We start from the raw sequence: 115,343 nt of genomic DNA, 5'->3' as shown, positions 1-115,343 counted from the left end.
GTAAGTGGTGTATGTATAAAAGGCAAGTGTGCCGCCTAATGTTAATCCAACCACAACCAGAATGGCCTTAGGATGCTTCAAAAGTTCTTTAAGGGAGCCTTTTTTCTTGATCGTTTCCTCTCTGGCGGTGAATGCTTCGGTCTCATTCAAATGCGTTCGCAAATAAAGGGCGACCAGCGAAAGTGCAGCGCCAACCACAAAAGGAATGCGCCAGCCCCATTCGTGCATCTGCTTATCATCCAGAAATATATTTTGAAGAATAAGCTGTAAGCCCAATGCCAGCAACTGGCCGCCTATTAATGTTACATATTGAAAGCTTGAATAGAATCCGCGCCGCTCTTTGGTGGCAACTTCGCTGAGATATGTGGCAGAAGTTCCATATTCGCCGCCCACGCTCAACCCTTGCAAAAGTCTGGCAACCAGTAATAAAATAGGCGCTGCTATGCCAATGCTGTTATAACCCGGCAGAAGTGCAATCAGCAATGAGCCAAACGACATCAGCAGAACCGACAATGTCATAGCCTCTTTTCTGCCTTTCGTATCAGCCAGTTTACCAAAAATATAGCCACCGATCGGGCGCATGAGAAAGCCCACGGCGAAGATGCCGGCGGTGTTGATAAGCTGGACAGTAGGATTGGAATCGGGGAAAAAGCTGTTGGCAAAATAGAGGGAGAAAGCGGAATATGCGTACCAGTCGTACCATTCAACCAAGTTTCCGGCGGAGCCGCCCATAATGGCTTTCAGTCGCCAGTTTGTATCATTCTTTAGTAAAGTTTGCTGCATGCGGCGGGTTTAGTTTCCTCAATTTACTTAAATAAAGCAAAAATCCATGAGGCCGCCTGCTCAACCAGCTGCGTATGACCGCTTTTAAGTTGAATATATTGGTTTTTAGGAATCAAATTCGCAAGTCGCTTGACGGCTGCGGGTTTCAATAGTTTATCAAACTGGCCAACAAACAAATAAATGGAAACATTATTGATTGAAGCCTTCTGGTAAAGCCCAGGAATGTCAAATCGCAAATCTCGGAAATTGACCCAGGATTTGTAAATAGTTTGCCGTTTCTCAGGTGTATTAAGCACTTGCTGTGTAAAACGATACAAACTCGCATTCACCAAGCCAGCTTTTTGAAGCACATTAGCAACCTTAAAAAAGGCCTCCGGACGCTGCATAGACCAGCGAAAAAGTCCCCGTGCAGGAGCAAAGCGGCTCGCCATCGAATAAAGCGGATGCTCCGAAACCCCATCCGGCGCTATCAGAAATACATCATTAACCTGATCTGGAAAACCCTCCAAAGTAGCCAAAGCAAACCGCCCACCCATGCTGAAACCGGCAATGTCGAACCTGTCAATCTTCTCCGTTTCAAGAAAATGCCGAACCTGTTTCACCCAAAACTGCTTAGTAACAACCCCTGACTGACCCCCCAAACTCAACCCATGAAAATAAAGATCAAAAGCATAAATAGTATAACGTTCGCCTAACAGCTTCTCAAAAGGTTGAAAGCAACCCGCTCCATCTTGTCCAATGCCGTGAAATGCAAGGAGAATGCGGTTTCCGCGGCCTAGTTTGTGGAAGGGGAGTGGGATATCAGCGGCCATACGAAGATTTGGATTGCGAGCAATTGAAAAAGACCTCCAAGCATATCCATTAATGGACATTGCCAGGAGGTTTTAAAAAAGTCAGAAATCTTACGACTCCATTAGATATGCTTTAATAAAATCATTGATCTCACCATTCAGTACTGCATCTGTATTCGATGTCTGGTGGTCGGTTCGGTGGTCCTTTACGCGGCGGTCGTCTAGGACGTAGCTGCGGATCTGGGAGCCCCATTCGATTTTTCGCTTGGATGCTTCCACTTCTGCACGGGCAGAATTACGTTTTTCGAGCTCGATCTGGTAAAGCCGCGACTTCAAAAGCCGGATCGCCACCTCCTTATTCATCAACTGCGAACGTTCCTGCTGACAGGCAATGATGATCCCGGAAGGCTTGTGGTGCAGACGTACCGCGGTTTCCACTTTGTTTACATTCTGTCCACCCGCGCCGCCGGAACGATACGTGTCCCAGGTAATGTCTGCCAGGTTGACGTCGATTTCAATGTTGTCGTCGGCCAGCGGATACACGTAAACGGATGTGAACGAAGTATGCCTTCTGGCGTTGGAATCGAAGGGAGAAATGCGGACAAGCCTGTGCACGCCGTTCTCTGATTTTAAATTCCCATAAGCATATTCGCCGTCGATTTCCAATGTAACGGACTTAACACCAGCCACATCGCCATCCTGCAAATCCACTTCCCGGACTTTGTAACCATTTTTCTCAGCCCACATAATGTACATGCGCATGAGCATGGATGCCCAGTCCTGCGACTCCGTTCCGCCTGCGCCTGCATTGATCTCAATCACAGCCGGCAGTTCGTCTCCTTCTTCCCCCATCATTTTCCGGAATTCTACTTCTTCCAGCTTGTTGGAAAGTTTCAGGCCTTCTTCATCCACTTCCTCTTCGGTCGCTTCGTCGGCTTCATAAAATTCCCAGATCGTATCCAGATCGTCCCGCAAGCGCGAAAGTTCTTCGTATCCATTGGTCCAGAATTTCAATCCGCGGATTTCCCGCATTGTTTTTTCGGCACGTTCTGAATCGTTCCAGAACTCCGGTTGAACGGTCTGCTGTTCAAGATCTTCTAGTTGTTTTTTTCGGTTATCGTAGTCAAAGATACCTCCCCAAAGCCTCTACACGGGCCTTCAAGTCTTTCAATTGCTCTGCAGTCATTTGAATTTTTTGAATTTAAGTTGAAAAATAATAGTCTTGTTGGCCGTCGCCTATGAGTCTCTCTGTCAGCCTGAGCGGAGTCGAAGGCACGCTACTCCTTGGTAACGCGTCTTCGGCTCCGCTCAGACTGACAAGGCCCGGCCGCAAGCAACAAAGCTACAACAAATAGCAATAACCCTCAGTTTCACGGCAAATACGAGGCGTTGTACGTGTAGTCTTTCCGGCAAATCGTCTTAACTTTGCAGGAAATTTTTGTCAACCCATTTCGTACAATAAAAATACCGGAAAATGGCTCAAGCATATGATGTGATAGTAATTGGCAGCGGCCCGGGAGGTTATCCCGCAGCCATTCGCGCTTCCCAATTAGGACTTAAAGTAGCAATTGTTGAAAAGGAAAGTTTAGGTGGAATATGCCTTAACTGGGGCTGCATTCCTACCAAAGCACTTCTGAAAAGTGCGCAGGTTTTTGAATACATTAAGCATGCAAAAGATTACGGGATCAATGTTGGTGAGTCTGCTGCTGATTTCGGTGCGGTGATCCAGCGTAGCCGTGGCGTTGCGGATACCATGAGCAAAGGCGTTTCTTTTTTGATGAAAAAGAACAAGATCGACGTCCTGATGGGAACAGGCAAGGTTAAGGGCCAAAAAACGGTTGCAGTTACAGATAAAGACGGTAAAACAACGGATTACACAGCTGGTAAAGGCGTTATCATCGCTACCGGCGCACGTGCTCGTGAGTTACCGAATATCAAAATCGACGGTCAGAAAGTTATTGAATACCGCAAAGCAATGAGCCTTGAAAAACAACCTGCTTCTATGCTGGTAGTTGGATCAGGTGCGATTGGAATGGAATTCGCTTACGTATATGCTTCTATGGGCACGAAAGTGACTGTCGTTGAATTTCTTCCAAACCTTGTTCCGGTTGAGGATGAGGATATATCAAAAGAAATTACCAAGCAATACAAAAAGCTGGGCATCGAAACTTACGTAAACTCAACGGTTGAGACGGTGGACACGTCCGGAAACGGTTGCAAAGTTTCTGTGAAAACGCCGGATGGTCAGAAATCATTTGAGGTTGATATCGTGCTTTCTGCTGCCGGAATCGTTGCTAACCTTGAAAATATTGGTCTGGAAGAAACAGGCATCAAAACAGATAAAGGCAAAATCACGGTAAACGAATGGTATGAAACCAGCGTTCCAGGGTTTTATGCGATCGGTGACTGTACGCCTGGTCCTGCTTTGGCACACGTTGCTACGGCTGAGGGAATTATCTGTGCTGAAAAAATTGCAGGACACAAAACAGAAGCATTGGACTACGGAAATATTCCGGGATGTACTTACTGCCAGCCTGAAATTGCATCTGTTGGATTTACAGAGAAAAAAGCAAAAGAAGCTGGTTATGACATTAAAGTAGGTAAATTCCCATTCAAAGCGTCTGGAAAGGCGGTTGGTGCAGGTGTTACCGACGGTTTTGTTAAAGTGATCTTTGATGCAAAATATGGTGAGTTCCTTGGTGCTCACATGATTGGTGCCAATGTTACGGAAATGATCGCTGAGGTGGTTGTAGCCCGTAAATTGGAAACTACTTCTCATGAGATCATGCGTGCAATCCATCCGCACCCAACGATGTCCGAAGCACTGAAAGGAGCAACGGAAGCGGCTTACGGTGAAGCGATTGATTTGTAACATTAAATAAGTTATTGCTTGAAATAAGGGTATTCATTCATTTGGATGCCCTTATTTTTTGCTATTTATGTAAATTTGGATCATTGTCCGACCGACAGTCTCAACCTTATTATCAGCGCATTTAAATTGCTCTTTTTTGAATAAATCTAGATATACGAACGAGTTCAACGAACTGTGGAAAAAAGATAGTGAGTTGAAGTCGCGGTGGGGCAACATTATCTTTTGTGTTGCTTATTTGGTTGGTTATCCTGCTACATCCATCCTCTATTTTTTGCGAAAAGATCCGGCGTTTCAAGAGGTTTTGGCAGCTGAACTGGTCCTGAGCGGCATCATCATTTTTCTGCTCATACTCCATTTTGCGGGCAAACTCAGCGCTCAAAAAGCATCCTTCTACACAAATCTCGCATTGGTGCCGGTGCATGCGTATATCCTGGCCGAAGTGCCACATGCCTCCTACGACCGCGCCAGCCTGAACATGACGCTTGGCTTAATGTTCTCGTTCTTTGTACTCCGGTGGCCCGTGCATTACAGCATTATCCTGACCGTATGTGTCATGACGATCTTCCCGCCAGCACTGTATTACCGCCACCCGGGCTATCTGTACAATTTTTTCAGTCAGGGCGGGTTGTTTTTCTTTCTTGGGCAAATGCTGTTTCCCTTCATGATGTATTTTCATGAGAGCCGGAACAAGCATGAATTCTTCTATCTTTTTTCGCTGGCTAAACAAAATGACCTGCTGGAAAAGCAAAAGCAGATTGCGGAAGATGCAACGTTGGCCAAGTCGGAGTTCCTGTCCACGATGAGCCATGAGATTCGCACGCCGCTGAATGGCATTGTAGGCATAGTGCATCTTTTGGAAGAGAATAAATCGCGGAGCGAAGAGGAATTGGAGCTGATAGAAACGCTGAAATTCTCCTCTATTCACCTAATGGCGGTTGTGAATGATATTTTGGATTTTAATAAAATAAATTCCAATCACGTCAAGCTTCATCCCGTTACGTTCGACATTGAAGATCTTTTCAAAAACCTTTATAATAGTTTTCTGCCTCGCGCGCGCGAAAAAGGCCTTGAATTGACAGCCGATCTTTCGCCTAACCTTCCGCAGCTTCGCGGCGACCAGGTCCGGTTGAGCCAGGTGATAAACAATCTGATCCATAATGCGATTAAGTTCACTGATTCGGGGTTTGTTAAGTTTTCGGTTAAGGAGTTGGAGCGTACGCAAAATGGCATTATTCAGCTTGAATTTGCCGTTTCCGATACGGGAATCGGTATTTCGGAAGATCAGCAGTCCAATGTTTTTGAAATATTTACGCAGGTAAGAAGCCTGGTCAAGAGGCAGGATGGCGGGACGGGGCTCGGGTTGGCCATTTCCCGGGAGTTGGTCCGTTTGTTTGGCGGAGAGCTGAGGCTTAGTAGCAAGCTTGGAGATGGTTCTGTGTTTTCATTTCAAATTGCGCTTCCGTTTTCCGTTACCGCGGAAGGTCCGGCAAAGTCCGAAAAGGTGCCGATACCCGCATTCAACAAAGGCTCCAAAGTGCTGGTGGTGGACGACAATGCCACGAACTTGATTTTTGCCACCAACCTTTTGAAAAGAAAAAACATTCCCTTCGATCTCGCATCGGACGGAAAGCAAGCGGTCGACAAATATTTTTCCGACCGCTTTGACCTGATATTTATGGATCTGCGGATGCCTGTCATGGATGGTTTCGAAGCCACCAGTATGATCCGCAAACGCGATCCCCGAATTCCCATTGTGGCGCTTACAGCATCTGCATTCGAAGATGAGCGCGAACGTGCATTAGCGAATGGTTTCACCGATTATCTCGTAAAACCATTCCTGCCACCCGATTTCTATAAGATCGTGTACGCACACATTGGGATTGAAAATCAATGATTTGATTCCCTCATCACTTCACTTTCTGTCTCCGCTGCATGGCCTCGCGCCAGGTGGTGAGAATGATGCCTTCTTTTTCAATGTATTTTTTCAGTTCGGGATCCACCATCGCCAGGTAATCGCCTTCCCGCGTAGGCCATGAATCCGAAATGTGTGGAAAGATGTCGGAGTGGATTGTGCAATGCATAATAACCATCGTGAGGCCTGGTTTGAGCGCTTTGATGGCATTGATGTATTTGTCGGTCTTGTATTTTTGTAGCGCTTTTTCAGATTTGTCGCCGTTTTCCGGCCCTTTCCAACCGTAACTGGTGTTTTCCAGATCGTCCAGCACAGGAAGTCCGGCATCCCAGAGTTGCTTTCCAATGGCTTGTGTCATTTGAAAACGCTCCGCACTCATCCTTTCGTCAGCCTGGATAGAGGTGTTATGCCCGCCCGGGAACATGACCGGGATTTTTTCCTGCATGCCTACTTTCAGGTAACGCTCCAGAAACTCATTTTTTGCGAAAAGCGTGCCCATATGTGAATCCATATGCGTGGGTTCGAAACCCATCGCCCGCGCACGGTCCAGCTGTGCCCGGATTTCCATTTCCACTTCATCGGCGGAAGCATTTTTTACAACATCGGCCACACTCCGCCACATTGCACCTTCGGGATCGACCAGCCCTTTCACATTCGGCTTCCCGGCAAGCGGTCCCCAACGGTAATCCTTCCACTCGGACGTCATAGTAAGGTGAAGTCCCGCATCGAGATCTTTGTTTTCTTTCCAATAATTCACAAAACCCGGCACCCAGCCGCAAGGCATCATTACGCTCAGGGAATTGGCAACACCATTACGGATCGCCTTGATCGCGCCCTGGTTAGATTCATAAGACATGCCGACATCATCCACATGAATGATCAGCACTTTTTTCCCTTTCTGGTAACCCAGTTTTTCAGCGTAAGTTTCAGCAGTTTGCGCCATGGCGACATTGGATAGCAGAATGAATAAGAAAAGTAATGTTGTTTTCATATGAGGATTCATTCACGTTGTTTTTAAGTTAAGGCAATTTGCGCTTGTTATTACCCGCTTTGGCGCTGATTGTACTATCACCGTGCAAGCCGGATCTGCTTTCAAATACAATAGCCCCCGGTTTTTCACGTTATTTGCCAAAATCAGCCACCCCGACTTTTCCGCATGATCCATTCCCGAAGTCTGCTAACCTGCTCATTTCTTTTCATTTTCGGCGCCGCGCAAGCGCAGCATTTCTCGTTAAGCCGCCTTTTTTATCCCAATTTGACATTAAAAGCAGATTATGCAGTGCCTTCCAGCATGAACGGGACGCAGGATTACGGTGTGACGCGAACCGGTTTTTTAGGCATAATTCCCATCCACAGTGAAGTGCAGCTAGGTTATAGTTTGAGAAAAAAGTTTGATCTGCGCGCAGTGCATACAGTTATGCTGGCGCAATACAACCAGATCCAGCCGACCGTTGATGGAAAAAATAATCCTGAACATGGGTATAAAACGCTTTCGCTGGGAGTAATAAGGCTGCAAGCGAGCATTAAGGACCGGCTTTGGGTGTATGGGGGCGGCTTAGGCACGACGGAGACCAATGAGACTTTTTTCAGTCCGCAGCCTTTTTTCTGGGGCGGTGCGGCGCGGATGCACATACTCGGTTTGCGGACGCAGATCATGTATGGATCTGTTTTAGCATATAACCAAAAGCTGCGTTTCGTGCCTGTTTTTGGGGTTAATAAGGGTTTGGGTAGACATTGGCGCGTTTCCGCATTGCTGCCTTTTATGGCGAATGCCAATTATAAGGCTACCAAATGGTTTAATGTGGATCTGCTCGCAGGATTGAGCGGTTATAGCGGCGGGTTCCAAATACAAATGCCTGAGGAAAAGATGCTTAGGAGAGAGAATTATCGTCAGATCAAAACCGGGATTTCTGCCAATGCGCACTTGTTTACGGCCATCAATGTGTCGGTTGAAGCTGGTGTAAGCACTTTCCGGCAGATCAAAACATTTAATAGTGCCCGGGAAAATCTTACCTCTTACACACCCGCAACGACTCCCTACATTGGCGCAAGTGTTCGCTATATCACGAGCCGGTCGAAGCTTTCTTCTAAGTTTACGAGAAGAATGGGCCTAGGGCAGTCGGGGATCAACTGGTAATTTAGATCTCAACCAACCCGGGTTTTTGCTTATGCAAAAGCCGGTGGAATAATGAGGTTCATGGCTTCTGTTTTGAGCAATTCCTTGTCAATGGGCACCACGCCCACCAATTCGCAAACCAAGCCTCCGCCTAGATTGGAAATCGCAGCAATGGTTTTTGAAGGTAATCCTAATGCAACGCAACATGCCGCAATGCTGATCACCGTGTCCCCAGCCCCAGAAACATCCGCAATTTGCCGGATATGCGCGGGCAGTTTGTGAACTTCATCCTGATAATCAATGATAACGCCCCGCTCCGAAAGGGTAATTAATGCACCTTTCACATGCAATGCTTCTTTCAAATGTCGTACAGCATCACGAAGTTCCTCAGGATTATCAACATCAAATTCGATCTTCAGGCCTTCCCGCAATTCTTTGAGATTTGGCTTGAACAGCGTCGTGTTGTTATAAGCCAGGAAGTTTCGTTTTTTGGGATCGACAACGGTAGGAACATTATGTTCGTTGGCAAATGCCGTGATCTCGGAAATGGACTCAGGGGTCAGCACGCCTTTGTCGTAATCTTCGAAAATGATCACATTACTGCTCGGAATCAGCTCTTTGGCTTTGGCAATCAGTTTCTCCGTTTCAATGGCAGAAACGGGTCTGTCGGTTTCCGTATCAATGCGGACAACCTGTTGAGAACCTGCAATAATGCGCTCCTTAATCGTTGTGATCCGGCTTTCGCTGCGAATTAAGCCTTCGCAATTGAGGCCTTTTTCCTTCAAACTGTTTTTGAGCAGATCTCCTGAGCTGTCCGTGCCGATTACGGTGCAAATAATAGCTTCTGCGCCAAGCGATTGTACATTTAAAAGGACATTGCCGGCACCGCCTAGGCGATACTCGCGCTTTTGAACATTAACAACCGGAACCGGGGCTTCGGGGGAAATCCTTTCTACTTTTCCCCAGACATAAGAGTCCAGCATTACATCTCCGATAACCAGTACACGCAAGGTGTTGAATGCTTCAAAAACCTGATTGATATTCATTTAAAATTCTGCCGCTATTATTACAAAATATTAGATCTGAACTCACTGAACAACACCCCTTATCCCTTATTGACCGGAATGGTGAGGTTGCTCAAATTGTGACCCATTTTATCTCTTTTCGTCAAAAGATATTTCTCATTATGCGGGTTGGAAGGGATTTCAACAGTCACCGAATCCACAATTTCAAGCCCATAACCGATCAAACCGGCGCGTTTTTTAGGATTGTTGGTAATCAGTTTCAATTTCGTCACTTCCAGGTCGCGGAGGATTTGGGCGCCAACGCCATAATCGCGGTCGTCCATCGGAAAACCGAGTTCCAGATTGGCTTCAACCGTATCTCTGCCCATTTCTTGCAGCTTATATGCCCTTAATTTATTCAAAAGCCCGATCCCGCGCCCTTCCTGGTTCATGTATACGATCACGCCCTTGCCTTCTTTGTCGACCATTTCCATAGCAGCATGCAGCTGGGGACCGCAGTCGCAGCGGCACGAGCCAAAAATATCGCCGGTAACGCAGGATGAATGTACGCGGACAAGCACGGGCTCATCTTTTTCCCAGGTTCCTTTTACCAAAGCCAGATGCAAATCGCCGGTGTTGATCTGGCGGTAAGCGATCAGATCGAAATGGCCCCATTTGGTAGGCATATCCACGCCGATCTCTCTTTTTATTAAAGACTCTTTTTGAAGTCTGTATTCAATAAGGTCCTTGATACTAACCAGTTTAAGGTTAAAACGGTTGGCAATTTCCCTGAGCTGAGGCAAGCGGGCCATGGAGCCGTCCTCATTTAATATTTCAACCAAAACCCCGGCTGGTGCCAAACCGGCAAGCCTTGGAAAGTCAATCGCAGCTTCGGTGTGGCCTGTCCTTCTCAGAACACCGCCTTGCTTGGCCTTCAACGGAAAAATATGTCCCGGACGACCCAGGTCTTCTGGTAGCGTGTCAGCGTCCACAAGCGCCTTAATGGTTTTGGAACGGTCGCTGGCCGAAATTCCCGTGGTGCAGCCATGTCCCAGCAAATCGACAGAAACGGTGAAAGCGGTTTCGTGCAACGCGGTGTTCGTACCCACCATCATTTCGAGGTTTAGCTCGGCGCAACGCTCTTCGGTAATGGGAACGCAAATCAAACCACGGCCTTCACGGGCCATAAAATTGACAATTTCGGGGGTTATGAGTTCGGCGGCACAGATAAAATCGCCTTCATTTTCACGATCTTCGTCATCAACGACAATGATCATTTCTCCTCTTCTTATAGCCTCTATGGCCTCATCTATGGAATCCAGAACTATTGGAATGCTATTATTATTCATTAATCAGGTTGACGAAAAATAGTTTTAGACAAAAACTCGTTTTTACTCTGCAAAGGTACATGCTTAATGTTGAAAAGTTCTATTTTTCAACCTCCATTGCATGCTAACAAAGCTTTTGGCTTATCCGTTTCAATGATGCGCAGGAACTGTCCTGCCCGTCATTTTGAAATAAATTTACTCACCTATGAAGATTAATCTACTGATATTGTTCCTGTTAAGCGCATGTTTGTTTGTTAATCAAAACGTATCCGGGCAAAGCTTTTGTGGTTCAAGCGGTAAATTTCTCGTCACTCCTGCCGAAGGTTGCGCGCCACTGACAGTGAACATTATCAATCAGATGGTTAATGCAGAAAACGTAACCTATGCCTATAATTTCGACAAAAACAGCACTTCTCCGCCAGAGGAAAAGGACCGGTCCTTTGAGCTTTCCCATGTTTATGATCTGCCCGGGACTTACACCATTCTGCAATACGGCAGTATAAAAGATGTGGCAGGATTCAGTCTTTGCAAAGAAGTTATAGTCAAGGAAAATCGCGCTCCCAAGGCCGATCTGATGACTTGTAACAGCGGGCGCGTGCGGCTTACGCTGGTTAATGATGCAATTGCACGGGCTTATGACGCGATCGAAATCAATTGGGGCGATGGTAAAAGTCAGTCGGTTAATATCAAGAATGGCGGGGGGCTTTCTTATGATCATCAATATGCTTCTGCCGGGAATATTCCTGCTATCACTGTGCAAGGGAAACATACTTCGGGGAATTGCAGCCAGACATTAAAAACCACATTAACCAAAGAAACCGCACCACAGGCGCTTGCTAAAATCAGAATCAGAAGCGTGGAAATGCTTGCTTCCGGCGAGGCAAAGATCCTTTACGATGGCATGGAAGGCATAGCAACAGAGATCTGGATTGATAAAGGGGACGGGCAATTCGTATCGACGGGCAAAGGCGGTCAGTCGGACGGCGCGCAATCGGCAACCATTTCAGGTCTGAACGCCAGGCAGATTTACCGTTTTAAATTGTCGTCCAAGAATTTTTGTGATAACCTGATAGACAGCCCGATCGTGAGCAGCATGGTGGTTAAGGAAGGTTTGGTGTCACTGGATGAGATCATTTCTGTGGCGTGGGAGCATTATCCTAACACGGATAATTTGATCCAATATCAATTAAAACGCGACGGTTCCGTCATTTTTTCATCAGCAGAACAGCTTTCTTATCTCGATACGGATGTAAAATGCGGGACTAATTATCAGTATGAGATTGTTGCCATCATTGACAATGACGTCCGTTCATACTCCACACCTTTCAGCATCGCCCCTAAAAGTGCATTGCCTGAGACGATAACGACCGGGAGTGTAACAGTCAAAGACGAAAAGACCATTTCCACCCAGGTCGCACTGGTCGGTGAAGGCCTTACCAGCAGCTATGACCTCATTATCGAACGTGCTACATTAGGAAGCCAGGACTTTCAGCAAATTTCCCAACCAGGCAACCAAAGCCTGTTGTTTGACGACATCGACGTAAATCCAAATGAGCATTCGTATTGTTATCGGTTTACTTACGAAAATGCCTGTAACCTCAGATCGCCTGCACCCAGCGTGCCAATCTGCTCAATTTTACTTCAAAACCGCATTTCTAATGTGTATTGGAATGCTGACGCTCCGTTTACTGCCAGCGTAGGATCTTATGATTTGATTCAAACGGATAATGCAGGGGTTGTTAAGGATGAGATTCCCAAGCAATTGGAAACCAGTCATGTGCTTGATATCGGATCCCAGTCTGCATTTTCGTTTCAGGTGAAAGCCCGGTCGGCAGACGGAAACATGGAAAGCTACTCCAATGTGCTCTCGCTGCGGAGAGACCCTATTGTGCTTATCCCGGACGCATTCACACCGAATGGTGACGCCTACAATGAACGGTTTGAAGTGAAGGCTTATTTTGTAACCAAATTCAGTATGTCTGTTTTTACGCGTTGGGGTGAGGTTGTATTTCAAGCAGATGACATTGCAGACGGTTGGGATGGGAACATTAAAACCGGGAAAGCGCCGGGAGGTTATTATTTGTACAAAATCGACATGACGGACGCATTAGGGAATCAAATTTCCAGAAAAGGGAGTTTTTTATTGATCCGATAGGATTTTTTTATTGGCTTGTAGATCAGAATAATACTTTGAATGCAATCCCGTTAAATAGTAAGCGGCATTCTCGCCCGAAATAGATTATTTTTGCAGATCGCTTACAACCATCACTTCTTGATAACACTCCATTGTGAATATGGAGTCTCTAAAAAAGTCATGTTATAACATTGCACACTTATGAGATTAACACTACTATCACTTTTCTTCCTCTTCATCTTAGTTGGTAATACACTGCAAGCCCAGGGACTTTGCGACCGCGGAGGAGGCGGTTTCACAATTGATAAAACCGAAGGTTGTGCGCCATTAACCATTCGGGTTACGAACACAGTCCCAAATCCTATTTTAGTGGGTTACGATGCTAGTTTTGACGGCAGATCTCCGCAAATCGCACCGGGCCCCATTTTCACATATTCTCTCCCAGCCACGTATACAGTTTTACAGCAAGGTGCAGTGTCCTCAGGGCAATTTTACGCTTGTAAAACTGTCCAGGTGTTTGAGACCAGGGTTGTTACGCCGCAATATTCTTCCTGCGGTGGTGGAAAGATCTTTCTAAGTTTAATAGACGATGCGATCCTGAAAGCCTATGATGAGGTAAAAATAGAATGGGGAGATGGAAAAACTGATATCTGGAAAAAAGGAAGCCCACTCGTGATAGAACACAGTTATGCCGATGTAAGCAGTAATCCGACGGCATTGATTACAGGACTCTATGTCGGAAAAGGATGCGCTGCCGGCCGTGCGACGTCACTTCCTATTACTTTTCAGCAGGCTCAGCTTAATGATATCGCCATCAAATCGCTTGAAATGCGGGGGGATGGCACGCTTCGGATCGTTTACCAGGGTTTGAGCGGGGTTTATACGGATATCAATTACAGTACAAATAGTTCAGCCTATACATCAGCGGGAAGACGGTCATCCGGCGGCTTACAGCCTTTTGATGTGAAAAATATGGTTACAACACAGGCCTATCAGGTGAAGCTTTCTTCCGAGGACCTTTGCTCGGGTAAAAACGACAGCCGTGTTTACACCAGCATGACGCTTTCAGGAAAGTCGGAAGACGGGAAAAACATTCTGACATGGAGCAAATATCCGGATGCGACTGATTTTACATCGTATGATCTTTTACGCGATGGGACTATTGTAAAAACTTTCACTTCCATTAATGAGATTACCTACACGGATGAAGACGTGGAATGCGGCAGTTATTCTGAATATCAGGTTGTTGCCAAGATTAATGATGTGACTTCCACATCGGCACCGGTTGGTGTGAAAGCAGAAATTGCTTCTCCCAAACCGATCAAGGACGCAGCCGTAACTGTTGACGGAGATCATCTTGTAACGATTAAAGCAAGTGTCCCGGGAGCCGGTCCCAGCAGCACTTACGACCTGACCATCGAGAAAGCGGAGGCTGGCGCAACATTGTTCAAGAAAATCATTACGCTTTTTAATCAAAGTGAATATTCCGATCCGGAAGTTAAGACTGACGAGCTTTCTTATTGTTACCGTATCAGTTATACCAATTCCTGCGGTCAGAAAGTCCCTCCCTCGCAGCCAATTTGCACGATTTTGCTAAAAAAGAACTTAACTACGCTCAACTGGAGTACTGAATTGCCAATTCTTGCAGGCGTTTCCAGTTATGATGTAATCCGTGTTGGATCGAGCGCGCCGGAAGAGGAGATTCCTGTTCAGATGAATTCAAGCTACACGGTCAAGGTGAATGCCCAAAGCGATCTTGAATACAATTTCAAAGTCCGGGCGAATTCCTCGCAGGGCGGTTTTGAGAGCTTGTCCAATGTCGTCAATTACAAAAGAAGTGCAGGCGTTTTTGTGCCGCAGGCTTTCAGCCCAAATGGTGATGGCTACAATGACGTTCTGGAAGCTAAATCTAATCAGCTTCAATCCTTTAACTTCTCGGTGATGAACCGCTGGGGGCAGGTCGTATTCCATTCCAATGACATTGCAACTGGCTGGGACGGCACTATAAACGGGGCAAATGCGCCCGTAGGATCATATGTTTACAAAATGACTTTCGTGGACGATATCAATCAAACTGTTGAAAAAAGTGGTACATTTATGCTTTTACGATAGGAACCATTTCCGTTAAAAACGTTTTATAAAAGCATCACTTAATTAGTACGACTATGTTTGGTAATATGGCGGATATGATGGGGCTCATGGGCAAAATGAAAGACCTTCAGTCTCGCATGAAAGACGCGCAGGATTCATTGGTAACGCTGACCCAGGTTGCTGAGTCGGGCGGCGGAATGGTGAAAGCGACCGTAAACGGACAAAAAGCATTAATAGGACTAGATATTGATAAAGATCTTATCAATCCGGACGATAAGGAAATGTTGCAGGATCTGATTGTTGCCGCAGTCAATAAAGCATTGGATAACATTGAACCAAAAATAAAAGAGCATTTGCAAAAAGCTACGGATGGTGTACTTCCCAACATTCCCGGGCTTGATTTAGGAGGGTTTATGAAATAACCACCTCATCAATGGCTTCCACTGTTGCGATTGTCATCCTGAATTATAACGGCAGACACCATCTCGAACAATTCCTTCCCAACGTTTTAAAATATTCAGCAGGCTATTCAGTCTGGATAGCTGATAATGCATCTACGGACCAGTCGCTCGACTGGTTAAATGCTTCATATCCAACATTAAATACGCTCACCATTTCCGAGAACAAAGGGTATGCGGGTGGCTATAATGATGCGCTAAGACGCATTGAGGCTGACTATTACATCTTGCTGAACTCCGACATTGAGGTAACCGAGAACTGGATACAACCGGTGATCTCCTTTATGGATTCGGACGAAAGGATTGCTGCCTGCCAACCAAAAATACGCGCCTACGATCTTCCTACGCACTTTGAATACGCAGGTGCGGCCGGCGGATATATGGATTACCTGGGTTACCCGTTTTGCAGGGGACGCATTTTTGACACCCGGGAAGAAGATCTGGGTCAGTTCGACGACGAGCAGGATGTGTTCTGGGCAACGGGTGCTTGTCTTTTTGTCCGTGCCTCGGCTTTCCATCGCGCTGGTGGTTTTGACGAGTCGTTTTTCGCGCATATGGAGGAAATTGACCTTTGCTGGCGGTTGCTGAATATGCAGTATCGCATTACATATTGTGGGAAATCAGTGGTTTATCATGTAGGAGGGGGCACATTGCATAAATCCAACCCACGCAAAACGTTCCTGAATTACCGGAATAACCTGATCATGCTCTTTAAAAATCTTCCGAAAGGCAGGAGATGGAAAACCGTTTTTATCAGGCTAATACTCGACGGGATTTCGAGCGTGCGGTTTATGGCTACCGGTGCCTGGCCCGACGTTGTAGCGATTTTGAGGGCGCACATTGCATTTTATATGATGATTCCTGCGCTTATAAAAACGACGAAAAGAACGTCATATCGCGCACCGCTTTATTACAGAAGCATTGTTTGGGAGTATTTTGTGCTGGGGAAGCACCGTTTCAGTCAGTTGACGGGAATTACTATCAATAAAATTACAGTTCCCAGATCGTAGGACTATTGTGACGACGCCAGTGTTTTTGCAGCTCCATCCAGAAAGCAAGCACCAGATAAAGGATAATCGGCGAGCCGAAGGTCATGAAGGTGGCATAAATAAAGTATAACCGGACGCTGCTAGCCGGGAAATTGAGCTTTTCGCCCAACTTTGCGCATACACCAAATATTTGGTCCTCAACGTAATACCGAAGTCTGCTCATACCCATTTTTCAATAATTACATCATAATTAAGGATTTTTACCCGCATATACAATTCTGTATTCAAATTACCCAAAAAAAACAGGGCGAATTGGCAAAATACCGCTAAGTCGTAAATTTTCAAATTCTTTAATCAAATAAATTGTTTTCCAAACAATTTTTGTTTCTTTGTGATTCAAGATTTTGTAATTTGTTCATTATAATCGAGATGTCTTGATGAAAAAATCCAAAGTTTCTTTTACCAATGCAGTGAGCCTCCCTCAATTATTTGGTTAAGCGTTTTGGGCTTTTGATTGAAACGATTACAATTATCTTGTATTTTCACCTTATTTCAATTTTTTTATTCAACCATTATGCCAACAGGTACTGTAAAATTTTTCAATGAAGCTAAGGGATACGGCTTCATCGTTGAAGACGACACAAACAGAGACATCTTTGTCCATGTGACAGGATTGGGAGGACTTACTATCCGTGAAAATGACCAAGTGGAATACGAAGTCGTTGAAGGGAAAAAGGGACTAAACGCTGTCCAGGTAAAAAAGATATAATCGTATTTTTTTTGCAGGAATGAAAATGCCACTCGGTCAGAGTGGCATTTTTCATTTGTTCTTTAAGCTATCCAAGTCTTTACATCATCCAGTAAAGGCATTTTTTCATCTATTTTAAGCTTTTTCCGCATCCCGCCCAGATCATTGAAAATCTTGTTGGGGTTAGCCGCTTTCAGCTGTTCGATGGTAAGAATGTTCATTTTCTGTAATGCAGGGACCCATGCAGCAGGCACGCCGGCATTGATATAATCCAGCTCCTTCGCCATTTCAACCCTGCGTTCGGGACGCATTTGCGGGAAGAAAATCACTTCCTGAATGCTGGAATTATTGGTAAGCAGCATGGTAAGCCTGTCAATCCCGATGCCTATGCCTGAACTTGGCGGCATGCCGTATTCGAGGGCCCTGAGGAAATCGTCATCCATTTCCATCGCCTCATCATCACCACGTTCTTTCAGTTTCAGCTGATCTTCAAAACGCTCGCGCTGTTCCAAAGGATCATTCAGCTCGGAATATGCATTGGCGATTTCCCTGCCATTGACAAAAAGCTCAAAACGCTCTACCATGCCTGGTTTTGTGCGGTGCTTTTTGGTCAGCGGGGACATTTCAACGGGATGATCGGTAATGAATGTAGGCTGGATAATGTTCGCTTCCACTTTCTCACCGAAGATCTCGTCAATCAGCTTTCCTTTACCCATGCTTTCGGTCACTTCCATTCCCCACGCGCGGCATTGCTGGCGGATGCTATCCTCGTCGAGTGCTTCAACATCCAGGCCTGTGTATTGCTTGATTGCGTCTGTAATGCTTAATCTTGGGTAAGGGCCGGCAAAATCCAGCTCTGTTTCTCCGAATATAACGGTTGTTTTCCCGTTGACTGCCAGGGCAACCTGTTCGAGCAATTGCTCGGTCATCTGCATCATCCACAGGTAATCTTTGTAGGCAACGTATAGTTCAACCGTCGTAAACTCAGGATTGTGCGTCCGGTCCATTCCCTCGTTCCGGAACAGTTTCCCAAATTCATAAACGCCTTCAAAACCACCCACTATAAGCCGTTTCAAATGCAATTCCGTCGCAATGCGAAGGAAGAGATCCATATCCAGCGAATTGTGGTGTGTTTCAAACGGCCTCGCAGCGGCGCCTCCATGAATGCTTTGCAAAACAGGCGTTTCCACTTCCAGCCAGCTTTTTGAATCAAAAAAGGAGCGCATCGTTGTAATGATCCGGGCCCTTTTTATAAAAATATCACGCACTTCCGGATTCACGATCAGATCCACGTAACGCTGGCGATAGCGTAGTTCGGGATCGGTAAAACCGTCGTAAATGTTGCCTTCTTCATCGCGTTTTACCACGGGAAGCGGGCGCAAGGATTTATTTAAAAGCTTAAATTCCTGCACATGGACTGATATCTCGCCGGTTTGCGTAGTAAATACAAACCCCTGAATACCAATGATATCACCAATGTCCAGCAGTTTTTTGAAAACGGTGTTGTAAAGTGTTTTGTCTTCGCCCGGGCAAAGATCGTCCCTGCGGAAATATAATTGCACACGTCCCGTGCTGTCCTGAAACTCGGCAAACGCAGCGCTTCCCATAATCCGGAAACCCATGAGCCGACCTGCCATTGTGACGTGCTTATAATCTATCTTATTGTTTTCGTAATTCTTGGCAATGTCTGCGGCATATGTATTCACCGCAAATTCTTCCGCAGGATATGGTTCTATGCCCATCCGCATTAATTCTTCGCGCTTTTGTCTGCGCAATATTTCCTGTTCGCTTAATAGCATTTTTGACAGTAATGGTTTGAAAACGACAACCTCAATGTTCGAAAAGAGTCCGCAAAAGTACTATATTTTGCTTGAATAACGAGGATGAAACCATTAACCTGCATTCGTTCGTTGTAAACGTATATGTGCTGGCACGTTATTAATAATTTGTTTAATGCCGAATGCAGCTTTTATTATCAGGCAAGTCGGACATTAATTGCGTTAAATCCCTCATTTCATGTTTGCAAGAATTTTAAAAATCTTTGGAATAATTGCCCTCTGTGCATTTTTCCTTTTCGGTGCAGTCGAGATATGGGTTTACAGAAACAGGGACAATATCTTCAAGAAAACCAAAGAATTTGCAAACGAAAACCTGAATGGAAATCTGGAAATTAAGGACTTTAAGTTCAGGCCTTTCAGCGGATCTTTCGGCCTCAATTTCACATTAACCAACATTAAGCTTACCGACAGCCTTTACCAGCGTCACCAGAAGCCTTTCTTAGAAGCAGAGCAAATGCACATTGCGCTGGATCTTGCGGGTTTTTATAAAGGGAATATCAAGATTAAGAACCTGATCCTGGAAAACGGGAAGATGAGATTGTTTGTCCAAAAAGACGGCTATTCCAATTTGAGCATTTTTAAAAACGATTCTGAGAAAAAGAAGAAAAAAGACTCAGACGGAAACGACGGGCTCTTTAAAAAGCTGGGCAACATGCGTTTTGTTAACTTTTCCGTCAGCTATTCCGACTCGCTCAAACAAAAATATTACGGAGCATTGCTTCACGATGTGACGAATATATTAACCACAACGGATTCTACGACAAATGCCAGCCTGAACGGGTCTGTGTTGTTTAATCAACTGACTTTTAAGCCAGATAAAGGTGGTTTCCTAATGAATCAGGAAACGAGAATTGGCGTTGCGCTGGCCTATGACGCCGAAAATAAGCTGCTTAAAATCTATCCTTCTGTGTTGGAAAGTGCTACCAATGATAAAATCGGGATTAACGGTATATTTAATTTTGCTGATTCCTCGAAACAGTTTACGCTCAACTTTGAAGCCAAGAAAATTGCTATCAAAAATGCACTTCCGTTATTGAATCGAAGAATTAAGGAGCAAATTGACTCCATCGGCATCCAAACGGAGGTGGATGCAAAGGTGCATGTGAATGGTGGGATAGCCAGTACGGTGCAGCCGCACGTTGACGTATATTTCAAGACGGATACCTTTCAGTATAGCCTGCCTGTGGGCGTCTTAAAGGATATGCAGGCAGAAGGCACCTTTACCAACCAGGCCGATACGACACAAATACCCGGACCGCTCAATTCACGGGTAACAGCACCGGATGTCAAAGGAAAATTTGAAAGCATCCCGTTCCGGCTGGCCATTGCCATTACCAATTTCCGGAATCCAATTGCAAGGATCACTGGAAACGTCGATGCAGATTCCACAAACCTGGACCAGCTTCTGGACCCGACGCGCTATCGATTCAAGAATGGTTCAGCGAAAATAGATTTCAATTTTGACGGCAGTTTGAAAAACTTTTACGACCCTGACCGCGACCGGTTTAATGGCAAACTGAGCGGCAAGGTTTCCATCAATAACATCTCGATGGATTATCTGCCCCGGCAGGTGCATTTGAAAAAAATAAAAGGTGACTTCACATTCAACGAACAGGCATTTGTATTCCCTGACCTAAGCTTTTCCGACGGCCAGAATATGCTCTATATCAGGGGAAAAGTGCTCGACCTGATCCCTTACTTATTTGGCTCGCCTAAACCGTTGCGGGCCAATGTGGACATTAACATTCCTAACTGGAAAATGAACTGGCTGGAAACGCTGCTGGCGCCCCGGCAAGTAGTAACGAAGAAAAAGAAGAAGCTGAAACTGGTGGAATTGCTCGATGACGCCATCGATCAGATGCAGATCGTTGCCAAACTGGATGCTAAAAAGCTGAATTACAGGAATTTCACAGCCAAGGATGTAAAAGGGCAGTTTACGATCAAAAACAATGCTGTCAGCATTGAGTATTTTGTCATGAAAGCATTTGGAGGCGGAAATGTGCGTGTTTCCGGGGAAATGGACAATTCAGGAGCAAGCCAGCTGCCTCATATGGCCATGCGCGGCAAAATCTCCAATGCGGATGTACATTCTGTGTTTTACTCGTTTGATGATTTTGGACAGAAGACCTTTACCCATGAAAATCTGAAGGGAATTTTGAACACCGATTTTAGTTTTGAGTCAAGGCTAAATAACAATGTCCGGCTGGTTCCGTCGACAATGAAAGGTTTGTTGCGCATTGACCTTACCAATGCTTACATTCTCAATTTTGAACCTTTTATGAAGATGAAAAAACTCATCTTCAAACGAAGGAACTTTGAGCGTGTGAAGTTCGCGCCCATCCGCAGCGATTTCAAGCTGAGTGGCCAGGAGATCGAAATTGCGCCAATGGAAATTGAGTCGAATGTGGTAACGCTTTACATCGATGGCATATACAGCTTTGGTAAGAAAACGGATATCAACATTCAGATCCCACTAAGCAATCTCAAAAAGCGGGATTCAACCTACGTGCTCGACCCGAACAACGAAGAGAAAAAGCAGGGCTCGAAAATCTTCCTGAGGGCGATCGACGAAAATGGTGAAGTAAATATTAAGCTCGCATTCAGGAAGAAAAAAGACAAGGAAAAGGACAAAAGGGACGAACCGGAGATTGACCCCGATCTTATCGAAAAATAAGGTTATTCCTGCTCGTTGCTGAACATGTAACCCACGCCTTTAAGAGTTTTAATGTAACGGTCGCCCAATTTTTCACGCAGTTTCCTGATATGGACGTCCACAGTCCTTTCGAGAACGTAAATGTCCGCACCCCAGATTTTCTGCAGTAATTCGTCGCGGTTAAACACTTTGTTGGGTGTTTGCGCGAGAAAAAACAGCAGTTCAAATTCCTTTTTGGGCAGCACAACAGACTTTTCAGAACCTTGCGTAACCGTATAATTTTTCCGGTTAATGGTCAGGTCCAGAATGTCTATCTGATCACCGGATTCTGCTTTCTGAGCTTCCCTACGGAACAATGCATTAATGCGGCTCATCAGAGCCCGCGGCTTGATAGGCTTCGTAATGTAGTCATCAGCGCCCACATCAAATGCTGCAACCTCCGAATATTCCTCCGACCTGGCCGTTAAAAAAAGAATGTAAGTATTTTTAATCTCCGGGTTACTGCGCAAAATGCGGCCGGTTTCGATGCCGTCGAGCTGCGGCATCATAATGTCCAGAAGGATCAGATCAGGAATAAATGTCTTGGCGATTTCGATCGCTTTCTTGCCGTTGGAAGCGGTAACCACCGAATAGCCTTCCTTAATTAAATTATATTCCAGAAGTTCAACAATATCGGAGTCGTCGTCAACAACTAGTACTTTCGGGGCTGACGCGCCAGATTTAGCAATGCTCATGTTTTTCTTATTAAAACGCAGTTCGAAATTAGCAGATGTGATGTTCAGATTACATGCTTTACAACATTGTTAACAGAAACATAATATCATTTATAAGTAATCCGGTAAATGTCGCCCTGCTCATTTGTCACGAGCATATCGGTATTATTCAAAAACAGGAGCGCCTCATTTTGTTTTTTTACCAACCGAAAACAGCCACGTGGTTTACTGAAATCAATGCGGTTACCTTCCACGCCAAACAGCAGGATCTTACTATAAGTCAGCAAAGCGAAAGTCTTACCGTCCGAGCTGATATCGGCCGCTGTAACCTGGGCATTGATGCGAATGCTGTCAACGGCAGTTAGGGTGTAATTTCCTGGCGTTGCGGGAAGGCGGTAAAGTTTGACATATTCGTTTTTATCCCAATTTTTAGAAAAGAGATAAAGATTTTTTTGATAATAAAATAGAGATTCACAATCGAATGCGGGTCTGTTGTTGATCCTTCCAGTCGATTTCTGATCCGCATATTGGAATGAAATCTTTTCGGTAGTAAGCTGTTTTTCGTCAAATTTATAGACATCAAACCGGTCCCTTGGCGTCCCGTTATTTCCAAAATCGCCAATGTAGTAATTTCCTTCCGCGTCTTTCGTCAGATCTTCCCAGTCGATATTCTTTGTGTCAGGGACTTTTTTTGTTGAAATAAGCTTGCCGAAAAGGTCAAATTCGTAAAGCTCCGCATTACCGCCGCTATCATTATGCGTAGTGAAAAAGCCAGGTGCTGAGCCATTTGCTAAACCTGAACTTTCGGAGGCAACAGCGGGAAGCTTGCCTATTTTGCTAATTTTGTATTGAGAACGTACTTTCTTGAAATCGTTGATCTTATGATCAGGCTGGCAAGTACAGAACACAGTTTTGGCAGCAAACCACAGATACATTAATTTATTCATGAATTCATCGTTACGTCCTCTTCCAAACAAAGATAAAGAAACCCCTCTTTACCTGAAACTGGCGAGTATACTGGTCGCACTTATTGCGTTTGTCTATATCCTCTTTATTCTTCGGGAAACGATCATTCCCATCGCGTTTTCTATCTTGCTCGCTATCCTTCTGCACCCGGTTTGCGTTTGGCTGGAAAGGCACCGCGTACCGCGGATCGGGTCCATTCTGCTCAGTATTCTTGCCCTTTTTCTGGTGATTATCGTGCTTGTGTATGTTGTGTCTTTGCAAATAGGCAGTTTCGCAGAAGAGCTTCCCAGGATCACCGAAAAAGCGGAAACGATTTTGGATCAAACCCTTACAATGGGCGAGCGCTATCTCAACATCAGCCGCAGCCAGCAGGTTAGCGAAGGCAAAAAATACTTGATCAATGCTTTGAGTGAGGGTAGGGCTGTTTTGTTAAATACGCTTGTTACCACCACCGGCGCCATTTCAACATTTATTTTAATTCCACTTTACATATTCTTCTTTCTGCTCTACCGCGATTTCTTCCGGCGTTTTGTTCACAAGGCTATTACTAATGTGCCTAATGAATCACTGAATGCGCTTTTGAAAAAGATATATGAAGTGATTCAGAGTTACCTGTCGGGATTGTTCCTGGTGATTCTGATTGTGGGTGTTTTAAACAGCATCGGGTTGCTGCTATTAGGCATTCCGCATGCGATTTTCTTCGGTTTTCTGGCCGGGTTCTTAATTCTCATTCCATACATTGGGATCCTTATCGGGTCCGTTCTTCCTGCGCTTTTGGCTGTTGTTACGATGGATTCGCCCTGGTATGCGGTGGGTGTGATCGGGATTATGAGCTTTGTTCAATTTTTGGAGGGAAATTTTATTACGCCAAACATTGTGGGTTCCAAAGTGAGTGTTAACCCGTTGGCTGCCATTGTCGCGCTGTTTTTAGGCGGGCAATTATGGGGTTTGTCCGGCTTAATCCTGGCCTTGCCGGTAACTGCGATCCTGAAAGTGATTTTTGATACGATCCCAAGCATGGAACCTTACGGATTTTTGCTCGGCGAACCCGTGCATGAAGTGAAGGAAGATCAAAAGGAAGTGGTTATAGAGCAGACTACAGAAAAGGAATTTAAGAAAAAACCTTATCGCAGATATCGCAACAAACCCCGCAATCGCCCTGACGAGAATACACCGCCTGCCAGCACACCGGAAATCTAAGCTTTATTTCACTGCCACTTTTTCAACACTAATACCCACGCTCATCACAAACGGGAGAGGGTTTTGGCGCATGGATTGGGTCAGCGTGAATGTATATATTCCGGACTTTTGGAATTTATAATTTTTAAGGAAAGGGATTTTATGATCAAAAAGATCTCCTAACCCATGGCCATAAGGTTTTCCGGTGGTTTCGTTGGAAAGATAAACCTCTTCCAATGTATTAGAAATCACTTTTTGATCCGGACCGGTGAAATTCCTGGTCAGATACATGTTATAATAAGGATACTGCAGCGTGTTACGAAGCAGATAATAGAGATTATAAGTCGCCGTCGTATCCGTTATTTCAACTTTAAAGGTCGGCTTGTTTTTGATATACCAAAGTCCGTCATCAATGTCCTCGTGCGCTTTGTAAACCACGTTTTCATCACAGCCCGACAATGTAAGGCAGAGGGTAAAGATTGAGACAAACCAAAAAAACTTCATTCCGGACCGTTATCGTTTAATTGACAAAACTAATCATTTAAACCTAAACGCTGGATTGCGCGGAAAAGTAGCGGTTGAGCCAGGAGTTTGACGCGGGCGTCTTCCAATGGTTCATCCACTGCGCTTTTGTGGTCACCTGATTATCGAAAATAATCGTCGACGGCAAAAGAATTTCATTTGTAACAGCCTGCTTAATGCTTGGAACGGGCACGGTATGAATCTGATCATCAGCTCCTAAGTAAGCGATCGAACGATCAAAGAAATTAATGTTCATTGAACCGCCCACAGCTTGCATCCAATGTACGGACTTATCAATAGAGCAGCCGCTTGGAAGCTCATCGTTTTCATCCACCGCAATAACCACAAACCGATGTTCGAACACTTTCCCCGAGGCCGTCAGCGGTTTTCCGTGTGCTTCCCAGCCATCCAATGATGCTTTCAAAGTTTCGGTCAAAATGCCAACTTCTGTGTCAGTTAGCTGACGATCAGCCTGATAGATCCAGACACGGGATTGAAAATCGATATCGCTAAATGGAATGTACATGATTCAATATTTGTAAAATAAAACTAATTGACAGTGCGCTGGGCAACATTATAACCCTTCGGCCTGAGCGATCAGTTCCGCTAGGTCATAAACTTTAACTGCGCCTTCCTTCTCTTTGTTTTTAACACCATCCGTCATCATAACCATACAAAACGGGCATGCAACCGCAATGGTATCAGCGCCTGTTGCCAGGGCTTCTTCAATTCTTTCAATATTAATGTCCTTTTTGCCCGGTTCCGGTTCTTTGAACATTTGTCCGCCGCCCGCTCCGCAGCAAAGTCCCTTGGTCCGGCATCTTTTCATTTCGACCAGATCGGCGTCCAATGCTTCCAAAACATGCCTGGGCGCCTCATAAATGTTATTAGCACGGCCCAAATAGCAGGAATCATGAAATGTGATCTTCTTGCCTTTGAATGTTTCCCCGCCTTCGATCCGCACCCGGCCTTCATCGATCAGTTGCTGCAAAAACGTTGAATGATGGATCACCTCATAATTGCCGCCCAGCTCCGGATACTCGTTTTTTAATGTATTGAAACAATGTGGACAAGCCGTCACGAACTTTTTAATTCCATACATATCCAGCACCTGAATGTTGGACATAGCAAGCATTTGAAATGTAAATTCATTGCCCGCCCGCCGCGCCGGATCACCCGTGCAGCTCTCCTCCGTGCCTAACACAGCAAATTTTACGCCAGCCTTATTCAATATTTTTACAAAAGCGACCGTCACTTTCTTATAGCGGTCGTCGAACGAGCCGGCGCACCCCACCCAGAACAAAACCTCGGGAGCTTCATTATTTGCCGCCATTTCGGCCATTGTAGGCACTTTGTATACGAGATCACTCATTATTCTTTCGGTTCAAGGGCAGCGGCCCAATTAAAACGGTCACCCGGTGAAAATTTCCATGGCGCCTGATTCGTATCCAGGTTTTGGAACATCATGTTCCAGCTCGCCGACGCCTGCGATTCATCCATCACCTTATGTCGGCGCAGTTGTAAAATAATGTCCAGCGGATTAATGAGCACCGGGCATTCCTGCACGCACGCATTGCAAGTAGTGCAGGCATTTATTTCTTCGACTAAAATGTAGTCTCCGATCAGGCTTTTGCCATCCTCAACGAACTTGCCATCATTTGCCTGCATGATCCTGCCCACATCTTCCAACCTGTCGCGCGTGTCCATCATAATTTTCCGGGGCGAAAGCTTTTTCCCCGTAATGTTAGCCGGACAAGCTGCCGTACAGCGTCCGCATTCCGTGCAGGAATACGCGTCCATGAGGTTTTTCCAGGAAAGATCCGGCACATCCTTTGCCCCAAACCGGTCAGGAATCACAGCCGCGTCACCCGTTTGGGCCGTATCAATTCCTAGCATAGTCTTCACCTCAGCTGTAATTTCCGGCATATTGTCCATTTTTCCCTTCGGTGCCAACTTTGCAAAATACGTGTTGGGAAATGCCAAGACAATGTGTAAATGCTTGGAATAGGTCAGATACACGGCAAAAACGAAAATGCCGATAATGTGAAACCACCAGGCAAACCGCTCGTAAATCACAAGCATATTTTCATTCCAATTTCCAAAAAGCGGTTTGAGAAACTGGCTGAACAGGAAGTCACCTGTTTGCGGATAATGCGGATTTCCCCTGTCCTGAAGCGCGAGGTCGGCGGCATTCATGGTCAGGATCGCAATCATGAGCACGATTTCAAAAACCAGGATCAGCTTGCCATCCAGCGCAGGCCAGCCGTTCATTTCGCGGTGGCGGGAAGGCTGTAATCTTTCCACCTTAACCGTCGTGCGCCTGAGCAGGAAAATTACACAAGCAACCAGCACGCCCACAGCAAGAACTTCAAAAAAACCAATCAGCACCGGATAAAATCTACCGAGAAACGGCACAAACACCCGATGCTGCCCCAGAACGCCATCCAGGACAATTTCAAGGACTTCAACATTAATCAGGATAAAACCAATATAAACCGCGAAATGCAGGAAGCCGATCAGCGGTCGATCAAACATTTTCTTTTGCCCGAAAGCAATGCGCAGCATTGTAGAAAGCCTTTCTCCGGGATTATCCGAACGGTCCTCCGGCTTGCCCAGCAGAATCGTAGACCGGATCAGCGTAACCCGCCGATAAGCCAGCCAGGCGACTGTCGCCAAGACGACTATAAATAAGATTTGCTGAAATATTGCCATTCCCGAATCATTTAAACGCGTCATTAGTATGCAAGCATACCTTAACAAATATGGTAAAAATGTAAGTCGGTGCAAATGTTTTTAAGATAAAATATGCGGCTGTGCCCGTAAAACAAAGATTATCAAGGGAGTAGGTTGTTGCGACAAACAAATTGAGAAATATTTCAGCAAATAGTTTGCAAAGCAAAACCAAACTTCTAGTTTTGCAGTCCCAAAGGGAACCAATTGAGCCTGGTGATGTAGCTCAGTCGGTAGAGCAAAGGACTGAAAATCCTTGTGTCGGCGGTTCGATTCCGTCCATCACCACAGAAAACAAAGCTAGTCGCTTGATAATCAATAGATTATCGAGCGGTTTTTTGTTTGGTTTACATTCTGGTTTACAGTCCGCCAGAACTTCAAAATTTCCCGCCTTAGAGTTTATAGTTCACCCAGATTTAACCCGTCTTCAAAATCTCAAAGTTTGCGGCCGAACATTGGAACTTCAATTGCCATTTTCCGGCAAACTGATCAGCAAATCTTTATTATTTCTTATCTCACCAACGAAATTTTGCTTTTTCTTACCTCGGATCAAGATTAAGCAAAATAAGCCCATACGGCCTCCAAATGCATTTAATAGCAGTTGAAGCAAAGTTCATACTTTTTCATACTTGCTTTTTTTCGCCTTCACCTCAACATTTGATCCCATCAACAAAAAACAAATGTGCCATGACCAAACTGCTAGTAATTGAGTTTGACGAGTTCAAAAACTTCACCAGACAGGTGATTCAAGAGGAGTTCAAGAATGCCCTCAGCCCGAAAGCGGATCCAACGTCTAAGAGTGATGAAAGACTTCTATCCCGAGCGCAAATGGCCCGGGAGCTGGATGTTTCCCTGGTGACGCTGCATCAGTGGCAAAAGGACGGGCTACCGTATCGCCGACTTCACCGAAGAATTTATTTCGTGAAATCAGAGGTGTTGGATTACATGTACACAAACCAGAAATCAAAGAAAAAGGGATAATGCCTCGAACGCATTACCCCTTCAAAAATTCTTAACAAAATTAGTATGACAAAATTAGCTGCCTTGAATGGTTTTCACAACCATTTGGAAGGAAAGATTTTACATAAATCTTCCCTCAATGATATGGAAGATCTGGCGATAAGAGGAAGAACGCTTGCTCCCCTCAGGCGTTTGCTGGGAAATTACGTACTGGAAAACTCTGCTGTCATATTTGCAGCTGAGCGGGGTACGGGAAAGACTTTGATAGGACTCCAAGCCTGCGTCGCCATTGCATCAGAATGGCCTTCGCTTTGGAATGAGCCAATCGAGTATCACGGAAATACATTATTTATTAACTGTGAGCTAAGTGAAGACACGATCAGTCGAAGGCTGGGTATGCTATTCGAATCTCCCCCTGAGCAAATCAATTTCTCAACCTACCGAAGTAAAGTCTACACAACTAAAAAGGGGTTGGAAGAAGAGGTCCAGGCTATTGTAGAAATGTCGAAGAGCTTGAAGCCGGTTTTAATAGTCCTGGACAATTTCAGGGTAGCTTTTCTAAATTCCGATACTAACAATGGAAAAGAAGTGGCAAAAGCAATGCACTTGATTTTGACGCTACGCGATTTGCTGGATACAACAATCATCATCACAGACCATACGCGAAAGCATACCAGGAACTTGCTGACTGATAGTGATCTTCAAAGCGGCTCCGGCGTGAAATCTGATTTGACGGATAGCGACATGTTTCTCCGGAAGAGCAAACAGGATATTCAATACCGGATCTTCAAGCGCTCTAAATCCAGGCATTGCGAAGAGACGGACGGTGCTAAGTTGATCCGTCTGAATCCTGAAACGCTATGGTTTGAATTTGTTCAGGACAACATCGAAGAAGCGCAGCACATAGGCACGGAGGTAATGCCGGTGAAGGAGGAGCAGAAGGACTTAGCACGCGAGCTTCGGGATCAGGGTAAGACTATTGAGCAGATTGCGAAAATATTGAACAGGGGCAAAGGGACTATTCATCGCTGGCTAAACGAATGATTGGCCTGTAAGAAGTCCACATTTTTCTCACAACCCCTCCTTATTTATGAGAGGGGATTGTGAAAAAATGTTCGAAGAAAATGGTGATATCTGGCAATTGAACTCGGCCAGTTCGGCTTTGTTCCACTTGTTCCAAAAATTCCATTTGTTCCAAAGTTCTATTCGTTCCACCCGTTCCATTATTTCCATTTGTTCCTGAGATGTTCCATCTCGTTCCAAAAGTTCCATTTGTTCCAAAGTTCCGTTTCGTTCCATCCGTTCCATTAATTCCATTTAGCCTCAGATGTTCCATCTCGTTTCATTTGTTCCATCCGTTCCATTAATTCCATTTAGCCTCAGATGTTCCATCTCGTTTCATTTGTTCCATTCCGTTCCAGGCGTTCCACTTGTTCCAGAAATTCCATTTGTTCCACATTTTTCGGTCAAAAATTTGACTAAAAATGTAACGCCTTTATAATCAATTAGATAGTGAATTTTTTAGGCAAAATGGAACAAGTGGAACGCGTGGAAAATGGAACGGAACGGAACGACTGCGGGTGAAAAAAGAAAAGATATGAATGCAAAACAATTAAATCGGCAACACAGCATAATAGAATTTTTGGATCAAAATGGCTACCGGCCGACGTCCAAAAGAGGTATTAACTATTGGTATATCAGCATGATAAGAGATCCGGAGAAGCACGCATCATTCAAAGTGGATATCGATAAAAATCTTTGGTACGACCATGGAATTGGGGTAGGAGGTAATCTAACAGACCTAGCATGCCAAATTTTCAAAACGGAAGATGTGAAGGAGGTAATCGGGCTAATAACTGGCAATTTTTCTTCTTTTCACCCGCAACCAAAAGTGCAAATTGAAAAGCAGCCAAGCAATAATAAGCTACGTATAGTAAATGAAGGTTACATTCAAGATCCTCGATTGATCGATTATGTTAATGCCCGCGGCATCTCCATTGAAGTTGCTCGGCAACATTGTACCGAGGTAACCTACTTGAATCAAAATCACATTTTTAAAGGGATTGGCTTTAAAAACCAATCTGGTGGATACGAGCTCCGAAGCAAAGGCTTCAAATCCTGCATTGCGCCAAAGGACGTGACTCTGATCAAAAATTGTGGCAGTAACCTGCTCGTCTTTGAGGGTTTCATGGATTTCCTGTCTTATCTCATGCTGCCGGTTTTTCATGTGGCCCATGCAAGTTTTCTGATACTTAATTCAATCTCGCTGCTAGGAAGGGCATCCGAGTATCTATCTCCCTTCGATTCCAAATTCCTGTTTCTTGATAACGATCCGTCCGGAGTAAAGGCAGCAGCGAAGATCAAACAAGGATATCCTCGTGTGATGGATATGAGCTTGTTCTATGCTGGGCAGAAGGATCTGAATGAATTTTTAATCCAAAATGCAAAATGTGATGAACAGAAATGTGCTACTCCGGCTGTATGAAAGAAAGGATTCAAAGCGCAAACGGTTGCTTTATGATCTGTTCAAGGATACGATTGCCATGAGCGCATCTTTATCCATGATTGCAGATTTGATCAATCAGGAATTGGGTCAGAAGGATTTGATTCGATCTGCTGACATTAAGTATTGCCGACATTACTTCCGAGGTAAAGATAGCCAGTCGTGTGCCGTAAAGGAGATCAATCAGGCTATAACCAAGCCACCGTCGACAGATCAGAATTTACGAGAAGCTGATGCAGCTGTTATTCTAGACCCTAAGAACTGGACCAATCCAGACGCGGACAAGACAAATTCAAATTCCTCACGTAAAAGTAAATTTTCTAACAAATGAAAGAGCTCAATTTCATCCTGCAAGCCAAGGGCGGTGTAGGAAAAAGCCTGCTAACCTACCTGTTAGGTCTTGCTAAACAAAATTGCGACAAATCCCTTTTTGTGGATTTGGATAGCTCGACTGGTACGTCCAGCCGGCAACTTAGATTCTTGGGAGAGTCGTGCACCGAAGCAGTCTCTCTGCTCAATGAGAAGGAAGTCTTGGTGAGAGATAACTTGGTCTCTTATATTGAAAGCCTGGTGGACACTCCATTTGACAGGGTATATTTTGATTTGGGTGCTCCTGAGTCGGAGCAGTTCCCAGCACTCCTAGAACTCGACCTGCCATTCAGGCAATTCATGGACGAACTGGATTTCAAGGCAAATTTTCATGTCGTTGTCGGAGGTGGTGGAGCATACATTCCCAGCGTAGATTACCTTCAAAAGCTTGTGATCGCTCTGCGTGGACAATTTGATGTGACTGCCTGGCAAAGCATCACGACGTTTAAAAATTTCTCTGCCTTAACGGAAGAACTGAAACGCAACAGTGGAGCAATGGGATTGAGATTTCGAATGTTCGGAGATTTCGATCCAGGCTCAAACCTGGGGAGTCAGATTCTGGACGGTGTGAGAAAAGGTTATGGTATAAATGAATACCAGACAGGGGCAAGGATCAGATTAAAAAAGGAACTAACCGATAATTTCAAAGATGAGCTCGCAAATAACTAAGGAAGAAGTCACCAGAATAATGGGGCAATTTCAAGCCAAGTATGGCTATGAAATGGATGAGTGGACAGCAGTGATCTTGACTGAGTTAAATGACAGATTCAACGTTTTTGGAGAAACGGTTGAAAGCACCAAAGCCGAAATCGACAAAGCGGCGAAGCTCGTGAAAGGTCAGGTCAACACTGTACATTTTCGGGATAACATGCAGGCATTCATATTCAGTATAGGGAAGTCTCTATTTCCCTCACTCGTAGCTCTCGCAGGAATTGTTGTGATTGCCTATTATGTCGGGCAGTTCGAGAAGTTCAAGTCAGTTTCACATTTTACAGAGATGTATCCGGATTTCGATACGTTTCGGGAGCTGATCAAGGTTGCGGATGTACAGGAGATTAATTCCAAAAAGTACCTGGTTCTACGCCCTGCCGCGAAATCGAAGTCACCAGAGGTAGGGAGGGAGTACGAATATCTCAAAGCAGATAATGTTGTCGTTGTTCCTTTGGAGCCTGACAATCAATAGATACGTTCAATTTTCGGCTTATTTCGACCGGATTTGACCATTTTCGACTTTTTTATAACGCCAATTTTTGGCCTTGTTAAGCCTTGTTAAGCAAGCCATGTGTTTGTAACTACAATTCTTCGCTTCGCTCCGAATTGCAGTTACAAACACACCGGTCGTTCCTCCCTTGTCTTGCCAGGGCTCCGCCCCGAACCCCATCAATATTCATTATTAACAAGCAACCATCAGCGCCATGGACGAAAACGCTCATGAAAATACCAGTCAGTCAGGTCAGGCGAAAAGGGAAAATAAAGACAGAACGATCCCGCTGCGTGTCACGCAGCAAGACTACGTTAAAATCAAATCAAAGGCCACCTTGGCCGGACTGTCAGTGTCAGAGTATCTGCGGAAACTTGGCACCGGCCACCCGGTACAAGCCAGGTTTGATAAGGATGAAAAACGGAATCTGCAAGGGATAGGGACTAACCTCAATCAATTGGCCGCATTTGCCAACAAAGGATTTTTCTATCAAAAACCGATTACAGAAGTTTTGGAAGAACTTAAACGCATTCTAAAAAAATGATAGCAAAGACGACCATCGGATCCAGTTTTGTGCGGGCTATTAACTACGGAGCAGGATACAGTCTGAATGGTAAGGAGATCGAAGGAAAATCAGAGCTTCTGGTGTTGCATAACATTGTCTCCCTGGATCCAATGGGCATAGCATTGGAAATGCAGCAGGAAGCTGCGTGCAGCCGCTGCAAAAAGCCAGTGTGGCATTCTTCGCTCAGCTGGAGGCCAGATGAAAACCCAACCGAGGAAGAGATGATCGAGGCGGCTAATAGATACTGTAATAAGATGGGGGCAGATCCCAAGGATCATCAGATTGCAATTTATCAACATTACGACAAGCCTCATAAGCACATACATATTTACATCAACCGAGTGCCAACGGATGGGAGTAAGGCATTGGAGACATCACACAACTATGCTCGGAACGTAAGGGTATGTAAAGAGATTACGCAAGAACTTGGTTTTGCCAAGGTCGAGAAGCTGCGAGAAGGGAAGTTGCGGCATGTTGCTGAACATCGAAAGGAGGCTCAGAAGGTTGTTAATTTGGCTATCAAGAAGGCTTTGAAGCAGGGCTGTAAGACACTTGAAGATCTTGAACGGCGGTTGAAGGAGAAGGGGATTGACTGTAAGTTTACGATGGAAAAAGGCAGATTGAAGTATTCTAGTTATAATTATCAGGGAATGCCGGTCAAGGGGCAAGATGTTGGGTTTGTTGCAAAGCAAATAAATCAGCTTCTAGAAACCAATGCGTCAATTTCAATAAGAAAGGGCAAGAATTTTCATATCTAGCACTTTGCGTAGAGTTACTGCTGTTAAGCAGGCATCACAATAATTGGTCCCATACAAGACCTTTCCATGTTAACTGATATTAGGTACGTATTAAAAATGTCCTGTATACGCGACCCCAACCATTAAATAAACAAGTAAATGGTTTTCCATCTATATTTAAAAGCAACCGTACAATGACAGAAACAGATATAGGTATAACATTTCGTCACTTTGAAGATTTTGCAGAACTGGAAAATGTGCCAGTTCCTGGACTTTCACAAATTTTAGGTAAGCTGTTACAAAAGTTCAACTACCAGCCAGGAATTTGTGAGTTGGAAATAAGCAATGTATTCCGTGCAAGAGCCTTATCCGCATCAACAATTGAACAAGCATGTGGCGAATTTAAAGACCAAAAAGCCCTAGGATGCCCTCCAGACCGAATTGCTGGTCAAAATTGATGTAACGAAAAAGGTCATGCAGTTTTCTATTGCTCCACTGATAATGGTGTTACTATTTTTGAGACTCGGCCTGAGGTTGGGCAATTTATCGTAGTTGGTCAATATAAAAAAACCGATACAAATACGTTAAACGTACCGATTATTGGGGCTCAACAAATAAAACAGGCCCTTGCTCGTCGCAATCCAAAAGACCCAATGGTAAGGATCGTGGGATCCTTGCCTTATTTTTCATCCAGTGCAGACCACAATCTCCTAGAGCTTGATTTAGCGTTGTCACAGTGGTTTACTAGAAAAGTTGATGCCTCAAACAGGCAGACTTATAAACTTACAACTGCCTTTTACGAAATGTTGGTTAAGCAAATTGCTTACTTCGATGATCATGAATTTGTAGAATGTCTTATATACCCCAGCGTCGAAAGTGAAGTTTCTGGATTTAATATTGTGATGGAGAGGAACTTCGTACAGCGTAATTACAATTTGATAAGTGCAGTAATCTATAAGATTGAAATGAAGGAAGAAAAAACATATGTATTGCGATCCTTAAGATCTTCAGCAAATATTAGACCAAAAGGGACCTTGATTTGGGAACGTTTTTACGACTGTGATGCAATATGGACACTTTCACCAAATTCACCATCCTTTCTTCATAATGGAGATGGCTCATTTTAAGAATTATTAAAAGATAAAAATTATAAGAAAAGACTATCAGATAAGTAAATTTGAGTTGCCAAAGACTGTCATTTCCTCCTTGAATTGAAAAAGGTAATCACAAAGAAGGCGCCTACGCTTTATACCTTTATGATGTTTCAATATGTCATCAATTCTCAAATTTGTTTTATGGATAATAATATTTCGCACGTCCTCATAAGATAGTTTTTCATTTAAACCTACCAATAAACTGGACTTTATAATTACCTGTATATCTCCCTTAAAAATTTTTGTTAACCTGTCAGGCATTGGTGACTTCCATTGGTCTAAATACAACCTAATATCTTGATCCGCATGATTTTCGGTTGGTATATCGCCAAAACCAAGAAATACTTTTGCCCCAGCCTCGATAGCGAGTTCGCCTAAACTATCAGCAGAGTTGCAGGTGAGACAAAATATTTTCTTTTCTTTGAAAATTGAAATATTGTCAGGATTTATAAAGTCTTCACTTAGATGTTTCTCGTGTGGATTCTCAGCTAAATAGTCATCAGAGACCATTCCGCAGGTACTAGGGAAAGATGCACCGAAAAGCGAGTCGCTTTTGCCGTGACCTAAAAATATTATGGATTCATTATTATCGTGGGCTGCAATTTCAGCAAGACACCTATCGTGTGACTCCATCGTCGGCTTAACTTTATAGCAATGGAATTTATTCCCTAAGTTCTGTTTGATGGATACCTGAATCGAATTGAGAAACTTAGTTGACTTGTGATCTGGATAAATACATAAAATTCTGCTCATATCACTCGGCAATATTGAATTCGGAGTTCATCTCGATTAGCTGTGCAATGGCACTTTCTAGTAAGGCTTTCTGGAAACCTATTCCAGTATTTGACTTTATCCTTATCTGTTCTAAAACTTCCTCAATAGTCTTATTAGCAAGCGGTGGGTAGGTACTGCGAAACGTCCAACTTTTATATCTTTCAAGTTGTTTTTCAAGCTCATTCTCAAGAATGAAAACATTATTAGTAAAAAATCGAAGTAGTCCTTCTTCGAGATTTTCTTTTTTGCTTAATCCATCCAAATTCATTTCTATAAGAACCTTGACATTCTTAATTACAGAATTAAGCTTTTTTTGAGGACCAAACTCACCTATACCTCCGACGATATCTCCAATCACTTCGTCCATATTTGCGGAGTACAAAATAGTTGGTATAGCCCTGCCGCCACTTCTGATCTTAATGTTCCGAATCATTTGAAAGCCATTTAAGTTAGACAAGCCCAAATGATAATCGCATACAATGACGTCAACCGTTCTTTTTAAGTAGCGATCAGTAAATAAAGTATCAAAAATTTCATCTATATCTACATTGCCCTCACCATCAATAGAGAATGTTGTCGGGTTTAAGATCTCATAATTGAAATCAATACGTTTGGGTAATAAGTTACTTTTGATGTTCTCTATCTGGGATTCATTTGGATTGTCATCAATGAATATTCCGAACTTCTTTTCGCTCATGATCTAAATTGTATTTTGAAGCATGCTCCTCTGAGTAACGTGCCATTTCCGACAAATTCAATTTTAGCCTTCATTTCACCCAGTTTCTCTCGAACTGTATGTAATCCAATACCGGAACCAGTTGTAGAAGTGATCCCTAAGTCGAAGATGGATTCAGACGAGTTTAAATACTGCCTAGTTAAACCTTCACCATCATCGCTAAAAAGAATATCTAATCCAGAATCTCTAATTTTACTATCAATGATAACTTTGATTTTTTTTGCTCCCGCTTTTACAGAATTATTTACTAGATCATCAAAAACAATAGCTAGATCTAACTTACTGACAAATCGCGTAAATCCATTGGAAGAAGATTCGACTATAAATTCTAAGCTATCTCGGTCATAGATTTCATTGTAGCTATCTAAGTATTCACTCACGTATTCGACAATATCAATACTTTCTTTTTCACTATTACTATTGAAATCTGCCCTGGTGACGAGTTTTGTGATGTGCACTATTTTCTTTGAAAAGTATTTTAATTTCGAAATTTCCGAGATAATCTGAGTTTGGTTAAGCTTGTTGGCCTTAATTTCTCTCAGAATCTTGATGATTCGTTCATCTATTTCGAGCGCATTAATTTTGACGTTGTGTATCAAACCTTCTGCGTCTTTACTTAGTAGCTTTCGAGTTGCTGAAAAGTAATTGTTTTTTTGTTTTTCAAGATCGAGTTGCTGAGAAATTGCTCGCTTTTCCGTTCTAACAATTTCTAATTCTCGCTCAGTGCTTTTCCGTTGTGCAGAGAAATCGTTAAAAATATTCTCAATTTTTTTAGCCTCGTTTAGTAGCGAAATGTCATCGGAATCGCGTGCAATTCTTCTAAAATTGTTTACTATTTTTTTTATACTTTTTTCCTCTTGGTTTGATATTATCTCTATGATATCTTTGTTATATTCAATATGTATTATAGATTTCTCATCAGAGATATTACTTATTAATTTAACTAAATTTTTCTTAATATTATCCTGAGATAATTCTTTTAGATTTTCATCGTCGACACCCCATTCTGCGACATCTACCACAAACTTTTCCAAACGTTTAAATGCCTTTTCGAAGAATAAATCCAGAAGTTCGGAATAGGCTGAATTTTTCACAAAGCCCCCGTCTCTACTTGTCACCTCTTTTAACGTGTCATTCTTATCGTAGATCTCAATTTGACCCATAAGGTTACGAGTTTGTAAGTTCCTCGCATACCCTTGTGTACCTCTTGCGTCGATACCCAATGAATCATCTCTGGATTCGCCAAATGGATAAACCCTAAATCCGTTTTTATATATAAAAACGTTTCCGTAATTTATCGGTTGGGTACCCATCTTTTGAGTAAAGGTTGCCTTCGCTGATCGGTTAAGAAAATATAAATTGATATTTATATTTTGTAGATAATTGAACGGGTTTGTTTCAATTATTGAATATATTTTTTGATTTCGATCAATTAGCTCTGTCTTTATATTCTTACCATCGTCGATAATACTTGTCTCAATTCTAGTTGTTTTAAGGCCTAATTGATCAAAGATGAAGTTTTTTATTTCGCCGTTAACCGTATTGTAATATGTCCATCCTTCACCTTTGTCAATACTATTTGCTACTTCAAGATCGCGCTGCATTTCATCCGGGACGTCTAGCGTAATGCTGAATCGTCTTTCGGAGTTTCGTTCTAATGAGTTTTGAGGCTTGATTAATTTAGATAGTTTGTCTTTGAGACTCAGTAAAGCATCTCTGTCCCATTCTTTGGTAATATCATATATTTCTAAAATTGTACCATGTTTAATTGGATTTAATAGAGATGTTAATGAAGAATGTTTAATCGGAACATCTTTAAATTCAATATTTTGGTCTTTCTCAAAGCTTCTCCAATTGACTTCAAGTGATTCAATAGACTTATTTGAAGTGTTTTTTACAGTGATCAGTTTAAGTCTGCTACCAAGTCTATCGCAAGAGAATCGACCAACACCCTTTGATCCTGCAAAGCTTTTATTTTGACTAATTCTATGCCTGTAATCTTTATTTCTTTGGTTTTCATCGATCAGGTCTTCGGTTCCATCTCGCTTACCTGAAAAGCCAACAAATAGCCACTTGTTAATTAAGTCATCATAACTCATTCCTTTTCCGTCGTCTGAAATAATAATGCTCGGATCTTTACCGTAAAGATTATTAAATCTAATTTTAACTTCACTGGCGTTCGCATCAAACGAATTTTTTACCAACTCGAATACTGCGATATTTTTATCTGTTATTAAATCTTTGCCGATTAAGTTCTTCAGCTCGGAACTTATTTTAAAAAATTCGTTATTCATAACTCAAAAAGCCTTTTAAGATGTCGCCGCATTGTTCAGCAAAAAGCGGTGGTATGGCATTTCCGATCTGGGTATACCTTGGTACTTGCTGTGTTCTTACTTTTCCTCCCGTTGTATATTTCCCTTTAAATTCAAACCAGTCTGGAAAGCTTTGAATTCTGGCATATTCTCTTACCGTAAGAATTCTTGGTTCTTTATAATGTATATAGTCATCCGGTAAGGTGGTTATTGTCGGGGCAACCATGTTCTCCGAAAGGGGAATCGTAGTGTGCTTACTTATCTTCAAATGAGATCTAGTATCGTCATCTATTCTCTTATTTCCGTTTTTGTTTTGTAAGAGATAGTTAAACCTGTCATGTATCGTACTGGAATGTTTTGGAAAACTATGACTATCTGGAATGTTTTCATCATATTCGTTTCGCATAAACTGCTGATATCTCGACTCAGGTTTCGAGTATATTCCTGTCTTGAAATTTTTCCTATCGGGAGTTTCTACCAAGCCGTTTGTCATCAGAAGGTCAGAAATTGCATTTCCTAATGTTGGGTGAAGGGGTAAATCTTTGTCAGTTAAAAACCCTTCTTTTTTAACAAATATTTCGTTAAAAAATGAGCTTGCAACTACGTCATTTGAAAGGCCGATATCATTGCGTATTCCAACAAGGATGAATCTTGATCTCCGTTGCGGTAAACCGTAGTTCGCAAAATCAACCATTCTCCCTTCTACTTGATAGCCCAGAAATCTTAAAACCCTCAGCACATATTCAGAGTAGGTTGCCCCCTTTGATCGATTCTTTTCAAATTTTAATGTGAATCCCTTCACATTTTCAAAAAATATCATTTTTGGACGAACGTGCATTATAAATCGCAAATATGATTTAATAAGTCCATTTCGCACATCATTCTCTTTTCTTCTGCCCGCCGATGAAAAGCCTTGACATGGTGGCCCTCCCACAATCAAGTCAACAGAGCCTCGGAGGTCGGTTAGTTCCGCTTTATAATTTGTTAAGACGGTATCAATTTCCAGATTTTTCATTGGCAACCATGCTGGCCAATCGAAATGCCCTTTTTTGTCTATTAGGTTATGCCTAAGGGTTAGGAAAGCGTCTGGACTCTTTTCAATTGCAAAAATACCTTTCCAGCCGGATTTATGCAGACCTAGGGAGAGTCCCCCGCATCCTGCGAAAAGATCAATATAGTTTAACGTCTTACTCATAATGAGAACATGAGATTTTTACAGCAGATAATGTTTTCATACATTTCTGTCTATTACAAATGTGTTGTTGATGCAATGTACTGCTTTTACAGTAAACAAAAGATTGGGCTTTATATTATGACTTTTGCTTCTGACTGCTGGGTGTAATTTTGCATTTTGTTAGAATCTGGAAGGTTCATTGGTTTCTATTTAGAACGCTAACCACCAATTTCTTCACTGTTTCCATCTCCTCAGGCTTGCTGCTCGCTGCGAACAAAGTAAGGCTGGCAAGTGCCTCATTGCTTATAATAGGATTTCCTGATTGTGGCGTTAACAGGCGATTAAGTTCCAGAAAGAGTAAAAAGCATGCAGCAGCAATACGCTTATTTCCATCCACAAAACCATGATTCTTGATAATAAGGTATAGCAAAGTAGCTGCCTTCTCTTCAATGGACGGATAAAAGTCAACATCCCCAAATCCTTTACCGATTTGCACCAATGCGCTCTGGAAGCTCCCGTCCTTTTCCTTTCCAAAAACATCGGAATCAAAATCTGCCTTCATGGCTTCAACCACGCGATAGTAGTCTGATATCTCCGGATACACGGCCTGTTTAGTGCTTATCCCCTTAGCATCGAGCTGTCCATGGTCGTAATCGTCTAGCAATTCCAGTCCCTTCGCAAATTGTCCCAACCAGGCAAAATCTGTTTCGGTCACTTTATTCTCGATTGCTCTGCTTAGTATCCGAATGCCGTCTTTGAGGGTTTGAACTTCTTGTTGTTTCTGTGAGAGCCGTTGCTCGTTTATTGCGTAGCCTTGAATCAAGAAGTCCTTTAGACGTTGGGTTGCCCATTGTCGGAACTGAGTACCCTGTCGTGATTTAACGCGGTAACCAACGGAGATAATCACATCGAGGTTATAATGATCTACCTGGTATTTTTTGCCATCAGCTGCAGTTGTCGCAAAATTTGCGACAACTGCAGCTTTGTCGAGCTCTCCTTCTTCAAACACATTGTTTACATGCTTGCCAACCGTTTTTATATCCCGCCCAAATAGGTCAGACAGCTGGGCACGAGTAAGCCAAACAGTTCCCTCGCCAAATGCAACTTCGATTTGAGTCTGGCCATCGCGGGATTGGTAAATTTCAACTTTATTGTCCATCACTGAATGTTATTTGTTAGGAGCACCATAGAAAAACGCTCTCAATTCCTCCTGTAAGTGTTCGGGGATATTCGTTGCCGTCCGAATCTCAGACGCTTCCTTCTGTAATGATGATAAAGCGGAATTTTTAAAGCTTTCAAATTGATGTAGTGCTATTGCAGTACCTAAACTAGTGGCCTTCATTGCATACTCAGACCCATTTGGATCTTTAATGTCATTAAAAAGGAAGGAAAACAGACGCAGGATTTTGTCCCTGTCCTTGCCCTTTATTTCAGCTCTTGCTCCGACATAGACCGGTTCCATCTTATAGGATTCGTAGTTGTCGATAATCCATTCCAGGCAAGTCTGAAGGCGTATCTTATCCTCCTTGCCGGAAGTCAGCTGAATCCTGGCGGGTAGAGAGAATTTGAAGTAGCGCAGAAAGCGCTCCTTTTCGTCGAAATGATGGTAATGATATTCAAGGCACTCGATGGACTCTTCGACTGAGCTAAAATAGCAGAGCAGATTAATAATATCGTTCTGATACCTTCTTCGAGTGGGCCTTTCCGGAAAGTGTAAATGGTATGGGTGTGTCGCCTCTCCAATTTCGTAACGGAAATATGGAGTGAACTCCAGGCTGTCTTGATGCTTTAATCCAAAGTGCTTTTTGAACCTTTCAAACTCAGAGTAGCCAGATTGGTAATCAGTTTGTTCTGCCATAATCACTCATCTTTAAAGCGCTCTTTCCAGATCTCGGAAAGCTGCCGCGCATACTGTTTCTTAGTTACCTTAATATATGTCAAAAATGCCTTTTCGGTCCTGTGACCGGTAATCGCCATAATCGCGTAACTCGGTGTGCCGGCGAGATACTCGTTCGTTGCAAACGATCGCCTGGCAGTATGAGACGTAATTAATGAAAACTTACTTACCTTTTTCTGAGTTCTTACTTTCCCCTTCTTCTCGAATAAAGCTACATCATCGCTTAGATTTGCTTTCTCGCCGATCTCTTTGAGATACTCATTCATTTTCTGATTGGATATCACCGGTGGCAAGTGGTTTGGCGTCTTACCCTTATATTTTTCCATCACTTTCCTGACAATTGGGTGGATAGGGATTTCCAGGAATTCGTCCGTCTTGATAGTCTTCGTTTTCAGATATTTGAAATCTGGTGATATGTTTTCAGCTTGTATCGTCGTGAGATCGGAGAAACGTAAACCGGTAAAGCAGCCAACAATAAAAAGATCCCTGACTTTTTCCAACCTTGGCTCAGCTGACAGGTCAAGCTTCATCAAGAGCTTGATTTCTTCCTCATTTAGGTAGATTGAGTCCACTTCCTTGCGGGGCGTCGAAAATCGTCGACTCTTAAACTCTATATTGTCATTTTCCTTCCGCTCAGTTGCTTCGTTCAGGAAGAACTTCAAAAGCCCGGTGTGCTTGTTCTGCGTGTTCTCGTTATACTTCTTAACCTCGACCATAAACCGTTTAAAATCATGATAGAAATCCAGCGTGATGTCGTTGAAGGCAATACTCTTCTTTTTCGCATCAACCTGGTATTCCATCAGCATCTTCAAGTGCGAGCGGTAAGTTTTAACCGTATTAGCATTCTTGAATCCTTCTACCGACTTGATGTATTTGCTAATGAAATCGGCCAGGCCTGGCTTACCTTTCTCGGGAGCTGCTTCGTATTTGTCAGTCCTGATCTCACGCTCAAATAGCGGTTTTAAATCGGCGGGAGTAATCGGCAGCTTCTGATAAAGCCGCTGCTGGTATATCTTCTGAACTTCATTCCGCCATCGGTCCAGGTTGGCGTTGAGTTCCAAGTATGCCTCATGGCTTGCTTTCGCCCGCTGGTTTTTGGCGTCCCAGGATTTGGGCTTTATAAACTGATTTGTAGAAACAACAACCTGTTCAGTACCATAACGGAAGTACAGGGAAATCAGGCAATTGCCATTTGGCTTTGGCTTTTTAAGATAGTATTTTGAAGTGGCCATTAAGCGACAACTTAGTTTACACAAATCTATCTTAACTGATTTGGTTTACAAAATGGTTTACGATAAAAATCCTTTGCGAGGTTGTATATTGTCTAACCCAATTTTATATATTTGCCGTTAGTAGCTCTGAATCAGAATATTTTAAAGAAAAGCTCATGAAAGTGTCACTCAAAGGTTCGATTCCGTCCATCACCACAACTTAAAGCCGCTACGAGCAATCGCAGCGGCTTTTTTGTGAATTCTTAGTATGCCTAACTCTTAGGTCTTACAACTCCGTTAACCGGTAACTCGTGCTTCTTCCACCGGAATTTTCCTTTTTCTAAAATACCTTGTTCAACCAGATTTTGAATGTCTCGAAGCGCGGTGTCTGGAGAGGTCTTGTTTGTATAGCTTCCAAAGCTCCGTCGAGGCAATACAAAAACCATTCAAGCCATTCGGTGATGTCCAGATCGCCTTTTTGCGTTTTTTCGAGAATGTCGTAATAACGTTTGCGTTTCTGCTGGATTTGGGCAGACATGCTCTAAAAACGCTGCGCGCTCTCATCCGAGCGTGCCAGTTGCATGTTGGCGATGGACCGGGCAATTCTGCCATTGCCGTCGTCGAAGGGGTGAATGGTGACAAACCATAAATGGGCTATTGCCGCTTTTTTTAATTATAGCACATCAAGTTATTCGCCGCATTTTATGCGGTGATTAGGCATTTTAATCACCGCATAATTATAGCTCTGAGAAAATTTCGCTTAGCGGCATCCCCAAGCCTTTGGCGATTTGCTGGAGATAGAAAAAGGATGGATTGATTTTTCCTGCTTCAAGGCGTTGTATCGATTGCTGATCTTTGTCGATCACGTGCGCGAGCTCTTCCTGCGTGACGTTTTTCATTTTACGCAATTCCTTTATTCTTAGACCAAGCTTCGTTAGTTCTTCATCCTTTTCCATAGAATGATAAAGGACACATTAAACAAATACATTCTGCACAACGAATACGTTGTATTTTGTTGAATTTGTTTACATTTGTTAAACAATAGGATGCCTTCGTTTTAACAAATCAGCACACATGAACTTCAAAATCCTAACTCTTCCCAAACCAGAAATTCAAATCTGTCTCCACCGGGATCGTAATGACGAAAACCAGGAAATCGTTCGCATTACAGCATTCGTCGTCGACTCCGCGAGTCAGGAGTTAATGTTGGAAACGGTGGCACAATTTCCGGATGCGGGATCGGCAGGGCGGTTTGTGTCTGATTTTTCGATAGAATCGGGGAGAATATTTTTGGAAGAATGTCTGAATGAAAATGGAATCATAATTATTCGTTGAACATTACTGCCTGAGTCGTTATCTGGTTTAAACCAAATCGCGGAGCGATGCCATATTGGTAGCCGCAGGGCGGTAGCCAAACGTGTTCATAAACAATAAAGAATCCCGGCGGGATGCAACATCGCGTAAGCCGTCGCATCCCGCCGGGATTTGCCTTTGCATCGCCATTATTTGTTACTACCAATATTGCATCCCCCTGGGATTCGCAATGTTACTCAGCTATTATCAATTAAATCCAATTCACCTCCTGACACAAACTGGCCCTTTACATTAAAAACCCATTAAAAAATCCTGAATTATCCAACAAAAAAATGGTTCGATTCTATTTTGGCATCGTTCCCGACATCGTTTGCATAAAAATATTTGGATAAATTCTTTGGCATTTCTTGCTAAACGCTAACCTTCCTTTTAGCGAACACGGCGTCCGTGAAAAAGATAATCAATAAATTCTTTGATTATTAATATACCGATCCGCTTTCGCATTCACCTGAACATTCATTTCCAAACACATGCTCCAAACCGCTTTTTCCGGCAGGATTGTACCCGTTTTTGAATGTCACTTTTGCATTAATAAATAGAATAATATAAACTGTTATGATGTATGTTTAGAAAACTACAAAGCGTATCGGCCCTGGGGCTGGTGCTCATGTATGGAGTCTTACCGGTTGGTAGTCAGCAGGTTTATGCGGGAAGCCATGCCCCTATCGTGGCACATCCGGTGGTGTTGACAGTTGGGAAGGAAGGGTTGAATTCTGTTTTGGACATTTCGGGAAAAGTGACGGGGGATAATGGAGAGGAACTTCCTGGCGTCAGTATTTTGCTGAAAGGAACGACTACGGGCGCTACGACGGATGCAAATGGTTCGTACAAAATCACGATCCCGGCGGGAAGCGCGACGCTCGTTTTTTCTTACGTAGGTTATATCAGTCAGGAAATTGAGGTGAGCAACCGCTCGGTAATCGATGTGAAACTGCTGGCGGATACGAAGGCGCTGGAAGAAATTGTGGTGGTGGGTTACGGAACGATGAAGAAAAGTGACGTTACGGGGGCGATTACGTCGGTGAAGGCGAAGGATATTACGGCGATTCCGACTACAAATGCGCTGAGGTCGTTGCAGGGGAAGGTTTCAGGGATCGACATTACGCAGAGCTCTGGTCAGCCGGGTGCGGATATCAACATTGTTTTACGTGGAAATAGGTCGTTACGGGCTGATAATAAGCCGCTTGTGCTGGTGGATGGGATTCCATACGGTTCTTTTATTGACATTAACCCGACGGACATTGCGTCGATTGAGGTTTTGAAAGATGTAGCTTCGACTGCGATTTATGGAACGCGCGGTGCGAACGGGGTGATCATTATTACCACGAAAAAGGGCTCATCCGGCAAGTCGACGCTGTCGTTCAATTCCTATGTGTCGATGAACAAGAAAGCGCTGTATCCGCGGATGATGAACGGGGAGGAATATGCGCAGCAAAAACGTGAGGCTTACCGGACCACAAATGGCGATGTTTACCGGAAGGATGAAGATATTTTCCAGGTTATCGAATTGCAATACATTAAGGATAAGCAGTTTGAAGATTGGCAAAGCTACATTTTCCACAATGGCTTAATGCAGAATTATGAGATCAACCTCACTGGCGGCAGCGAAAAAACGACATTTTCGACGTCATTTGGTTACCAGAAAGATAAGGGCCTGCTGCTCAATGATGTATATCGTAGACTGAATGGAAAGATCAGTGTGGATCATAAGCTAAATGACCGCTTCCGTGTTGGGTTAAGCGCCATTTATTCTTACAAAAACCAGGATAAGCGCGACAATCCGCTGAATATGGCCAACAAAATCCTTCCTATTGCGAAGGCTTTTAATGATGACGGCACATTGATCCTAAACCCTGCGCCTGGTTACAGCGCGCAATTTACGCCCCTGGCCGACGAGCAGCCCGGCGTTTTTGTAAATAACATTGTGGACAAACGCCTGTTTTCTTCGGCTTACCTGGATGTGAAAATCACGAATGATCTGTTTTTGAAATCAACGATTGGTCTGGATTTCAGGGACTTCCGTCGCGGATATTACAAAGGTTATAACACGATTGCCAACGTAGGCCGTAACTCGAACTCAGGTGTTGAGATCAATAATTATTTCAATTACACCTGGGAAAACACATTGAACTACAACAAAACCATTGGTAATCACCAGATCCAGGGGCTTTTGGGAACGAGTTCGCTGGGGACCAAATATGAAGAATACACATCGTCCGGCAACAACCAGGCGTCGCCGATCACCTCTTACCACGACCTGAATTCCAACACCATTTCCAAAGCCATCGGCAGCCAGTTGCGGGAAACAACCATTGCTTCGTTTTTCGGAAGGGTTAATTACAAGTTGAGCAACAAATACATTTTCCAGGCGTCGTTGCGTGCGGATGGATCTTCGGTTTTGGCCGCAGGGAACAAATGGGGCTATTTTCCGTCCGTGTCGGGAGCTTGGCGCGTGATCGAGGAGCCGTTTTTACAGGATAGCAAGGTTTTCAATGACCTTAAATTGCGCGTCAGCTGGGGAAGATCGGGGAATTCAACCATTGATCCTTATGCTACAAAAGGCGGTTTGGGGCTTTCTGCGTATGCTTTCGGGACGAGTGCGGCATTTGGTTACTGGCCAAAAGTGATCCCGAATCCAGCATTAACCTGGGAAACAACGGGCACCTGGAATGCTGGTCTGGACTTTGGGTTGGCCGGAAACAGGATTTCGGGAACGATCGACGTTTACCGCTCGCGGACGCGTGATCTGCTGCTGCCTAGCTTGCTGCCGACGCACACGGGTTACAGCGAAATCCTTGAAAACATTGGTCAGGTCGAAAACAAGGGGATCGAGCTTGCTATAACAACCCAAAATATTGCTGGCAAAGCATTCAACTGGTCTACGGACTGGACATTCACTTTGAACCGTGAAAAGATCATTGCATTGAACAATGGCGTAACACGGAATGAAGCCAATAAATGGTTCGTAGGAGAGCCTACAAAGGTGTTTTTTGATTATAAAAAGATCGGAATCTGGCAGTTAGGTGAGGAGGAAGCGGCTTTGGATTTTGGACAAAATAAGCCGGGCGATGTAAAAGTGGCCGATATGAACGGCAACGGCGTGGTGGATCCGGGCGACCGCACTACATTCTCTAATGTGCCGAAATTCTCTTTCGGGGTCAATAATCATTTTGAATACAAAAACTTTGACCTGAGCGTGTTCGTCTACGGCCGCATCGGACATTATATCAACTACGAATACAATGCAGGCGGTTATAAGCCAAGCGCGCTTGAAAATTCTTCGTACGTAGATTACTGGACGCCGGAAAATCCGACTAATGCTTTTCCAAGGCCAAACAGCTCATATTCAACCACAAATTATTTGTATCAGTCCACTTTGGGCTATGTCAAAGGCTCGTTCGTGAAAATCCGGGATGTGTCGTTAGGCTACAACATTCCTTCGGCTTTGACCAAAAAGATCGGTGTGGGCCGGGTGCGGGTTTACGGAACGCTGCAAAACTATTTCACTTTCAGCAAGATCAAGGATTACGATCCGGAGCGCGGCGGCGATCTGAGCTTCCCGCTGGTGAAGCAGATGATCTTTGGTGTAAACATTGATTTTTAATTCAAAAACAGACATTCCAATGAAAATAAAAATAACGGCCTTTCTCATGGCTTTTTCGCTCGTGGGGCTCACTTCCTGCGAAGACTATCTTTCCGAAACCAATAAAAGCGGCCTGACAGAAGACCCGTTTTTCCAAACGGAACTAGGGATAACAGCAGCTGTAAATGCTTCTTATTCAGGAACAAGACTCTGGTATGGCAAAGAGTTTCCATCCGCATTTGCCGAAACCGGCACCGATCTTTTCCTGCGTGGCGGTGATAACAAGGCCAATCAGATTTCGGATTATACCGTCGATCTGAATGGTGCTCAAACGAATTTGAAGGATTACTGGGGACATTTATATAAAGCTTTAAACACTTGCAACACAGCATTGAAGCTGCTCCCGGCGCCGATTTTGTCGGAAGCGATGAACAAGCAATATGAAGGCGAAGTGCGGTTTTTGCGGGCACATTACCTGTGGCTTATTACCGAAACCTGGGGCGATGTAGTGCTGCAAACGGAGCCAACCGCCGGTGCCGTCACTACTGCAAAAAGGTCGAGTGTTGAGGATTTTTATAAAGTGATTTTTGCTGATCTGGACATTGCGATCGCAAATCTGGCGCCCGCGAAATCGACAAACGGCCGTATTACGCAGGACGTGGCAAAAGCATTCAAAGCCAGAATGGCCCTTACCCGTGCGAGTTCGACCAACAATGCTGAGATGTATGCGTTGGCGGCCACATTAGCCAAGGAAGTGATTGCATCCGGTCGCTATGCCTTGTTTTCTGATTTTAAATCGCTTTGGGACATGAAAAATTCCGAAGGCGGCACTAATTCCGAGGTCGTTTATTATGTGAATTACACCAATGACGACACCATGAACGGGGATTATGATGCGGCCGCGGGCAAGGGCAACAACAGCCATTTGCATTACATTATGGTGTACGATAAGCAGCCCGGCATGGAGCGCTCGGTCGCTTACGGGCGCCCTTACCAGCGTTATGTGCCCACATTGCATTTGCTTGATTTGTTTGATGAAAAGGTCGATCAGCGCTATGCAGGCACATTTCAGACGGTTTGGCTTGCCAATATGGCCAATCTGAAAGCCGGAACGGTGAATGGTTATCCTAAGATGGCTTTTGGCGACACATCCATGGTTTTTATGAAAACGGTGGCCACGCCTGCACAAATTGCAAACGCAGCCGGCCGTTACAAAATCTTCGACCGCAACACGATGTATAAGGAAGACGGATCACTGCTGTTAAGGTCCCAGTTTATCCAAATGAGCAAATTAATGGACCCAACCCGCCTGACGGCCAACCAAGAATGGAGCGCGCGCGACGGATTTGTGATCCGGATTGCCGAACTATATCTGATCGCGGCGGAAGCATTAATGAAGACAAATCCTGCCGAAGCGCTGACTTACATCAATGATCTGCGCAAAAAACGTGCGATTCCGGGTAAAGAAGCGAGTATGACGGTCGCAGCCAAAGACCTGAACATTGATTTCATCCTCGACGAGCGCGCCCGCGAGCTGGCAGGCGAACTTTTCCGCTGGTACGACCTGAAACGGACCGGAAAACTGGTAAGCTACGTTCAGAAATACAACATGGACGCCAAAGCCAACATTAAAGAAACCCATAATCTCCGCCCGATTCCGCAAGTGCAATTGGATGCGATCACGAATAAAGACGAATTCAAACAGAATCCAGGGTATAACTGATTGTTTTTAGAACATTAATTTTCGGAGAGGGACACTTTTTGAGCAGCCGCCAGACGGTAGCCGCCCATAAGGAATCCCTCTCCGATTTATGTAAGCCGCTCCGCATCCAGCCGGAATCGTACAACCGCTGGGTGTAATTGCTAACTTTGGCCCCGACCGTAGAACACGGTCAAAGTTGGCGTAAGTAAATTAGTCATTTTTGAATGCATAAAAATCTTCACAAGGCAGGCATAATCGTTGCCGCTTCTATCCCTGTTTTTATTTTGCCTGCCCGCCTGTCAGAAGGGCAATGGAATGACCCGGTAAATCTGATCGGCTCGGAAATTGTCATCTTCTTTATGAGCCTCGCTTGCTGGTATTGCATCAATTATATCCAACAAAAACAGGGGCGCTGGGCGGGATTAGCTCTTTCATTGCTATGCTGCTGTGTGCTTTCGAATGTGTTTTATTTTACATTCAACCCTATTTTTAAAGATTTTCCATTCAGGACAGCCCCCAACCCAATAGGAGTAAAAATCCTCATGCTCAGCAGCCGTGGCATTCTCATGAGCGTTATCCTGATCCCAGCAGCCTATTTTCTTAAAAGAGACGCCGAAACGCGCTTTCAGCGTAAGGAAATTGAGCGGCTCGCTATTGAAAAAGTTAAAATTGAAAACCGGCTTCTCGAGCAAGCCGTTATGGAACGCACCCAGGCCCTTCAGCAAGCTTTAATCTCGTTGGAAAAATCGCAGGAAGATCTTGAACATCAGTTATATATCCAATCACGCCTGGTCGCCTCCATTACCCATGACATTCGCGGGCCCTTTAGCTTTCTGATAGTCGTTTCCAGAGAAATTTCCCGGTTGGCGGACGCGAAAGATTATGAGCCTATACATGAATATAGCACCGAACTGCACAAATCACTTGAAACGATGATGGGTTTTGTGGAAAACCTGCTGGACTTTACCAAGCTTCCGGTTCATCAGAAGCTGGCTATAACCGAACAGGTAAATCTTGCACAGCTTGTAAAGGATAAGGCGGATTTGTTCGAGGGAATTATCAGGACGTATGGTAATGGGCTTGACGTAAATATTGACCCATCCATTCACGTATCCAGTAACCCCAATCTTCTGGGGATTGTTCTGCATAATTTAATTGACAATGCAAACAAACACACGCTAAACGGGATAATAACAATTACGGCTTCTGTAAACGGAACCGAAGCCCTGGTCATGCTTGAAAACACAGGGAATACTGTACCCGATAACATTATGCAATGGCTGAATTCTAATGCAGGTTCAGACGGTGCATACCCGCCGCTGGGTATGGCCGAGAGACTGGGAATCGGACTGATTCTCGTGAAGGAAATTACATCTCTGTTGAAAATCAAACTATTGATGGAATCCGTGGAGCAGGTAACAACGGTTACCCTTACATTCTCCCAGGATCATGAATAGTGCGCCTATTGCCTGCATATGTGACCAAGAAGACTTGTAAGAAAATTCAATTTCCAAAAATCCTCAAATCCGTAATTTCGCCCCGGTGCATTTCCAAAAACTCACAGAAGGACTTGATTTGCAGCATTTGAGCTGAAAAATCTATTGAATGGTCATATTCTTCCTGATACACATCTTTGAAATCCGTAATCACGTATTTCAGGCTGCGGATTCCTTTGCCTCGCAATGCAGGAAGATAAAAATTCTGGTGGCTTACTGCATAACATCCTGGCTGATAGTTACTTGTTGTTTTGATGTCGACGGCAACCATCTTGCCAAGCACATCCACATAGCCATAAAGCAGCACATCTTCGACCTGATATTCGCAATACACCTGCGTTTTCAGCATCGGGCGAGGCAGGAGCGTGCGCACGCGCGAAAGGATTTCAGGGTCAAATTCCTCCTCGTCAATGCCTTTGATTACCGCTTCCTCAAATGAAACGCCTTTCCGCTGTGCTTCCGTTTGCGGGACTGGCAGGCGGTTCACACTATTAAGAAGTTCCGTTTCAGTGATGTAGCCCTTTTCGAATCGGTCGAACCGGTTAAGTAACGTAGGATAAAGTTTGTATTTGACAGCGTTTGAGAACATTATGGACTTCTGCTAGTGGGATAATTTAAAACGATAGGCCAATGTTACGGCAATAAAACTGAATTTATCATTGGGTGTATCACTATATGATTCACTTTCCTCCGCATTGATCAGCCGCATGCCGGAAGTTGCATCGAGCTTATCTGTCCTCACAAAATAAAAACGATAATCGATGCCGATCTTCCAATGTTGAAACAATTTGTAATCTATAGAAGTGCCTACTGGCAGCATCCCTTCACGCGTTTTTTTAATGTTACGAAGGCTTTTGGGCCGTCCCCATCGCAGGAAATACGGATTGCGTGCGCTTAGTTTGCTATTGGTAAACCGGAGCAATTGATTGTTGTCCAAACCAAAAGCATTGGCATTAAAATGAATAAGACCAAACCCTCCATAAATGCTGAAGTCAGCATTGCCCGGCTCAAAATGGCTGAATTGTTCCGTCAAATTCCATTTTACGAATACTTCCACACTATTAAAAGCATTGACAAACCAGGAATTAAAAAAATCCGTGTTCTGACCGCCCAGCTTGCCTGAATGGTAATCAAGATGCAGGGAAAATTGTTTGTTAAGAGCCCTGCCAAAACCAAATCCCGAAATGCCACGCATATCCTGCTCATTCATTTCACCAAAAAACTGTGTTAATCCGGCGTTACAACTCAATGTAAGAGGTTGATAATCATGTCTGTCATAAGTTTTTTTCTGGCTGATGCCGTTGGACGAAGCCACGCGCCGGGTTTGCGCTTTTGCCGCTATTGTGGCCGTTAGCAGCAGGGCGGCGAGTAAATATTGATGCATGATTGACAACCGATTAACCATTAGTCCTGAGTTGATTCTCCGTTTAGACGCAGGTTTTTGGTTTCGGTCACTATGGCATTTGAATAACCTCATTCAGGCAGTCAGAATAACGACATTTATCTGTTAGTTTTGTTTAATTGTTATATCAACAGCAGAGCGAAATGAGTGTAGTACCATATAAGGACAAAGAGGGCAGCAAGAGGGAGCAAGTGGCCGAAATGTTTGACAATATTTCACCAAAATACGATCTGTTGAACCATCTGCTTAGCGCGGGAGTGGACATTTATTGGCGTAAAAGGGCTATTAAGCTGCTCAAAAAACAGGCGCCGAAAGTGATTTTGGACATTGCAACGGGCACCGGCGATTTCGCCATAGAAGCATTGGCATTGAAGCCCGAAAAGATCATAGGCGTTGATATTTCGGAAGGAATGCTGGCTGTTGGCCGGGAAAAAATCGCCAAACTCGGGAAGCAGGACATCATTACATTACAAAGCGGCGATTCCGAAAACTTGTCTTTCGAGAGCAATTATTTCGATGCAATCATCGTTTCGTTTGGAGTACGCAATTTCCAGAATTTGCTGGTGGGACTGAGCGAGATGAACCGCGTGATGAAGCCAAACGGAACTTGTGTGGTGGTTGAATTTTCCAAGCCGCGCGCCTTTCCTTTCAAGCAGTTTTATAATTTTTATTTCAAATATATATTGCCATTGATCGGTAAAAGCGTTTCCAAAGACAGTTCGGCGTATACATATCTGCCCGAGTCTGTTCAGGCGTTTCCGGATGGAGAAGCTTTTCTTGAAATCTATAAAAAAGCAGGTTTTATCAATACCAAATGCATTACACTTACCTTCGGGATTTGTTCGATTTACATAGGGCAAAAATAATATTAGGCATTCTTTTGCTGCTGATGGCGGCTCAGGAAGTGAAATCACAGGGAATAGGGTACAGGCGCCGTCATTTGGAATTTTATGATGACAAGCCTATACATTATGGTATCCTTTTCGGCGTGCCATTCACCCGCTTCAATATCAAGCACAGCAACGATTTTGTCTCCAAAGACTCCGCATTCGTAATCCAGTCCCCGACCAACGCGGCATTCCGCATGGGCTTTATCGTCAATGCATTTCTGACGGACCATTTCGACATCCGCACCACGCCCTCGGTCTCCCTTTACGACCGGAATGTCAAATACAGCTATCCTAATGGCATCGAAAAGACTGAAAAGCGTGAATCGACGTGGATTGAGATTCCTTTGTTGTTAAAATACAAATCCTTACGCAGGGTAAATTCCAGAATGTATATGCTTGCCGGCTTTACTTTGGGCTTGGAAACCAATGTAAAACGAAACCGGGGCGGGGGCCAGCTGGACACAAAATCAAGCGATTTCTCGCTTGACTACGGCATTGGCTACGAGCAGTTTTTCGAATTTTTCAAATTCGCGCCAGAATTGCGCTTTTCCCACGGGTTAACCAATGTTTTCAATCCATCCAAAAATTCATTAGGGACGGGAATCAATAAATTGTCCACGCACACAGTAACATTGTATTTAAATTTTGAATAAAATGGGCATTGATCTTCAATGAATTGCAATTTTTTTAAATTTTTTTTATCAAAAAAGTTGCAGAGAAGATTTTCGTCCTACATATTTGCACTCCCAAACGACGGGGAAAAGGGAGTTTAGCTCAGTTGGTTCAGAGCATCTGCCTTACAAGCAGAGGGTCGGGGGTTCGAATCCCTCAACTCCCACGAAAAGAAAAAGAGCATCGAGAAATCGGTGCTCTTTTTCTTTTATACGCAATTCCGTTTTATAATGAATGCCATCACTTAGCATTTAATAGAACGGAAGGTAGAAATAATTGCCTACAGATCAACCTGGCGCTTGGATGCTGCCGATTCCAGGCCAGCTTCCAAAACTTGAATGATTTTTAATCCGTCAGAAAAATCAGGCTTGATCGCCGTATCATTTTCAATGGCCGCTACAAAATCCACAACAGCGTGCACAAATGAATGTTCGTAGCCGATAATGTGCCCGGCTGGCCACCAGTTTCCGGCATAAGGATGCGCTGCCTCGGTTGCCAGAATGGTCCGGAAACCTTGCTGCCCGCTTTCATCTTCCCGCGAAAAATATTGCAGCTCGTTCATCCTTTCCAGATCGAAACAGAGACTGCCCTTGCTTCCGTAGATTTCGAAAGTAAGCCTGTTTTTCCGGCCTGCGGCAAAACGCGTGGCTTCAAATGAGCCTATTGCGCCGTTTTTAAACATGACCATCATCAATGCAGCGTCTTCCACGGTTACTTCGCCCATTTCGGTGCCGACTTCGCCTGCCGTCAGATTTCCGGTTGTTCCGCCATCCGCTACGACAGGCCGGTTTTTGATAAAATTGGTAGTCAATGATGAAACGCTCGCAATGTCGCCTACCAGATAATGTGCGAGGTCAACGGCGTGCGAATTGAGGTCCCATTGCGGGCCGGCCTGTGCATATTGTTTTTGTAACTGCCAGGTCAGCGGGAAGTTGGGGTCGATGATCCAGTCTTGCTGATAGGCACAGCGCCAATGGAAAATGCGGCCGATTTTGCCGTCTTCAATCATCTTTTTGGCAAATGAAACCGCCGGTGTCCTCCTGTAATTGTGGTTGAGATAATGCTTGACATTGTTATCCTCACAGGCTTTCAGCATTTCCTCTGCTTGCCTGCTGTTCATGGAAAGCGGTTTTTCGCAAAATATATGTTTGCCTTCTTTCGCAGCCTCAAGGGCAACTTCATAATGGAGTTGTTGAGGCAATGCAACGTCAATAATGTCAATATCAGGTCTGGAAACGAGCTTTTTCCAGTCTGTTTCTGTTTCTTCCCAGCCCCATTTTTCGGCAAATTCTTTGAGTGAACCTTCATGTCTGCCGCAGGCTGCTTTCAACACGGGTGTTGCGGGCATGTCAAAAAATTGCGGTGCTTTTTTCCAGGCGTTGCTGTGCGCGCGGCCCATAAACTTATAACCTACGATTCCAATATTCAGTTTTTTCATGCTTTAATTAAGCTGGATTTACTTTTTTACTTGAATTGCAATTATCAAAAATATTAAAATTTTGTTATTGCATTTAACATTGTAATTTCCGGCACTCAATAACACACTATATTTCATGAAGCAGCTTACGCAAAACCTGCGAACGGGGGAAACTTCGTTGCAGGAAGTCCCACCTCCGATTGTCCAGCCCGGTTATGTGCTGATCCAAACGCACAAAAGCCTGATCTCAGCAGGAACCGAGCGCGCATTGATCCGTTTCTCAAAAGCAAATCCATTTCAAAAGGCAAAATTACAGCCTGACAAATTCCTGCTCGCCATCCAGAAAATAAGATCCGATGGCTTGATCTCTACAATCAAAAGCATATCTAACAGGCTCGATCAGCCCATTTCACTGGGTTACTGCAATGTGGGCCATGTTTTGGAAATAGGCGAAGGCGTACAGGACATTCAAATCGGAGACCGGGTTGTGAGCAACGGGCCGCATGCAGAAATGGTTTGCATTCCAAGAAATCTACTTGCGAAAATTCCTGCGAATGTTGCTGATGATCAGGCAGTTTTTACTGTAATGACGTCCATTGGACTGAATGCGGTCAGACTCGTGTCGCCTTCCCTAGGAGAGACTGTTGTTGTGATCGGGCTGGGACTTATTGGCTTGCTGACCGCCGAAATGCTGAAAATCAGCGGGTGCAATGTGATTGGCATTGAGACGAACGAGGAAAGGCTCAAAGTAACTGTTTCAAGAGGTTTTATAGCCATTAACCCAAATGTGCAGCGTGCTGAAGATTACATTAATAATCTCACAAATGGCTTTGGGGCAGATGCAGTCATCATTGCCACCGCTTCCCAGTCTGATCAAATTTTATCGCAGGCTGCACGAATATCTCGGAAACGAGGTAAAATTGTCTTGATCGGAACGGCTGATCTCCGGATCAACCGTTCGGATTTTTACGAAAAAGAATTGACATTCCAGGTTTCTTGCTCCTACGGGCCAGGTCGCTATGATACTGAATATGAGCAAAATGGAAATGATTATCCGCACGCTTATGTCCGCTGGACAGAGAACCGCAATTTTCAGGCGGTGCTTCATTTGATGTCGAACGGCTCGTTCGATCCTTCCTATTTGATTGGTGGAAATTTCCCGCTAAACGATTTTAAGAGTGCCTATGCAAATCTGGATGCTCGAAAAAGCATTGCGGTGATCCTGGATTATCCTGAAACATGCTCGTCAAAAAGATCAATTCAGTTATTCAGGCAAAATTTTTCGGGAAATGATGGGGTCATCGGCATTATAGGTGCCGGGCATTACACGTCCGCAACATTGCTTCCGCTATTGAAAAATGCGTCGATCAAGCACATTGTCAGCGCAAACGGATTATCGGCGGCCGATCTGGCTCGTAAATACAACATTGCATGTTGCGGAACGGATTATCAGGATGTCCTCGGTGATCCGGAAGTGGATCTGGTGATGATTACAACGCGGCATAACCTGCACGCGCAAATGGCTTGTGATGCTGTAAAAGCCGGAAAGCATGTTTTTGTCGAAAAGCCTCTGGCTATTTTCGAAGATGAATTGAGCGCGTTTATCGACGCTTTTCAAAATGAAAATCCAGCGAATGTATCAGTTACAGTCGGGTTTAACCGGCGCTTTTCACCGCATGTACAGCAGATGAAAAGCTTGCTGGGAGATGCTGTGATAAACATTATTATCAATGTTAATGCGGGTTTTGTCCCACAAAATGCATGGATACATGATCGACAAACCGGGGGTGGCCGAATCCTGGGAGAAGCTTGCCATTTTATTGATTTGATTGCATTTCTGTCCGGAAGCAGAATTGAGTCGGTTTGCACAAATGCAATGATGCCAAACCCGACCGCAACGACGGATAATGCTTCTATTTTGCTCAAATGCGAAAATGGCTCAACAGGGGTCGTCCATTATTTTTCAAATGGGCATTCCCATTATCCCAAAGAACGCATTGAGGTCCATGCATCCGGACGCACTTTAATCCTGGATAATTTCAAAACCTTGCACGGTTACGGTTTCAAGCACTTTTCCAGGTTGAAAACCAGCCAGAACAAGGGGCATAGAGAGGCATTCAAAACGCTGCTGGACTTTATCAAAAATGGAGGAAAAGCACCGATTCCGTTTGAAGATATCATAAATACAACGGAAGTCACATTAGCAGCATTAGAAAGTCTGAAACTGAAAACCTGGATTAACATATGATTCAGATTTTCAAAAATATGGGCTTTCGATATATCCTTTGCCGCATTTGGCACGAAATTCAGCGCGGAACAGGATTGCTAATGCTTCGCTTTCCGGTTTATAAAAGGCCTTTGCCGCATTTTTCAAAGGAAGATTGGCTTCATCAAAACATTCAGTTTCCACTTGATCCGGCCAGAACAGATTTAATACAAAACACAGCGTCGTCCAGCTTGCAGGAAAGGGTTGAGCATATCCGGCGAAACCGCTTTCTTTTTTTTCACAACCGGTGGTACACAGTTCCCAATTGGCATACAAATCCTGAAAATGGATTTAAATACAATAAAAATACCCATTGGAGCGCAATTCCAACGCTTTCAAAAGGGGCAGGGGACATTAAATATGTCTGGGAAAAATCGCGTTTCTGCTTCCTGTTTGACCTTCTGCGCTATGATTATCATTTTCAAAGAGATCAATCTGAACTCGTCTTTGCATTAATTTTAGACTGGATCGATCAAAATCCTGTCAACCGTGGCCCGAACTGGATTTGCAGCCAGGAAATTTCGTTACGCGTTCTCAACTGGACTGCTGCTTTACATTACTATAAAAATTCAGAAACACTTTCCGCCGACATTTTCAAAAAGATTACGCAAAGCATTTACGATCAGATGCGGCATGTGGCAGACCATATTCATTTTTCAAGGAATGTGGTCAGAAATAATCACGCATTGACCGAGACATTGGCTTTGTATGTGATAGGATACGCTTTTCCTCAGTTTCCGGAAAGCCTGAAATGGAAAATCAACGGTAAAAAATGGTTTGAAAAAGAAATCGCTTACCAGATTTACCCGGACGGGACATTTCTCCAATTCTCAATGAATTACCACCGCGTGGCCGTACAATTGCTGACTTTGGCCATACAAGTGGCTGAGTCGGACGGGGAAAAATTCGATGATGTGATTTACGATCGCGCGCGAAAATCGCTCCGGTTTTTGCAGACCTGCGAGGATGATGTGAGCGGATGGCTTCCTAATTATGGCAATAACGATGGTGCATTGTTTTTCCCGCTTGCAGACAGCCATTTTCGAGATTTTCGCCCGCAATTAACCGCGCTTAGCAAGGTTTTAGGGAATGATACTGATTTCACACCTGGGTCAATAACAGCTTTTGAGAACGGCGGTTATTATTTAATCCGCGATCAAAAAACATTGACCTTCCTGCGCTGCGGCGCGTACACAGACCGCCCTTTTCAGGCCGATCATCTGCATATGGATATTTGGGCAAATGGTAAAAACATCATGCGCGACGCGGGTTCATTTTCTTACAACACGGAAGATAAATGGACAAAATATTTCAATGGGAGCGCCTCGCACAATACGGTCATGCTGGGAGATTTTGATCAGATGAAAAAAGGCCCGCGTTTTACTTGGTTTGGCTGGATTACAAAAACGTCAGGGTTTGTAAATGAACGAGTTAATGCATTCGAAATTGAGGCGGAATTTGAGGGCTTTTATCATTTGGGCAAAGGCATCAAGCATCACCGCCGCGTTACAAAGTCAAAAAAATGGCAGCAATGGATCATTGAAGACCGGATGGAAAATGCTCCAAAACCCCTTCCTATGCATCAAATCTGGCATCCTTGCCCGGATTTCTTTGAACATTATCATATGATCTCCTCGGATAAAGAGGGGGCTGTCATTGAATCTGAGGAAACAGAAGGCTGGCATTGCGGCACTTATGGAAGTAAGGAGGTTTGTCGAAGGTTGGTGTTTTCGACGTTTAGCGGATTTATGAGGACGGTGATTTCAGAAAAAAGATGTTATGAAACGAATGCACATTCTCCTAGTCCACCAATATTTTTTGGAAGACAATGATGGCGGCGGATCGCGGTGGAACGAGATGAGCCGGATTTGGGTCGAAGCGGGGCATAGGGTGACCGTTCTGGCTGGAACAACGCATTATATGAAAGGCAATTTGTCCTCTCCGGGTCAGAAAAGTTTTGTAATGCAGACAAATCGAAATGGAGTGAAAGTTGTTCGCTGTCATGTTGCCAAGTCTGCTGGTAATGGCTTTATGGAAAGGCTTTTAGCTCAGTTTTCATTTGTTTTCTCGGCAATTTGGGGTGGAGCTTTTTATTTGAAGGGAAAATATGATGTGGTGCTTTCCACATCGCCGCCGTTGTTTGTGGGCATTGCCGGTTTGGTGGTTTCTTGGATTAAAAGAGCTAAGTTCATTTTGGAAATCAGGGACTTATGGCCAGAGTCAGCAGTAGAGACGGGTGTTTTGCAAAGTAAGCCATTGATAAAGGCAGCATTTAGGCTTGAAAAGTTTCTGTATCATCGCGCAAAAGCTGTTACCGTGTTGACGCCGGCATTCAAAAGCATTTTAATACATCAAAAGAATGTTCAACCGGAAAAAATCTGGCTCATACCCAATGCAGCTGATTTTACCTTTTTAGATAATCTGGATGCAGATTTTGACAGGATTGCATTCCGAAAGTCGCTTGGGTTGGACCATAGTTTCATTATTATTTATGTTGGCGCGCACGGCATTGCCAATCATTTGATGCAACTCATCGACGCGGCTGAAATTTTGAAGGAAACTGCAACGCATTTTCTGCTCATTGGCGACGGTCCGGAAAAAGAGAAGCTGATGGCCCAGGCAAAGCACAGGAAACTGGGTAATGTTACATTTATCAATACAGTTTCAAAGTCGGACATTTTCAAATACATCCTCGCGGCCGACGCGGGCACTTCCGTTTTGAAACGAACCGAAATTTTTAAAACTGTTTACAGCAACAAGACTTTCGATTATTTCGCCTGCCAAAAACCCGTTTTGCTTGCTATCGATGGGTTGTCCAGACAGCTGATTGAGGATGCGCATGCAGGGCTTTATATTGAACCAGAAAATCCGGGTGATTTTGCGAAAAAGGTTTCTATATATCTTGAAGATCGGGGTCTCGCGCAGCTTCATGGGCGCAATGGTCATGCATATGCAAGGCAGTTCTTCGACCGGGAATCTCTTGCATTAAAATACTTGCAACACATTGAAACTATGCTTCAAATGCCATCTCAGACCAATCAATAAGAGGAACTGAAAGCACTTTCAAAGGGTTTTTTAATAAAGAAATAAAATGAAAAACGTAGCAGATTTATTTCCATTGGCAGTTACAGAAAATGCATATTCTTACGCTGACTATATGCGGTTGATGGAAAAAGTTGTTCTGGAAAAAAGGACAACCGGCGAAAAGCAATCGGAAGATCTTAACCATTATACAAGACTAAACCTGGCCCGGATGCAGCGCCTTAATAAGACCGTGATTGTGATAGAGGAATTGAAGGCGACCATTAACCAAATTACAATTCCACAAACCTGGTACATTTTGACAGAGGCCTGGTGCGGTGATGCGTCACAAAACATCCCGCCCATTGTTGCGGCGACATTGTCCAATCCGCTTATCACAGTCAAAATTTTATTGCGAGATGAAAATCCCGCGATCATGGATGCTTATCTGACCAATGGAGGCCGCTCCATTCCGAAACTGATTGCAGTGGACGAAGATTTTAACGAACTTTTTACATGGGGCCCAAGGCCAGCAATAGGTCAGGAAATGTTGAAAGCATATAAAGCAAACCCGACCATGACTTATCAGGAATTTTCGGAAGAAATGCAGCGCTGGTATATCGCAGACAAGTCGCTGAGTTTGCAGCGGGAATTACGGGTGCTATTGGAAGGGGTTTTGGTTGAAAAATGAGTTTTAAAAATCAGTTTAGTCTATATTTGCGATAGGCAGAATAAGCTTAGCAAAATCATACAAAGGGGTTTGTCGACGTATTTTAAAAACATATCGGAAGGAATCAGCACCACAGTGACCGGAATGCGGTTGACGCTGAGGCATTTGTGGAATGCACGGAAGCGCCGTAAAATGGTGGATATCCGTTCAGATGATTTTTTCGGAGGGCAGGAAGGGATGGTTACGATCCAATATCCGCAGGAAACCATTCCGATCCCCGACAATGGCCGCTATCGTTTGCACAATGAAATCGACGATTGCATTGTCTGCGATAAATGTGTGAAAGTTTGCCCGGTTGATTGTATTGACATTGAGCCGATTAAGGCAATAGAGGAAATTGGAAAAGCATCTGACGGGTCGTCGATCCGGTTGTATGCCGCGAAGTTTGACATCGATATGGCGAAATGCTGTTACTGCGGATTATGCACGACAGTTTGCCCGACAGAATGTCTCACTATGACCAAGACGTTCGATTACAGTGAGTTGGACGTTCGGGATATGGTTTACAATTATACCAATCTAACGCCCGAAGAAGCGGACGAGAAACGCCGCCTGCTTGAACAATTCCAGAAAGAGAAAGAAGCATTAAAAGCAGCTCCGAAACCGGCTGTGACAGCTGAAAAACCAGCGGCAAGTTCGGCCAGGCCTGTATTTAAGCCGGGTATGAAGCCGAAAGTCCAGGAAACTGAACCCGAGGCGAAAGAGGAAGCGCCAGTTGCAAAACCACCACGCCCGGCTTTCTTACCAAAGAAACCAGCGCCTGCTGCGGAAAAGACGGAGCCGGTTAATGTTGATCCGGTCAATGCAGAGCCGGTTAGTGCAGAGCCTGTTAATGTTGACCCGGTTAATGTAGAGCCGGTAATTAAGGAAGAAACATTCGAAGCGAAAGTTGAGGAGGCGCCTAAGCCGGCACCGAAGCTGCCTTTCAGGCCATCCATGAAGCCGAAAGTTGTCTCACAAGAAAAAGCGGATGTTGTTCCTACGGATGTTGTTCCTGGTGAGGAAGTTAGCCCAGTGGAAGCTCCCAAACCAGCAGCACGGCCAGTTTTCAAGCCAAAAATGAAGCCACCTGTTGCAGCTGAGGAAAAAGTTATTGAAGAGCCGAAAGTGGTAAATGATGAACCCGAGCAGCCTGTTGCAGAAAAAGAGCCGGAAGTTAAGCCAAAACTTCCCTTTCGGCCAACGATGAAACCGAAGTCAAAAGAATAGCATTGATATATGGAAATTGCAGCATTTTATGGGTTTTCACTTCTCGCAATCATTGCTGCGCTTTTTATATTATTTTCCAAAAACCTCATTTATGGTGCATTTGCACTGTTCCTGGCTTTCTTAGGCGTTGCAGCATTATACATTCTGGCCGGCGCGGACTTCCTGGGCGTAACACAGATCATGATTTACGTTGGCGGGATCCTGGTTCTATTGATCTTCGGGATCATGCTTACGAAGAAAAAGAAAAGCGACGATTCGCAGCATCATAATCGTGTTGAAATCCTGCTGAGTCGTGAAGTATGGGGGTTTTTGCTCGGTGCAGGCGTTTTTGTGATGCTCGTGAAAATCATTTCGTCCGCAAATTTCAAGATGACTGGCAATCTGATCAGCAGCCGGTCCACCATTAAGACGATTGGCGTGGAACTCATGACCAGCCATCTGCTCCCGTTCGAAATCGCTGCTATTTTATTACTGGTTGCCTTGGTTGGCGCTGCCTATCTCGCTATGAACCGTAATCCTGCGCCATGACCTCCATTCCGTTACAACATTTTCTTATCGTTGCTGCCGCACTTTTTTGCATTGGTCTTGCTATTGCTGTCACTAAACGACATTTTATCGGCATATTGCTTGGGATCGAGTTAATGCTAAATGCAGTGAATATCAATCTGGTAGCATTCAGTCAGTATGATCCGGAACGGTTGAGCGGGCAGCTTTTTGCGCTTTTTGTTATTGTGGTGGCTGCGGCTGAAGTGGCTATTGCGCTGGCGATAATCCTACGCGTTTACGGTCATTATCAAACGGTTGACCCGGACGAAGTGGATGAACTGAAGAAGTAAATTTGTATTGAAACATTTGTTGCATGCACTGGATTTTCCTCTTTTTAGCTTTCTTGATTGGTATCAGCAACGCGGTTCAGTCCGGCGTGAATGTGCAATTGCGTGAGTCGTTCAACAACCCGATTTTAGCGGCATTAACATCCTTTTTCGTAGGCTTTGTAGTGCTGTTGATTGCATTTGCCTGTTTTAATCAAAATCCCATTCCCAGCATCGCAGATATTAAGCAGGTTTCTTGGACAAGGTTTATGGGAGGCGTTTTAGGCGCTTTTTATGTGCTTACCGTAATTTTTATTGTCAGAAATATCGGTCCTGCCAATATGATCTGCCTGGTTGTAGCTGGCCAGATGATCGCCGCCATTGCCATTGATCATTATGGTCTGCAAGGATTTGCAGTGCATCCGATCACATTACCGCGCATTGCCGGAGCTATTTTGTTAGTTGCTGGCGTTTACCTGATTTTGAAAAACTAAAAAAAGCGATCCGTTTCCGAATCGCTTTAAGAAGTGTTATAAATCAGCTAATTAAGGAACTCTTGTAAATACAAAAAGATCCATAAAAACCCATTTGTTATCCTCCAATTTCCCGCGCTGAATAACCAGTTGGTTCTGCGAGCGTCTTTCGTAAATGATCCGCACAGAAACGTCGTCTTTCTCAAATAATGCCTGATTCTTTTTGGCTTCGATGAAATTGTAAGTGTCGGAAACGTTTTTTTCTTCCAATGCAATGAGCCCTGGCTTGAAATGTTTCACGCGTGCGATCGGTCCTTTTTCGCCTGGTTCGAATGCAAATACTTCATATAGAGCAGGTTTATCATCCTTAATCATGCGAATGTAACCCATAATGTTGTTTCCCTCGGGAGCTGTCCAGCCAGCTTCAATAGGGCCGCCGTTGTAAGTGCCTTTCCAATGTCCTTCCAGAAAACTGAGGTCATTAAGGCTGCCGGTGGTGGTTTGTGCGTTTGCAAAATTTGTAAGCACGCAAAGGGCAAAAAGTAGGGAACACGCTTTCAGCAATGTCATTTTAGTAGATTGCATCATTAGGATTTAGGTTTAATAATTTCGGATCAGACATTCTCCGGAGGTTCTAATTTCTATAAAAATAGCTGAAATACAAAAAAAGAGCCGTTGCAAATGTGCAACGGCTCTTTCAACTTCTATATTTTATACTTAATAAGCTCTTTCCAATTTTCCTTCATGTGAATTGGCGAATGCTTTGTTAACCACTTTGTTGCCGCCTAATGTTGGATAATTTCCGGTAAAATACCAGTCTCCCAAATGTTGCGGACAAGCCTTATGTAAATTCTCAACAGTCTGGAACACAACGGAAAGCTCGGCATTCAAATCTTTCGGACGAATGATCTCAGCAATTTTGTTTGAAATTTCCTGATCTGTAAAAGGCTCGTAAAGTGCCTTTACAAAGTTGGTATGATATGGATTTTTAGTTGCGATAGAAGTTACACTGTGCATGTAAGTATCTTCCAGCAAATATTCCAGATCACGTTCTTCAAGCAATTTGAGCACTGCCCTGAAAGCAACAAAATCCTTCATTTTCGACATGTCAATTCCATAGCAATCCGGGAAACGGATCTGCGGAGCGGATGATGCCACAACAATTTTCTTCGGACTTAACCGGTCGAGCATTGTCAGAATGCTCTTTTCAAGCGTTGTTCCGCGAACAATGGAGTCGTCGATAATCACAACCGTGTCCACATTCTTGCGAACCACTTCAAATGTGGTGTCATAAACGCTGGAAACCATATCGTCACGCAAAGCATCAGCAGTAATGAACGTCCGCGACTTCACATCTTTGGTTACCAGTTTCTCAATTCTTGGTCTGAAAGAAAGCACTTTTTCAAGGTCGGCTTCGAAGAGGATGCCTTCCATAATAGCTTGCTTACGTTTTTTAGCAAGATATTCTTCCAAACCTTCAATCATTCCCAAAAATGCCGTTTCAGCCGTATTTGGAATGTAAGAGAAGATTGTATTTTCAAGATCGTAATTGACCTCTTTCAGTATTTGCGGAATTAAAAGCTTGCCTAATTGCTTGCGTTCGTTGTAAATATCCGGATCGGTTCCGCGAGAGAAATAGATCCTTTCAAAGCTGCAAGAGCGTTTTTCAAGCTGTGGTAATATCGGGAACTCATTGTATTCGCCATTTTTATCAACGATCAATGCTGAGCCTGGCGTAATCTCCTGAATCTGATTGTAATCAACATTAAATGCTGCCTTAATCGCTTGTTTTTCAGAAGCTACAACAACCACTTCATCATCTGCATAATAGAATGCAGGACGAATTCCGGCTGGATCACGGATCACGAATGAAGCGCCATAGCCAGTTAGTCCGCACATGGCGTAACCTCCGTCAAAGTCCCTGCACGATCTGTAAAGCAGGCGTGGCAGGTCGATATTCTCTTCTATAACGTCGGAAAGTGTCGGATTTTCGTAAATTCCTTTGAAGCGTTCGAACACTCTTTGGTTCTCTTCATCTAGGAAATGTCCTATTTTCTCCATCACTGTCACAGTATCCACTTTTTCTTTCGGATGCTGGCCAAGCGACACAAGTTTGCCGAAGAGCTCGTCCACATTGGTCATGTTGAAATTCCCCGCCATGACCAGGTTGCGGCTTCTCCAGTTGCTCTGGCGCAGCATAGGGTGACAGTTTTCGACTTCATTGGAACCGTGCGTCCCGTAACGCAAATGACCCAGCCAAACCTCGCCTGTAAAAGCCAGGTTTTCCTGCAACCATTTGCCATCATTGGCGCGGTCTCTGTGGTTCTTTAAACCCTTACGGAATTTCTTGTGGATTTTGGAGAAAATATCCGTAAGTGGCTGAGGCTCTACGGATCTATATCTGCTGATGTATCGTTTCCCGGGTGGGACATCTATCTTGATATTGGCTACTCCGGCTCCATCCTGTCCCCGGTTTACCTGCTTTTCCATCATTACCGAAAGCTTGTGGACTGCGTATAGCGGTGTCTCGTACTTGTCGATGTAATATTGATAAGGCTTTCTAAGACGGATAAGTGCTATGCCGCACTCATGCTTAATGGCGTCGCTCATATGAAGAGTTATGCGTTAGAAATATTATTATTTGCTATATGCAAATTGTATTCCCTGAATAATAACTTAACGAATTTATATTCTAAAATAGTTCGTTATGCGTCGCAAAGGTACAAATCCTTTGGCTTAAAAAACTTCAAATTCTCCGAATTTTACAAGCCGGTTTTTGTGTGCAATTCTTTAATGGAAAGATAACTATTTTTGACCAAAAGGCCAGCTAATTATATGTTACATAAAACGCGAGGTGTCGCCCTGAGTTATATCCGTTACCGTGAATCTTCCATCATTGCGAAGATTTATACGGAAGGCTTTGGCATTCAGACATATATAGTGAACGGCGTCAGAAGCAGTAAATCGCGTAACAACCGGATTGCCTTATTTCAGCCGCTGACGTTGCTGGATATGGTGGTTTATCATAAGAATAAGGAGGATACCATGCATCGAATTTCGGAGATGAAATGTTATATGCCTTTTCAGACGCTGCCTTATGATGTTGTGAAATCAAGCCTGGCGCTTTTTGTTACGGAAATGTTGGGCAAAACATTGAAAGAGGAGGAAAGCAACCCCATGCTTTTCCACTTTATTGAGGAATCTGTCCTGTTTCTGGACGAAGCCGAAAATACATTTGAAAATTTTCACATACAGTTTTTGATCCAGCTTGCTTCATTTCTTGGATTTGGGATAGAAACTGTGGATGATCTCGAAAGTGAGTTGAAAAACAACCATTTCCCACACATGCCCGACGCCATCGAGCGGGACGCAACATTGCGTTTGGTAGGCGGTGCGTACGGCGCAAATGTCCCATTAGACCGGAAGCGACGGATCATGATTTTGGAAAAGCTTATCTTTTTCTTCAAAATACATATGGAAGCATTGGGGGAAATCAAATCGCTGGAAGTTTTGCGGGAGGTTTTGAAGTAGGGCAGGGCGCCGGGCCGGGTGGCATAATTTTGATAACGTATATTGCATATCAAAAATCTAAACAACCCATGAAACATTTACTGACAGCCACATTTGTTCTTGCTTCCCTCATCGGATTTGCTCAGGTCCCAAAAGGCGCGTGGAAATCTCAGGAGCCGACAGGCAGTGCTTCAACGCTCATTGTTGCTGATAATTACCTCGCGATTGCTTCCTATAGTATTGGCAATAAATATTTTGAAAGAACCGAAGGCGGGCCATTTACCATGAGTGGTGACCAGATGACATACACGCCGGAATTCAATTCTGCGGATTCATTGAAAATTGGTATCCCCATCGTTTTTACCGTAACAGTAAAAGATGATATCCTTACCTTAAAGTATGAGGAAGCCATGGTTTGGATGCGTGTCGATGATGCAACTTCCGCGCCGATGGCAGGTGCATGGCACATTACCGAAAGAGCAGGTCCACAGGGTGAAATGGTGAAAATTCATCAGGAAGGAACCCGGAAAACACTGAAATTACTATCGGCTACAAGGTTTCAATGGTTCGCCATTGATCCGGGCGTGAAAGGCTTTTACGCAACAGGCGGAGGCACTTATACGGTAAAGAATGGTAAATACACTGAAAAAATCCAGTTTTTCTCCAAAGACAACAACCGGGTTGGCTCGTCTCTGACATTTGATCACAAGCTGGAAAATGGTCGATGGGATCATAGCGGTAAAAGCAGCGAAGGAAAGCCGATCCACGAAATTTGGGAAAAGATTCAATAAGCTACTCCCGGACGCTATAATTTAGATCTGTTCAAAATAATTTTTGGCTTTTGTTTGAATGATTCTAAATAGCGCTTACATTTGTTACACATTAATAGTAAACGATGAGCGCTTTTACATTGAATGATCCTGCGGACTGTGCAGTTGGAGAAGTAACTTGGATGAAATCATTCAGCGAGAATACGGAATGTGTATTCAAAAAGTGCTGTGAGAAATATAAAAAGAAGGGGAAGCACTGTAAAAAGTGTCCTAAAAAATAATAACTGCGGGATCTGAAAAGAGCCCAAACAGTTCATGGTGAATAATTATAAGAGAGGGAATGCCGTGAAGCGTTCCCTTTTCTATGTGTAATGCTTGCTAGATTTTGCGCTTCAACTCGAAGTTCTGCCCCAGGTAAACGCGCCTTACCACTTCGTCCTCTGCCAGGTCCTCGGCACTTCCTTGCTTCAATATTTTTCCCTCAAACAATAAATAAGCCCGGTCTGTGATCGACAACGTCTCGTTTACATTGTGATCGGTGATGAGGATGCCGATGTTTTTGTGTTTCAATTTGGCCACAATGCTTTGGATATCCTCCACCGCAATGGGGTCAACGCCTGCGAACGGTTCGTCGAGCAGGATAAATTTCGGGTCCACTGCCAGTGCGCGGGCGATTTCGGTCCGGCGGCGTTCACCTCCCGAAAGCACCATTCCTTTACTTTTCCGCACATGCGTCAGGTGAAACTCTTCCAGCAGTTCTTCCACTTTTTGTCTTTGATCAGCGCGGGAAAGATCCGTCATTTCCAGCACAGCACGAATGTTTTCCTCAACCGTCAATGATCGGAAAACAGAGGCTTCCTGCGCCAGATAGCCCAGGCCCAGGCGCGCACGCTTGTACATAGGAAGGCTCGTAATGTCCTTATCGTCCAGGTAAACTTTTCCGCTGTTGGGTTTAACCAATCCTACGGCCATGTAAAAAGAGGTGGTTTTGCCAGCACCATTCGGCCCAAGCAAACCTACAATTTCGCCCTGCTCAACCTGATAGCTTACATTGTTGTTGACAAGACGAACCCCGTATTTTTTTACAAGGTTTTCGGTTCTTAATATCATGTTTTATTTCTATTTCAATGGCTGAGTGGAAAATCCGGTCAAAGCAGTTTAATGTCTTTCAAAGACAGTTGTAACGTTTTTTTATCACGAAAGTTATTTTCTTCGAGGCAGTAGGCAATCGAGAATGGCTTTCCGTTAACCAGATCCGGATAAAAGTGCGCCATACCGAACCCGATGGCGGTAAATATTCCTGAGTTATTTTGCTTCACATCAAATTTTAAATGCTTCTCCTTCATGATCGTAGGCCTGCCAGCCAGTGAAACATTGCGCGACTCAAAGATAGGCGTCATGTTACCAGGACCGAAAGGGCCCATCTGCCGGAGAATGTTATAAAATTTAGGCGTGATCACATCTAGTTCGAGCAACATATCGATATTGATCATCGGGATCAGCTGATCGGGTAAGATACGGCTGCTTACAATGTCGTTGAAACGCGTTTTGAACGCTTCTACATTTTGCAAAGGCAATGTAAGCCCGGCTGCAAAAGTATGCCCTCCATATTGTTCCAAAAGGTCCGCACATTCCTCAATGGCTTCATACACATCAAATCCCGGAACCGACCGTGCGGAACCGGCAGCTTTTCCGTGTGATTGGGTCAAAATAATGGTAGGCCGGTGGTATTTTTCAATGCACCGGCTTGCTACAATTCCGATCACGCCTTTATGCCAGTCTTCCTTATATAATACGGTACTTTTTGCAGTCGTAAACCAATCGTCGTTTTCGATCATATAAAGCGCCTGTTCCGTGATGCTGGTATCGAAGGTTCGTCGCTCGCTGTTGTGCTTGTTAATCTCGTGTGCGAAATCAGCGGCTTCTTCGTGCTCTTCGCAAAGCAGAAGCCTCACCGCTTCTTTGGCATGCTTAATCCGTCCGGCAGCATTAATTCGGGGCCCCAGTCCGAAAACCACATTGGTAATGTCCAGCACACCATTCAATCCGGCGATCTGGATCAATGCTTTAACGCCACATCTTGGTGCAGCATTTAATCTTTGCAAACCATAATATGCCAAAATCCGGTTTTCACCCGTGATGGGCACAATGTCCGAGGCAATGCTGATGACCAGCAGATCCAGGTGATCAAATAATTCCGTTGGATCTATTTCATTATCTATACAAAAGGCTTGCAGCAATTTAAATCCAACGCCGCAGCCTGTGAGTTCTTTATAAGGATATGCGCAATCGTCTCTTTTTGGGTCGAGGACAGCAATAGCAGGCGGCAGTTCAGAACCGGGCCGGTGGTGATCGCAAATAATGAAGTCGATGCCTCTTTCTTTGGCAGCAGTAACTTTATCAACCGATTTTACCCCGCAATCCAATGTAACAATGAGTGAAAAGCCGTTTTCATGTGCCCAGTCAATGCTTTGCCAGGAAACGCCGTATCCTTCTTCGTATCGGTCGGGAATGTAATAATCGAGATTAGGATATATTTTTTTCAAAAAACCGTAGAACAACGCGACGGAAGTGGTGCCGTCCACATCATAATCGCCGTAAACCAATATTTTCTCGCCATTTCGGATGGCATCATTGAGCCTGCTGACGGCCGCGTACATGTCCTGCATTAAGAACGGATCATGTAAATGCGCAAGGTCGGGGCGGAAAAAGTTTCGGGATTGCTCAAAATCAAGGATGCCACGTTGTACCAAAAGAGTAGCCAGCGACGGGCTTACTTTTAACGATTCAGCCAGTTCCAGGACAATGTGTGTTTGTTCAGAAGTAAATTCAGGGTTGTGTATCCAGCGCTTTTCAATCATGAAACAAAGATAATCGGATTCTGTGATGCGTGTATCAAAATCTATATTGAGCCCGCACTATCAGGAAAAGCTAATTGAAACGTCTTATCTTTGCAAGCAATTAACATTCTTTAAGATAAATGCCGCGTCTCCTGGCGATTGATTATGGTGCTAAACGCACCGGTATTGCTGTCACAGATCCTTTGCAGATCATTGCGACTGCCCTTGATACGGTCAGGACGCATGACCTAACGGAGTTTTTAAAGAAATACGCAGCCAGTGAGCCAATCGAAGCATTTATAGTAGGAATGCCGAAAAGGCTTGATAATACGGAAAGTGAGAATGCGGCAAGAGTAACCGCATTCATCAAAATTCTGAAAAAAACATTTCCGGAGATTCCCGTACACACACACGATGAAAGGTTCACATCGTCGATGGCCTTGCAATCCATGATCGCGTCTGGCTCGAAAAAGAGCGAGCGACGCGAAAAGGGCAACATTGATAAAATAAGCGCCACGATCATTCTCCAGTCTTATATGGAAAGCAAAAGGTGAGCGGACAAACAAAGGTTACATTATATTACAACGAATAAAGTCGCATTACAATGATTTATCCCATCGTAGCATACGGAGATCCGATCCTGAGAAAACCAACCCAATTCATTGAAAAAGACCAGCTTGATCTGAAAAAACTTTCAGAAGATATGTTTGAGACCATGCATGGTGCAAATGGGGTAGGGCTGGCAGCACCGCAGATCGGCATGAATATCCGTGTTTTCGTCGTGGACGCAACGCCGTTCAGTGAAAAAGACGATGACGACGATGACGAGCCGGATCTTTCATTGGCTGATTTCAAAAAAACGTTCATTAACCCTGAAATCCTGGAAGAGGATGGTAAAGAATGGGCATTTGAAGAAGGCTGTCTGAGCATTCCGGGTATCCGTGGCGATGTGTATCGCCCCGAGCGTGTGAAAATCCGTTACCGCGATACGGATTGGAACGAATACACAGAAGAATACACAGGAATGGCCGCCAGGATCATTCAGCACGAGTACGACCATTTGTTAGGCAAACTTTTCGTCGATTACCTGCCAACATTGAAAAAGCAATTGATCAAAAGGAAACTGGCCGACATTACAAAAGGCAATGTAGACTCAGATTACCGCATGCGTTTTCCGGGCCGGAAATAATTGCATTAACATCAGCCAGAAAGTCTTGTCAGCATGGAAGCAGAACAGCTTAAGGAAACATTATCGGTAGCTTTAATTCAAACCGACCTGTTTTGGGAAAACACGACTGCTAACCTGGCAACGCTTGAAGAAAAAATTGCAACGCTGTCGGGGCCGGCTGATATCATCGTGCTTCCGGAGATGTTCAACTCCGGTTTCACAATGAACACCGCGGCCGCCGAGCCCATGAACTTCACCACCACGCGCTGGATGAAGCAAATGGCTGCACAAGCTAACGCGCTGGTCATCGGAAGCTTCGCTGTAAAAAAAGAAGGGAGGTTCTACAATCGGTTAATGTGCGTTGCTCCCGATGGTTCCTATATATTTAATGATAAGAAGCATCTTTTCAGTTTTGGAAATGAGCATCTTACCTATACATCCGGGAAATCCAGGCTGATCATTAGTCACAAGGGCTGGAAAATTTGCCCACTGGTTTGCTACGATCTCCGGTTTCCCGTTTGGAGCCGTAATATGGCTTCCGATCCTTACGACATCCTTATATATGTAGCGAATTGGCCGGCCAGGCGTGCGCATGCCTGGAATACATTATTAAAAGCCCGCGCTATTGAAAACCAAAGCTATGTGGTAGGCGTGAACCGCGTCGGTTCGGATGCGAATGGGCTAATTTACCAAGGAGATTCGGTTGCGCTCGATTATCTGGGAGAGCCGCTGAGTATGCTGGCAAATGCGGAAACTGAAAAGATCGTCAGTTTCCATAAAGGTGATCTTGATGCCTATCGTGTCGCTTTTCCAGCACTGAATGATGCCGACGATTTTCAGATAAATTGGTGAGCACACGGACAAAGTGTCCTATAAGTTACTCAATCACCTTCGGGACCATTATATAGGAAGCATTTTTTGCCGGTGCATTTGCCAGCGCATCTTCGCGGGTCATCGTGTTCACACCCACATCTTCGCGCCAGTTGTTCACTTCGCTAAGGATATGAGTCAGAGGTTCCACGCCATCCGTATCCACCTCATTCAGCTGCTCCATCCACGTCAATACCGAGTCCATACTCTTTAAAATGCCTTCTTCTTCCTCTGGTTTTATCTCCAAACGGGCCAGGTGGGCTATTTTTTTAAGAGACTCCTTGTCAATTTTCATGATGTTATGAATTTGTTAAGTTACTGTCGGGTATTGAAACGGATGTCAAAATTACCTGATTTTTGCGATTCTGTTTTCCGTGGTGACAAATTATTCGGGAACTGTAAGCATTGACGATGGAAACCGGTGTCTTGCTTCTGTTGTTTTAGTAAAATTTGCCCTAGCACATAAAATAGGGCTTATCCGAAATTTAAAATTGTTGTTTAACTAATAGTAGGAGAAAAATAATATTTGCTTTTCTACCGGAATGTTGGAATATTTTGAAATACAATTCGCAGCTTTGAAAAACATGTTCGCAGCGATCATTGTAAAGAGTACAATTATGTATAAGTTTGAATTTAGATTGCATTTAGTTCTGAATCAGTACAAAATCGAGAATAACTAAGAAAATTAAACGTGCGGGTTTCTTTAAATTATGCAATTTGTACGTGCTATGTCAAAAATTTCGGGAAAAAAACTGACGAAATGCTTGCTTTTTTTTAAAAGGAAAACTCATACTTTTGTAGAAGGCTAATATCTAAAACGCAATCAAAATTTTATTTTACCAAATCCAGTTTTAACCAAAAGTTTTATTTAATTCACAACCAAAATCTCAATTTAACCTTTAAAAGTAAGTCTGATGGAAAAGAAAGCTACAAGTCCGGCACCAGCTCCAAAGCCTGCTGCGGCAGCAACAAAAGGCAAAGGCGGTTTGAACCCGGCATTGGTAATCCCTCTACTATTTGCGATTGCATTGGCAGTTTACATTTTTGTTCTGGGAGCTCCCGAACACTTTAAAGATGGCGATCACGCAAAAGGCCCAATCGATGGTGATTACTACGGAATCGTTTACAAAGGAGGTCCTATCGTACCAATTTTGATGACTTGTTTCCTGATCGTATTAACATTTACAATCGAGCGTTTGATCACTTTGAACAAAGCTCAAGGTTCTGGAAGCATCGATGCATTCGTTGTGAAGCTGAGAGGTCTTCTTGACAAAAACCAAATCGAAGAGGCAATTAAAGAATGTGACAGACAAAAAGGTTCTGTTGGTAACGTTATCAAAGCCGGTCTTTTGAAATATAAGCAATTGACTACCGAGACTGCACTTGACAAAGAGCAGAAACTGGCAGCGCTTCAGAAAGAAATCGAAGAAGCAACTACGCTTGAACTTCCAATGCTTCAGAAAAACCTTACGATTATCGCAACACTTGCAGGTGCATCAACACTTTTGGCACTTCTTGGAACGGTAATCGGTATGATCAAAGCCTTCGCGGCTCTTGGTACATCAGGTTCTCCTGACTCCGCTGCTCTTGCAACAGGTATCTCTGAGGCCCTTATTAATACGGCACTTGGTATCGGTACTTCTGCGATCGCAACGATCTCATACGCTTACTTGAACAGCCGTGTTGACGACCTTACTTATAGCATTGATGAAATCGGCCTAAGCCTTCAGTCAAACTTTGCTACACATTATTAATAGTTTTTTGAACTATTAATATGAAAGTTTCGTTAATATACAAAAAACTTATATATTTGCTATGGGAAAGGTAAGACCTAAGAAGCATGCGCCGCATACAGATATGACAGCGATGACTGACGTAGCGTTCTTACTACTGACGTTCTTTATCATGACGGCAACTTTTAAGTCGAATGAAGCGGAGATTACAACACCCTCTTCCATTTCGCAGATTAAAGTTCCTGATGATGACATTATGGTCATTAGTATTGACAAAGCGGGCAAAGTGTTCTTTGGAGTGGATGCAAAACCGGTGAGAGCAGCAATGCTTGAAAACATTGGTCAATCAAAAGGGATCACGTTCACTGAGACTGAGAAAGCAAAATTTGCATTGCAATCAAGCTTTGGATTTCCATTGAACCAATTGAAACCTTGGTTGAACATGTCGAAGGAGCAAATGCCGGAAGTGAAGCAACCAGGTATCCCGGTTGACTCTACGGGGGCAAGTGAACTGGCTGACTGGGTTTATGCAGCTCGTAAGGCTAATAGTCAATTGAGGATCGCTTTGAAAGGTGACAATCTTTCCAAGTTCCCGGTTTTCAAAGACGTGTTGTCTAACTTACAGTCGCAGAACATCAACAAGTTCAACCTGATCACAGGTAGCGAACAAGCGCCTGCCGGCTACACGAACGATTAATTTTAATTAAAGAGATCATTTTAATAAGAAGAGAAAATGGCAGCAATTGAAGAATCCGGTGGTGGTGGGCATGGCAAAGGTGACGGTAAGGTTCGGGGCAAAAAGATGTCTACCCGTGTAGACATGACGCCAATGGTGGACTTGGGATTCTTGCTTATCACGTTTTTCATGCTAGCAACAACTATGTCGAAGCCGACATCTATGACGCTGGCTGTGCCTGATAAGACGGATGAAAAAGACCAGGAAAAAACTGAACCGCTAAAAGCGTCAAAAGTGTTGACCCTGTTCATGGGAGCCAACGACGATGTTTATTATCTGGATGGAGTAGCTGCGGATGACGATAAGGCAGAAGCATCTTTGAAAACAACCCGCTATGGGTTCGATTTGAGGAGTGTGATTTTCAACTCTGCTAAGCGTATCAATGCTGCAAATCCTAAGGATGAAAAAGGAAACGATCCTTTTGTTGTGGTAATCAAGCCAACGCCGGTTTCAACCTATAAGAACATGGTTGACGTATTGGATGAAATGGCCATTACCAAATCAAAGAGATATGCACTTGTAGAGACTCTGACAGATTCGGAGAAAAAGCTCTTGGGTGACAAAATCGTAGAAAAATAACAATTTAATCAAATCAAATTCAAAGCGCCATGGCAGAAATAGGCCCGAATGCTACACTGGATGATATAGTGTTTGCTGATCGAAATAAGGCGTACGGAGCATTTTCACTTCGTCGGGGCTATCGTGCCGATGTGACGAAGGCTACCATAATCGGAGCGGCTCTCTTTGTTCTTGCAATGTTTACACCGTCAATTATTAATAAACTGTCGGCTGGCGAGGAAGAAGAAGTAGCAATGGTTGAGGTGGATTTAATGAAAATACCACCGCCGCCAATTGATCCGGCAGAACCACCACCGCCACCACCGCCGCCGGTTGAACAACCGAAGGTGAATACGGTGAAGTTCTTGCCTCCTGAGGTTAAAAAGGATGAAGAAGTGCCTGAAGAGGTGCCACCACCAACAGTAGAAGAAATTAAGGAAGCTGTTGTTGCGGATAAAACAGTTGAAGGAGATCCTAACGCGAACGAGATCATTGTTGCTCCCGAAGCAGTTGCGGCACCAAGCAAAGGAACAGTTGTAGAAGCAGCGCCAGAACCGGAAAAGGTTTTTACCGTTGTTGAGCAGCAGCCTGAGTTTCCAGGTGGTACGGCTGAAATGTACAAGTATTTGGGTAAAAATATCAAATACCCAAGTGCAGCTTCACGTGCCAACGTTTCAGGAAGGGTGTTTATGTCATTCGTAGTAAACACGGATGGTAGTATTCAAGATGTGGCTGTATTAAAAGGACTTGGTTTTGGTTGCGATGAAGAAGCTATCCGTGTTGTGAAAGCAATGCCGAAGTGGAAACCAGGTAAGCAGTCAGGACGTGCGGTTCGTGTTAAATACAACTTGCCAATCAATTTCCAGCTGGAGTAACTCATGAGGGAAAAACCATTGCATGAGAAGATCGGTGATCTAACCTCTGTGTTAATGGCTCTGACATACATAGGAGGAGGGGTCTTTTTAGTCCTCTCCTCCTTGTCTTTTAGGTTGTTACCTGTTGGCAGTCTGGCAAGGAATGCTTTCGCTGGCACACTTATTTTGTACGGAGTTTACAGAGGTTACAGGGTTTGGAGAAGAAGAAATCAAAAAGAACTATGAAATTTTGGTCAGCCGGAATAATGCTCGGCACATCAGTAGTGTTTCTGAGCTTGCTAGGTTGCGGTGGTTCTAATGGTGATCTTGATAACCCAAGGCAGGGAACAATTACCGTTGCCTCCGATGAGTCTTTCAAACCATTGGTAGACGCACTTACCAATGCATATGAAGGCATTTATCCGAATACGCATTTCAAGTTGAATTATAAGCCTGAGCAAGAGGCCATCCGCCAGTTTTTACAAGACAGCGCACGGATCATCTTCTCAACAAGGCAATTGAATGAAAAAGAAACGGAGATCATCAAGAAACAGAAAGGATCTCACAAGTTCCAGCATATCGCTACGGACGGTCTTGCATTGGTTATCAGTAAATCGAATGCTGACAGCCTGATTACGATGCCGGAAATCAAGGCGATCCTGGAAGGTAAGATTACGGACTGGTCTCAGTTGAATGGTGGAAACCAAAAGGGTTTGATTACACTGGTTTTCGATAATGCTAATGCGAGTAACCTTAATTTCGTTCTCAACAAATTTGGGATTACTGATATTCAACGTTTGCGTATCATTTCAGCAGGTTCAAATGAGAATGTAATCAAAGCAGTTAGAACCAACCCATTGAATCTGGGGTTTATAGGTGTCAGCTGGATTTCGGACGGACATTCATTGGCTTCGGAAGAACTTTCAAAGGGGATCCATGTTATGGGCGTTGCACAAAAAGCGACGGATTCTTTGTCCAATTACATTCAGCCTTTTCAGGATGGACTTGAATTTAAAAGATATCCCCTCCACCGGGATTTATATATCATCAGCCGTGAAGGATATTCGGGATTGGGAGGCGGACTAATGACCTATATTGCACGGGATGTAGGAGGTTTAATAATTCAAAAAATGGGCTTATTGCCAACTGTACCTTACCCCAGGGAGCTTGAAATAACCACGGGGAAGAATTTTTAAGAAGTGTAATACAATTTAAGATTTGGGACTTGTTATTGGAAAGCCAAATTTTTTATCATTATTTTAACCGGGTAAAAAATGAACAGAAACATGAGAATGAAATTAGTAGCACTGGTAATTGGTTTATTAGCGTTTGTTAATTTACACGCACAAACGACGCAGGATGGCTTAGCATTGATCAACGGAGAACGTTACAATGAAGCAGGCGATTTATTCAAAAAACTTGCAGAAACAACGCCTTCTGCAGATAACCAGTATTACCTTGGTTATTACTATATAAAAACCAATCAACTGGACGAAGCGCAAAAAGCCTTTGATAAAGGTCTTACGCTGGATGATAAATCCTATTTGAATAAAGTAGGTCAGGGCACAGTCGCTCTTGCAAAAGGAGAAAAAGCAAAAGCGAAAGAGCTTTTTGACGAAGCAGAGAAGAAAAAGAAAAAAGATGCTGAGGTTCTTTTCAGAATAGGCGAGGCTTACACGCTTTTCGAGAAAAACAACGATCCTGCTGAGGCAATCAGATTGCTCGACGAAGCTGTTAAAAGAGATAAAAATCTCGCTGACGCCTATCTTGCAAAAGGTGATGCATTAATGTTACGTAATGAAGGCGGTGCTGCCGTAACTGCTTATGAATATGCTTTGACAGCAAAACCGAACTACGCAACTGCTCACAACGCGATCGGTCAGATTTACCTTCGTGGTAAAAACTACAACCTGGCGCTTGAAAACTATAAAAAGGCAATTGAAGCAGATCCTAACTTTGCGCCGGCATACAAAGACCTTGCGGAGTTGTACTTCTTAGCTCAGAAATACAAACAAGCTGCTGAAAACTTCGATTTGTATATCCAGAAAAGCGGAACTACTGATCCTGAAATGAAATTGCGTGCTGCTCAGTTTGCATTTACAGCTGACGATTATGCGAAATCATTGCAACTGCTTGAAGAGATCAAAGGGAAAATCAACAACCCGATCACATTGCGTATGTACGGCTGGTCTAACTTCAAGACTAACAAGCCTGACGAAGCTATCCAGAACTTGACGGAATTCATCAAAATTGCTCCGGATAAAGTAATTGGAGATGACTACAAATATCTGGGTCGTGCATATAATCAGAAAGTAACAGACGGAAAAGGATATGACTCGACCGGTGTTGCTTACATTTTGAAAGGTGCTGATATGGATACGAGCAAAGCAGAAGCTGCAACTGCATACAAAGAAGTTGCTGCCCTGTATTATGCCGCGAAAGATTTCCCGAACGCTGCTGCAACATTTGAAAAAGGTATCGCATTGGATACTGCAAAAGCAAGCGCGAATGACTACTACTACACAGGTTTGTCTAACTTCCAGATGGCAACTGCAAAAGTGCTTCCAACTGCGGCAGATTCAAACTATGCAGACAGCGCGAAGATTTCTATGGAAAGACGTGCATTGTTCCTGAAAGCAGATTCGATATTCGCGACTGTTACTCAGAAACTTCCTGACTGGCCATATGGATACTATTGGAGAGCAAGTGCGCTTTACAATGCGTATGACAGACAGGAAAATGTTGACAAAGGAATTTCTCAACCTTACTATTTGAAATTGACTGAATTAGCTGAGAAGGATCCAGATCCAAGCAAATACAAGTCTTATTTGAAATTGGCATACGGCTATCTTGCATTCCACGCTCAAACTACATTGAAAGACGAAGCAAAGGCAAAGGAATATTGGGAGAAACTTTTAAAGGTTGATCCGGATAACATATCTGCAAAAGAAGCATTAGGATTAGCTACGCCAACAGCCGAAACGCAGCCTGCAGCAGGCGCAAAAGCTGGTGCTAAAACAAAAGCAGCCGCAACGCCGAAGAAAAAATAATTTGGTTAGGTTATAATGAAAGAAGCCGCTTGGATATCCAAGCGGCTTCTTTCATTATAAAAATAAAAAAAATGCTAACCTAATGATGACAGGCGCGCAAAACAAGTATTGAGTACTGGTAAATGTACCGTCCCGTAATTATCGTAACACCATTGTCTTAATCTTTTCACCTCGGCAGGCATCAACATACGGATTGCTTTTCTAAGCTCTTTTTCAAACAATCTGCGGTCGAAACTAACTTTCTGCAGAATAATTTTTATGTATTCAAGCATGGAGGCCATAGTATTATGTAATTTTGTGGTTTAGGGAAGTGAATAATATGCATCAGAATTAAATCTAAAACCTCTGAGAGCGGCAATTCCTAATAAAGTTAACGAAAATATTTAATGAAATTATATGCGTTATTAAATATTATTTTGTGTTTTTCTGGTACGCTTTTGGCCCAGACTATTAATGACACCTCTACCATTGAACTAGGATCCAAAAATTTATCATTGGATCAGCCTTTCCTCATATCGGTTGTGCTGCGCGATGCAGAAACGAGGCCAGCGGTTATTTTTCCGGAGATAAACGGGCTGGAAAAAAGAAGCAAGTCAGCAACCAGTGCCATCAGCACAGTAGATGGCAAGAAAGTGGTCATACAAACCATCACACAGGAATACTTCGCAGCTAAGCCAGGAAATTATCTTATTCCCGCGTTCGTAATCACAGTCAACAGCCATAAATTAAAATCAGAAGAGACAATGGTTGTCTTTTCTCAGCAAGCAAGCCCGGGAGACGCTGTTTCCGTAGGCGTAAGCCCTACTTTTGAGGCAGATGTGGAAGATACAGGCGACGGGATCTTCCTGTCCGTCCAGACGGATAAAAAGGCGGTCTTCATTAGGGAAGGATTTGCGTTGCGCATTTCACTATACATTGGTGAAAATGCGCCGGTACAAATGGAGTTTTACCGGTTCAATGAACAATTACAATCTATCCTCAAACAGTTAAGGCCAGCGAATTGCTGGGAGGAGAATGTGGGCATTGAGGAAATCGTCAAACGCCGTATCACGATCAAAGGCCGTCGGTATACGGAATATAACATGTACCAGGCCCGGCTTTTCCCGATTACAACCGAAGACATTGTGTTTCCTTCAATCGCGTTGCAAATGCTTGTTATCGATAACAGCAAGGCAGTAAATGTGGAGAGGAAAGTGGTGAGGTCGTTCAGATCCAACAAAGCGGCTATTGTCGTTCGCCAGTTGCCGGATCATCCGTTAAGGGATCAGGTTGCGGTTGGTCAATATGCATTAAAGGAAAATCTGTCCAGCACCCTCGTTTATCCGGGCGAGAGTGTGCGTTACATGTTCAAGGTGGAAGGCGTTGGGAACATTGCTGCTATTCCGGCACCAACGATCCAATCTAACTCTACATTTGACATTTATCCGCCGGAAGTAAGTCAAATCATTAAAAGAAGCTACCAAAGTGTGGTAGGGGAGAAAACTTTCGATTACTTTGTTGTTCCCAGAAAGGACGGGGACTTTCCGTTAGGACGGTATTTTCAATGGGTGTATTTCAATTCGTCAAAAGCAAAATATGATACATTGCGGTCCGCAAAAATGCTTTCTGTGAAAGGCGAGGACTACAAGCTTGCCAACTTATCATTGAGCGGCTCTTCCGGGCTGTACGACAACCTGGAAAGCCTTGATAGCAGCAAAGATTCGATAGATTATAAAAAGATTTTAAAAGACATCACCAACGGCATAGTGATTCTGCTATTGATCGCAATGGTTTGGGTATTCAGAAAGTAAATTTTAATGGGAAGTACATACGGTAAGATATTTAAAATAGCCACATTCGGCGAGTCGCACGGAGCGGGCATTGGTGTTATCATAGAAGGATGCCCGGCAGGCGTGAATTTCGACTCGAATTTCATTCAAAGCGAGTTGACCAGGCGCAAGCCAGGACAGTCGCGGATTACGACACAACGGAAGGAAGCAGACGAATTTGAAGTGCTATCGGGAGTGTTTGAAGGCAAAACAACCGGCACACCTATTGCTTTGATCATCCGGAATGAAGATCAGCGCAGCAAAGACTATTCGCACATTGCTGCCCAGTTCCGTCCGTCTCATGCCGATTACACTTACCAGGTAAAATATGGTGTTCGCGATTATAGAGGTGGCGGAAGAAGCTCGGCAAGGGAAACGGCGGCACGCGTGGCTGCCGGTGCGCTGGCTAAGCTGCTATTAGCAAACCTGGGTGTGAACATTCAATCTTATGTTTCACAAGTGGGAACGTTGAAGCTTAATAAGTCTTACCAGGAACTGGATTTATCTTTAACGGAAAGTAATGCAGTCCGCTGCCCTGACCCCGAAATGGCGCAGCAAATGTTCGATTATATTGACTCCGTGAGAAAACAGGGAGATTCGGTGGGTGGCGTTGTAAATTGCGTCATTACAGGCGTTCCGGCTGGCTGGGGTGAGCCTGTGTTCGACAAGCTGCATGCAGAGATGGGAAAAGCGATGTTAAGCATTAATGCGGTTAAAGGATTCGAGTATGGCAGCGGCTTCGAGGGTGTGACACTGCTCGGTTCACAGCATAATGATGCGTTTTATATAGATGATGAAGAAAAAGTGCATACACGCACAAATCATTCCGGTGGTGTGCAGGGTGGCATTTCTAATGGCGAAGACATTTATTTCCGTGTAGCATTTAAGCCGGTGGCAACCATTATGCAGGATCAGGAAAGCATTGATCAGCACGGAGATGTTGCGATTGTACAGGGAAAAGGTCGTCACGATCCTTGTGTGGTTCCACGCGCGGTTCCTATTGTTGAAGCAATGGCGGCTTTGGTTCTGGCAGATTTTTATCTCCGTAACCGGTCCAGTAAAATTTAAATCTTATTACGTTTTCGCCTCTGGTTCAGGCTTAAAACCAGCCAGATTGTTCCTACAAATTCAATAGCGAGAGCGGTGAGGATAACGGGATTGCTGAATTTGGGTTGATCCGATCTAAGTGTGGCACCAACCGCAAGCAAAAACATGCCGGTTAGCAGAATGAGCACAGCGTTTCTCAGGCTAAGTTTCACTGATGATATCGTTGGTACAACATTAGAATTCCATCATATGGACATTCCTACTCCAATTTAGAAAATCTATCACAACTTACAAACAAAAAAGGGCTCCTAAGAGCCCTTTTTTGTTTGTATCTGAACTTAAATAACCTGCGTCTTACCAGGAACCGCAACCGGATAAAGTCCGTCAGGACCCGGAAGGATTTTTGGAGAAGCATCCCAGGCCAGTTTGTCCGGGAATAGGTTAATGTCTGAATTGAACGCCTCGTCCCATTTGATCATCTTGCCCGAATAAGTGGCCATACGACCCATAATGGCTGTCATTGTGCTTTTTGCGCCATTTTCTGCGTCAGCAAATTTATATTCACCTTTTGCAATGGCAGCAAATAGCTCGTCGTGCTCAACCTGATACGGGTTTTTATCTCCTTTATCGTCGTGCTGGTAAATCACGCCGCCTTTGTAGTCTTTCAAAATGGTTTTCTTACCGTCGAAGCTGTCAATTCGGCCTTTTGTTCCTACGAAAGCCTCGTCAACTTTGTTCCAGGTGCCCTCAAACTGACGGCATTGACTCGAAATAACGGTTCCATCCGCGTAAACAAGGTCCAGTGTATGGTGATCGAAAATCTCTCCATAAGCCTTTCCGGTACGCACTTCACGACCGCCGGTTCCTTGGATTGACACCGGATAACCCTTTTTCACCCAGTTAGCGACGTCAATGTTGTGCACGTGCTGCTCGGAAATGTGGTCACCGCAAAGCCAGTTGAAATAATACCAGTTTCTCATTTGGTATTCCATTTCCGTCTGGTTTGGCTGGCGTTCCTTCATCCAGGGGCTGCTGCCTACCCAGTAAACTTGCCCGCCTACAATATCACCAATTGCACCGTCATGAATGCGTTTGATCGCAGCCAGATAATTGGCCTGGTAATGGCGTTGGAGACCAACGACCACATTCAATTTCTTTTTCTTAGCTTCTTCGGCTATTTCAAGCACTTTACGAATTCCCGGAGCATCTGTAGCAACCGGCTTTTCCATGAAAATGTGCTTGTTGTTCTTCACCGCTTCTTCAAAATGCGAAGGACGGAAGCCCGGAGGAGTCGCCAGGATGACAACGTCCACGTCTTTCAAAGCAATGGCTTTTTTGAATGCATCGAAACCTACGAACTTGCGGTCCTCAGGAACATCTACTTTCAATTTTGTATCCACAACCGTTCCTGCTGCATTTTTGTATTTCTTAGCAGTAAGGTTTTTGTAAGATTCATCCAGACGGTCCTTAAAAGCATCAGCCATCGCAACGATCTGCACATTTTGCGTTGTGCTCAATGCCTGCGCAGCCGCACCCGTTCCTCTTCCTCCGCAACCGATCAAAGCAACTTTGATCGTCTCATCCACCGCACTGTTAAAGCCATATCCGCGAACCGGATTCAGCATTGCACCGCCCGCTGCAAACAGGCCGGTTGCTTTTAGAAAATCACGTCTATTTTGTTCCATTACTTTTACGTTAAGAGTTTAATATGATCTCAATAATCTTCAATCAATTTTGGGCTGTAATAAGCATTTATCTCTTCCTGAGACGGTTGTTTCAGTGGCCTAACCACCCTGAAACCAACAAATGATGCACTTGTCATCCACCACTCGCTTTTTGGAAGCTGCGGATCCAGGATCTTCCATTCCGGTTTTGAAGCCGTGCGGGCCGCGCTGCGCAAGTCGGCAGGCTCATCGTCCCACGAACCACCGCGAACGGCCGTTGGATAAAGCTCGGTAACCGAAGCATATTTTTCTCCCGCAGGTTGTTTTGCATAATAATCCGGAATGTATTGATCCAATGTCCACTCCATCACATTGCCATGCATATCATGCAAGCCGAAGGCATTGGGTTTTTTCAATCCGATTTTCTTGTAAGCAGCATCACTGTTTTTACGATGCCATGCATATTCGTCTAATTTAGATTCGTCGGCTCCAAATGAGTACGCTGTTTTCGAACCTGCGCGGCAGGCGTATTCCCACTCAGCCTCAGTTGGTAATCTGTAAAAAACACCGGTTTTCTCGTAGAGCCATTTGCAAAAATGAATGGCTGCATATTGGGTCATGTTAATCGCCGGATATCCGGATCTTCCCATACCGAACGACATATCTACATAGGGAGGACTCGGGCGGGTGCTGGCATCAGTCTTTTGAACACTTTTGTCGGGATCAGGGTGACGTGCTGCCATTTCCTTTTCCATGTTTTTGAAAGCGTAAAGGTCATATATGTCCCAGTTCACTTCAGTTTTGCCCATCCAGAAGGGCTCGATCTTCACTTTGTGCTGAGGGCCTTCGTCCGGTCTGCGACCTTTTTCGGAATCAGGGCTTCCCATCATAAACTCGCCGCCAGGAATCGCGACCATATCGTAGACTTGCGGGCTACCTCCTATTTTTTGCGTATAATTCTTAAAATTAGGGTCTTGTGCTGCTGCGGTGAAACAAATGAAAACGGTTGAGAATAGGAATAAAAATTGCTTGGACATGATTTAAAATGTGTTCTATGGAACCATATAACTAAATATAAAGAGCAATATTATGCTATTTACCCTTTCAAAACGAATTTTTTCTTTGTTGTTTGAGATCTGTCCTACCTTTGTAGGAATTGAATTTTACTTTGGATCATGAATTACCTTTCAGCAGAAAATATAGCAAAGTCATTTGGCGATCAGTGGCTTTTTAAAAACATCAATTTTGGAATCAGCAGGGGCGACAAGGTTGCACTCATAGGAACGAACGGAACGGGCAAGACCACTTTTCTGAACATTCTGACGGGTAAAATCCCGGCAGATGAAGGAGAAGTAAGCATTCGGAAAGATATTCGGGTGGGTTACCTGGATCAAAGCCCGGCTTTTGATGAAAGCCTTTCGGTGATTGACGTAATTTTTTCTTCCAACAATCCTGTGGCCCAAGTTGTTAAGCGCTACGAGCATGCCATTGAAACCGACAACCACGACGAACTTGCCGAAGTGATGGAGGATATGGACAAGTTCAATGCCTGGGATTTTGAATATCGGACCAAGGAAATCCTGGGACGTCTTGGCATTCATCATACCGAGAATCTTTTCGGAACATTATCCGGCGGACAGCGGAAGCGTGTGGCTATGGCGAAAGTCTTGCTGGAAGATCCGGATTTATTAATCCTGGATGAGCCTACCAACCATTTGGACCTGGACACGGTAGAATGGTTGGAAAATTACCTTAACACGTCCAATACAACGCTTTTGGTGGTAACGCACGACCGCTATTTCCTGGACACAGTTTGTAACCAAATGCTTGAACTGGACCACGGCTCAGCATATCCCTATAAAGGAAACTACACTTACTTCCTCGAAAAAAAGGCGGAACGAGAAGAAATGGAGGCAGCGGGCATTGATAAGGCGCGCAACTTAATGCGTAAAGAACTGGACTGGATCCGCCGTCAGCCTAAAGCACGCGGGACGAAGGCAAAATATCGTGTGGATGCATTTGAAGAATTGAAGGAAAAGGCAAGCCAGAAGAAGTTTGATACACAAATGGAGCTGAATGTCCGCACTTCGAGGCTGGGCAGCAAGATCATTGAGCTCGAAAATGTGAGCAAAGGATTTGGTGAAAGACAATTGATCAAAAACTTCGAATACACATTCAGGAAAGGCGACCGCATTGGAATCGTAGGCCAGAACGGGATGGGCAAGTCGACGCTCCTGAACATGATCACGGGCGAATTAATGCCGGATAAAGGTCAGATTGTAAAAGGAGAAACGGTTCAGTTTGGTTACTATAAGCAGTCTGATCTCGTTTTTAATGAGAATCAGCGGGTGATTGACATTGTTAAAGATGTTGCGGAGGTGGTGCAGCTGGGAACCGGCGAGACGGTTACGGTCGGACATTTGTTACAGGCTTTCCTGTTTTCGCCATCCAAACAATACGATTTTATCTCAAAACTAAGCGGTGGTGAAAAACGCAGGCTGCAGCTGCTCCTGATATTGATCAAACAGCCCAACTTCCTGATCCTGGATGAGCCGACGAATGATCTGGACATTGCGAGTTTGAATGTTTTGGAAGAGTTCTTGTTAAATTTCCCAGGGTGCCTGGTAATCGTTTCTCACGACAGATATTTCCTCGACAGGCTTGTACAACACATTTTTGTTTTTGAAGGGGAAGGGAAGATTAGTGATTTTCCGGGAAATTATACGGAGCTGCGTGAATATCAGGATGAACAGGAAGCGGAGAAAAAAGCTTCGGGAGGCAATGCTAATGCAGGCAAAAGCAATACAACCCACGTAATTCAACCCGTGAAGGAAACGGCAGCGCCCGTAGCGCCAACACCCGTTGCAGCTGCATCGCCAAAGCGCAAGCTGAGCTACAAAGAGCAGAAGGAAATGGAGCAGCTGGAAGCTGATATAGCCAAAATGGAAGAGCAGAAAACGGTTTTAGTTGCCAAATTGCACGCTGGTGGATCACACGCAGAATTAGCACAATGGTCTAAGCAAATCGAGGAATTAACCGAAAGTCAGGCTGATAAGGAGATGCGCTGGCTTGAACTATCTGAAAATGCTTAAATTTGGCAGCATTGTGATCCTCTGTTCCGATTAGCCGTTTAAATCCGCATTATGAATTCAATCACCGAATTTTTTCAATATATCCTTAATTCCGAAGAGTTAATCCGCACAGGCGGTCTGCTGGTCATCACGTTTATTGTCTTTGCTGAAAACGGCCTCTTCTTCGCTTTCTTCCTGCCCGGCGATTATTTGGTTTTCCTTGCAGGCGTTTTTTGCGGGACCGGCATTTTGAAAGTTCCCATTGGCATTTTGCTTTTGTGTTTGTTCACAGCCGCGGTAGTAGGCTCGCTGGTGGGATATATTTTTGGAAAATACTTCGGTGATATGTTCGAAAACAGGCCGGATTCATTCTTTTTCAAGAAAAAACACATTGAAACAACGCGGAAATATTTCGATAAATATGGAAGCAGAACATTGATTATCAGTCGTTTTCTTCCGATAGTCCGCACTTTTGCACCAATTTTAGCGGGCCTGGTAAAAATGACGGTTCCTGCGTTTATGATCAACAATGTTGCCGGCGGCGCAATCTGGATCGGGACATTAACGGGTGGCGGTTATCTCTTCGGCGAGCGCTTTCCGTGGATCGTTGACTATGTGCAGTACATTATCATTTTCTTTCTCGCGATCACCACATTCACCGTGATCAAAGGATACCTGAACGCAAGAAAGGAAATGGGTTAATGCTCATTCCCTTTCTTCTTCGCGAAACCAGCCTGAATATGTAATGTAATTATTGGCCGTCCGGTCAATAGCAGCATTCAGCTCCGTGGATACATCTTTCAGATATTTTGCCGGGTTACCCGCGTAAATTGTCCCCGGTGGGACTTTTGTTCCCTGTGTGACAATAGCGCCGGCAGCAACAATGGACCCGGTGCCGATCACAGCCCCATCCATTACAATGGCGCCCATCCCGATCAGCACGTGATCCTCGATCGTGCAACCGTGTACAATTGCATTGTGCGCAACCGACACATAACTGCCGATAGTGGTCGCAAAACGCTGATAAGTACAGTGAATTACAGCGCCATCCTGGATATTGGAATAATCGCCAATGCGAATGCTGTTCACATCACCGCGCACCACAGCATTAAACCAAACCGTGCAATGGCTGCCCATCACCACATCTCCCACAACAGTCGCGTTTTCAGCAAGCCAGCACGCTTCCCCGAAAGTGGGATCAAAGCCTCGCACAGATTTTATATACGGCATATCTTTCTTTTTTCGATTTGTGTAAAATAGGTAAACGAATCCTTCCTTTTGTTGAATCTGACAAAATTGTTGCTAAAAATTAAATATATTACGTTTTTGATCTTTAAGTCATGCCCACTATGCCATCAACCATGAAAATTTCAAAAGGAAGTCTGTTAATTGCCAAACCGTTTCTGGGAGATCCCAATTTTGAAAGAGGTGTTATTCTGATGTGCGAACACAACGAACAAGGCAGCTTCGGCTTTGTATTGAACCAGATTACCGACCTCTTCCTGGGGGACGTGCTGGACGAAACCATATATCAGGATATTGCCTTGCATTTAGGCGGCCCGGTCGAGAAAAACACATTGCATTTCATTCACAGACGTCCGGACCTCGTCGCCGGCGGGGCGGAAATTATGCCGAATGTTTTTTGGGGAGGTGATTTTGAAAAGGTAAAAATGCTTTTGAACCTGAACACTTTTCATGCTGACGATATCCGCTTCTTTATTGGTTACTCCGGATGGAGCGGCGGCCAGCTGGATGACGAATTGAAGCAGGATTCCTGGATTGTTTCAAGCACAGATTCTGAATTCCTTTTCACCACACCACCCGAAAATTTCTGGCGTGAAATCCTGCGCAATATGGGCGGAGAATATCGGTCTATTGCCCATTATCCCATCGATCCGCGGCTCAATTAAGCCGAAATCCGGTTAGTTAGGCCGGTCCAGCCCGTTGACAGATTCGTAATCGGATTTGATCCTGCTGACTTCTTTTGTCAGGAATTTTTGCAACTGCTCATTAAAAGCCGTCTTATCTTCTTCATTCAGAGAAGCGTACAGGTCTTTCAATTCCTGGTTGATCTGCGCGCGCTCCTCGTCCGAGCCTGCATTCATGGATCGGATGTGAAATCGCTTAAAATCGAATTCCGGCATATTTTGTTTCATTTGGTTGTTTCAAAATTACGAAATGTCGCCGAACGAGAAAATCCTGCGCGGTGTTACGAGAAATATGATAATAATCACCCCCAGATGAACAGGACATTCTTTTTTATATTTTTAACATTCATACTTTTTGCAATTGATTGGTACGTTTGGCAGGGATTGCGTTTTGCGATCCGGAATTTAACACCGCTCACACAACGCTGGATTGGCGGAGGTTACTGGGTTTTTACTGCATTAACATTAGGAGCATACATTATTATGCAGCTCCTTCCGCCTGATTCGCTCAAAAGCACCACGCGCACATTCATTGTTGCTTTCATTGCAATTCCCTATTTGTCCAAGCTGCTGGCCGTGCTTCTTTTGTTCCTGGACGATATTCGTCGTTTTTTACAATGGATAGCCAGTTTTTTCTTTCCATCGGCGGCGCCTGTTCCGCCTGCAACCGGTGAGTCGGCCATTCCGCGTTCCCAATTCCTGGCGACGACGGCGATGGTAGCAGGAGCTGGCCTGATGGGCACATTTGCTTACGGGATCATCTCCGGGGCGCATGATTACCGCATCCGCCGCGTCCGTATTCCGCTCAAAAATCTTCCCAAAGCATTTGATGGCATTAAGATCGCACAATTATCCGACATCCATTCAGGAAGCTTTTTTAACAGAACAGCTGTAAAAGGAGGCGTGGAAATGTTGATGAAGGAGAAGCCGGATATCGCATTTTTCACGGGTGACCTCGTGAATGACCGCGCGCTGGAAGTGCGGGAATACATTGACATTTTTAATAAGGTCAAAGCGCCGCTGGGTGTGCATTCGGTTTTGGGAAACCACGATTATGGGGACTATTTTCAATGGCCGAGCGTGGAAGCCAAAACGAGCAATCTGGGGGATCTGAGAAAAGCCCATCAGCTGCTGGGCTGGAATTTAATGTTGGACGAAAACCGCGCTATCCGCGTCGATGGAGAGGAAATCGGCTTGATAGGCATTCAAAACTGGGGTGCGGGCAATTTTGCCAAATATGGTAACCTGCAAAAAGCGTATCAGCATACGGAGGATTTTCCTGTCAAAATATTGCTTTCACATGATCCAAGCCATTGGCAAGCGCAGGTTTTACCTAAATACAAAGACATAGATCTTGCACTGGCCGGCCACACGCACGGCATGCAGTTTGGTGTGGAGATCGCTGGATTGAAATGGAGTCCTGTGCAATATCGCTATAAACAATGGGCGGGGTTATACACTGAAAATGACCAGCATTTATATGTAAATCGTGGTTTTGGCTATCTGGGTTATCCGGGCCGTGTGGGTATTTTGCCTGAAATCGCTATCATTGAGTTGGTTAGGGCGTAAGATTTAGGGAACTTGTAATTGGGTTGGATCAGTTATATAGGATAACACCCTAAATGCGTTGAGTATATAAGGTTCTGTAATCCTAAAAAATGAATATGATGACAAAATTTGCTTCCTTATTTCTCGTACTCGCATTGATTTGCGGAATATCTGGTGTCGGCACAGTTAATGCAAAGCCAGCCAGCGCGAAGACAGAGCTTTTAGTCAAAAAGAAAAAGTATAAGGGTTACAAGAAGCCGAAATCCAAGAAATTCCTGGGAATATTCAAGCGGAAAACGGATTGCGGGTGTCCCAATCACTGACATTCGAATTGCATCAAAAATTGCATATAATCAAGAGTAAGCAGGGCCATCATTCTCTAAAAGATTCGATTGGATTTGCTTACTTTTGTCTTTTAAAAACCATCTAATATTGACGTTGTCAGCCCAAGTTGAATGAAAATTAATCTTCGGAACCAGGATAAATTCGAAAACCGTCACCACGGTAAAGATGCGCAGGAGTTGCAGGAAATGCTGAGCACGATTGGAGCCGCATCTCTGGATGAATTGATTGACCAGACACTTCCTCCGGCCATCAGACTACAAAAGCCACTGAACTTGCCAAGACCGAAAACCGAGCAGGAATTTTTGCAGGGTATCCGGAAGATCGCAAGCAAAAATGCTGTTTTGAAATCATATATCGGAACAGGTTATTACGACACCATTACGCCTAATGTGATTCTTCGGAACATTCTGGAAAACCCAGCCTGGTACACGGCTTACACGCCTTACCAGGCCGAAATTGCGCAAGGTAGACTTGAAATGCTATTGAACTTCCAAACTGTGATTACAGATTTGACAGGAATGGAAATAGCAAATGCTTCACTTTTGGATGAAGCGACGGCGGCTGCCGAGGCAATGACCATGCTGCACAGCCTGCGTCCTGCATCACGTAAAAAAGCAAACACATTTTTCGTTTCGGAACTTTGCCATCCGCAAACCATTGACCTGATTCATACGAGAGCGAAGCCAATCGGCATTGACGTTATAGTAGGAAACCACGCAACTGTAGATCTTACAGACGAAAATTTATACGGTGTGCTGGTTCAATATCCTGCAACCAATGGTGAAGTTATTGATTACACAGACTTTATCGCCTCTGCGCACGAGCAAGGGGTGTCGGTTGCTGTGGCTGCTGATCTGCTGGCATTAACATTGCTGAAATCACCAGGAGAGATGGGAGCGGATGTGGTTGTGGGTTCTTCGCAGCGATTTGGCGTTCCTATGGGTTATGGCGGCCCGCACGCAGCGTATTTTGCAACAAAAGATTCATTCAAAAGACATATACCAGGCCGGATTATCGGTGTTTCGGTCGATACGGAAGGCAATCGTGCATTGCGTATGGCTTTGCAGACCCGGGAACAACATATCCGTCGGGAAAAGGCAACTTCCAACATTTGTACTGCACAGGTTTTACTTGCAGTGATTGCAGGTGCTTACTCTGTTTACCACGGACCGGAAGGCATCAAGAACATTGCCGCCCGCGTTCACGGACTTACGAAGCTTTTTGTTGACACCATCAAACAGTTCCATTACGAAGTCGTAACCGAACATTACTTCGATACGGTTACTGTTAAGACCGGTTTGACCAGAAAGCTGAGAGAAACGGCTGTGAAGTGGGGCATTAACCTCAAATACAATGGTGAGGAAAGTGTTTCAGTTTCATTCGATGAAGCTAAGTCTTTCGACGATGTTATCTCGCTTTTGAATGTGTTTGCGGAAGTTTCCGGTTTCCAGGGTGAAATGGTCATTGATGAAGAACTTGAACTCGATCTGCCAGCGAATCTTGCCCGCACATCCGAATATCTGACGCACCCCGTTTTCAATACGCATCATACAGAGCACGAAATGCTGCGTTATCTGAAATCACTTGAAAATAAAGATTTATCACTGGTGCATTCCATGATTTCGTTGGGCAGCTGTACAATGAAACTGAATGCAACGGCTGAAATGATCCCATTAACCTGGCCGGAATTTGGTGCAATTCACCCGTTCGCTCCGACCAATCAGGTTGGTGGTTATGCACAGCTGGTAAGCGAGCTGAATATCTGGCTTTGCGAAATCACTGGATTTGCTGCGATGTCATTCCAGCCTAATTCGGGCGCACAAGGGGAGTATGCCGGCTTAATGGCGATTCGTGCTTATCATGAAAGTCGCGGCGACGTGCACCGGAATGTTGCATTGATCCCTTCTTCGGCACACGGCACCAACCCGGCATCGGCGGTGATGGCGGGAATGAAAGTAGTGGTTACCAAATGTGATGAGAGAGGAAATATTGATGTGGCCGATCTTAGAGAGAAAGCGGAGCAATATAAAGACGAGCTTTCTTGCTTAATGGTCACTTATCCTTCAACACACGGTGTGTATGAGGAGAGCATTATTGAGATTTGTGAAATGATCCATTCATTTGGCGGTCAGGTTTATATGGATGGTGCTAATATGAATGCGCAGGTTGGGCTTACCAGTCCGGCAACGATTGGCGCTGACGTTTGCCATTTGAATTTGCATAAAACATTTTGTATCCCTCATGGAGGTGGCGGACCTGGCGTTGGCCCGATTGGTGTGGCTGAACATTTGATGCCTTTCCTTCCAAGTCACGTTAATTTCAGCACGCAGCCGGAGCATTTGCCAGCAGGCGAAGCAGGAGCCGTTTCTGCTGCACCGTACGGAAGCGCCAGCATCCTGACCATTTCCTACGCATACATTGCCATGATGGGAGAGGCGGGGCTAACGAATGCAACCAAATACGCGATTCTGAATGCCAATTATATCAAGGAGCGCCTTAGCGGACATTATGATGTGCTTTACACAGGCACAAACGGCCGTTGTGCACACGAAATGATCCTCGATTGCCGTTCGTTCAAAGCGGCTGGTGTGGAGGCGGAAGATCTGGCTAAACGTCTGATGGATTACGGGTTCCACGCGCCAACATTGTCATTCCCTGTTGCAGGAACATTGATGATCGAGCCGACGGAATCCGAATCGAAGGCTGAACTGGATCGTTTTTGTGACACAATGATTGCGATCAGAAATGAAATTCGGGAGATTCAGGATGGTGTTGCAGATCGCACGGATAATGTGCTGAAAAATGCGCCGCATACGTCCCGGATCCTGTTAAGTGAAAATTGGAACAGATCTTACAGCCGCGAAAAAGCAGCATTCCCATTGCCGCATTTGCGTTTCAACAAGTTCTGGCCAAGTGTAAGCCGAGTCGACAGCGCTTATGGTGATCGCAATCTGATCTGCTCTTGCATTCCTGTTGAAGCTTATGCAGAAGTTGAAGCCAACTAAGGAGCGATAGATAATAGCTAGCCCTTTTTCCCAGGATTAAAATCCTGGGCGAAATATGGGTCGCCGGTGACCCGGCTGGCATTACAAAGCCGCATAGCGGCAATCTATACTTTGCCCCAGGATTTATCCTGGGGATAACAAAAGATTTATTCAGGGATCACAAAATTTATAATGGGGAATCAGAAAAATTTATCCTAGGGAGATAACAAAAATGGAAATGCTCAGCCGAGCATTTCCATTTTTGTTTTATAATCTAATGAATTAAATATCGCTTAGAAATGTCTTTCGCCAATCTCTCTTTTGCCCAACATTACCGCACCCACCATCGCTACTAAAAGGAGAATGGAAACCAACTCAAATGGAAGCAGATAATCCCTGAAAAGTAAATGCCCAAGGTTTTCGATCATCCCGATTTGTGAATCAAACTGCTGCGGATCAAATCCCGGAATAACGCTTTTGCGATATGCCCCGAAAAGAATCACAAATACAGTTCCGCCTACAATCGTGGCTGCAACTTTGGTCAAGTTGGTCTTAGACTCTTCATTGTCCTGTTTCATATTCAAGAACATGATCACGAAGAGGAAGAGAACCATGATGGCACCCGCGTAAACGATAATGTTAACAGCCGCCAGAAACTGCGCATTAAGCAGGATGTAATGTCCTGAGAGCGTAAAAAACGTCAGGATCAGGTACAGGACGCTGTGGATCGGGTTGCGCGAAACAACCACCATTACTGCGCTGAGGACAGTCAGGAATGACAGGAAATAGAAAAACGAAATAACTGAATTCATAAAATTTAATAGCTGATATGCTCAATGAATGTGTTCAGGGAATGGCTCTCGGAACAACATTGGTAACTTCTCCGCTGGCTTTTTTCAAGTCCAATGCGCGGGCTTCTTCTTTGGTCCAGGCTTCGCGGGTATATCTGTTGTTCATATCTTCAACCAACAGGTCTTTCCCCCAGATTACCTGGTCGCGCTCTGCGAACACAGGCACGAACTCGTCGTGGCGCAAATAAACGGCTTGTTTAGGACAAGCTTCTTCGCAAAGTCCACAGAAAATGCATCTCAGCATATTCACTTCGTAAACCGCCGCATATTTCTCCTCTCGATAAAGCTTCTCTTCGCCTTTTTCGCGCTCAGCCGCTACAATTTGAATGGCTTCTGCCGGACAAGCAACGGCGCATAACCCGCAGGCGGTGCAGCGTTCTCGACCATCTTCGTCCCTTTTCAAAATGTGCCTTCCGCGGAAAACCGGGCCCAGGTAACGCTTCACCTCAGGATATTGAATGGTTACTTTTTTCGCAAAAAAGTGCTTAATGGTGATCGCTAGTCCTGTTGCAATAGCTGGCAAGTAGGCGCGTTCCATCAGCGTCATTTCCTTATTGCTTACTTGCTTAGAGCGATTTGTCAGTTGCATGGCAATGTGTTTTTATTAATTCAACCACGCAGTTACCAGCGGCTTAAGGAAAAGCACGGCAGCACCGGTGATAATAATATTAAAAATAGCAAGCGGGATCAATTTCTTCCATCCCAGGTTCATCAGCTGATCGTAGCGGAAACGCGGAATAGTCCAGCGCACCCACATGTAGAAGAAGATGAAGAACAATGCTTTTCCGAAAAATACCGCTGTTCCGATCAATGTAGCAGCGTTATGTCCTGTTTCCGAACCGAATGCTTGCGTCAGTTGCGTATAAACCCAGTCCATTCCAGGATAATTGTATCCGCCAAAATAAAGAACGGAGATAATGGCCGACGAAATGAACATGTTAATGTATTCGGCAAAGAGATAAAAGCCGAGTTTCATACTTCCATACTCTGTGTGATAACCGCCTACAAGCTCAGTTTCACACTCCGGAAGGTCAAAAGGCACACGGTTACATTCAGCGAATGAGCAGGTGATGAAGATAATAAAGCCCAAGGGCTGGTAAAAAATATTCCAGTTACCGCCATGCTGCTGCGCTACAATCTCTCCCAACGAAAGCGAGCTGCTCATCATCAGAATTGCAATCAGCGAAAGGCCCATAGCCACTTCATAACTAATGTTCTGCGAAGCCGCACGAATGGCGCCCAGCAGCGAAAACTTATTGTTGGAAGCCCAGCCACCGACCATAATGCCGTAAACGCCCAATGCTACAACACCGAAAACGTAAAGGATCCCAATGTTAGATTCCACTCCCTGCAGGGCAACTTCATGACCATTGATCCGGAAAGTACTTCCAAAAGGAATCACAGCACTGGCAAGCAAGGCCGTAAGCATAGCAAGGCTTGGCCCAGCGATAAAAAGCCATTTGTTGGCCAGTGCAGGGATAAAATCTTCTTTGAAAAACATCTTACCCGCATCAGCAAGCGGCTGCAACAAGCCACCCGGTCCTGCACGGTTCGGGCCCATCCTGTCCTGGATAAAGCCGGCAACTTTGCGTTCGCCCCAGGTTGAATACATGGCAATGACCAGGGTAAGAACAAAAACAACGAATATTGTTGCGGTTTTAATGAGAAACTCCGTTAAATCCATTTTTTGTAAACAAGGTTAAAAACAGGCTGTCAGGCCGTTGAACTAGTTATTTTTTGCCAATAATGAGCGGTGATTTGCTTTGTCGTTGTTTTCGATGCTTTGGTGACGGATCGTTTCTTCATCCGTAACGAAAGGACGTGTATCGTCAATTTTTTTGTAAGAGCTATCCGCCAGTTTTATAGCAAAATCAGGTTTCTTCACAAGATCAGCGCGGTATTTGTTGGCTGAAATAACAGAACTGCGTTTTACTTTGGTAGGACCTTCAAGCACCCAGTCGCTGGTTTTTTTCTTTTCAAAACGGCAGGTGTTACAGATAAAGTCATTGACTTCTCCCCAGGTATTTTTACGGGCGGTAACCCTGATAATTTCGTCGCCTCTGTACCAAACCGTCGTTTTACCGCAGCATTTGTCGCAATCGCGATGCGCATCCTCAGGTTTGGTAAACCAAACGCGGTTTTTAAAACGGAATGTTTTGTCTGTCAAAGCGCCTACGGGGCAAACGTCAATCACATTTCCGGAGAAATCATTATCGATCGCTTTTTCAATGTAAGTGCTTATTTCAGAAGCATCTCCGCGGTTCATTACACCGTGTACACGCTTGTTTGTGATCTGGTCAGCCGTGTAAACACAGCGATAGCAAAGAATGCAGCGCGTCATATGGAGCTGCACATACGGACCAATGTCGATTTTATCAAAAGTCCGCCTGTCTTCCTCGTAACGCGTCTTTACAGAACCGTGCTCAAAGGCAAAATCCTGCAAATGACATTCTCCCGCCTGATCGCAAATAGGGCAGTCGAGGGGGTGGTTGATGAGCAGGAATTCAACAATGCTTTTTCGCGTGTCAAGTACGGCCGGATTTGTTGTGTTTTCAACAACCATTCCTTCCTGAACTTGTGTAATGCAAGACGGAACCAGCTTAGGCATTGGCCTTGGATCTTTCGCTGAACCTTGCGCTACGCGCACAAGGCACGCCCGGCACTTTCCTCCGGAGGCAGTCAAAGGCTTATAGAAACACATTGCAGGAGGCACAAGCGCCGCCTGACTTTCGTCCGCTTCCGCAATCTTACGCGCAGCCTGCATGATCGTTGTTCCCGGTTCCACCTCGACTTCAATGCCGTCGAATGTAATTTTTACTAACTGAGGTTTGGTCTCTTCCATGCCAAAAATTATATCATTATGCTATTTGTCGGCCTCGTAAATATCGTACGGGCCCACGGTTGAGCTATATTTTAAAGTGTTTGTAAAATCAACATTGAGAATGTTAACAGGCACAATCCCTTTCAATGAAATTACATATTTAATATCCTTTCTCCTAACCATGCTCTTAAATTTGTCAAAGCGAAAGGTTCCGTTCAGATCTGCCAGATAAACAAGGTCTGGAAAAGGGATTAACGCATTATTGACTAAAAAATGATTCAGGAAATAACCTTCCATTTGATTCCCGCCGCAAATATAAACCCACTCCTTCGGTTTCAAATTTTTCTCTTTATATAAATATTCCGAGACATTACGCTCATCTATATAATGGCGCTCAAAGTTCGAATGGATTACCGATTTGTATTTCATAAAAACAAACAGTGTACAATGCAAAAACGCGAGCACCATATAGAACGACGCTCCCATTTTCAAAAGACTCTGATCAAAACGATATGCATTCGCGGGATGCGTAATAAAAAGTGTAACCTGGATTACTGCCAGCAAAAGATAATCCTGATAATAGCCAACGCCTGCACCAATTTTGAATGCTGTTGAAGTCGAGAAAATAAAAGACAAAAAGCAGCAAAGTGTCAGAAACAAAAGGAAATTGGAATACTTGTGATAAACGATATAACCGCTTACAATAACGTTAGCAATGATCAAGGGTGCAAATTGCAAAAGCCAGTGTTGAAACGTCCAGTCGTAAAACCATTCCCAGCTTGCTGAATTGGCAACACCTCCGATAATATTGGTAAAAAACAGCTCAATTGTATTAATAGGGAGGATCGCGAGGTAAAAGCCCATTATCAAAATACCAAACGCAGTCAGGCTCACCAGCGTTTTCCACTCACGCTTTAATATCCAATAAACCCCGGCTGAAATAGCCAGGATTGCTCCGCTTTGTTTTACAAAAAAGGCTGTTACCGCAATGAAAATGGCGGCGTAGAACCAAAACTGGTTGCCACCTTCCTTCAATGCATTGTAGCAGAAAAATATAAAGACAGTGGTTAGCAGGATCAGTAAACTATCAGGTCGTGAAGTGGTTAAAAGCCAAAAGCTCAGGACGTGAAAAATATATAAGGCTGCAATGATGGCAATGAAGGGCTTCTTGGTAACCCGGTTCAGAAATAGGCCAGCCAGTCCAACCGTAGCCAAAACGAAAATATTTGACCATAACCGGCTTGCAAGGTAAATCTTATGCACTTCAAGCGCTGACCAACCCACGACCTTACAAAAGGTGGCGACGATGGTCGAGTAAATCGGTGCGTATTGGGATAACCTGAATGGTGCATCTTCCGGATCCAGGTAAATCGGGTTGCCCGATACGAGAAGCTGGATAGGGACAATCGTGCTGCCCTCGCTTCCTGAAATATCGGGGTGATAGCTGATGGATGCCTGGAATTTGATTATCAATAATATCAATGCGCTGATGAGTCCGAAGATCAAAGCGATCATAAAGGATTTATCCCGGACCCAAATCAGCGATTTATTGATTTCCATTATACTAATGCCATTTCGCCCTGATAAACTGCGCCGGGCTGCGATGCTTCGTGTGGATGGGTAATGTGCCACATGAACTCATCCCTGAAATGCCGGATCGCGCTGGCAACCGGCCAGGCAGCAGCGTCTCCCAATGGACAAATGGTGTTACCTTCTATTTTTTTAGATATATCAACCAACAAATCAATGTCATGCATACTTCCGTGGCCATGCTCAATGCGGTGAAGCACTTTTTCCATCCAGCCAGTTCCTTCGCGGCACGGGCTGCATTGTCCGCAGGATTCGTGGTGATAAAAACGGGAGAAATTCCAGGTGTTGCGAACGATACAAGCTGTTTCATCAAACACTATAAAACCACCTGAACCTAACATCGTTCCAGTCGCAAATCCACCATCCGACAATGATTCATAGCTCATCAGGCGATCTTCGCCATTGGCCGTTTTCATGATCAGATGAGCAGGCAGAATGGGGACAGACGAACCTCCGGCAACTAGTGCTTTCAAATGATGTCCTTTTCTGACACCACCGCAGTATTCGTCGGAATTCAGGAATTCTTCAACGCTTACACCCAATTCGATTTCGTAAACCCCGGGCTTATTAATATGTCCCGAAGCAGAAATCAGCTTCGTTCCCGTGCTACGGCCTACGCCGATGGCTGCATAAGCATCACCACCATTGTTAATGATCCATGGCATATTGGAGATAGACTCCACATTGTTCACCACAGTCGGGCTTTGATATAAACCTTTTACCGCTGGGAATGGCGGCTTGTTTCTTGGGTTTCCTCTTTTTCCTTCCAGCGATTCCAAAAGTGCAGTTTCCTCACCGCAAATGTAAGCGCCCCCGCCCGGCTGAACGATCAGTTCCAGATCGTAACCGCTTCCTAATATATTTTTTCCTAGAAAACCCTGAGCTTTTGCCTCTTCTATGGCTTTTTCCAAAAGCCTGATCACATACATCAGCTCGCCACGCACGTATATAAACGATTTGTTGGCACCCAATGCAAAACTGGATATGATCATTCCTTCAATCAGCAAATGCGGAATGCATTTCATCAAATGGTGATCTTTGAATGTTCCAGGCTCGGATTCATCCGCATTACACACCAGATAACGCGGAACGCCTTCCGGTTTAGCCAAAAAGCCCCATTTCATGCCCATCGGAAATCCTGCACCGCCTCTTCCACGCACACCCGATTTTTTCGCTTCTTCCACAACTTCTTCCGGAGTCATGGATTTTATTGCTTTTTCAACGGCCGTATATCCTCCCTTTTGACGATAAACGTCGAAAGTTTCGATGCCCGGTGTATTAATATGTTCCGTTAAGATCTTTATAGCCATTTGAGGATCAATTTCAGCTTACGCTATTTACTCAACTCTTCAATAATTCCGTCCACTTTTTCATTTGTCAAATTCATGTAATATTTCTCACGAATCTGAAAAACAGGTCCCCAGCCGCATGCTGCAAGACATTCCACTTCTTTCAAGGTGAAAAGCCCGTCCGCAGTTGTTTGTCCGGCCTCGATGCCCAGTTTTTGTTTCAAATGTCCATATACGTCTTCACCGCCCATTAAGCAGCAAGGACCTGTGCGGCAATATTCGATGACATGTTTCCCGACAGGATCCAGGTGATACATGGTGTAAAAAGTCGCAACTTCATAGACTTCAACGGGTTCCAGGCTTAATAAGCTGGCCACATGATCCATTACTTCGCTGCTCAACCAACCCCATTGTTCCTGCGCTACGTGTAAAACCGGCAAAAGAGCCGATTTTTGACGGCCCTCAGGATAACGTGCTATGATCTCTTTTACTTTTTCCTGTCTTTCCGGTGTAAATGCAACCGGATTTAATGATTCAGTCATTTCTTGAATATTTTTAGGCGTCCAGCTCACCTGCAATTACGTTCAGGCTACTCATGGTCAGGATTGCGTCAGAAAGCGTGCTTCCTTTGCACATTTCGGGATATGCCTGGTAATAAATAAAGCTTGGTCTACGGAAATGCAGTCTGTAAGGAGTCCGGCCGCCATCGCTGATCAGGTAAAAACCTAATTCGCCATTACCGCCTTCCACTGCATGGTAAACCTCGCCGATAGGAGCGTCAATTTCTCCCATTACAATTTTAAAATGATAAATAAGGGCTTCCATGCTCCTGTAAACCTCATTTTTGGGAGGCAGATAATATTCAGGCGCATCCGCATAATAAGGGCCTTCGGGAAGGTTATTAATGGCTTGCTCTATGATTTTAAGACTCTGCCACATTTCCTCATTCCGGACCATATAGCGGTCATAAGTATCACCATGCTGGCCAACAGGAATATCAAACTCAAAATCCTGATAAGAAGAATAAGGATTCATCACCCTTACATCATAATCCAGACCGGCTGCACGAAGATTAGGGCCTGTAAAACCATAAGATAATGCCCGTTCCAGGGAGATACCACCTACATTAATGGTCCTGTCCATAAAAATCCTGTTACGGTTGAGCAATTTTTCAAACTCTTTCAGAACAGGCGGGAATGATTTGATAAACTCGTGGATCTTACGGATCGCTGTGGTAGAAAGATCTCTTTCCATTCCGCCTACACGGCCCATATTGGTCGTAAGACGCGCGCCACAAACTTCTTCGTAGATTTCGTAAACTTCCTCACGCTTCTGCATTACGTACAGGAAACCGGTAAAAGCGCCCGTATCCACACCCAAAATACTATTGCAGATCAGGTGGTCCGTAATCCGTGCAAGCTCCATCATGATCACCCGGATGTACTGGGCTCTTTTCGGCACTTCTACGCTCAACAACTTTTCAACGGTCATATGCCATCCCAGATTGTTGATCGGGGAGGAGCAATAATTCATGCGGTCGGTAAGGGTTGTGATTTGGTAAAATGGCCTTCTTTCAGCTATTTTCTCAAATGCACGGTGTATATATCCAATGGTTTGTTCACCGGAAACGATCTTTTCCCCATCCATTTTCAGGATATTTTGGAAAATACCATGTGTTGCAGGGTGAGTAGGACCGAGGTTAAGCGTGGTCAGTTCTTCAACCAGCTCGGGTAGATCGGCGTTTGCGGGAACATTATGTGGTAATAATTCAATATCTGCCATATCTTACTCAGTATAGGGTCATCGGCCAAAAAGGGCATCTGTTTTGTCTTCGCGCGTTGCGTCTTCCATCGGAAACTCCCGTCTCATAGGGAAGTAATCCATCTCCTCAATGTTCAGAATGCGCTTTAAATTGGGGTGTCCGTCGAACATGATCCCAAAGAAATCATAGGTTTCCCGCTCCATCCAGTTGGCAGAAGCAAATAAGCCGGTTGCCGTAGGAATGTGAATGTCGGCTTCGGCAAGGCTAACCTTGATGCGAACACGGAAGTTGTGCACGAAGCTGTGCATATGATACACAACCATAAACTCCTGTCCAACACTGTCAGGATAGTGAATGCCAGTAATATCGGTTAAAAAAATAAACTGGTAGGTTTTATGTTTGTGCAAAAATTCTAAAAGCGGGATAATTTCCTCACGAGAGGTTGAAAGCGTCAGCAATCCGTAAGGCTCTTCAAAGTCAAAAACCTGATCACCAAATTTTTCTAAAAGCGCTTCGGCTACCTCCTGGTTACTTAGCATAGGGGATTATTGAATATTATATGATGCTAATAATTCAGAATACTCGTCGGTATTTCTGCGACGAAGCTTTTCATTTTGTGCCAGATGCTGAATGTGCATCAAGCCGTCAATGATCTGCTCAGGACGGGGCGGGCAGCCGGGAACATACACGTCAACGGGAATGATCCTGTCAATTCCCTGCAAAACGCTGTAAGTATCGAAGATCCCGCCGCTTGTAGCACACGCGCCAACTGCCATTACCCACCGGGGTTCAGACATTTGCAAATAGACCTGCTTTACAACGGGTGCCATTTTCTTGGCGATCGTTCCCATTACCATCAGCAAATCGGCCTGACGGGGTGAAAAACTAGGTCTTTCCGATCCAAACCGGGATATATCGTAATGTGCACCCATCGTTGCCATGAATTCGATTCCACAGCAAGAAGTTGCAAAAGGAAGTGGCCAGAGGGAATAACTTCTTGCCAAACCGATAGCTTCATCAAATGAAGTTGCAAAAAAACCAGATCCGCTATGTCCTTGCGGAGCCTCCACAATCGTTACTTCTTTCATAATTTCCAGTTGTTCAAGTTTGTTGATTACTCTTCCCAGTTCAAAACTCCTTTGCGGATCACATAATAGAATCCAGAAAGCAGCAATGCCATGAATAATAACATTTCTACAAACCCAAACATTCCTAAACCCTTAAAATTTACTGCCCAGGGATACATAAATATCACCTCAACATCAAAAAGGACGAATAGGATGGCAACAAGAAAATATTTTACGGATATCGGCGTGCGCGCATCGCCCACGGATTCGATACCACATTCAAACGGATCGTCTTTTAACTTGCTCTTCCTGCTTGGGCCTATTAAATGCGTTACAATCATTGTGCCACCAATGAAGCCGGCAGCGAGGATGAATTGTACCAATATCGGCAGGTAATCCGAAGGGAAATATGAATTGTTCATTGAGTCAGTTATTCAGTTACTATCTACGAAATCAACGCGAAAATGTTGTCAGCGGTTACTTTCTTTCTGGTTTCTCAAAATTAGCCTTTGCAAATTTATCAATCAAATTCTTTACTTTATCTTTTGCCTAATTAGTATGATACTAAATAAGCCCCGGATGGCCGGGGCTTATGAACAAAAAATAGGAGGTTTGAACCTTATCGGATCACAATCTGCTTGGTAAGGCTTTGACCCTCGCCGGTTACTCTCAGAATGTATTTACCTGTCGGCAGATATCTTGTATCAATTTCAATGCGGCTGTCCAGAAGTCTTGGTGTTGTTGTTCTGATCACCCTTCCATAAATGTCAAAGATCGTTACGGCCGCGTTGCGGATGTTATCTCTTGACTCGATATAAACATAATTGCCCTCGCTTGGATTCGGGTAAATTACAACTTCGTTTTGCTCATTGGTTTTGAACTCGCGGGAAGCCGTGTCTGAATAGCATGTCAGCAAATCATCTCCAAGCTGGAAAACCACTTGTGCTCTTGCGGAGTACTCGCCTGTTTTTAATATTTTGATCAGGTTAGCAGTCGTATCCGACTCTGTTCCTGGTCTGCGCCACAGGAATTTCGCATCCAAATCTGCCGGTATGGAAGCCATAATGCTGAAAGGGCCTGATGGTTCAATAACCGGTTTAGGAATTTCCGGTCTGATGATGAGTGAGGAAGCAGCCGAATTTTCAGAAACACAGCCGAAAATATTCCTTCCCTTCACATAGTAATTACCGCTTTCCGCAATTTGTGCAGTTGCGCCGGTTGCCACCACTGTATTTGATCCCTGTTTGTACCAGCTGTAAATGTCCGTTCCATCGGCCACGGAGAATTGGAAAGCAGAGTCAAAGCAAGCCTGCTGATCGCCCTGCTGCTGAATCGTCGGCTGAACTGGTTTTGCACCATTATCCAGCACAACAACAGAAGTCAAAATCGAATTGCCAGCATTGTCCTTCACAGTTGCGCGGTAAGTTCCTGCATCAGAAACCGTAATGCTGTTGCCGGTGGCGCCGTTCGTCCATTCGTAGGACGCGAAACCGGTTGGTAAAGTGATGGTAACAGCATTATTTTCAGTTACACATGCTGCTTCGATATCAGGGATTGGAGCAGGGTTCGTTGGTGTAGCCGTTGAGAAAAAGTTCGCATCAAGACTTTCATTCCAGGCATTTGCAAGGATCGTAAGAGCCCGGTTCGTACCCTCAAAATCCGATGGGCTTTCTCCAACAAAGTGCGTGTTATCACCGCGGTTGGGAACTAATGGATCCGTTTCCGGTCCAGGATACGTAGGATTAAAACGTGTATCTAAAACAGCATTCTGAGCAGCAATGATCTCAGGATTAATTGTAGAAGGGATCCTGTCACCCGCCGACGTTCTGGAAGTCCGGGCAATAACCCAGGTAATGCGCTTGTCCCCGGTTTCAGCACCCAACCTGTTCATAATGAATTGAAGATCTTCACGGTAAGACGCCGCAGGAGTTTTAAACAAAGCATCCGTTTCTCCCTGCATCCACAACACCGCTCTCACACCATATTGATTGCCATAATTCCGTGCAGCAATTCTCAGGTTGGCAAATGGCATTTGGGGAGGATAGACGAAACCGCCGTATTTATTTTTTGTAGTCAAACCCTTTGCGCTGCTCGCCCAGTTCTCAATGGAAGTTCCTTCCCAGGCTGCATTGATGAACAATACGGGAACATTCAGCTTCGCAACCAGCAAATCACCCAATACGCCCCAGCACCATGCCGACTGGCCTCTCGGAGACATTATTCCAAGGTCTCTTGATATTTTAGAAAAAGCGGGTGGGACAGGATCGGTCAAACGATCGACATCGTCATTGTTATAGTTTGAAATATACATAACGCGGTCATCCTGAGCGGATGGTCCCGGATATTTCTTTAAGCCTTGTGCATTAGACTGTCCTGCGATGATAAAAACTTCGCCTACGCCTAACCTGGAAAGAATGTCGCGGCCAACAACTTTTCCATCTGAAAGTCCACGGACTTCGAGCGAATACCAGCCACCCATTAATGTAATATTTCCTTTAAAAACGCCGCCCTTTGGAGCTTGCTGCAAAGTTTCCCAAGGTGTTGGAAAGCCCTGACCTTCCACAACAGGCACGGCGCGGGCTTCAACTTTGTCCATCGGGACAGTAAATGTTCCTGTAACGGTTATCTCTCTCTGTCCCCTAACACTTTGCTGATATACAGCCTGGAAAGCCGGTGAAGTGATTCGGATTTGCGAGAAAGCTGTTGAAGATATAATACTGATTAACAGCAATGCCTTTGCCACAACCGGGAGAATAATTCTATAACGCATTGGAATTCTTAAACAGGGTAAAAATTTGTATATCTGATGGATGTTGGATTTTTTCAACTTCGGCGTGTGCGCCATTACAAAACGGTCACAAATGTAAATGATTATTTTTGCTAAAATATCACTATTCCGTTTTTTTGATTACATCACTGGCGCTACGACCGTTTACTGAACAATTATCAGCTTTTGGGATGCAGTAAACGCCACCGAAACAATCCGCACCACGTAGAAACCACTTGATAAGCCCTGGATATTAAAGAATTGCTGACTGTCAAATTTCTTTACTGTGAAGGTTCTGTGAATAACCCCGCGGCTGTCGATGATCTGAACTTCGGCGTTATTCAGGTTTTGTAATGTTTCAATAGTGATCTTGCCGTCGACAACCGGGTTTGGATAAGTAACGAAACCTGGATTCCGGGTATCTGCAATAAAACTGAAGGGATCAGAAAAATCTGATAAACAGGTTAACGTCGGGCTGTAAACCACCGTATTATTGACAACATAACTTCCCGACTGGATCGCTTTCAATGTTGTTCCGTTTTCGGTCAGTTCCTGTCCGTTAAGCTTCCATACGTGATCTCCTGAATTTAAATTGTTTTCTGCCAGCAACGTAAACACGCCGATCTGCTTAATGGTCGGCCGCGTAGGCGTAGGCTTTACATCCACCTGGATTGATCTTGAGAATGGTGAGTAACAGCCTTTTTCATCCCGGGCCCGGGCGGCATAGCTGCCCGTTGTGTCTGCCTGAATGCTTTCGCCTTCATCGAGGGTGTTCCAAAAGAATGTATTTCCCAATGTTGCCTTTAGCACAACAAAGTCACCGTCGCAGAAAGTGGTGGGGCCCTCCGCAGCAATATTGGGTGCTGGCGGCAGGGCAAGTGTTTCTGTTGTGATCTGGTTACTAGGATCAGAAAAGCATTGGAACTCGTTGATAGTCTGCACGGAGAATGTTCCGGGCGTGGTCACTTTCAATGATTGTGTTGAAGCGCCATTGCTCCATAGGAACGCCGCCGCCGGTGAGGATTGCAAATTAACGCTAAGATCTGCGCAGAAAACCGTAGGGCCGTCAGCGCGGATTGTTGGCGTTTCAGGAAGAACATTCGCCACAACCCTTACCACTGGTGACACCGGAGAAACACAACCGTTTTCATCTTTCGCAGCAATTGTAAAATTACCGGAATTCCGGATCTCGATTTCCCTGCCGGTTTCGCCGTTGCTCCACACATAAGAGAACGCTTCGCTGCTTCTTAATGTGGTATAGTCACGAAGGCAGAATGTGGTTGGGCGAAGTGCAGTGATGGCTGGTGTTGCAGGAAGAGTATTTACTTTCACCGCTATCTCGTCCGAAGTTGATTCACAGCCATTGGAATCACGCTGTTTCAAAGAGAAGGTGCCTGAGGCAGTCACCGTAATGGCTTTTGAAGTTGCGGCTGTGCTCCATATGTTTCCGCTATCGTAGTTGGAAGTCATGATCAAATTTTCACCCTGGCAAAAAGTAGTGTTGCCGCTCAAAGCAACCACAGGCTTTTGCGGTAATGCATTCACTTTAACATTAACAGGGTCAGAATCAGGTGAATAGCACCCAACTTCATCCAGTGCTCTTACCCGATATTCACCGGAAGATTTCACGACAATGGTCGCTGTGTTTCCGCCGTTTGACCAGGCATTTTTCAACTTTGAGTCGGAAGTAAGGCTTACTTCGCCGCCATCGCAGAATTCGAGCACACCGGAAGCCACAATCTTTGGTTTAGGCGGCAAGGGCGAAGTGGAGACCGTCATTGTAATCTTGTCGGACGTCGATTCGCAGCCATAAAAATTCCTGGTTGTAACGAAATATTCTCCACCCGTGGTCACAGGCACGCGATCGCTGGTGGAGCCGTTGCTCCATCTGATGTTTTCAGAAGTGTTGGATATCAATGTTGCCGTATTCCCAAGGCAAACCGGATTGCTTCCTTCTAGCTGTATAATCGGCTTATTAGGTTGAATGTTGTCATTGATCCTGATATTCGGAGAGAAGATATAACGTCCTTTTCCATCGCGGGCGCTCACGCTATGCGTGCCGTTTCCAACCTGGGTATTGCTTGAATTCGAACCATTGCTCCAGCTGAATTGGGAAAGACCAACATTGTCCGCTTCCAGGTTGAGATTACCGTTGCCAGCGCAGGATGCGGTTACCCTTAAGGGCCTAACGCCTTGGTAGGGGTTCGAATTTGCAAAAAAGTTATCGTTAAGTTGCTGCGCCCAGGCATCGGCCAGCTGCCTCAGCCCGTCATCCTTGAAGTGAACGCCTTCACCTTCTGCCGGACGCGGGATTTGGAGCAAATCCGTGTTCGGTCCCTGGAATACGTTAGGGACATTATTGATAACCCGTTGCTGTCCGTCCGTAACACGGGAAGTTGCCCCGAGCCGGTTATCATAAGAAGTAAGTGAAACAACCCAGGAAATGTTTTCACCAGCATCGTTTCTGCTGGTTTCAATCACTTTTTTTAGATCGTTGAAATAGGAATCGGTGCTTGTTGATGGTGCATAGTTATCAGACTCGCCTTGTTGCCAGAGAATCCCTCTCAACCCGGTAATGGGCGTTAGGCGCTGAATAACATTACGCATGTTTCCATAGGGCATCCCGAAGGGTTCAAAGTTAACTGGTGCATAGACCGATTGCGTCGGCCCATCTATACTCTCTTTCCAGTTTCGGACAGCAGTTCCTGTCCAGGCTACATTGAAAAATAAAACGGGCACCTTAAGTTTGTTAACAAGCTGATCGCCAAGCCTTCCCCAGCTCCATGCAGACTGTCCCCGGGGGCTGATCTTTGTTTCGGCATCTAAGTGGCTAAATTGCGGATGACGGTCATAAGTCTCTGGAAAAGACTGATTATAGAGCCTGTTTACGGTGCTTACACGGTCGTCCTGCGCACCTTGGGAACCGAAATGTTCGAAACCTTCTGCATTGGACTGACCGGCAATAATAAACACTTCGCCGATGCCTACATGGTCTATCCGGGCAGGTTCACCGAGCTGCTGGTCGCCATTAAAAGCGCGTACATAAAGTGTATACCAGCCTCCTGTCCCTTCGATGGCGCCTGTGTACAAGCCACCCTGCGGATTGTTCGAAATCTCTTTCCAGTCAGTGGAGATCCCTTGCCCGTTAATGGCTTCTAATCGCGCGTCGATGCGTGTAGTGATCTTTTTGTATGTGCCTGAAATGTAAATGTTGGCAACATTACCCTTATTCCGTTGAAAAACAGCTCGATCCGTTGGAAAATCAATGTTTACTTGTGCAGAAGAGGTGAACGAAAGAAAGATTGATCCTACCCAGAACAAGTATGGTAGATAGTGCTTCATGAGTAAAAATAATTCAGTAGAATAACTTCTTGGACACACAAATTGCATCAATTGGTTGCCTGTTTCAAGAAAATATTATTTTACGGACAACGGCAAATTGATGAGGTTCCATATCTGATCTTTCAATTGTTCAATTCCTTCTTGGGTAATTGCAGAAATGAAAATACTGGGTATGGAGGCTGGGATTTGTGATTTTAAATCTGCGCGTTCTTCTTCGGAAAGAACGTCAGTTTTTGAGATGGCGAGAATGCGGCTCTTATCGAGAAGGGAAGGATTGTATATTCTTAGCTCTTGAAGCAATGTTTCGTATTCGGCGTTAATATCTTCACTGTCAGCCGGAACCATGAACAGTAAGATGGAATTTCTTTCTATGTGTCGTAAAAAACGCAAGCCAAGGCCTTTTCCTTGTGATGCGCCTTCGATAATGCCAGGAATGTCGGCCATCACGAAGGATTTGTAGTCCCGGTAAGAAACTACGCCCAGGTTGGGCACCAATGTAGTGAAAGGATAATCAGCGATTTCTGGCCGGGCAGCCGAAACAACGGAAAGCAATGTTGACTTGCCTGCATTGGGGAAACCAACCAGACCAACGTCTGCTAACACCTTCAATTCCAGGATAATCCAGGCTTCAAGACCAGCTTCTCCTGTCTGCGCATGTTGCGGAGTCTGATTCGTAGCAGATTTGAAATGGTCGTTACCCATTCCGCCGCGACCGCCTTTCAGCAAGATCACTTCCTGACCGTCTTCCGTAATTTCAAAAAGTTGTTCACCGGTTTCCGCATTTTTGGCAATGGTGCCTAGCGGCACTTCGAGGATAATGTCCTTACCGATCGAGCCTGAACGTCTTCCGCCTTCACCGCCTTTTCCGTCAAAGGCTTTGATGTGCTTGGTGTATTTCAGGTGGAGCAGTGTCCATAGCTGGCTGTTCCCTTTCAGGATTACGTGGCCGCCGCGGCCACCGTCGCCGCCGTCCGGCCCGCCTTTTTCAACGTGTTTTTCCCTTCTGAAATGCAGGGAACCCGCACCGCCAGAACCGGAGCGCACATTAATTTTGACGTAATCAATAAAGTTGGAGGAAGCCATGTGTATAGTGAATGAGTAAATTATTTAATAGTAACTGTCGAAATTGCCTTGGTAATTTCTTCAAAGATGAAATCAATCTCACCAATTCCGTCGATGGCGACAAATTTGCCTTGTTCCTGGTAATAGTCAGCAACCGGTTTGGTTTTGCTGTTATATTCCTGGATGCGTTTGCTGATCAGTTCTTCATTCTGATCATCAGGACGGCCGGAAGTCTTTCCACGGTTAAGCAAACGAGCAAGGAGTTCATTATCGTCTACAACCAGTGCAATCATTACAGAAATACTTTCATTGTAGCTAGCCAAAAGCTGGTCAAGCGCCTCCGATTGCTTTACAGTCCGAGGGAATCCGTCGAAGATAAAACCTGCAGCATTCCGGTGCTCTTTCAGCTTATTGTCGATCATTCCGATCACCACCTCGTCAGGAACCAAAATGCCCTGATCCATCAACGTTTTTGCTTGAAGGCCCAATTCTGATCCTGCCTGGATTTCTGAACGCAGGAGATCACCTGTCGAAAGGTGTATCAGTTTGTATTTAGCAATAATATTTTCACTTTGAGTGCCTTTACCTGCACCCGGAGGGCCAAACAGTATAAGATTCAGCATAGTTGCAAAAAAAATTGATGTCGCAGTGGAATGGAGTTTTTCGGCAAATTTACAATTCTAAATAAATGCCAGCCTAATAGTTAGTAGTATTTTTACAATAAAAAATCCTCCTGATGGCTTAAAATCAGGAGGACATGGAATATTTTTTAGAATAAATCAGGGAATAACCACTCGTTTGACGGCCCCGTCGTCGTTTTGCACAACGGTTACGAAAACGGTTCCTTTTGTATTTTTCTTTAATTCGATCTGTCCCACAAACTCACCCTCAAAGTCCTTGATTTCTTTCTTTCCAACCTCTTTTCCTTTCGTATCCGTAACAATTACGCTCACATCGCCCTTTTGCGGAACGCCGAATTTAAGGTTCAGGACACCATTATCAGGATTATTTGTATAAGCAGTCAGCGAACGCACACTTGCCGGTTTCACGACTTCCTTATTCCAGAATTCACCCATTTCATTGCCAAAATGTTCCATATCACGCATAAGCATTTTGGTCTTTGGTTTCCATTCGTTTTCAAAAGTCCGCATATGCTTTTTGAAATTCTCGGTATTGAATTCAAAATCATTGGAAAAATCGCCTTTCCAGTGATAAGCCAGCGGCTCCCGGTCATCACGGTGGTCAATGATCACTTTGCGCCGCTTTTTTGCGGCCACATCCTCATCGCCGTCATCAATGGTCACCGAAACCATCTGGTTATTTTTCTTTTTATCAACACCCAATGAGTCCAGGACTTTGTCCACAAACTTATCCCGTTCGTCGTCCGTCATAGCGCCCACGCGATAACTCCGCTCCTTGCTCTCCGTTCTACCATCCTTTTCCCCGGTAACCTTGATGCGAATGGTTGCCTTTTCCTCCTTTCCGGGTTTTTCCGGTTTATCTTCCTGTGCCTGTGCTAGCATTGCAGTTGCGCCAGTAAGCAGCAATGTCAACATGATTTTGTTTAAAAAAGAAGTCCTCATAAGTAAGATTAGGTTATGTGTATGAATGAATTACAAAATTATCAGAAGCGTTTTTCAGTGGGTGTTAAATTTTGTTAAAAACAAGATTGGCCCGGGCGGATGCGTTAAATTTGTTTTCAGCAATAATGTCGGTCAATCCGGCGTGCGCGTTGCACCGGAGAATTTAAATTTATGACGAAGAGGAAAATTCAGATAATAGTCGGCTTAATGTGCATTGCGCTCATAGGCCTTATTGGATTTCAATGGTATTGGATCCGTGAGGCGATTGCAATCCGCAATGAGCAGTTCAACCAAAAGGTTTCGGAATCTGTACAGCAAGTAGTGCATCGCCTCGAAAAGCAGGAAATGATGTATCTGCTGCAACGCAGGATTGAAACCGAACAACAGAAAAGCAAGCTGAACCGCATTACCCAGCTGCGGCATACCCCCATCAAAAAGACGCCGGCGGCCAAAACCAAACCTGCCGGTGAGCTCGCTCAGCGAGCGCAGCCCCGCATGGAGATCGCGATCGGACCTAATGGCGAGGAAATTCATTATCAGATCATTACCGAAGCCGTTCCTACAGATGTGCTCAGCCCCAATTTCCGGGTGATGGTGGAGCACCAGCAGCAGATTATGGAAGAATTTTTCCAGGCTCAGCAATATGGCGCTGCCGGGATTGACGAATTCATGCGCAGAAGATTAGACGACGAAAGGCGCCTGGGCAATGCATTCAGAGGAATGCAGGATAGTGATGCCAGGAAATATCAGACAGGCAACGGAATGCACCCCGATTCTGCTCAGAGGAGGATCGCAAACCGCCAGGTTGCTATTCCTGAGTCAAGAAAAAATGGCAAAAGCACTAGTGCTGTGATCAGCGACGCAGAACCCGATCGGGCATCATTGCTGAAAGAGGTAATGAAGGATTTTATTTATACTAAAAGACCTATTGAGCAGCGCGTTAACAGGTTCTTGCTGGATACATTGTTGAAAAAGGAGTTTGTTGAAAGCGGCATCACGCTGCCCTACGAATTTGCGGTGAGAGGCCGGTCAGACAACAGTCTGATCTTTTCCACGGCAAGCCTCAGGCCACGGGAATGGGAAGAAAAGTCTTACAAAGCAGATCTTTTTCCCAGTGAGACCATTAATGCACCTAATTCTTTATATGTATACTTCCCTGATCAGCAAAAGTACATTCTGAGCAACATGGGAGTAATGTTCGGTGGTTCGGGGATTTTGATTATCGTCATTATGGCCTGCTTTTACATGGCGGTTACTACGATCTTGCGCCAGAAAAAGCTTTCAGACATTAAAAATGATTTCATCAACAACATGACCCACGAGTTCAAAACGCCGATTTCAACCATTGCATTAGCAGCGGAAATGGCACAGGAAAACTCGTCGGCGATCCAGCAGGCCGCAATCGGTTCGAGGCTCGACCGGTATCTGGGCATCATTAAGGAAGAAAATAAAAGACTGGGAACGCATGTCGAAAAAGTGTTGCAAATGGCGCTTCTGGATAAAGGACATGTCAAATTAAAGATCAGCCAGGCGGATGTGCACGATCTGATCGGTAAAGCGTTAAATGCGCAGAGTGTCCAGATCGAGCAGCGGGATGGTGAGATCGATCTTGATTTCGAAGCAACGCATGAAGTGGTTTCAGGCGATGAAATTCACATTTCAAATATCCTTAATAACCTGATTGACAATGCTATCAAATACTCGCCTGAGAAACTGCATATCCGCATCAGGACCTGGAATGAGAATGATGGCATTAACATTGCCATTTCCGACAGCGGGATCGGCATGGGCCGGGAACAGCAGCACCGCATTTTTGATACATTCTACCGCATTCCTACGGGTAATGTGCATGATGTGAAGGGTTTCGGACTGGGATTGAGCTATGTTAAAAAAATGGTGGAAGCGCATGATGGAACCGTTCACGTGCAAAGTAAACCAGGCGAAGGCAGCACATTTACAGTCTGGCTGCCCATTAGCAAAGAGGAACAATTAGTTTAGAAATTTCGTCGGCAACGCCTAACTTGCCATCTTTTTAGATGACCAACCGCGGTTTGCGGGAAATTTCAGATTATACAATGATTTCCAAAACATATGCCCCCCAGGAAATAGAGGATAAATGGTACTCCTACTGGATTGAAAACAAGTTCTTCAATTCAAAACCAAATCCTGATAAGGAACCTTACTCAATCGTAATTCCTCCCCCAAACGTCACGGGCGTGCTGCATATGGGGCATATGCTCAATAATACGATCCAGGAT

109 protein-coding genes, 2 tRNA genes and 1 pseudogene (2 of these 112 running past the window's edge) are annotated in these 115,343 nt (G+C 44.4%); 57 read left to right on the top strand and 55 right to left on the bottom strand.

Going from position 1 to position 115,343, the window contains the following annotated elements; genetic code table 11:
• From G395_RS0107375 to prfB, 3 genes are all read right to left on the bottom strand, one after another.
• Positions 1-783: the 5' portion of an MFS transporter gene (locus G395_RS0107375; protein WP_026629463.1), read on the bottom strand. 507 nt of this gene lie to the left of the window's left edge; the window shows 783 of its 1,290 coding nt (coding positions 1-783); it begins with the start codon at positions 781-783; its stop codon lies off the left edge, out of view.
• Between the two features lie 23 nt (positions 784-806).
• Positions 807-1,595 (bottom strand): alpha/beta fold hydrolase, encoded by a 789-nt coding sequence (locus G395_RS0107370; protein ID WP_026629462.1) that lies wholly within the window; start codon positions 1,593-1,595, stop codon positions 807-809.
• 90 nt (positions 1,596-1,685) lie between these two features.
• A protein-coding gene (prfB, locus tag G395_RS0107365; protein ID WP_157486611.1) for a peptide chain release factor 2 occupies positions 1,686-2,760 on the bottom strand; the annotation gives its coding sequence in 2 pieces (ribosomal slippage) (positions 1,686-2,699 and positions 2,701-2,760; 1,074 coding nt in all).
• A gap of 288 nt (positions 2,761-3,048) precedes the next feature.
• On the opposite strand from prfB, the gene lpdA reads away from it, so the two are divergent.
• A complete protein-coding gene (gene lpdA, locus G395_RS0107360) occupies positions 3,049-4,446 on the top strand; it encodes a dihydrolipoyl dehydrogenase (RefSeq protein WP_026629460.1) in 1,398 nt (465 codons plus the stop codon).
• A gap of 136 nt (positions 4,447-4,582) precedes the next feature.
• Positions 4,583-6,340 carry a response regulator gene (locus G395_RS28850; RefSeq protein ID WP_051350052.1) on the top strand — a complete coding sequence of 586 codons (1,758 nt, stop codon included), beginning with the start codon at positions 4,583-4,585 and terminating at the stop codon, positions 6,338-6,340.
• 13 nt (positions 6,341-6,353) lie between these two features.
• Here the strand turns inward: G395_RS28850 and G395_RS0107345 are convergent, their stop codons facing one another.
• On the bottom strand, positions 6,354-7,349 hold the full coding sequence (locus G395_RS0107345; RefSeq protein ID WP_026629459.1) for a polysaccharide deacetylase family protein: 996 nt from the start codon (positions 7,347-7,349) through the stop codon (positions 6,354-6,356).
• A 165-nt stretch (positions 7,350-7,514) separates the two neighbouring features.
• Between G395_RS0107345 and G395_RS0107340 the strand changes: the two genes are divergently transcribed.
• Positions 7,515-8,495: a hypothetical protein gene (locus G395_RS0107340; RefSeq protein ID WP_026629458.1), complete on the top strand. Its 981-nt coding sequence runs from the start codon at positions 7,515-7,517 to the stop codon at positions 8,493-8,495.
• Positions 8,496-8,524: 29 nt separating this feature from the next.
• On the opposite strand, the gene G395_RS0107335 is transcribed toward G395_RS0107340, so the two are convergent.
• Positions 8,525-9,520, bottom strand: coding sequence for a bifunctional heptose 7-phosphate kinase/heptose 1-phosphate adenyltransferase (locus tag G395_RS0107335; protein ID WP_026629457.1), 996 nt, complete (start codon positions 9,518-9,520; stop codon positions 8,525-8,527).
• A 59-nt stretch (positions 9,521-9,579) separates the two neighbouring features.
• Positions 9,580-10,827, bottom strand: a complete 1,248-nt coding sequence (locus G395_RS0107330; protein WP_026629456.1) for a bifunctional 3,4-dihydroxy-2-butanone-4-phosphate synthase/GTP cyclohydrolase II — start codon at positions 10,825-10,827, stop codon at positions 9,580-9,582.
• Between the two features lie 184 nt (positions 10,828-11,011).
• Here G395_RS0107330 and G395_RS0107325 point away from each other — a divergent pair, with 184 nt between their 5' ends.
• The 4 genes from G395_RS0107325 to G395_RS0107310 all read left to right on the top strand — a co-directional run bounded on the left by G395_RS0107325 (position 11,012) and on the right by G395_RS0107310 (position 16,499).
• The gene (locus G395_RS0107325; protein WP_026629455.1) at positions 11,012-12,961 is read left to right on the top strand and encodes a T9SS C-terminal target domain-containing protein; all 1,950 of its coding nucleotides are present in this window, start codon (positions 11,012-11,014) and stop codon (positions 12,959-12,961) included.
• Positions 12,962-13,141: 180 nt separating this feature from the next.
• A complete protein-coding gene (locus G395_RS0107320) occupies positions 13,142-15,052 on the top strand; it encodes a T9SS type B sorting domain-containing protein (protein ID WP_084439474.1) in 1,911 nt (636 codons plus the stop codon).
• A 53-nt stretch (positions 15,053-15,105) separates the two neighbouring features.
• Entirely contained in the window at positions 15,106-15,453 is a 348-nt protein-coding gene (locus tag G395_RS0107315) for a YbaB/EbfC family nucleoid-associated protein (RefSeq protein ID WP_026629453.1), read from the top strand.
• An 11-nt stretch (positions 15,454-15,464) separates the two neighbouring features.
• Positions 15,465-16,499, top strand: coding sequence for a glycosyltransferase family 2 protein (locus G395_RS0107310; RefSeq protein WP_026629452.1), 1,035 nt, complete (start codon positions 15,465-15,467; stop codon positions 16,497-16,499).
• Here G395_RS0107310 and G395_RS0107305 read toward each other — a convergent pair.
• Positions 16,480-16,701 (bottom strand): PspC domain-containing protein, encoded by a 222-nt coding sequence (locus G395_RS0107305; protein WP_026629451.1) that lies wholly within the window; start codon positions 16,699-16,701, stop codon positions 16,480-16,482. The two genes, G395_RS0107310 and G395_RS0107305, sit on opposite strands and share 20 nt — an antisense overlap.
• Before the next feature lie 351 nt (positions 16,702-17,052).
• Here G395_RS0107305 and G395_RS0107295 point away from each other — a divergent pair, with 351 nt between their 5' ends.
• Positions 17,053-17,247, top strand: a complete 195-nt coding sequence (locus G395_RS0107295; protein ID WP_026629450.1) for a cold-shock protein — start codon at positions 17,053-17,055, stop codon at positions 17,245-17,247.
• Positions 17,248-17,309: 62 nt separating this feature from the next.
• On the opposite strand, the gene lysS is transcribed toward G395_RS0107295, so the two are convergent.
• The gene (gene lysS, locus G395_RS0107290) at positions 17,310-19,025 is read right to left on the bottom strand and encodes a lysine--tRNA ligase (protein WP_026629449.1); all 1,716 of its coding nucleotides are present in this window, start codon (positions 19,023-19,025) and stop codon (positions 17,310-17,312) included.
• 217 nt (positions 19,026-19,242) lie between these two features.
• On the opposite strand from lysS, the gene G395_RS0107285 reads away from it, so the two are divergent.
• Positions 19,243-21,738 carry an AsmA family protein gene (locus G395_RS0107285; protein ID WP_026629448.1) on the top strand — a complete coding sequence of 832 codons (2,496 nt, stop codon included), beginning with the start codon at positions 19,243-19,245 and terminating at the stop codon, positions 21,736-21,738.
• Positions 21,739-21,740: 2 nt separating this feature from the next.
• Here the strand turns inward: G395_RS0107285 and G395_RS0107280 are convergent, their stop codons facing one another.
• Entirely contained in the window at positions 21,741-22,451 is a 711-nt protein-coding gene (locus G395_RS0107280) for a response regulator transcription factor (protein ID WP_026629447.1), read from the bottom strand.
• Positions 22,452-22,537: 86 nt separating this feature from the next.
• The gene (locus G395_RS0107275) at positions 22,538-23,377 is read right to left on the bottom strand and encodes a hypothetical protein (protein WP_026629446.1); all 840 of its coding nucleotides are present in this window, start codon (positions 23,375-23,377) and stop codon (positions 22,538-22,540) included.
• On the opposite strand from G395_RS0107275, the gene G395_RS0107270 reads away from it, so the two are divergent.
• Entirely contained in the window at positions 23,376-24,596 is a 1,221-nt protein-coding gene (locus G395_RS0107270; protein WP_051350051.1) for an AI-2E family transporter, read from the top strand. The two genes, G395_RS0107275 and G395_RS0107270, sit on opposite strands and share 2 nt — an antisense overlap.
• Before the next feature lie 3 nt (positions 24,597-24,599).
• Here G395_RS0107270 and G395_RS0107265 read toward each other — a convergent pair whose 3' ends face one another.
• Genes G395_RS0107265 through G395_RS0107250 form a run of 4 tightly spaced genes read right to left on the bottom strand, consistent with a single transcriptional unit; the run spans position 24,600 to position 27,809 of the window.
• Positions 24,600-25,079: a gliding motility lipoprotein GldH gene (locus G395_RS0107265; RefSeq protein WP_026629444.1), complete on the bottom strand. Its 480-nt coding sequence runs from the start codon at positions 25,077-25,079 to the stop codon at positions 24,600-24,602.
• A gap of 43 nt (positions 25,080-25,122) precedes the next feature.
• Entirely contained in the window at positions 25,123-25,623 is a 501-nt protein-coding gene (locus tag G395_RS0107260; protein ID WP_026629443.1) for a hypothetical protein, read from the bottom strand.
• Positions 25,624-25,671: 48 nt separating this feature from the next.
• Positions 25,672-26,469: a (Fe-S)-binding protein gene (locus tag G395_RS0107255; RefSeq protein ID WP_026629442.1), complete on the bottom strand. Its 798-nt coding sequence runs from the start codon at positions 26,467-26,469 to the stop codon at positions 25,672-25,674.
• Positions 26,469-27,809, bottom strand: coding sequence for a 4Fe-4S dicluster domain-containing protein (locus G395_RS0107250; RefSeq protein WP_026629441.1), 1,341 nt, complete (start codon positions 27,807-27,809; stop codon positions 26,469-26,471). The genes G395_RS0107255 and G395_RS0107250 overlap by 1 nt, the downstream gene beginning before the upstream one ends.
• Before the next feature lie 233 nt (positions 27,810-28,042).
• On the opposite strand from G395_RS0107250, the gene G395_RS0107245 reads away from it, so the two are divergent.
• The 3 genes from G395_RS0107245 to G395_RS0107230 all read left to right on the top strand — a co-directional run bounded on the left by G395_RS0107245 (position 28,043) and on the right by G395_RS0107230 (position 29,831).
• A tRNA-Phe gene (locus G395_RS0107245) sits at positions 28,043-28,115 on the top strand.
• Between the two features lie 399 nt (positions 28,116-28,514).
• On the top strand, positions 28,515-28,808 hold the full coding sequence (locus G395_RS0107235; protein WP_026629440.1) for a helix-turn-helix domain-containing protein: 294 nt from the start codon (positions 28,515-28,517) through the stop codon (positions 28,806-28,808).
• Positions 28,809-28,853: 45 nt separating this feature from the next.
• Positions 28,854-29,831: an AAA family ATPase gene (locus G395_RS0107230; protein WP_026629439.1), complete on the top strand. Its 978-nt coding sequence runs from the start codon at positions 28,854-28,856 to the stop codon at positions 29,829-29,831.
• 40 nt (positions 29,832-29,871) lie between these two features.
• Here G395_RS0107230 and G395_RS0107225 read toward each other — a convergent pair whose 3' ends face one another.
• Positions 29,872-30,123 (bottom strand): hypothetical protein, encoded by a 252-nt coding sequence (locus G395_RS0107225; protein ID WP_157486609.1) that lies wholly within the window; start codon positions 30,121-30,123, stop codon positions 29,872-29,874.
• A 219-nt stretch (positions 30,124-30,342) separates the two neighbouring features.
• Here G395_RS0107225 and G395_RS0107215 point away from each other — a divergent pair, with 219 nt between their 5' ends.
• From G395_RS0107215 to G395_RS0107175, 8 genes are all read left to right on the top strand, one after another.
• On the top strand, positions 30,343-31,272 hold the full coding sequence (locus G395_RS0107215) for a DUF8464 domain-containing protein (protein ID WP_026629437.1): 930 nt from the start codon (positions 30,343-30,345) through the stop codon (positions 31,270-31,272).
• On the top strand, positions 31,241-31,621 hold the full coding sequence (locus tag G395_RS0107210; RefSeq protein ID WP_026629436.1) for a hypothetical protein: 381 nt from the start codon (positions 31,241-31,243) through the stop codon (positions 31,619-31,621). Before G395_RS0107215 ends, G395_RS0107210 begins: the two co-directional genes overlap by 32 nt.
• Positions 31,618-32,328: a P-loop NTPase family protein gene (locus G395_RS0107205; protein ID WP_026629435.1), complete on the top strand. Its 711-nt coding sequence runs from the start codon at positions 31,618-31,620 to the stop codon at positions 32,326-32,328. The genes G395_RS0107210 and G395_RS0107205 overlap by 4 nt, the downstream gene beginning before the upstream one ends.
• The gene (locus G395_RS0107200; protein WP_026629434.1) at positions 32,309-32,842 is read left to right on the top strand and encodes a hypothetical protein; all 534 of its coding nucleotides are present in this window, start codon (positions 32,309-32,311) and stop codon (positions 32,840-32,842) included. Before G395_RS0107205 ends, G395_RS0107200 begins: the two co-directional genes overlap by 20 nt.
• A gap of 232 nt (positions 32,843-33,074) precedes the next feature.
• Positions 33,075-33,404, top strand: a complete 330-nt coding sequence (locus tag G395_RS0107190) for a plasmid mobilization protein (RefSeq protein ID WP_026629432.1) — start codon at positions 33,075-33,077, stop codon at positions 33,402-33,404.
• Complete coding sequence (locus tag G395_RS0107185) at positions 33,401-34,183, top strand: relaxase/mobilization nuclease domain-containing protein (protein WP_026629431.1); 783 nt, start codon at positions 33,401-33,403, stop codon at positions 34,181-34,183. Before G395_RS0107190 ends, G395_RS0107185 begins: the two co-directional genes overlap by 4 nt.
• 173 nt (positions 34,184-34,356) lie before the next feature.
• Positions 34,357-34,620 carry a hypothetical protein gene (locus tag G395_RS0107180; RefSeq protein WP_026629430.1) on the top strand — a complete coding sequence of 88 codons (264 nt, stop codon included), beginning with the start codon at positions 34,357-34,359 and terminating at the stop codon, positions 34,618-34,620.
• Between the two features lie 195 nt (positions 34,621-34,815).
• A complete protein-coding gene (locus G395_RS0107175) occupies positions 34,816-35,289 on the top strand; it encodes a hypothetical protein (protein ID WP_026629429.1) in 474 nt (157 codons plus the stop codon).
• 36 nt (positions 35,290-35,325) lie between these two features.
• On the opposite strand, the gene G395_RS0107170 is transcribed toward G395_RS0107175, so the two are convergent.
• From G395_RS0107170 to G395_RS0107130, 10 genes and pseudogenes are all read right to left on the bottom strand, one after another.
• Positions 35,326-36,069 (bottom strand): hypothetical protein, encoded by a 744-nt coding sequence (locus G395_RS0107170; RefSeq protein WP_026629428.1) that lies wholly within the window; start codon positions 36,067-36,069, stop codon positions 35,326-35,328.
• A gap of 1 nt (position 36,070) precedes the next feature.
• Positions 36,071-36,787 carry a response regulator gene (locus tag G395_RS0107165; protein ID WP_026629427.1) on the bottom strand — a complete coding sequence of 239 codons (717 nt, stop codon included), beginning with the start codon at positions 36,785-36,787 and terminating at the stop codon, positions 36,071-36,073.
• Entirely contained in the window at positions 36,784-39,120 is a 2,337-nt protein-coding gene (locus G395_RS0107160) for an ATP-binding protein (protein WP_026629426.1), read from the bottom strand. Before G395_RS0107160 ends, G395_RS0107165 begins: the two co-directional genes overlap by 4 nt.
• Entirely contained in the window at positions 39,113-40,333 is a 1,221-nt protein-coding gene (locus G395_RS0107155; protein ID WP_026629425.1) for a DNA cytosine methyltransferase, read from the bottom strand. The genes G395_RS0107160 and G395_RS0107155 overlap by 8 nt, the downstream gene beginning before the upstream one ends.
• Before the next feature lie 175 nt (positions 40,334-40,508).
• On the bottom strand, positions 40,509-41,471 hold the full coding sequence (gene rhuM / locus G395_RS0107150; protein ID WP_026629424.1) for a virulence protein RhuM/Fic/DOC family protein: 963 nt from the start codon (positions 41,469-41,471) through the stop codon (positions 40,509-40,511).
• A 9-nt stretch (positions 41,472-41,480) separates the two neighbouring features.
• Positions 41,481-42,170: a hypothetical protein gene (locus G395_RS0107145; RefSeq protein WP_026629423.1), complete on the bottom strand. Its 690-nt coding sequence runs from the start codon at positions 42,168-42,170 to the stop codon at positions 41,481-41,483.
• Between the two features lie 2 nt (positions 42,171-42,172).
• Positions 42,173-43,441 carry a site-specific integrase gene (locus G395_RS28845; protein WP_051350050.1) on the bottom strand — a complete coding sequence of 423 codons (1,269 nt, stop codon included), beginning with the start codon at positions 43,439-43,441 and terminating at the stop codon, positions 42,173-42,175.
• Positions 43,442-43,760: 319 nt separating this feature from the next.
• Positions 43,761-43,958, bottom strand: a complete 198-nt coding sequence (locus G395_RS32690; protein ID WP_026629422.1) for a hypothetical protein — start codon at positions 43,956-43,958, stop codon at positions 43,761-43,763.
• Between the two features lie 3 nt (positions 43,959-43,961).
• Positions 43,962-44,081: pseudogene (locus tag G395_RS32685) on the bottom strand (Fic family protein); the annotation flags it as partial.
• A 76-nt stretch (positions 44,082-44,157) separates the two neighbouring features.
• Complete coding sequence (locus G395_RS0107130; RefSeq protein WP_026629421.1) at positions 44,158-44,376, bottom strand: helix-turn-helix domain-containing protein; 219 nt, start codon at positions 44,374-44,376, stop codon at positions 44,158-44,160.
• Between the two features lie 118 nt (positions 44,377-44,494).
• On the opposite strand from G395_RS0107130, the gene G395_RS0107125 reads away from it, so the two are divergent.
• The 4 genes from G395_RS0107125 (at position 44,495) to G395_RS0107100 (ending at position 51,536) form a co-directional block, all read left to right on the top strand.
• Entirely contained in the window at positions 44,495-44,755 is a 261-nt protein-coding gene (locus tag G395_RS0107125; RefSeq protein WP_026629420.1) for a hypothetical protein, read from the top strand.
• A 601-nt stretch (positions 44,756-45,356) separates the two neighbouring features.
• The gene (locus G395_RS28840; RefSeq protein WP_157486607.1) at positions 45,357-48,398 is read left to right on the top strand and encodes a SusC/RagA family TonB-linked outer membrane protein; all 3,042 of its coding nucleotides are present in this window, start codon (positions 45,357-45,359) and stop codon (positions 48,396-48,398) included.
• A gap of 19 nt (positions 48,399-48,417) precedes the next feature.
• Positions 48,418-50,100 carry a RagB/SusD family nutrient uptake outer membrane protein gene (locus G395_RS0107105; protein WP_026629419.1) on the top strand — a complete coding sequence of 561 codons (1,683 nt, stop codon included), beginning with the start codon at positions 48,418-48,420 and terminating at the stop codon, positions 50,098-50,100.
• A 203-nt stretch (positions 50,101-50,303) separates the two neighbouring features.
• Positions 50,304-51,536 carry a sensor histidine kinase gene (locus tag G395_RS0107100; protein WP_026629418.1) on the top strand — a complete coding sequence of 411 codons (1,233 nt, stop codon included), beginning with the start codon at positions 50,304-50,306 and terminating at the stop codon, positions 51,534-51,536.
• Between the two features lie 46 nt (positions 51,537-51,582).
• On the opposite strand, the gene G395_RS0107095 is transcribed toward G395_RS0107100, so the two are convergent.
• Both G395_RS0107095 and G395_RS0107090 read right to left on the bottom strand, forming a co-directional pair.
• On the bottom strand, positions 51,583-52,164 hold the full coding sequence (locus tag G395_RS0107095) for a hypothetical protein (protein WP_026629417.1): 582 nt from the start codon (positions 52,162-52,164) through the stop codon (positions 51,583-51,585).
• A gap of 12 nt (positions 52,165-52,176) precedes the next feature.
• The gene (locus tag G395_RS0107090; RefSeq protein ID WP_051350049.1) at positions 52,177-52,959 is read right to left on the bottom strand and encodes a hypothetical protein; all 783 of its coding nucleotides are present in this window, start codon (positions 52,957-52,959) and stop codon (positions 52,177-52,179) included.
• A 161-nt stretch (positions 52,960-53,120) separates the two neighbouring features.
• Between G395_RS0107090 and ubiE the strand changes: the two genes are divergently transcribed.
• From ubiE to G395_RS0107075, 3 genes are all read left to right on the top strand, one after another.
• On the top strand, positions 53,121-53,843 hold the full coding sequence (gene ubiE, locus G395_RS0107085; RefSeq protein WP_026629415.1) for a bifunctional demethylmenaquinone methyltransferase/2-methoxy-6-polyprenyl-1,4-benzoquinol methylase UbiE: 723 nt from the start codon (positions 53,121-53,123) through the stop codon (positions 53,841-53,843).
• Positions 53,816-54,520 carry a type IX secretion/gliding motility protein PorT/SprT gene (porT, locus tag G395_RS0107080; protein ID WP_035360599.1) on the top strand — a complete coding sequence of 235 codons (705 nt, stop codon included), beginning with the start codon at positions 53,816-53,818 and terminating at the stop codon, positions 54,518-54,520. Before ubiE ends, porT begins: the two co-directional genes overlap by 28 nt.
• 110 nt (positions 54,521-54,630) lie before the next feature.
• Positions 54,631-54,705: transfer RNA gene (locus tag G395_RS0107075), tRNA-Val, on the top strand.
• A 114-nt stretch (positions 54,706-54,819) separates the two neighbouring features.
• Here G395_RS0107075 and G395_RS0107070 read toward each other — a convergent pair.
• Positions 54,820-55,977: a Gfo/Idh/MocA family protein gene (locus G395_RS0107070; RefSeq protein ID WP_026629413.1), complete on the bottom strand. Its 1,158-nt coding sequence runs from the start codon at positions 55,975-55,977 to the stop codon at positions 54,820-54,822.
• Positions 55,978-56,092: 115 nt separating this feature from the next.
• On the opposite strand from G395_RS0107070, the gene G395_RS0107065 reads away from it, so the two are divergent.
• From G395_RS0107065 to G395_RS0107030, 8 genes are all read left to right on the top strand, one after another.
• On the top strand, positions 56,093-58,204 hold the full coding sequence (locus G395_RS0107065; RefSeq protein ID WP_026629412.1) for a bi-domain-containing oxidoreductase: 2,112 nt from the start codon (positions 56,093-56,095) through the stop codon (positions 58,202-58,204).
• Entirely contained in the window at positions 58,201-60,054 is a 1,854-nt protein-coding gene (locus G395_RS28835) for a heparinase II/III family protein (RefSeq protein ID WP_051350047.1), read from the top strand. The genes G395_RS0107065 and G395_RS28835 overlap by 4 nt, the downstream gene beginning before the upstream one ends.
• Positions 60,011-61,267: a glycosyltransferase family 4 protein gene (locus G395_RS0107055; protein WP_026629411.1), complete on the top strand. Its 1,257-nt coding sequence runs from the start codon at positions 60,011-60,013 to the stop codon at positions 61,265-61,267. Before G395_RS28835 ends, G395_RS0107055 begins: the two co-directional genes overlap by 44 nt.
• Positions 61,268-61,313: 46 nt before the next feature.
• Positions 61,314-61,934: a thioredoxin family protein gene (locus G395_RS0107050; protein WP_026629410.1), complete on the top strand. Its 621-nt coding sequence runs from the start codon at positions 61,314-61,316 to the stop codon at positions 61,932-61,934.
• 123 nt (positions 61,935-62,057) lie between these two features.
• Entirely contained in the window at positions 62,058-63,182 is a 1,125-nt protein-coding gene (locus tag G395_RS31610) for a 4Fe-4S dicluster domain-containing protein (protein ID WP_084439494.1), read from the top strand.
• 9 nt (positions 63,183-63,191) lie between these two features.
• A complete protein-coding gene (locus G395_RS0107040) occupies positions 63,192-63,710 on the top strand; it encodes an NADH-quinone oxidoreductase subunit J family protein (RefSeq protein WP_026629409.1) in 519 nt (172 codons plus the stop codon).
• Positions 63,707-64,018, top strand: coding sequence for an NADH-quinone oxidoreductase subunit NuoK (gene nuoK / locus G395_RS0107035; RefSeq protein ID WP_026629408.1), 312 nt, complete (start codon positions 63,707-63,709; stop codon positions 64,016-64,018). The genes G395_RS0107040 and nuoK overlap by 4 nt, the downstream gene beginning before the upstream one ends.
• Before the next feature lie 23 nt (positions 64,019-64,041).
• The gene (locus tag G395_RS0107030) at positions 64,042-64,488 is read left to right on the top strand and encodes a DMT family transporter (protein ID WP_026629407.1); all 447 of its coding nucleotides are present in this window, start codon (positions 64,042-64,044) and stop codon (positions 64,486-64,488) included.
• A gap of 51 nt (positions 64,489-64,539) precedes the next feature.
• On the opposite strand, the gene G395_RS0107025 is transcribed toward G395_RS0107030, so the two are convergent.
• Complete coding sequence (locus G395_RS0107025; protein ID WP_229204066.1) at positions 64,540-65,055, bottom strand: DUF6265 family protein; 516 nt, start codon at positions 65,053-65,055, stop codon at positions 64,540-64,542.
• A 129-nt stretch (positions 65,056-65,184) separates the two neighbouring features.
• Positions 65,185-67,077 carry an amidophosphoribosyltransferase gene (locus G395_RS0107020; RefSeq protein WP_026629405.1) on the bottom strand — a complete coding sequence of 631 codons (1,893 nt, stop codon included), beginning with the start codon at positions 67,075-67,077 and terminating at the stop codon, positions 65,185-65,187.
• Between the two features lie 225 nt (positions 67,078-67,302).
• Here G395_RS0107020 and recO point away from each other — a divergent pair, with 225 nt between their 5' ends.
• Both recO and G395_RS0107010 read left to right on the top strand, forming a co-directional pair.
• Positions 67,303-67,998 carry a DNA repair protein RecO gene (recO, locus tag G395_RS0107015; RefSeq protein ID WP_026629404.1) on the top strand — a complete coding sequence of 232 codons (696 nt, stop codon included), beginning with the start codon at positions 67,303-67,305 and terminating at the stop codon, positions 67,996-67,998.
• 68 nt (positions 67,999-68,066) lie between these two features.
• Positions 68,067-68,768 (top strand): hypothetical protein, encoded by a 702-nt coding sequence (locus G395_RS0107010; protein ID WP_026629403.1) that lies wholly within the window; start codon positions 68,067-68,069, stop codon positions 68,766-68,768.
• A 357-nt stretch (positions 68,769-69,125) separates the two neighbouring features.
• On the opposite strand, the gene lptB is transcribed toward G395_RS0107010, so the two are convergent.
• A complete protein-coding gene (gene lptB / locus G395_RS0107005; RefSeq protein ID WP_026629402.1) occupies positions 69,126-69,857 on the bottom strand; it encodes an LPS export ABC transporter ATP-binding protein in 732 nt (243 codons plus the stop codon).
• A gap of 38 nt (positions 69,858-69,895) precedes the next feature.
• Positions 69,896-71,608 carry a single-stranded-DNA-specific exonuclease RecJ gene (recJ, locus tag G395_RS0107000; RefSeq protein WP_026629401.1) on the bottom strand — a complete coding sequence of 571 codons (1,713 nt, stop codon included), beginning with the start codon at positions 71,606-71,608 and terminating at the stop codon, positions 69,896-69,898.
• Positions 71,609-71,727: 119 nt separating this feature from the next.
• On the opposite strand from recJ, the gene ruvX reads away from it, so the two are divergent.
• From ruvX to G395_RS0106985, 3 genes are read left to right on the top strand one after another with little or no spacing between them, the layout of a single operon-like run.
• Positions 71,728-72,141 (top strand): Holliday junction resolvase RuvX, encoded by a 414-nt coding sequence (ruvX, locus tag G395_RS0106995; protein ID WP_026629400.1) that lies wholly within the window; start codon positions 71,728-71,730, stop codon positions 72,139-72,141.
• Positions 72,142-72,191: 50 nt separating this feature from the next.
• On the top strand, positions 72,192-72,776 hold the full coding sequence (gene def, locus G395_RS0106990) for a peptide deformylase (protein ID WP_026629399.1): 585 nt from the start codon (positions 72,192-72,194) through the stop codon (positions 72,774-72,776).
• Positions 72,777-72,809: 33 nt separating this feature from the next.
• Positions 72,810-73,607: an amidohydrolase gene (locus tag G395_RS0106985; RefSeq protein WP_026629398.1), complete on the top strand. Its 798-nt coding sequence runs from the start codon at positions 72,810-72,812 to the stop codon at positions 73,605-73,607.
• 25 nt (positions 73,608-73,632) lie between these two features.
• Here G395_RS0106985 and gatC read toward each other — a convergent pair whose 3' ends face one another.
• Positions 73,633-73,920 (bottom strand): Asp-tRNA(Asn)/Glu-tRNA(Gln) amidotransferase subunit GatC, encoded by a 288-nt coding sequence (gene gatC / locus G395_RS0106980; RefSeq protein WP_026629397.1) that lies wholly within the window; start codon positions 73,918-73,920, stop codon positions 73,633-73,635.
• A gap of 619 nt (positions 73,921-74,539) precedes the next feature.
• Here gatC and G395_RS0106970 point away from each other — a divergent pair.
• The 6 genes from G395_RS0106970 to G395_RS0106940 all read left to right on the top strand — a co-directional run bounded on the left by G395_RS0106970 (position 74,540) and on the right by G395_RS0106940 (position 80,556).
• Entirely contained in the window at positions 74,540-75,379 is an 840-nt protein-coding gene (locus G395_RS0106970) for a MotA/TolQ/ExbB proton channel family protein (protein WP_026629396.1), read from the top strand.
• 61 nt (positions 75,380-75,440) lie between these two features.
• Complete coding sequence (locus G395_RS0106965) at positions 75,441-76,055, top strand: ExbD/TolR family protein (RefSeq protein ID WP_026629395.1); 615 nt, start codon at positions 75,441-75,443, stop codon at positions 76,053-76,055.
• A gap of 36 nt (positions 76,056-76,091) precedes the next feature.
• Positions 76,092-76,673, top strand: coding sequence for an ExbD/TolR family protein (locus tag G395_RS0106960; protein WP_026629394.1), 582 nt, complete (start codon positions 76,092-76,094; stop codon positions 76,671-76,673).
• 29 nt (positions 76,674-76,702) lie between these two features.
• Complete coding sequence (locus G395_RS0106955) at positions 76,703-77,527, top strand: energy transducer TonB (protein ID WP_026629393.1); 825 nt, start codon at positions 76,703-76,705, stop codon at positions 77,525-77,527.
• A gap of 221 nt (positions 77,528-77,748) precedes the next feature.
• Complete coding sequence (locus G395_RS0106945) at positions 77,749-78,702, top strand: PstS family phosphate ABC transporter substrate-binding protein (protein ID WP_035360594.1); 954 nt, start codon at positions 77,749-77,751, stop codon at positions 78,700-78,702.
• A gap of 90 nt (positions 78,703-78,792) precedes the next feature.
• Positions 78,793-80,556, top strand: a complete 1,764-nt coding sequence (locus G395_RS0106940) for a tetratricopeptide repeat protein (RefSeq protein WP_229204064.1) — start codon at positions 78,793-78,795, stop codon at positions 80,554-80,556.
• A 74-nt stretch (positions 80,557-80,630) separates the two neighbouring features.
• Here the strand turns inward: G395_RS0106940 and G395_RS32680 are convergent, their stop codons facing one another.
• Complete coding sequence (locus G395_RS32680; RefSeq protein ID WP_084439472.1) at positions 80,631-80,837, bottom strand: hypothetical protein; 207 nt, start codon at positions 80,835-80,837, stop codon at positions 80,631-80,633.
• A gap of 213 nt (positions 80,838-81,050) precedes the next feature.
• Here G395_RS32680 and G395_RS0106935 point away from each other — a divergent pair, with 213 nt between their 5' ends.
• Positions 81,051-82,346, top strand: coding sequence for a BatD family protein (locus G395_RS0106935; RefSeq protein ID WP_229204062.1), 1,296 nt, complete (start codon positions 81,051-81,053; stop codon positions 82,344-82,346).
• Positions 82,347-82,352: 6 nt separating this feature from the next.
• On the top strand, positions 82,353-83,432 hold the full coding sequence (aroC, locus tag G395_RS0106930; protein WP_026629388.1) for a chorismate synthase: 1,080 nt from the start codon (positions 82,353-82,355) through the stop codon (positions 83,430-83,432).
• Here the strand turns inward: aroC and G395_RS32020 are convergent.
• The 3 genes from G395_RS32020 to G395_RS0106915 form a co-directional block, all read right to left on the bottom strand.
• Positions 83,429-83,623 carry a hypothetical protein gene (locus G395_RS32020; RefSeq protein WP_157486599.1) on the bottom strand — a complete coding sequence of 65 codons (195 nt, stop codon included), beginning with the start codon at positions 83,621-83,623 and terminating at the stop codon, positions 83,429-83,431. The two genes, aroC and G395_RS32020, sit on opposite strands and share 4 nt — an antisense overlap.
• A 126-nt stretch (positions 83,624-83,749) precedes the next feature.
• Complete coding sequence (locus tag G395_RS0106920; protein ID WP_026629387.1) at positions 83,750-85,096, bottom strand: Gfo/Idh/MocA family protein; 1,347 nt, start codon at positions 85,094-85,096, stop codon at positions 83,750-83,752.
• Between the two features lie 29 nt (positions 85,097-85,125).
• Entirely contained in the window at positions 85,126-86,112 is a 987-nt protein-coding gene (locus tag G395_RS0106915) for a formylglycine-generating enzyme family protein (protein ID WP_026629386.1), read from the bottom strand.
• 138 nt (positions 86,113-86,250) lie between these two features.
• Here G395_RS0106915 and G395_RS0106910 point away from each other — a divergent pair, with 138 nt between their 5' ends.
• A complete protein-coding gene (locus G395_RS0106910; protein ID WP_026629385.1) occupies positions 86,251-88,167 on the top strand; it encodes an ABC-F family ATP-binding cassette domain-containing protein in 1,917 nt (638 codons plus the stop codon).
• Between the two features lie 51 nt (positions 88,168-88,218).
• Positions 88,219-88,848, top strand: coding sequence for a DedA family protein (locus G395_RS0106905; RefSeq protein ID WP_026629384.1), 630 nt, complete (start codon positions 88,219-88,221; stop codon positions 88,846-88,848).
• A 3-nt stretch (positions 88,849-88,851) separates the two neighbouring features.
• Here G395_RS0106905 and G395_RS0106900 read toward each other — a convergent pair whose 3' ends face one another.
• Entirely contained in the window at positions 88,852-89,376 is a 525-nt protein-coding gene (locus tag G395_RS0106900) for a gamma carbonic anhydrase family protein (RefSeq protein ID WP_026629383.1), read from the bottom strand.
• A gap of 119 nt (positions 89,377-89,495) precedes the next feature.
• Here G395_RS0106900 and G395_RS0106895 point away from each other — a divergent pair, with 119 nt between their 5' ends.
• Positions 89,496-90,056: a YqgE/AlgH family protein gene (locus G395_RS0106895; RefSeq protein WP_026629382.1), complete on the top strand. Its 561-nt coding sequence runs from the start codon at positions 89,496-89,498 to the stop codon at positions 90,054-90,056.
• A 12-nt stretch (positions 90,057-90,068) separates the two neighbouring features.
• Here the strand turns inward: G395_RS0106895 and G395_RS0106890 are convergent, their stop codons facing one another.
• A complete protein-coding gene (locus G395_RS0106890) occupies positions 90,069-90,290 on the bottom strand; it encodes a hypothetical protein (protein WP_026629381.1) in 222 nt (73 codons plus the stop codon).
• A gap of 96 nt (positions 90,291-90,386) precedes the next feature.
• On the opposite strand from G395_RS0106890, the gene G395_RS0106885 reads away from it, so the two are divergent.
• The 3 genes from G395_RS0106885 (at position 90,387) to gcvP (ending at position 94,972) form a co-directional block, all read left to right on the top strand.
• Complete coding sequence (locus tag G395_RS0106885; protein ID WP_026629380.1) at positions 90,387-91,643, top strand: metallophosphoesterase; 1,257 nt, start codon at positions 90,387-90,389, stop codon at positions 91,641-91,643.
• 95 nt (positions 91,644-91,738) lie between these two features.
• Positions 91,739-91,945, top strand: coding sequence for a hypothetical protein (locus G395_RS0106880; RefSeq protein WP_229204060.1), 207 nt, complete (start codon positions 91,739-91,741; stop codon positions 91,943-91,945).
• Positions 91,946-92,077: 132 nt separating this feature from the next.
• Positions 92,078-94,972, top strand: coding sequence for an aminomethyl-transferring glycine dehydrogenase (gene gcvP / locus G395_RS0106875; RefSeq protein ID WP_026629378.1), 2,895 nt, complete (start codon positions 92,078-92,080; stop codon positions 94,970-94,972).
• A 272-nt stretch (positions 94,973-95,244) separates the two neighbouring features.
• On the opposite strand, the gene G395_RS0106870 is transcribed toward gcvP, so the two are convergent.
• The 16 genes from G395_RS0106870 to G395_RS28825 form a co-directional block, all read right to left on the bottom strand.
• Positions 95,245-95,763, bottom strand: a complete 519-nt coding sequence (locus tag G395_RS0106870) for an NADH-quinone oxidoreductase subunit J family protein (RefSeq protein WP_026629377.1) — start codon at positions 95,761-95,763, stop codon at positions 95,245-95,247.
• Between the two features lie 34 nt (positions 95,764-95,797).
• Positions 95,798-96,391: a NuoI/complex I 23 kDa subunit family protein gene (locus G395_RS0106865; RefSeq protein WP_026629376.1), complete on the bottom strand. Its 594-nt coding sequence runs from the start codon at positions 96,389-96,391 to the stop codon at positions 95,798-95,800.
• A gap of 15 nt (positions 96,392-96,406) precedes the next feature.
• Entirely contained in the window at positions 96,407-97,486 is a 1,080-nt protein-coding gene (gene nuoH, locus G395_RS0106860; protein WP_026629375.1) for an NADH-quinone oxidoreductase subunit NuoH, read from the bottom strand.
• A 42-nt stretch (positions 97,487-97,528) separates the two neighbouring features.
• Positions 97,529-98,644: an NADH-quinone oxidoreductase subunit G gene (locus tag G395_RS0106855; protein WP_026629374.1), complete on the bottom strand. Its 1,116-nt coding sequence runs from the start codon at positions 98,642-98,644 to the stop codon at positions 97,529-97,531.
• Positions 98,645-98,665: 21 nt separating this feature from the next.
• On the bottom strand, positions 98,666-100,183 hold the full coding sequence (locus G395_RS0106850) for a glycosyltransferase family protein (RefSeq protein ID WP_026629373.1): 1,518 nt from the start codon (positions 100,181-100,183) through the stop codon (positions 98,666-98,668).
• Positions 100,183-101,523 carry an NADH-quinone oxidoreductase subunit NuoF gene (gene nuoF / locus G395_RS0106845; RefSeq protein WP_026629372.1) on the bottom strand — a complete coding sequence of 447 codons (1,341 nt, stop codon included), beginning with the start codon at positions 101,521-101,523 and terminating at the stop codon, positions 100,183-100,185. The genes G395_RS0106850 and nuoF overlap by 1 nt, the downstream gene beginning before the upstream one ends.
• A gap of 23 nt (positions 101,524-101,546) precedes the next feature.
• Positions 101,547-102,044: an NADH-quinone oxidoreductase subunit NuoE gene (nuoE, locus tag G395_RS0106840; RefSeq protein WP_026629371.1), complete on the bottom strand. Its 498-nt coding sequence runs from the start codon at positions 102,042-102,044 to the stop codon at positions 101,547-101,549.
• A 13-nt stretch (positions 102,045-102,057) separates the two neighbouring features.
• On the bottom strand, positions 102,058-103,284 hold the full coding sequence (gene nuoD, locus G395_RS0106835) for an NADH dehydrogenase (quinone) subunit D (protein ID WP_026629370.1): 1,227 nt from the start codon (positions 103,282-103,284) through the stop codon (positions 102,058-102,060).
• 18 nt (positions 103,285-103,302) lie between these two features.
• Complete coding sequence (locus G395_RS0106830) at positions 103,303-103,803, bottom strand: NADH-quinone oxidoreductase subunit C (RefSeq protein WP_026629369.1); 501 nt, start codon at positions 103,801-103,803, stop codon at positions 103,303-103,305.
• Positions 103,804-103,809: 6 nt separating this feature from the next.
• Positions 103,810-104,352, bottom strand: a complete 543-nt coding sequence (locus G395_RS0106825; RefSeq protein WP_026629368.1) for an NADH-quinone oxidoreductase subunit B — start codon at positions 104,350-104,352, stop codon at positions 103,810-103,812.
• A gap of 26 nt (positions 104,353-104,378) precedes the next feature.
• Complete coding sequence (locus G395_RS0106820; protein WP_026629367.1) at positions 104,379-104,753, bottom strand: NADH-quinone oxidoreductase subunit A; 375 nt, start codon at positions 104,751-104,753, stop codon at positions 104,379-104,381.
• 197 nt (positions 104,754-104,950) lie between these two features.
• Positions 104,951-107,101 carry a sialate O-acetylesterase gene (locus tag G395_RS0106815; protein ID WP_026629366.1) on the bottom strand — a complete coding sequence of 717 codons (2,151 nt, stop codon included), beginning with the start codon at positions 107,099-107,101 and terminating at the stop codon, positions 104,951-104,953.
• 162 nt (positions 107,102-107,263) lie between these two features.
• Positions 107,264-110,440: a T9SS type A sorting domain-containing protein gene (locus tag G395_RS0106810; protein ID WP_035360591.1), complete on the bottom strand. Its 3,177-nt coding sequence runs from the start codon at positions 110,438-110,440 to the stop codon at positions 107,264-107,266.
• Between the two features lie 75 nt (positions 110,441-110,515).
• Complete coding sequence (gene obgE, locus G395_RS0106805) at positions 110,516-111,523, bottom strand: GTPase ObgE (RefSeq protein ID WP_026629364.1); 1,008 nt, start codon at positions 111,521-111,523, stop codon at positions 110,516-110,518.
• A gap of 20 nt (positions 111,524-111,543) precedes the next feature.
• Positions 111,544-112,125 carry an adenylate kinase gene (locus tag G395_RS0106800; RefSeq protein WP_026629363.1) on the bottom strand — a complete coding sequence of 194 codons (582 nt, stop codon included), beginning with the start codon at positions 112,123-112,125 and terminating at the stop codon, positions 111,544-111,546.
• Positions 112,126-112,281: 156 nt separating this feature from the next.
• Positions 112,282-113,085 carry a T9SS type A sorting domain-containing protein gene (locus tag G395_RS28825; RefSeq protein ID WP_229204058.1) on the bottom strand — a complete coding sequence of 268 codons (804 nt, stop codon included), beginning with the start codon at positions 113,083-113,085 and terminating at the stop codon, positions 112,282-112,284.
• Positions 113,086-113,256: 171 nt separating this feature from the next.
• On the opposite strand from G395_RS28825, the gene G395_RS0106785 reads away from it, so the two are divergent.
• Both G395_RS0106785 and G395_RS0106780 read left to right on the top strand, forming a co-directional pair.
• Positions 113,257-115,083, top strand: a complete 1,827-nt coding sequence (locus G395_RS0106785) for a sensor histidine kinase (protein WP_026629362.1) — start codon at positions 113,257-113,259, stop codon at positions 115,081-115,083.
• A gap of 77 nt (positions 115,084-115,160) precedes the next feature.
• Positions 115,161-115,343: the start of a valine--tRNA ligase gene (locus tag G395_RS0106780; protein ID WP_026629361.1), read on the top strand. It continues 2,460 nt past the right edge of the window; the window shows 183 of its 2,643 coding nt (coding positions 1-183); the start codon lies at positions 115,161-115,163; the stop codon falls past the right edge of the window.

It is taken from the genome of Dyadobacter alkalitolerans DSM 23607 (assembly GCF_000428845.1).
GTDB classification, from domain to species: domain Bacteria; phylum Bacteroidota; class Bacteroidia; order Cytophagales; family Spirosomataceae; genus Dyadobacter; species Dyadobacter alkalitolerans.
The sequence above is the reverse complement of the archived record's forward strand: the minus strand, read 5'-3'. Positions and strand labels throughout refer to the sequence as shown.

Excerpts from the sequence above, each read along its gene's own strand:
- G395_RS28840 (WP_157486607.1), top strand. The coding sequence starts at position 45,357 with ATGTTTAGAAAACTACAAAGCGTATCGGCCCTGGGGCTGGTGCTCATG.
- G395_RS0107205 (WP_026629435.1), top strand. The coding sequence starts at position 31,618 with ATGAAAGAGCTCAATTTCATCCTGCAAGCCAAGGGCGGTGTAGGAAAA.
- G395_RS0107130 (WP_026629421.1), bottom strand. The coding sequence starts at position 44,376 with ATGGAAAAGGATGAAGAACTAACGAAGCTTGGTCTAAGAATAAAGGAA.
- G395_RS0106900 (WP_026629383.1), bottom strand. The coding sequence starts at position 89,376 with ATGCCGTATATAAAATCTGTGCGAGGCTTTGATCCCACTTTCGGGGAA.
- G395_RS0106800 (WP_026629363.1), bottom strand. The coding sequence starts at position 112,125 with ATGCTGAATCTTATACTGTTTGGCCCTCCGGGTGCAGGTAAAGGCACT.
- G395_RS0107100 (WP_026629418.1), top strand. The coding sequence starts at position 50,304 with ATGCATAAAAATCTTCACAAGGCAGGCATAATCGTTGCCGCTTCTATC.
- recJ (WP_026629401.1), bottom strand. The coding sequence starts at position 71,608 with ATGATTGAAAAGCGCTGGATACACAACCCTGAATTTACTTCTGAACAA.
- nuoE (WP_026629371.1), bottom strand. The coding sequence starts at position 102,044 with ATGACTGAATCATTAAATCCGGTTGCATTTACACCGGAAAGACAGGAA.
- G395_RS0107125 (WP_026629420.1), top strand. The coding sequence starts at position 44,495 with ATGAACTTCAAAATCCTAACTCTTCCCAAACCAGAAATTCAAATCTGT.
- G395_RS0107165 (WP_026629427.1), bottom strand. The coding sequence starts at position 36,787 with ATGAGCGAAAAGAAGTTCGGAATATTCATTGATGACAATCCAAATGAA.
- G395_RS0106960 (WP_026629394.1), top strand. The coding sequence starts at position 76,092 with ATGGCAGCAATTGAAGAATCCGGTGGTGGTGGGCATGGCAAAGGTGAC.
- G395_RS0107145 (WP_026629423.1), bottom strand. The coding sequence starts at position 42,170 with ATGGCAGAACAAACTGATTACCAATCTGGCTACTCTGAGTTTGAAAGG.
- G395_RS0107335 (WP_026629457.1), bottom strand. The coding sequence starts at position 9,520 with ATGAATATCAATCAGGTTTTTGAAGCATTCAACACCTTGCGTGTACTG.
- G395_RS0107330 (WP_026629456.1), bottom strand. The coding sequence starts at position 10,827 with ATGAATAATAATAGCATTCCAATAGTTCTGGATTCCATAGATGAGGCC.
- G395_RS0106945 (WP_035360594.1), top strand. The coding sequence starts at position 77,749 with ATGAAATTTTGGTCAGCCGGAATAATGCTCGGCACATCAGTAGTGTTT.
- nuoH (WP_026629375.1), bottom strand. The coding sequence starts at position 97,486 with ATGGATTTAACGGAGTTTCTCATTAAAACCGCAACAATATTCGTTGTT.
- G395_RS0107200 (WP_026629434.1), top strand. The coding sequence starts at position 32,309 with ATGAGCTCGCAAATAACTAAGGAAGAAGTCACCAGAATAATGGGGCAA.
- G395_RS0106985 (WP_026629398.1), top strand. The coding sequence starts at position 72,810 with ATGGAAGCAGAACAGCTTAAGGAAACATTATCGGTAGCTTTAATTCAA.
- ubiE (WP_026629415.1), top strand. The coding sequence starts at position 53,121 with ATGAGTGTAGTACCATATAAGGACAAAGAGGGCAGCAAGAGGGAGCAA.
- G395_RS0107070 (WP_026629413.1), bottom strand. The coding sequence starts at position 55,977 with ATGAAAAAACTGAATATTGGAATCGTAGGTTATAAGTTTATGGGCCGC.
- G395_RS0106815 (WP_026629366.1), bottom strand. The coding sequence starts at position 107,101 with ATGCGTTATAGAATTATTCTCCCGGTTGTGGCAAAGGCATTGCTGTTA.
- G395_RS0107315 (WP_026629453.1), top strand. The coding sequence starts at position 15,106 with ATGTTTGGTAATATGGCGGATATGATGGGGCTCATGGGCAAAATGAAA.
- G395_RS0107175 (WP_026629429.1), top strand. The coding sequence starts at position 34,816 with ATGGTAAGGATCGTGGGATCCTTGCCTTATTTTTCATCCAGTGCAGAC.
- nuoF (WP_026629372.1), bottom strand. The coding sequence starts at position 101,523 with ATGGCTATAAAGATCTTAACGGAACATATTAATACACCGGGCATCGAA.
- G395_RS0106905 (WP_026629384.1), top strand. The coding sequence starts at position 88,219 with ATGAATTCAATCACCGAATTTTTTCAATATATCCTTAATTCCGAAGAG.
- G395_RS0107370 (WP_026629462.1), bottom strand. The coding sequence starts at position 1,595 with ATGGCCGCTGATATCCCACTCCCCTTCCACAAACTAGGCCGCGGAAAC.
- G395_RS0106870 (WP_026629377.1), bottom strand. The coding sequence starts at position 95,763 with ATGAATTCAGTTATTTCGTTTTTCTATTTCCTGTCATTCCTGACTGTC.
- G395_RS0107105 (WP_026629419.1), top strand. The coding sequence starts at position 48,418 with ATGAAAATAAAAATAACGGCCTTTCTCATGGCTTTTTCGCTCGTGGGG.
- G395_RS0107065 (WP_026629412.1), top strand. The coding sequence starts at position 56,093 with ATGAAGCAGCTTACGCAAAACCTGCGAACGGGGGAAACTTCGTTGCAG.
- G395_RS0107010 (WP_026629403.1), top strand. The coding sequence starts at position 68,067 with ATGAAACATTTACTGACAGCCACATTTGTTCTTGCTTCCCTCATCGGA.
- G395_RS0107250 (WP_026629441.1), bottom strand. The coding sequence starts at position 27,809 with ATGGCAATATTTCAGCAAATCTTATTTATAGTCGTCTTGGCGACAGTC.
- G395_RS0107320 (WP_084439474.1), top strand. The coding sequence starts at position 13,142 with ATGAGATTAACACTACTATCACTTTTCTTCCTCTTCATCTTAGTTGGT.
- G395_RS0107305 (WP_026629451.1), bottom strand. The coding sequence starts at position 16,701 with ATGAGCAGACTTCGGTATTACGTTGAGGACCAAATATTTGGTGTATGC.
- G395_RS0106895 (WP_026629382.1), top strand. The coding sequence starts at position 89,496 with ATGCCATCAACCATGAAAATTTCAAAAGGAAGTCTGTTAATTGCCAAA.
- nuoD (WP_026629370.1), bottom strand. The coding sequence starts at position 103,284 with ATGGCAGATATTGAATTATTACCACATAATGTTCCCGCAAACGCCGAT.
- G395_RS0107030 (WP_026629407.1), top strand. The coding sequence starts at position 64,042 with ATGCACTGGATTTTCCTCTTTTTAGCTTTCTTGATTGGTATCAGCAAC.
- G395_RS0106890 (WP_026629381.1), bottom strand. The coding sequence starts at position 90,290 with ATGCCGGAATTCGATTTTAAGCGATTTCACATCCGATCCATGAATGCA.
- G395_RS0107050 (WP_026629410.1), top strand. The coding sequence starts at position 61,314 with ATGAAAAACGTAGCAGATTTATTTCCATTGGCAGTTACAGAAAATGCA.
- G395_RS0107310 (WP_026629452.1), top strand. The coding sequence starts at position 15,465 with ATGGCTTCCACTGTTGCGATTGTCATCCTGAATTATAACGGCAGACAC.
- G395_RS0107095 (WP_026629417.1), bottom strand. The coding sequence starts at position 52,164 with ATGTTCTCAAACGCTGTCAAATACAAACTTTATCCTACGTTACTTAAC.
- G395_RS0106965 (WP_026629395.1), top strand. The coding sequence starts at position 75,441 with ATGGGAAAGGTAAGACCTAAGAAGCATGCGCCGCATACAGATATGACA.
- G395_RS0107160 (WP_026629426.1), bottom strand. The coding sequence starts at position 39,120 with ATGAATAACGAATTTTTTAAAATAAGTTCCGAGCTGAAGAACTTAATC.
- G395_RS0106940 (WP_229204064.1), top strand. The coding sequence starts at position 78,793 with ATGAGAATGAAATTAGTAGCACTGGTAATTGGTTTATTAGCGTTTGTT.
- recO (WP_026629404.1), top strand. The coding sequence starts at position 67,303 with ATGTTACATAAAACGCGAGGTGTCGCCCTGAGTTATATCCGTTACCGT.
- G395_RS0106810 (WP_035360591.1), bottom strand. The coding sequence starts at position 110,440 with ATGAAGCACTATCTACCATACTTGTTCTGGGTAGGATCAATCTTTCTT.
- G395_RS0106920 (WP_026629387.1), bottom strand. The coding sequence starts at position 85,096 with ATGGAACAAAATAGACGTGATTTTCTAAAAGCAACCGGCCTGTTTGCA.
- G395_RS0106850 (WP_026629373.1), bottom strand. The coding sequence starts at position 100,183 with ATGGAAATCAATAAATCGCTGATTTGGGTCCGGGATAAATCCTTTATG.
- G395_RS0106820 (WP_026629367.1), bottom strand. The coding sequence starts at position 104,753 with ATGAACAATTCATATTTCCCTTCGGATTACCTGCCGATATTGGTACAA.
- G395_RS0107260 (WP_026629443.1), bottom strand. The coding sequence starts at position 25,623 with ATGTACATTCCATTTAGCGATATCGATTTTCAATCCCGTGTCTGGATC.
- G395_RS0107225 (WP_157486609.1), bottom strand. The coding sequence starts at position 30,123 with ATGGAACATCTGAGGCTAAATGGAATTAATGGAACGGATGGAACGAAA.
- G395_RS0107340 (WP_026629458.1), top strand. The coding sequence starts at position 7,515 with ATGATCCATTCCCGAAGTCTGCTAACCTGCTCATTTCTTTTCATTTTC.
- G395_RS0107265 (WP_026629444.1), bottom strand. The coding sequence starts at position 25,079 with ATGAAGTTTTTTTGGTTTGTCTCAATCTTTACCCTCTGCCTTACATTG.
- aroC (WP_026629388.1), top strand. The coding sequence starts at position 82,353 with ATGGGAAGTACATACGGTAAGATATTTAAAATAGCCACATTCGGCGAG.
- G395_RS0107190 (WP_026629432.1), top strand. The coding sequence starts at position 33,075 with ATGGACGAAAACGCTCATGAAAATACCAGTCAGTCAGGTCAGGCGAAA.
- G395_RS0107280 (WP_026629447.1), bottom strand. The coding sequence starts at position 22,451 with ATGAGCATTGCTAAATCTGGCGCGTCAGCCCCGAAAGTACTAGTTGTT.
- G395_RS0106910 (WP_026629385.1), top strand. The coding sequence starts at position 86,251 with ATGAATTACCTTTCAGCAGAAAATATAGCAAAGTCATTTGGCGATCAG.
- rhuM (WP_026629424.1), bottom strand. The coding sequence starts at position 41,471 with ATGGACAATAAAGTTGAAATTTACCAATCCCGCGATGGCCAGACTCAA.
- nuoK (WP_026629408.1), top strand. The coding sequence starts at position 63,707 with ATGACCTCCATTCCGTTACAACATTTTCTTATCGTTGCTGCCGCACTT.
- G395_RS0106830 (WP_026629369.1), bottom strand. The coding sequence starts at position 103,803 with ATGCTAAGTAACCAGGAGGTAGCCGAAGCGCTTTTAGAAAAATTTGGT.
- G395_RS0107255 (WP_026629442.1), bottom strand. The coding sequence starts at position 26,469 with ATGAGTGATCTCGTATACAAAGTGCCTACAATGGCCGAAATGGCGGCA.
- G395_RS0106785 (WP_026629362.1), top strand. The coding sequence starts at position 113,257 with ATGACGAAGAGGAAAATTCAGATAATAGTCGGCTTAATGTGCATTGCG.
- lpdA (WP_026629460.1), top strand. The coding sequence starts at position 3,049 with ATGGCTCAAGCATATGATGTGATAGTAATTGGCAGCGGCCCGGGAGGT.
- G395_RS32690 (WP_026629422.1), bottom strand. The coding sequence starts at position 43,958 with ATGTCTGCCCAAATCCAGCAGAAACGCAAACGTTATTACGACATTCTC.
- G395_RS32680 (WP_084439472.1), bottom strand. The coding sequence starts at position 80,837 with ATGGCCTCCATGCTTGAATACATAAAAATTATTCTGCAGAAAGTTAGT.
- G395_RS0107020 (WP_026629405.1), bottom strand. The coding sequence starts at position 67,077 with ATGAGCGACGCCATTAAGCATGAGTGCGGCATAGCACTTATCCGTCTT.
- obgE (WP_026629364.1), bottom strand. The coding sequence starts at position 111,523 with ATGGCTTCCTCCAACTTTATTGATTACGTCAAAATTAATGTGCGCTCC.
- def (WP_026629399.1), top strand. The coding sequence starts at position 72,192 with ATGATTTATCCCATCGTAGCATACGGAGATCCGATCCTGAGAAAACCA.
- G395_RS28835 (WP_051350047.1), top strand. The coding sequence starts at position 58,201 with ATGATTCAGATTTTCAAAAATATGGGCTTTCGATATATCCTTTGCCGC.
- G395_RS0107295 (WP_026629450.1), top strand. The coding sequence starts at position 17,053 with ATGCCAACAGGTACTGTAAAATTTTTCAATGAAGCTAAGGGATACGGC.
- G395_RS0107345 (WP_026629459.1), bottom strand. The coding sequence starts at position 7,349 with ATGAAAACAACATTACTTTTCTTATTCATTCTGCTATCCAATGTCGCC.
- G395_RS28825 (WP_229204058.1), bottom strand. The coding sequence starts at position 113,085 with ATGAGGACTTCTTTTTTAAACAAAATCATGTTGACATTGCTGCTTACT.
- lysS (WP_026629449.1), bottom strand. The coding sequence starts at position 19,025 with ATGCTATTAAGCGAACAGGAAATATTGCGCAGACAAAAGCGCGAAGAA.
- G395_RS0107235 (WP_026629440.1), top strand. The coding sequence starts at position 28,515 with ATGACCAAACTGCTAGTAATTGAGTTTGACGAGTTCAAAAACTTCACC.
- G395_RS0106825 (WP_026629368.1), bottom strand. The coding sequence starts at position 104,352 with ATGAAAGAAGTAACGATTGTGGAGGCTCCGCAAGGACATAGCGGATCT.
- G395_RS0106915 (WP_026629386.1), bottom strand. The coding sequence starts at position 86,112 with ATGTCCAAGCAATTTTTATTCCTATTCTCAACCGTTTTCATTTGTTTC.
- G395_RS0107090 (WP_051350049.1), bottom strand. The coding sequence starts at position 52,959 with ATGCATCAATATTTACTCGCCGCCCTGCTGCTAACGGCCACAATAGCG.
- lptB (WP_026629402.1), bottom strand. The coding sequence starts at position 69,857 with ATGATATTAAGAACCGAAAACCTTGTAAAAAAATACGGGGTTCGTCTT.
- G395_RS0107230 (WP_026629439.1), top strand. The coding sequence starts at position 28,854 with ATGACAAAATTAGCTGCCTTGAATGGTTTTCACAACCATTTGGAAGGA.
- G395_RS0106880 (WP_229204060.1), top strand. The coding sequence starts at position 91,739 with ATGATGACAAAATTTGCTTCCTTATTTCTCGTACTCGCATTGATTTGC.
- G395_RS0106865 (WP_026629376.1), bottom strand. The coding sequence starts at position 96,391 with ATGCAACTGACAAATCGCTCTAAGCAAGTAAGCAATAAGGAAATGACG.
- gcvP (WP_026629378.1), top strand. The coding sequence starts at position 92,078 with ATGAAAATTAATCTTCGGAACCAGGATAAATTCGAAAACCGTCACCAC.
- G395_RS0106855 (WP_026629374.1), bottom strand. The coding sequence starts at position 98,644 with ATGGAAGAGACCAAACCTCAGTTAGTAAAAATTACATTCGACGGCATT.
- G395_RS0107025 (WP_229204066.1), bottom strand. The coding sequence starts at position 65,055 with ATGATGCAATCTACTAAAATGACATTGCTGAAAGCGTGTTCCCTACTT.
- G395_RS0107155 (WP_026629425.1), bottom strand. The coding sequence starts at position 40,333 with ATGAGTAAGACGTTAAACTATATTGATCTTTTCGCAGGATGCGGGGGA.
- gatC (WP_026629397.1), bottom strand. The coding sequence starts at position 73,920 with ATGAAAATTGACAAGGAGTCTCTTAAAAAAATAGCCCACCTGGCCCGT.
- G395_RS0107040 (WP_026629409.1), top strand. The coding sequence starts at position 63,192 with ATGGAAATTGCAGCATTTTATGGGTTTTCACTTCTCGCAATCATTGCT.
- ruvX (WP_026629400.1), top strand. The coding sequence starts at position 71,728 with ATGCCGCGTCTCCTGGCGATTGATTATGGTGCTAAACGCACCGGTATT.
- G395_RS0107180 (WP_026629430.1), top strand. The coding sequence starts at position 34,357 with ATGACAGAAACAGATATAGGTATAACATTTCGTCACTTTGAAGATTTT.
- G395_RS31610 (WP_084439494.1), top strand. The coding sequence starts at position 62,058 with ATGCGGTTGACGCTGAGGCATTTGTGGAATGCACGGAAGCGCCGTAAA.
- G395_RS0107285 (WP_026629448.1), top strand. The coding sequence starts at position 19,243 with ATGTTTGCAAGAATTTTAAAAATCTTTGGAATAATTGCCCTCTGTGCA.
- G395_RS0107325 (WP_026629455.1), top strand. The coding sequence starts at position 11,012 with ATGAAGATTAATCTACTGATATTGTTCCTGTTAAGCGCATGTTTGTTT.
- G395_RS0106955 (WP_026629393.1), top strand. The coding sequence starts at position 76,703 with ATGGCAGAAATAGGCCCGAATGCTACACTGGATGATATAGTGTTTGCT.
- G395_RS0107275 (WP_026629446.1), bottom strand. The coding sequence starts at position 23,377 with ATGAATAAATTAATGTATCTGTGGTTTGCTGCCAAAACTGTGTTCTGT.
- G395_RS0107170 (WP_026629428.1), bottom strand. The coding sequence starts at position 36,069 with ATGAGCAGAATTTTATGTATTTATCCAGATCACAAGTCAACTAAGTTT.
- G395_RS28845 (WP_051350050.1), bottom strand. The coding sequence starts at position 43,441 with ATGGCCACTTCAAAATACTATCTTAAAAAGCCAAAGCCAAATGGCAAT.
- G395_RS0107210 (WP_026629436.1), top strand. The coding sequence starts at position 31,241 with ATGAACAGAAATGTGCTACTCCGGCTGTATGAAAGAAAGGATTCAAAG.
- G395_RS0107270 (WP_051350051.1), top strand. The coding sequence starts at position 23,376 with ATGAATTCATCGTTACGTCCTCTTCCAAACAAAGATAAAGAAACCCCT.
- G395_RS0107055 (WP_026629411.1), top strand. The coding sequence starts at position 60,011 with ATGCACATTCTCCTAGTCCACCAATATTTTTTGGAAGACAATGATGGC.
- G395_RS0107215 (WP_026629437.1), top strand. The coding sequence starts at position 30,343 with ATGGAACGGAACGGAACGACTGCGGGTGAAAAAAGAAAAGATATGAAT.
- G395_RS0107185 (WP_026629431.1), top strand. The coding sequence starts at position 33,401 with ATGATAGCAAAGACGACCATCGGATCCAGTTTTGTGCGGGCTATTAAC.
- G395_RS0106885 (WP_026629380.1), top strand. The coding sequence starts at position 90,387 with ATGAACAGGACATTCTTTTTTATATTTTTAACATTCATACTTTTTGCA.
- G395_RS0106970 (WP_026629396.1), top strand. The coding sequence starts at position 74,540 with ATGGAAAAGAAAGCTACAAGTCCGGCACCAGCTCCAAAGCCTGCTGCG.